General features: G+C 71.6%; 88 protein-coding genes and 11 pseudogenes. 60 read left to right on the top strand and 39 right to left on the bottom strand.

Annotation, left to right across the window (positions count from 1 at the left end; all coding sequences use genetic code 11):
• Positions 1-325: 325 nt before the first annotated feature.
• A pseudogene (locus AQJ11_RS33580) lies at positions 326-607 on the bottom strand (IS630 family transposase); the annotation flags it as partial.
• Between the two features lie 953 nt (positions 608-1,560).
• Here AQJ11_RS33580 and AQJ11_RS50065 point away from each other — a divergent pair.
• The gene (locus AQJ11_RS50065; protein ID WP_014669952.1) at positions 1,561-1,698 is read left to right on the top strand and encodes a hypothetical protein; all 138 of its coding nucleotides are present in this window, start codon (positions 1,561-1,563) and stop codon (positions 1,696-1,698) included.
• A 26-nt stretch (positions 1,699-1,724) separates the two neighbouring features.
• Here AQJ11_RS50065 and AQJ11_RS50060 read toward each other — a convergent pair whose 3' ends face one another.
• Positions 1,725-1,961 carry a hypothetical protein gene (locus AQJ11_RS50060; RefSeq protein WP_059265704.1) on the bottom strand — a complete coding sequence of 79 codons (237 nt, stop codon included), beginning with the start codon at positions 1,959-1,961 and terminating at the stop codon, positions 1,725-1,727.
• A 218-nt stretch (positions 1,962-2,179) separates the two neighbouring features.
• Positions 2,180-2,845: a TetR/AcrR family transcriptional regulator gene (locus tag AQJ11_RS33570; protein ID WP_014669954.1), complete on the bottom strand. Its 666-nt coding sequence runs from the start codon at positions 2,843-2,845 to the stop codon at positions 2,180-2,182.
• Between the two features lie 175 nt (positions 2,846-3,020).
• Between AQJ11_RS33570 and AQJ11_RS33565 the strand changes: the two genes are divergently transcribed.
• The 4 genes from AQJ11_RS33565 (at position 3,021) to AQJ11_RS33550 (ending at position 6,354) form a co-directional block, all read left to right on the top strand.
• A complete protein-coding gene (locus tag AQJ11_RS33565) occupies positions 3,021-4,052 on the top strand; it encodes a medium chain dehydrogenase/reductase family protein (protein WP_059265731.1) in 1,032 nt (343 codons plus the stop codon).
• 59 nt (positions 4,053-4,111) lie between these two features.
• The gene (locus AQJ11_RS33560) at positions 4,112-4,642 is read left to right on the top strand and encodes an SRPBCC family protein (protein WP_014669956.1); all 531 of its coding nucleotides are present in this window, start codon (positions 4,112-4,114) and stop codon (positions 4,640-4,642) included.
• A gap of 173 nt (positions 4,643-4,815) precedes the next feature.
• Positions 4,816-5,388, top strand: coding sequence for a hypothetical protein (locus AQJ11_RS33555; protein WP_059265703.1), 573 nt, complete (start codon positions 4,816-4,818; stop codon positions 5,386-5,388).
• 150 nt (positions 5,389-5,538) lie between these two features.
• Positions 5,539-6,354, top strand: a complete 816-nt coding sequence (locus AQJ11_RS33550; RefSeq protein ID WP_014669957.1) for a TauD/TfdA dioxygenase family protein — start codon at positions 5,539-5,541, stop codon at positions 6,352-6,354.
• Positions 6,355-6,445: 91 nt separating this feature from the next.
• Here AQJ11_RS33550 and AQJ11_RS33545 read toward each other — a convergent pair whose 3' ends face one another.
• The gene (locus AQJ11_RS33545) at positions 6,446-6,949 is read right to left on the bottom strand and encodes a P-loop nucleotide/nucleoside kinase family protein (protein ID WP_059265702.1); all 504 of its coding nucleotides are present in this window, start codon (positions 6,947-6,949) and stop codon (positions 6,446-6,448) included.
• Positions 6,950-7,032: 83 nt separating this feature from the next.
• On the opposite strand from AQJ11_RS33545, the gene AQJ11_RS33540 reads away from it, so the two are divergent.
• Complete coding sequence (locus AQJ11_RS33540) at positions 7,033-7,362, top strand: sulfurtransferase (protein ID WP_059265701.1); 330 nt, start codon at positions 7,033-7,035, stop codon at positions 7,360-7,362.
• A 33-nt stretch (positions 7,363-7,395) separates the two neighbouring features.
• Here the strand turns inward: AQJ11_RS33540 and metX are convergent, their stop codons facing one another.
• Together metX and AQJ11_RS33530 are read right to left on the bottom strand one after the other, a co-directional pair.
• Positions 7,396-8,529, bottom strand: a complete 1,134-nt coding sequence (metX, locus tag AQJ11_RS33535) for a homoserine O-acetyltransferase MetX (RefSeq protein WP_079082513.1) — start codon at positions 8,527-8,529, stop codon at positions 7,396-7,398.
• An 8-nt stretch (positions 8,530-8,537) separates the two neighbouring features.
• On the bottom strand, positions 8,538-9,899 hold the full coding sequence (locus AQJ11_RS33530; protein ID WP_079082512.1) for a bifunctional o-acetylhomoserine/o-acetylserine sulfhydrylase: 1,362 nt from the start codon (positions 9,897-9,899) through the stop codon (positions 8,538-8,540).
• Positions 9,900-10,441: 542 nt separating this feature from the next.
• Here AQJ11_RS33530 and AQJ11_RS33525 point away from each other — a divergent pair.
• From AQJ11_RS33525 to AQJ11_RS33475, 11 genes are all read left to right on the top strand, one after another.
• The gene (locus AQJ11_RS33525; protein ID WP_059265700.1) at positions 10,442-11,467 is read left to right on the top strand and encodes an isopenicillin N synthase family dioxygenase; all 1,026 of its coding nucleotides are present in this window, start codon (positions 10,442-10,444) and stop codon (positions 11,465-11,467) included.
• Entirely contained in the window at positions 11,464-12,762 is a 1,299-nt protein-coding gene (locus tag AQJ11_RS33520; protein ID WP_059265699.1) for an O-acetylhomoserine aminocarboxypropyltransferase/cysteine synthase family protein, read from the top strand. Before AQJ11_RS33525 ends, AQJ11_RS33520 begins: the two co-directional genes overlap by 4 nt.
• 35 nt (positions 12,763-12,797) lie before the next feature.
• A complete protein-coding gene (locus AQJ11_RS33515) occupies positions 12,798-14,351 on the top strand; it encodes an ABC transporter substrate-binding protein (protein WP_059265698.1) in 1,554 nt (517 codons plus the stop codon).
• Positions 14,352-14,358: 7 nt separating this feature from the next.
• Complete coding sequence (locus AQJ11_RS33510) at positions 14,359-15,309, top strand: ABC transporter permease (RefSeq protein ID WP_059265697.1); 951 nt, start codon at positions 14,359-14,361, stop codon at positions 15,307-15,309.
• Positions 15,306-16,148 carry an ABC transporter permease gene (locus tag AQJ11_RS33505; protein ID WP_059265696.1) on the top strand — a complete coding sequence of 281 codons (843 nt, stop codon included), beginning with the start codon at positions 15,306-15,308 and terminating at the stop codon, positions 16,146-16,148. The genes AQJ11_RS33510 and AQJ11_RS33505 overlap by 4 nt, the downstream gene beginning before the upstream one ends.
• On the top strand, positions 16,145-16,933 hold the full coding sequence (locus tag AQJ11_RS33500; RefSeq protein ID WP_059265695.1) for an ATP-binding cassette domain-containing protein: 789 nt from the start codon (positions 16,145-16,147) through the stop codon (positions 16,931-16,933). The genes AQJ11_RS33505 and AQJ11_RS33500 overlap by 4 nt, the downstream gene beginning before the upstream one ends.
• Entirely contained in the window at positions 16,930-17,706 is a 777-nt protein-coding gene (locus AQJ11_RS33495; RefSeq protein ID WP_014669969.1) for an ATP-binding cassette domain-containing protein, read from the top strand. Before AQJ11_RS33500 ends, AQJ11_RS33495 begins: the two co-directional genes overlap by 4 nt.
• A 13-nt stretch (positions 17,707-17,719) precedes the next feature.
• Entirely contained in the window at positions 17,720-19,066 is a 1,347-nt protein-coding gene (locus AQJ11_RS33490) for an LLM class flavin-dependent oxidoreductase (protein ID WP_059265694.1), read from the top strand.
• Positions 19,063-20,388, top strand: a complete 1,326-nt coding sequence (locus tag AQJ11_RS33485) for an LLM class flavin-dependent oxidoreductase (RefSeq protein ID WP_059265693.1) — start codon at positions 19,063-19,065, stop codon at positions 20,386-20,388. Before AQJ11_RS33490 ends, AQJ11_RS33485 begins: the two co-directional genes overlap by 4 nt.
• Positions 20,388-21,857 (top strand): MFS transporter, encoded by a 1,470-nt coding sequence (locus AQJ11_RS33480; RefSeq protein WP_244218464.1) that lies wholly within the window; start codon positions 20,388-20,390, stop codon positions 21,855-21,857. Before AQJ11_RS33485 ends, AQJ11_RS33480 begins: the two co-directional genes overlap by 1 nt.
• A 1,303-nt stretch (positions 21,858-23,160) precedes the next feature.
• Entirely contained in the window at positions 23,161-25,758 is a 2,598-nt protein-coding gene (locus AQJ11_RS33475) for a helix-turn-helix transcriptional regulator (protein ID WP_341846302.1), read from the top strand.
• 755 nt (positions 25,759-26,513) lie between these two features.
• On the opposite strand, the gene AQJ11_RS33470 is transcribed toward AQJ11_RS33475, so the two are convergent.
• The gene (locus AQJ11_RS33470; protein ID WP_059265690.1) at positions 26,514-27,329 is read right to left on the bottom strand and encodes a helix-turn-helix transcriptional regulator; all 816 of its coding nucleotides are present in this window, start codon (positions 27,327-27,329) and stop codon (positions 26,514-26,516) included.
• Between the two features lie 71 nt (positions 27,330-27,400).
• Between AQJ11_RS33470 and AQJ11_RS33465 the strand changes: the two genes are divergently transcribed.
• On the top strand, positions 27,401-28,117 hold the full coding sequence (locus AQJ11_RS33465) for an SDR family oxidoreductase (protein WP_059265689.1): 717 nt from the start codon (positions 27,401-27,403) through the stop codon (positions 28,115-28,117).
• A gap of 112 nt (positions 28,118-28,229) precedes the next feature.
• Here AQJ11_RS33465 and AQJ11_RS33460 read toward each other — a convergent pair whose 3' ends face one another.
• On the bottom strand, positions 28,230-28,979 hold the full coding sequence (locus AQJ11_RS33460) for an SDR family oxidoreductase (protein ID WP_059265688.1): 750 nt from the start codon (positions 28,977-28,979) through the stop codon (positions 28,230-28,232).
• A 157-nt stretch (positions 28,980-29,136) separates the two neighbouring features.
• Positions 29,137-30,042, bottom strand: a complete 906-nt coding sequence (locus AQJ11_RS33455) for an AraC family transcriptional regulator (protein WP_014669978.1) — start codon at positions 30,040-30,042, stop codon at positions 29,137-29,139.
• A 144-nt stretch (positions 30,043-30,186) separates the two neighbouring features.
• On the opposite strand from AQJ11_RS33455, the gene AQJ11_RS33450 reads away from it, so the two are divergent.
• The 3 genes from AQJ11_RS33450 to AQJ11_RS33440 all read left to right on the top strand — a co-directional run bounded on the left by AQJ11_RS33450 (position 30,187) and on the right by AQJ11_RS33440 (position 32,060).
• Complete coding sequence (locus AQJ11_RS33450) at positions 30,187-30,504, top strand: putative quinol monooxygenase (RefSeq protein ID WP_059265687.1); 318 nt, start codon at positions 30,187-30,189, stop codon at positions 30,502-30,504.
• Positions 30,505-30,604: 100 nt separating this feature from the next.
• Positions 30,605-31,603 (top strand): alpha/beta hydrolase, encoded by a 999-nt coding sequence (locus tag AQJ11_RS33445; RefSeq protein ID WP_059265686.1) that lies wholly within the window; start codon positions 30,605-30,607, stop codon positions 31,601-31,603.
• A 121-nt stretch (positions 31,604-31,724) separates the two neighbouring features.
• Positions 31,725-32,060, top strand: coding sequence for a nuclear transport factor 2 family protein (locus tag AQJ11_RS33440; protein ID WP_059265685.1), 336 nt, complete (start codon positions 31,725-31,727; stop codon positions 32,058-32,060).
• A 162-nt stretch (positions 32,061-32,222) separates the two neighbouring features.
• On the opposite strand, the pseudogene AQJ11_RS46850 reads toward AQJ11_RS33440, so the two are convergent.
• The 3 genes and pseudogenes from AQJ11_RS46850 to AQJ11_RS33430 all read right to left on the bottom strand — a co-directional run.
• Positions 32,223-32,622, bottom strand: a pseudogene (locus AQJ11_RS46850) (transposase); the annotation flags it as partial.
• 44 nt (positions 32,623-32,666) lie between these two features.
• Positions 32,667-33,317 (bottom strand): response regulator transcription factor, encoded by a 651-nt coding sequence (locus AQJ11_RS33435; RefSeq protein ID WP_059265684.1) that lies wholly within the window; start codon positions 33,315-33,317, stop codon positions 32,667-32,669.
• On the bottom strand, positions 33,305-34,558 hold the full coding sequence (locus tag AQJ11_RS33430; RefSeq protein ID WP_059265683.1) for a sensor histidine kinase: 1,254 nt from the start codon (positions 34,556-34,558) through the stop codon (positions 33,305-33,307). The genes AQJ11_RS33435 and AQJ11_RS33430 overlap by 13 nt, the downstream gene beginning before the upstream one ends.
• 135 nt (positions 34,559-34,693) lie before the next feature.
• Here AQJ11_RS33430 and AQJ11_RS33425 point away from each other — a divergent pair, with 135 nt between their 5' ends.
• Positions 34,694-35,209, top strand: coding sequence for a hypothetical protein (locus tag AQJ11_RS33425; RefSeq protein ID WP_059265728.1), 516 nt, complete (start codon positions 34,694-34,696; stop codon positions 35,207-35,209).
• Positions 35,206-35,463, top strand: a complete 258-nt coding sequence (locus AQJ11_RS50055; protein WP_167360888.1) for a hypothetical protein — start codon at positions 35,206-35,208, stop codon at positions 35,461-35,463. The genes AQJ11_RS33425 and AQJ11_RS50055 overlap by 4 nt, the downstream gene beginning before the upstream one ends.
• 530 nt (positions 35,464-35,993) lie before the next feature.
• Here the strand turns inward: AQJ11_RS50055 and AQJ11_RS52185 are convergent.
• Complete coding sequence (locus AQJ11_RS52185) at positions 35,994-36,119, bottom strand: hypothetical protein (protein ID WP_279616961.1); 126 nt, start codon at positions 36,117-36,119, stop codon at positions 35,994-35,996.
• Positions 36,120-36,516: 397 nt separating this feature from the next.
• On the opposite strand from AQJ11_RS52185, the gene proS reads away from it, so the two are divergent.
• Positions 36,517-37,929, top strand: a complete 1,413-nt coding sequence (proS, locus tag AQJ11_RS33415; protein ID WP_059265682.1) for a proline--tRNA ligase — start codon at positions 36,517-36,519, stop codon at positions 37,927-37,929.
• Between the two features lie 53 nt (positions 37,930-37,982).
• Here proS and AQJ11_RS33410 read toward each other — a convergent pair whose 3' ends face one another.
• The 3 genes from AQJ11_RS33410 to AQJ11_RS33400 are packed head-to-tail and all read right to left on the bottom strand — an operon-like array spanning position 37,983 to position 41,819.
• A complete protein-coding gene (locus AQJ11_RS33410; protein ID WP_059265681.1) occupies positions 37,983-38,564 on the bottom strand; it encodes a DUF6262 family protein in 582 nt (193 codons plus the stop codon).
• On the bottom strand, positions 38,551-40,749 hold the full coding sequence (locus AQJ11_RS50505; protein WP_208616677.1) for a tyrosine-type recombinase/integrase: 2,199 nt from the start codon (positions 40,747-40,749) through the stop codon (positions 38,551-38,553). The genes AQJ11_RS33410 and AQJ11_RS50505 overlap by 14 nt, the downstream gene beginning before the upstream one ends.
• Positions 40,746-41,819, bottom strand: a complete 1,074-nt coding sequence (locus tag AQJ11_RS33400; RefSeq protein WP_063807716.1) for a tyrosine-type recombinase/integrase — start codon at positions 41,817-41,819, stop codon at positions 40,746-40,748. Before AQJ11_RS33400 ends, AQJ11_RS50505 begins: the two co-directional genes overlap by 4 nt.
• Positions 41,820-41,969: 150 nt before the next feature.
• On the opposite strand from AQJ11_RS33400, the gene AQJ11_RS50050 reads away from it, so the two are divergent.
• Positions 41,970-42,338: an HNH endonuclease family protein gene (locus tag AQJ11_RS50050; protein ID WP_059265679.1), complete on the top strand. Its 369-nt coding sequence runs from the start codon at positions 41,970-41,972 to the stop codon at positions 42,336-42,338.
• Positions 42,339-42,682: 344 nt separating this feature from the next.
• On the opposite strand, the gene AQJ11_RS33390 is transcribed toward AQJ11_RS50050, so the two are convergent.
• Positions 42,683-43,975: an MFS transporter gene (locus AQJ11_RS33390; RefSeq protein WP_167360890.1), complete on the bottom strand. Its 1,293-nt coding sequence runs from the start codon at positions 43,973-43,975 to the stop codon at positions 42,683-42,685.
• Positions 43,976-44,043: 68 nt separating this feature from the next.
• On the opposite strand from AQJ11_RS33390, the gene AQJ11_RS33385 reads away from it, so the two are divergent.
• The 3 genes from AQJ11_RS33385 (at position 44,044) to AQJ11_RS33375 (ending at position 46,000) form a co-directional block, all read left to right on the top strand.
• Entirely contained in the window at positions 44,044-44,583 is a 540-nt protein-coding gene (locus AQJ11_RS33385; RefSeq protein WP_059265678.1) for a MarR family winged helix-turn-helix transcriptional regulator, read from the top strand.
• A 348-nt stretch (positions 44,584-44,931) separates the two neighbouring features.
• Complete coding sequence (locus tag AQJ11_RS33380; protein WP_059265677.1) at positions 44,932-45,231, top strand: hypothetical protein; 300 nt, start codon at positions 44,932-44,934, stop codon at positions 45,229-45,231.
• A 64-nt stretch (positions 45,232-45,295) separates the two neighbouring features.
• The gene (locus AQJ11_RS33375) at positions 45,296-46,000 is read left to right on the top strand and encodes a hypothetical protein (protein WP_059265676.1); all 705 of its coding nucleotides are present in this window, start codon (positions 45,296-45,298) and stop codon (positions 45,998-46,000) included.
• 17 nt (positions 46,001-46,017) lie between these two features.
• Here AQJ11_RS33375 and AQJ11_RS33370 read toward each other — a convergent pair whose 3' ends face one another.
• The gene (locus AQJ11_RS33370) at positions 46,018-46,368 is read right to left on the bottom strand and encodes a hypothetical protein (protein ID WP_014669993.1); all 351 of its coding nucleotides are present in this window, start codon (positions 46,366-46,368) and stop codon (positions 46,018-46,020) included.
• A gap of 180 nt (positions 46,369-46,548) precedes the next feature.
• On the opposite strand from AQJ11_RS33370, the gene AQJ11_RS33365 reads away from it, so the two are divergent.
• The gene (locus tag AQJ11_RS33365; protein WP_059265675.1) at positions 46,549-47,619 is read left to right on the top strand and encodes a hypothetical protein; all 1,071 of its coding nucleotides are present in this window, start codon (positions 46,549-46,551) and stop codon (positions 47,617-47,619) included.
• An 85-nt stretch (positions 47,620-47,704) separates the two neighbouring features.
• On the opposite strand, the pseudogene AQJ11_RS33360 reads toward AQJ11_RS33365, so the two are convergent.
• From AQJ11_RS33360 to AQJ11_RS52180, 3 genes and pseudogenes are all read right to left on the bottom strand, one after another.
• A pseudogene (locus AQJ11_RS33360) lies at positions 47,705-48,136 on the bottom strand (DUF6233 domain-containing protein); the annotation flags it as partial.
• Between the two features lie 117 nt (positions 48,137-48,253).
• A complete protein-coding gene (locus AQJ11_RS33355; protein ID WP_244218462.1) occupies positions 48,254-49,105 on the bottom strand; it encodes an SCO6745 family protein in 852 nt (283 codons plus the stop codon).
• A gap of 647 nt (positions 49,106-49,752) precedes the next feature.
• Positions 49,753-49,878 carry a hypothetical protein gene (locus AQJ11_RS52180; protein ID WP_279616962.1) on the bottom strand — a complete coding sequence of 42 codons (126 nt, stop codon included), beginning with the start codon at positions 49,876-49,878 and terminating at the stop codon, positions 49,753-49,755.
• 17 nt (positions 49,879-49,895) lie between these two features.
• On the opposite strand from AQJ11_RS52180, the gene AQJ11_RS50045 reads away from it, so the two are divergent.
• The 5 genes from AQJ11_RS50045 (at position 49,896) to AQJ11_RS33340 (ending at position 55,392) form a co-directional block, all read left to right on the top strand.
• A complete protein-coding gene (locus AQJ11_RS50045) occupies positions 49,896-50,066 on the top strand; it encodes a hypothetical protein (protein WP_167360889.1) in 171 nt (56 codons plus the stop codon).
• Positions 50,067-50,229: 163 nt separating this feature from the next.
• Entirely contained in the window at positions 50,230-50,385 is a 156-nt protein-coding gene (locus AQJ11_RS50040) for a hypothetical protein (RefSeq protein ID WP_014669997.1), read from the top strand.
• 89 nt (positions 50,386-50,474) lie between these two features.
• Complete coding sequence (locus AQJ11_RS33350; protein WP_059265674.1) at positions 50,475-52,925, top strand: DUF4135 domain-containing protein; 2,451 nt, start codon at positions 50,475-50,477, stop codon at positions 52,923-52,925.
• The gene (locus AQJ11_RS33345; RefSeq protein WP_059265673.1) at positions 52,922-54,106 is read left to right on the top strand and encodes a hypothetical protein; all 1,185 of its coding nucleotides are present in this window, start codon (positions 52,922-52,924) and stop codon (positions 54,104-54,106) included. The genes AQJ11_RS33350 and AQJ11_RS33345 overlap by 4 nt, the downstream gene beginning before the upstream one ends.
• On the top strand, positions 54,103-55,392 hold the full coding sequence (locus AQJ11_RS33340; protein ID WP_059265672.1) for a JmjC domain-containing protein: 1,290 nt from the start codon (positions 54,103-54,105) through the stop codon (positions 55,390-55,392). The genes AQJ11_RS33345 and AQJ11_RS33340 overlap by 4 nt, the downstream gene beginning before the upstream one ends.
• A gap of 7 nt (positions 55,393-55,399) precedes the next feature.
• Here the strand turns inward: AQJ11_RS33340 and AQJ11_RS51560 are convergent.
• Positions 55,400-55,711: pseudogene (locus AQJ11_RS51560) on the bottom strand (ISL3 family transposase); the annotation flags it as partial.
• On the opposite strand from AQJ11_RS51560, the gene AQJ11_RS51555 reads away from it, so the two are divergent.
• Positions 55,641-55,838, top strand: coding sequence for an amidohydrolase family protein (locus AQJ11_RS51555; protein WP_244218461.1), 198 nt, complete (start codon positions 55,641-55,643; stop codon positions 55,836-55,838). The pseudogene AQJ11_RS51560 and the gene AQJ11_RS51555 sit on opposite strands and share 71 nt — an antisense overlap.
• Positions 55,839-56,085: 247 nt before the next feature.
• Here AQJ11_RS51555 and AQJ11_RS33335 read toward each other — a convergent pair.
• Positions 56,086-56,310: pseudogene (locus AQJ11_RS33335) on the bottom strand (thiamine pyrophosphate-dependent enzyme); the annotation flags it as partial.
• A 1,115-nt stretch (positions 56,311-57,425) separates the two neighbouring features.
• Positions 57,426-58,403: a phosphotransferase family protein gene (locus AQJ11_RS33325; RefSeq protein WP_059265669.1), complete on the bottom strand. Its 978-nt coding sequence runs from the start codon at positions 58,401-58,403 to the stop codon at positions 57,426-57,428.
• Between the two features lie 443 nt (positions 58,404-58,846).
• On the opposite strand from AQJ11_RS33325, the pseudogene AQJ11_RS51550 reads away from it, so the two are divergent.
• A pseudogene (locus tag AQJ11_RS51550) lies at positions 58,847-58,978 on the top strand (ATP-binding protein); the annotation flags it as partial.
• A 646-nt stretch (positions 58,979-59,624) separates the two neighbouring features.
• On the opposite strand, the gene AQJ11_RS33315 reads toward AQJ11_RS51550, so the two are convergent.
• From AQJ11_RS33315 to AQJ11_RS33295, 5 genes and pseudogenes are all read right to left on the bottom strand, one after another.
• On the bottom strand, positions 59,625-62,216 hold the full coding sequence (locus AQJ11_RS33315; RefSeq protein ID WP_059265667.1) for a non-ribosomal peptide synthetase: 2,592 nt from the start codon (positions 62,214-62,216) through the stop codon (positions 59,625-59,627).
• A gap of 92 nt (positions 62,217-62,308) precedes the next feature.
• Positions 62,309-63,133, bottom strand: coding sequence for an SDR family oxidoreductase (locus AQJ11_RS33310; RefSeq protein WP_014670005.1), 825 nt, complete (start codon positions 63,131-63,133; stop codon positions 62,309-62,311).
• Positions 63,134-63,141: 8 nt separating this feature from the next.
• Positions 63,142-63,846 (bottom strand): thioesterase II family protein, encoded by a 705-nt coding sequence (locus AQJ11_RS33305; protein ID WP_059265666.1) that lies wholly within the window; start codon positions 63,844-63,846, stop codon positions 63,142-63,144.
• Between the two features lie 105 nt (positions 63,847-63,951).
• Complete coding sequence (locus AQJ11_RS33300; protein ID WP_059265665.1) at positions 63,952-64,752, bottom strand: ABC transporter permease; 801 nt, start codon at positions 64,750-64,752, stop codon at positions 63,952-63,954.
• A pseudogene (locus tag AQJ11_RS33295) lies at positions 64,749-65,627 on the bottom strand (ATP-binding cassette domain-containing protein); the annotation flags it as partial. The pseudogene AQJ11_RS33295 and the gene AQJ11_RS33300, both read right to left, overlap by 4 nt.
• 404 nt (positions 65,628-66,031) lie before the next feature.
• Between AQJ11_RS33295 and AQJ11_RS33290 the strand changes: the two are divergent.
• From AQJ11_RS33290 to AQJ11_RS33240, 11 genes are all read left to right on the top strand, one after another.
• Positions 66,032-67,723 (top strand): fatty acyl-AMP ligase, encoded by a 1,692-nt coding sequence (locus AQJ11_RS33290; RefSeq protein WP_059265725.1) that lies wholly within the window; start codon positions 66,032-66,034, stop codon positions 67,721-67,723.
• The gene (locus AQJ11_RS33285) at positions 67,720-69,363 is read left to right on the top strand and encodes an acyl-CoA dehydrogenase family protein (protein WP_059265664.1); all 1,644 of its coding nucleotides are present in this window, start codon (positions 67,720-67,722) and stop codon (positions 69,361-69,363) included. Before AQJ11_RS33290 ends, AQJ11_RS33285 begins: the two co-directional genes overlap by 4 nt.
• A complete protein-coding gene (locus AQJ11_RS33280) occupies positions 69,360-71,060 on the top strand; it encodes an acyl-CoA dehydrogenase family protein (protein WP_059265663.1) in 1,701 nt (566 codons plus the stop codon). Before AQJ11_RS33285 ends, AQJ11_RS33280 begins: the two co-directional genes overlap by 4 nt.
• Positions 71,057-71,311, top strand: a complete 255-nt coding sequence (locus tag AQJ11_RS33275) for an acyl carrier protein (protein WP_059265662.1) — start codon at positions 71,057-71,059, stop codon at positions 71,309-71,311. Before AQJ11_RS33280 ends, AQJ11_RS33275 begins: the two co-directional genes overlap by 4 nt.
• Before the next feature lie 2 nt (positions 71,312-71,313).
• Entirely contained in the window at positions 71,314-92,397 is a 21,084-nt protein-coding gene (locus AQJ11_RS33270; RefSeq protein WP_059265661.1) for a non-ribosomal peptide synthetase, read from the top strand.
• The gene (locus tag AQJ11_RS33265) at positions 92,394-93,632 is read left to right on the top strand and encodes a cytochrome P450 (RefSeq protein WP_059265660.1); all 1,239 of its coding nucleotides are present in this window, start codon (positions 92,394-92,396) and stop codon (positions 93,630-93,632) included. The genes AQJ11_RS33270 and AQJ11_RS33265 overlap by 4 nt, the downstream gene beginning before the upstream one ends.
• 72 nt (positions 93,633-93,704) lie before the next feature.
• Positions 93,705-93,914 carry an MbtH family protein gene (locus AQJ11_RS33260; protein WP_014670016.1) on the top strand — a complete coding sequence of 70 codons (210 nt, stop codon included), beginning with the start codon at positions 93,705-93,707 and terminating at the stop codon, positions 93,912-93,914.
• Positions 93,915-93,945: 31 nt separating this feature from the next.
• Positions 93,946-94,914 carry a TauD/TfdA family dioxygenase gene (locus AQJ11_RS33255; RefSeq protein WP_059265659.1) on the top strand — a complete coding sequence of 323 codons (969 nt, stop codon included), beginning with the start codon at positions 93,946-93,948 and terminating at the stop codon, positions 94,912-94,914.
• A 33-nt stretch (positions 94,915-94,947) separates the two neighbouring features.
• Positions 94,948-96,231 carry a diaminobutyrate--2-oxoglutarate transaminase gene (locus AQJ11_RS33250; protein ID WP_014670018.1) on the top strand — a complete coding sequence of 428 codons (1,284 nt, stop codon included), beginning with the start codon at positions 94,948-94,950 and terminating at the stop codon, positions 96,229-96,231.
• Between the two features lie 46 nt (positions 96,232-96,277).
• Positions 96,278-97,624, top strand: coding sequence for a SidA/IucD/PvdA family monooxygenase (locus AQJ11_RS33245; protein WP_059265658.1), 1,347 nt, complete (start codon positions 96,278-96,280; stop codon positions 97,622-97,624).
• A gap of 150 nt (positions 97,625-97,774) precedes the next feature.
• Positions 97,775-98,560, top strand: coding sequence for a thioesterase II family protein (locus AQJ11_RS33240; protein WP_014670020.1), 786 nt, complete (start codon positions 97,775-97,777; stop codon positions 98,558-98,560).
• Between the two features lie 77 nt (positions 98,561-98,637).
• On the opposite strand, the gene AQJ11_RS33235 is transcribed toward AQJ11_RS33240, so the two are convergent.
• The 3 genes from AQJ11_RS33235 to AQJ11_RS51545 all read right to left on the bottom strand — a co-directional run bounded on the left by AQJ11_RS33235 (position 98,638) and on the right by AQJ11_RS51545 (position 100,535).
• Positions 98,638-99,291, bottom strand: a complete 654-nt coding sequence (locus tag AQJ11_RS33235; RefSeq protein WP_014670021.1) for a LuxR C-terminal-related transcriptional regulator — start codon at positions 99,289-99,291, stop codon at positions 98,638-98,640.
• Positions 99,292-99,682: 391 nt separating this feature from the next.
• Positions 99,683-100,054 carry a hypothetical protein gene (locus tag AQJ11_RS50500; RefSeq protein ID WP_208616676.1) on the bottom strand — a complete coding sequence of 124 codons (372 nt, stop codon included), beginning with the start codon at positions 100,052-100,054 and terminating at the stop codon, positions 99,683-99,685.
• A 181-nt stretch (positions 100,055-100,235) separates the two neighbouring features.
• Complete coding sequence (locus AQJ11_RS51545) at positions 100,236-100,535, bottom strand: hypothetical protein (RefSeq protein ID WP_059265656.1); 300 nt, start codon at positions 100,533-100,535, stop codon at positions 100,236-100,238.
• Between the two features lie 78 nt (positions 100,536-100,613).
• Between AQJ11_RS51545 and AQJ11_RS51540 the strand changes: the two genes are divergently transcribed.
• Positions 100,614-101,054 carry a hypothetical protein gene (locus AQJ11_RS51540; protein WP_244218460.1) on the top strand — a complete coding sequence of 147 codons (441 nt, stop codon included), beginning with the start codon at positions 100,614-100,616 and terminating at the stop codon, positions 101,052-101,054.
• Positions 100,988-101,317: a hypothetical protein gene (locus tag AQJ11_RS51535; RefSeq protein ID WP_059265655.1), complete on the top strand. Its 330-nt coding sequence runs from the start codon at positions 100,988-100,990 to the stop codon at positions 101,315-101,317. Before AQJ11_RS51540 ends, AQJ11_RS51535 begins: the two co-directional genes overlap by 67 nt.
• Positions 101,318-101,332: 15 nt before the next feature.
• Here the strand turns inward: AQJ11_RS51535 and AQJ11_RS33215 are convergent, their stop codons facing one another.
• Positions 101,333-101,974, bottom strand: a complete 642-nt coding sequence (locus AQJ11_RS33215) for a hypothetical protein (protein ID WP_059265654.1) — start codon at positions 101,972-101,974, stop codon at positions 101,333-101,335.
• 217 nt (positions 101,975-102,191) lie between these two features.
• On the opposite strand from AQJ11_RS33215, the gene murJ reads away from it, so the two are divergent.
• The 5 genes and pseudogenes from murJ to AQJ11_RS52825 form a co-directional block, all read left to right on the top strand.
• Positions 102,192-103,874, top strand: a complete 1,683-nt coding sequence (gene murJ / locus AQJ11_RS33210) for a murein biosynthesis integral membrane protein MurJ (protein WP_059265653.1) — start codon at positions 102,192-102,194, stop codon at positions 103,872-103,874.
• Positions 103,875-104,306: 432 nt separating this feature from the next.
• A complete protein-coding gene (locus AQJ11_RS51530; protein ID WP_244218459.1) occupies positions 104,307-104,627 on the top strand; it encodes a hypothetical protein in 321 nt (106 codons plus the stop codon).
• A gap of 3 nt (positions 104,628-104,630) precedes the next feature.
• Positions 104,631-105,128: a hypothetical protein gene (locus tag AQJ11_RS51525; protein WP_244218458.1), complete on the top strand. Its 498-nt coding sequence runs from the start codon at positions 104,631-104,633 to the stop codon at positions 105,126-105,128.
• 55 nt (positions 105,129-105,183) lie between these two features.
• Positions 105,184-105,816, top strand: a pseudogene (locus AQJ11_RS46805) (IS5 family transposase); the annotation flags it as partial.
• Between the two features lie 35 nt (positions 105,817-105,851).
• A pseudogene (locus AQJ11_RS52825) lies at positions 105,852-106,271 on the top strand (Tn3 family transposase); the annotation flags it as partial.
• Positions 106,272-106,328: 57 nt separating this feature from the next.
• Here AQJ11_RS52825 and AQJ11_RS33195 read toward each other — a convergent pair.
• Complete coding sequence (locus AQJ11_RS33195; protein WP_059265651.1) at positions 106,329-107,297, bottom strand: nitrilase-related carbon-nitrogen hydrolase; 969 nt, start codon at positions 107,295-107,297, stop codon at positions 106,329-106,331.
• Between the two features lie 50 nt (positions 107,298-107,347).
• Here AQJ11_RS33195 and AQJ11_RS33190 point away from each other — a divergent pair, with 50 nt between their 5' ends.
• Together AQJ11_RS33190 and AQJ11_RS46795 are read left to right on the top strand one after the other, a co-directional pair.
• Entirely contained in the window at positions 107,348-108,286 is a 939-nt protein-coding gene (locus AQJ11_RS33190; RefSeq protein WP_059265650.1) for a LysR family transcriptional regulator, read from the top strand.
• 115 nt (positions 108,287-108,401) lie between these two features.
• Entirely contained in the window at positions 108,402-108,734 is a 333-nt protein-coding gene (locus AQJ11_RS46795) for a zinc finger domain-containing protein (protein ID WP_208616675.1), read from the top strand.
• 59 nt (positions 108,735-108,793) lie between these two features.
• On the opposite strand, the pseudogene AQJ11_RS46790 reads toward AQJ11_RS46795, so the two are convergent.
• Positions 108,794-109,190, bottom strand: a pseudogene (locus AQJ11_RS46790) (DUF475 domain-containing protein); the annotation flags it as partial.
• Here AQJ11_RS46790 and AQJ11_RS48575 point away from each other — a divergent pair.
• Positions 109,191-109,603 (top strand): annotated as a pseudogene (locus tag AQJ11_RS48575) (transposase family protein); the annotation flags it as partial. It lies immediately after the preceding pseudogene.
• Between the two features lie 9 nt (positions 109,604-109,612).
• On the opposite strand, the gene AQJ11_RS33170 reads toward AQJ11_RS48575, so the two are convergent.
• Positions 109,613-110,065, bottom strand: a complete 453-nt coding sequence (locus tag AQJ11_RS33170) for a hypothetical protein (protein ID WP_159061723.1) — start codon at positions 110,063-110,065, stop codon at positions 109,613-109,615.
• Between the two features lie 5 nt (positions 110,066-110,070).
• Positions 110,071-110,229 carry a hypothetical protein gene (locus tag AQJ11_RS51520; RefSeq protein ID WP_244218457.1) on the bottom strand — a complete coding sequence of 53 codons (159 nt, stop codon included), beginning with the start codon at positions 110,227-110,229 and terminating at the stop codon, positions 110,071-110,073.
• 67 nt (positions 110,230-110,296) lie between these two features.
• On the opposite strand from AQJ11_RS51520, the gene AQJ11_RS49410 reads away from it, so the two are divergent.
• Positions 110,297-110,446 carry a hypothetical protein gene (locus tag AQJ11_RS49410; RefSeq protein WP_159061722.1) on the top strand — a complete coding sequence of 50 codons (150 nt, stop codon included), beginning with the start codon at positions 110,297-110,299 and terminating at the stop codon, positions 110,444-110,446.
• A gap of 535 nt (positions 110,447-110,981) precedes the next feature.
• Here the strand turns inward: AQJ11_RS49410 and AQJ11_RS33165 are convergent.
• Positions 110,982-112,598, bottom strand: a complete 1,617-nt coding sequence (locus AQJ11_RS33165) for a flavin monoamine oxidase family protein (RefSeq protein WP_059265646.1) — start codon at positions 112,596-112,598, stop codon at positions 110,982-110,984.
• A gap of 363 nt (positions 112,599-112,961) precedes the next feature.
• Between AQJ11_RS33165 and AQJ11_RS33160 the strand changes: the two genes are divergently transcribed.
• A complete protein-coding gene (locus tag AQJ11_RS33160) occupies positions 112,962-113,213 on the top strand; it encodes a carboxymuconolactone decarboxylase family protein (protein ID WP_244218456.1) in 252 nt (83 codons plus the stop codon).
• Between the two features lie 163 nt (positions 113,214-113,376).
• Positions 113,377-113,991, top strand: coding sequence for a zinc-binding dehydrogenase (locus AQJ11_RS33155; protein ID WP_279616960.1), 615 nt, complete (start codon positions 113,377-113,379; stop codon positions 113,989-113,991).
• A 70-nt stretch (positions 113,992-114,061) separates the two neighbouring features.
• On the opposite strand, the gene AQJ11_RS50495 is transcribed toward AQJ11_RS33155, so the two are convergent.
• Positions 114,062-114,544 (bottom strand): hypothetical protein, encoded by a 483-nt coding sequence (locus AQJ11_RS50495; RefSeq protein WP_063807714.1) that lies wholly within the window; start codon positions 114,542-114,544, stop codon positions 114,062-114,064.
• Positions 114,545-115,343: the final 799 nt, after the last annotated feature.

The raw sequence follows: 115,343 nt of genomic DNA, 5'->3' as shown, positions 1-115,343 counted from the left end.
TCATGCTAGTCACCCAGCGGAGCACGGATGACCGGCCGATGCGTTCGACCCACCAAGACTTCACTTCGTCGGAAAACAATCACCACAACATGCGTCTGTGATAACAGGGCTGCCGCTCGCGCGGCTGCCCTGTAGTGGTGCGAAGGCGGACATGCGTGCACTTGATATCCAGTTCCTCGCGCCGTGCGCCGCGACGTCAGGAGCGGAAGCGTACAGTTCTCGCCAATCACCGGTCTACCGGGGAGTGTTCGGCCAGGGAGGATCACCTCAGTCCCGGCGAAGCGGCCCTTCGGTGACCGCCGGGTCGCGCCAGCGCTCGTACAGCCCGGCCGGCGCGGATCGACTTCAGCGCGGCCAGTGTGTTTGCGGCACCCTTCCTGCGGCCTTTGACGCCCCACAGGCGGTCGTCCCCGATCGAGTGGCAGCCGTGGAAGCAGCACACGCCGTGGGTGCGGTGGAAGGTGGCCGGCACCCGGTCGGGGTGCTTCTGCCGGGCCCATCCCGAACCTGCGGTGGGACAGATCCCGAGCGGGCCGAACTCGTGGAAGGCGAAGACCCGGTCGGGGAAGCGGTCCAGTACTTCCTCGATCCGGTCAGGCTTCGCCTCCACGCCGTTGCCGGCGTGTGCCTCGAACTGGGCGAGCGTGCCTATCCGGTACGTCCGGTGCCGCTTGCGAGTGCGCTTGATCCGCGGCCGTGTCGGCTCCGCCGGTTGTGGCGTTTGGGCCGGTGGTGACCGACATACCGCAGAGCCGCGGCTGGACCCGTAAGCCGAGGACGGCCAGCGCGCCTACGAGGCCGCCTACGGCGCACGCCCCGGCCAGACAGACGACGGCAAGATCACGGAACACGAGGCCGCCCTGTGGCCTCGTGCGACGACGAAGTCCGCGTCCGCGGCCACATCCGGGCGTTGGTTGACGCGGCCGACGCTGGGGCCACCAGCGAGGCGATGCGGTCCGACGAGGAGATCACCGCGTCCGGCACCTGATCCGGCGGGTCTGCGGCGACCTGGACGATCTCCCCGACGAAGACCGCGCCCAGATTCACGCTGCAAGCCAACCTGGCCAACTACCTGGAACCCGACAAACGCCTGACCGCCCGAGTCCGCCGGCTGGGGACCCGCCTGTCGCAGGCCCGGCCAGGCACCCCTCCTTCCCCGCCGCGCGCCAAGCGCCGGCGCCTGCACTCCCCCAACCTCCGCACCTGCTCCTACTCCGCGCGAGCGGGGCGGGGCAGAGTGGCTTGTCGGCCAACATCAGGCCCGAACAAGGCATCACGTCATACAGATCTCTCTCGTCGGCTCCAGAAGCAGTTGGATGACTTTCACTCGCCACCCTCATCCGGGTGCCGTGCCCAAGACAGGAGTGGAAGATGTTCCCAGTTACACGAGGCCTCGCCGCAGCGGCCGTTGCCGGAGGGGTTCTGCTCAGCATGGCCAGTCCCGCAATAGCTGCTGACGTCCCTCAGCCAAAAGCATCACCCCAAGCCTCTGTCGTCTGCTCCGTCGTACCCATCGACGCCACCATCCGCAGCACACCCGGAGGCCAGACCGTCGGAACCATGCACTCCGGCGACCGGTTCCGCGTGGACAACTTCAACGACAACGTGTGGGTGATCGGCGCGGGGTATCGCCTGGACACTGGCTACCTCATTGCCGCTGGGTACACCCTGCGCAGCAATCTCATCTGCAACCTCTGAGCCCAGACCACGGACGCTGGAACCTCTCACCTCCCGGTGCACAACCCACCCGGCGGCAACGAGGGGGTGCTGGCCGCGCCGTTCGTGCCCGGCGGGAGGTCGGCGGCCTGCTGTATCCGGGCGGCGCGGACCATCCCTGGCAGCACCGCCGCTTCTCCGCCGGGTGGGGCACCCGCGAGGTGATCGACCACCGGCCGGTCGTGCCCGACGTCGTGGTCGAGTTCGCCGGGGACACCGCGGTGGACGAGGGCCGCTACCGGCATCCCGTCCGCTATCTACGCGTACGGGACGACCTGCACCCCGCGCAGCTGTCACCCCCAGGAACCCAGCCCGGCGCCACACCCGCGCCGCCGACTGAGCGCGGGCTCCCCGCCGTCGGCGACGCAGATCAGGTTCTGCTGCCCGCCAACCCCTGGACATGGCGGCCTTGGCCGGCTCGGCCACTGGCGACCGAACGACACCTTGCGCCTGGAGGGAGCGCCTACTGGCTCAGGTGGCGCAGTTCGTTGTCGTAGAGCTCGGCCGGGTCGAGGCCCATGCCGGTGAAGTGGCCTGCCAGTTCCAGGGAGAGGATGCCGTGCAGACGGGTCCAGAAGAGCAGGGCGCGGCGCAGGGCGGCCGGGGGTGCGGGGTGGCCGGCGGCCCATTGCCGGTGCTGGGCGAGGTGGGCTTCCAGGCGGGTGTCGGGGTGGCCGTCGTCCACGGTGACGACGGTCTTGCCGGTCGGCTGGGCGGCGTCGAGGAGGGCTTGCATGATCTCGGATGCGATCGCGGTGATGTCGTCGGGTGCGTGGTAGCCGGGGACCGGTGTGCCGTAGATGAGGAAGTAGCGTTGGGGGTCGTCCAGTGCCCATGCGCGCAGCGCGCGTCCCAGTACCGCCAGGTCCGCGCCGGAGGCGGCGGCGGTGCGGATGGTGTCGGCGAGGCTGCTGTAGGCGTCCCGGATCAGTTCGGTGATCAGCTCGTCCCGGCTGGCGAAGTACCGGTAGAGCGCGGGGCCGCTCATGCCCATCTGCTTGGCGATGGCGTTCAGGGAGAGTCCCGTTGCCCCGGCGGCGGCGATCTGCTCCCAGGCGCGCTCCTTGATCTCGGCCCGTAGCTGGGCGCGGTAGCGCTCGCGGGGGGTCTCCTTGCCCGCGACGGTCATGTGCTCATCCCTTCTCGCGTGTGATCACCGGCTCCTGGGGATCCGGGCCGCTCGGCGCACGCTCTGAGTTAGAGCCTATTACGAAAGCTCTTGACTGTCACTCTGCGAAGGAGTTATAACTTCTAACGAAAGCGCCAGCTACTAACTGTGCTGGTCAAGGTCGATGGAGGTCGTCATGAACGCTGCGGAGATGGTCGAGGTCGTGCTGCCGGGCAAGGTCGAACCCGAGGGGCTCGAAGTGCGGCAGGGACCCGTGCCGACCGCCGGCCCGGGCCAAGTCGTCGTCCGGATGGAGGCGACCGGTGTCTCCTTCGCCGAGCAGCAGATGCGCCGCGGCCGCTACTACGACCAGCCGCCCTTCCCGTTCGTCCCCGGCTACGACCTGGTCGGCACCGTCATCGAGACCGGAGAGGGCGTCGCTCCCGGCCTCGCCGGCACCCGGGTGGCCGCGCTGCTCAAGGTCGGCGGCTGGGCCACTCACGTGGTCGTCGACGCCGCCGACATGGTGCCGGTCCCCGACGGGATCAGCGCGGCGCAGGCGGAGACCGTGGTGATCAACGGCATCACGGCCTGGCAGATGCTGCACCGAAAGGCCCGCGTGCGCGCCGGGCAGACCGTCCTGGTGCACGGCGCCAACGGGGGAGTCGGCTCGGTCCTGGTCCAGCTCGCCCACGCCGCGGGCGTCCAGGTGATCGGTACCGCCTCCGCGCGCCACCACGCCGCCCTGCGCGAAGCGGGAGTGATGCCGATCGACTACCGCACCGAGAACATCCCCGCCCGCGTCCGTGAACTCGCCCCGGGCGGCGTGGACGCCGTCTTCGACCACGTCGGCGGCCGCAGCGTCGTCGACTCCTGGCAGCTCCTCGCGCCCGGAGGCACGCTCGTCTCCTACGGCAGTGCCTCCACCCGCGACGACGAAGGCTCCAAGCAGTGGCCCGTCCTCAAACTCCTGGCCCGCGTATGGCTGTGGAACGCCCTGCCCAACCGCCGCCGCGCCTACTTCTTCAACGTCTGGGCCGGCCGCGCCCTCACCCCCAGCCGCTTCAGGGCCCGGCTGCGCAACGACCTCACTGAGGTCTTCACCGCACTGCACCGAGGTGACATCACCCCGGCCATCGCCGCCCAACTGCGCCTCGACCGCGTCGCCGAAGCCCTGCGCCTGGCCGAGTCCGGCACGGTCAGCGGCAAGGTCGTCCTCGTCCCGTAACCACGCCGCCCCCGCACCCGACACCCCGGACCCACCACCGCGCACAGACGGAGAACGCCATGCTCGCCACCCTGCTCACAAAGGCCGCAGCCGTGCCCACCGCCCTCCTGATCGCTCTGCCAGGACAGGCCGCGGCTCCCCATCAGCCGCCGGGCATCGACCCGGACGCCCCCGTGATCACCCGCGACGACATCGTGATCCAGGCACCGCTGACACGCGTCTGGAACATCCAGACCGACGTGGACGCCTGGCCCACCTGGCAGCCCGACGTCACAGAGGCCGCCAAGCAGACCCCCGGTCCACTGCGGAAGGGCTCCGTGTTCGTGTGGTCGGTCAACGGCCTGCGGAACATCACCTCAACCGTGAAGCAGGCCCGTCCCGGGCACCGCATCGTCTGGGGCGGCCCCGCCCAGGGCATCACCGCCGTACACGTATGGACCTTCCGTCAGGAACGCGACGGAGTACACGTCCACACCGAGGAGTCCTGGTCCGGCGCTCCCGTCGAGTCCGACACCGCGAACCTCCAGGCGGCACTCGACGCGTCCCTCGACGCCTGGCTCCACAACCTCAAGGCCGCAGCCGAAAACTGAAAGCGCTCAAGCGGAAAAACGGTGCAGGCCAGGGTCCACGGGGGGATCAGTCCGCAAGACCCCCCGATGGGCGAGGCCGCTGTCGGTGCACTGCGCTGTCCGACCTGCACGAACCGCTGGAACCGCTGGACAGCTACCCCGACGAACTGCCCCCGCCCCGCCAGTGCGGCGACGTGAACCTGGTGGGCCTGCTCAGCGTCGCCGACGATCTCGCCCGCAGTCTGGCGACGCTGAAGATCCGGGTGCGGCCCCACGGCCCGAAGACCTCGCTTGTCAGCCCCGAGAAGGCCCGCGAGAACGCGGCGAAGGAGGTCGACCGGCTCCTGGGTACCGCCGTCCACTTCCAGCGTCACGCCCCCGCCGCGAAGCTCGGGCGGTGCGTCCTGGGCGCGGACTCCAAGGAGGACTGCTCCACCGAGGACGACGTTCTGCTGGTGGGCTCCCCGAGCGGCAGCCGGCTCGCCCGTACGCGTCGGGTACCCGCAAGGCGATCTGAGCGGTCGGTGCCCAGCAACTCGTTCCCGACGTGGCGACGGCTGCGGGAGAACCACGGGCAGATCACGTTCATCGGCAAGATCCTCATCGTGGAGCGCGAAGCCTTCCCTGAGCGGGGCGTGGTTGTCCTGACCCGCGACACTGTGGGCTTCCGAGCCGCTTCCCGCCGGGCGGCCCGACCGGTCCCGATGGAAGTTTCATGCAGACGCAACGATCCATCCCCCAACCGCCTGCTACACATGGTGGGGTGAACTCCCCAGCGCTCTACCGCAGGTTGTACCTGGACCTGGCGCGCGTCGACGCCTCCGCGTGTCGACGCTTCTGACGTCGCCTGCACCCGTCCCGTGTGCGGCGACCACTCGCGCGTCATTCCTGTACGGCAGTACTGAGAGGGGAAAGCCATGACCACCACTGTCGCGAGCCACGAGATACGGCGGGCCGGTCCGCGGTTCGGCGCCGAGGTGACCGGCATCGACCTGGCGGCCGGCGTCGACGACGCAACCGCCGAAGAGCTGCGCCGGGCGTTCCGCGAACACAAGGTGCTGGTGTTCCGCGGCCAGCACCTCACACCGGAGCAGCACGTCGAGGCCGTACGCATCTTCGCGGAACCCTTCGACCACCCGACCGCGGTGAAGGACCCGGCCCATCCCCTGGTCTACCCGTACAACGTCCAGCACACCGGCAAGGCCAGCACCTGGCACATCGGCGGACTGTGGCGGCAGCCGGTCTTCGCGATCGAGTCGCTGACCTACGAGGTCGTGCCCGCGCTGGGCGGCCACACCCTGTGGGCCGATCTCCAGGCGGCATACGACGACCTGTCCGAGCCGTTCAAGGAACTCCTCGAATCGGTCGGCGCGGTCTACGACGCCAACGCGGGAAACTACGCGCAGGGCAGCAAGCGAGAAGCGGTCGAGGAGACCGTCGAGCATCCGGTCGTGCTGACCCACCCCGAGACAGGCCGGAAGGGACTGTTCATCAGCACCTCGGCGCTCGGCCTGACGGGCGTCACGCCGCAGGAGGGGAAGGTGCTGCTCGACCACCTGCTCAGGCACGCGTCATCGCCCGACTACACCATCCGTTTCGGCTGGAACGCCGGTGACTTCGTGCTCTGGGACAACCGGGCGACCTGGCACTACGCCGTGGACGACTACGGAGACGGCGCCCGCGTCTACCGCAAGGTCATCGGAGCGGAACCGGTACGTCAGCCCGTGGCCTGAACACGTCCGGCGGTCCGAGCGCCTGCGCGGACCGCCGGACGGCAGAGCGGAGTTGGCCGAGACCGCGCGTCGCACCGCAGTCAGGTACCCGTCAGTGCGACCGGAGGCGAGCGAGTAGCGCGGCCAGTGACTCGCGCGGTTCCTGCCCGGCCGTGTCGACGACGACGCGCTCGCGGTCCCATGGCTCGTACTCCCGGTCGACGACCTGCTGCCAGTTCGGCAACGGCAGGTCCGGAATGTCGACGGATCGCGAGGTCACGCGGAGCCGGTGTTCAGCCGGGTCGGAGCAGACCACCTCCACGTCGAGGACGGGCACACCCGCGCCGACGGCCGTGGCCCGCCAGGCGTCACGCGTCACGCTCAGCGGGTTCACCGACTCCGCGATCACGGTCAGCCCCTGCCGCAGATGCTCCTCGGCCAGGGCGTATCCGACGACGTAACCCACCGGGCCGACGGGGTGCTGTGCCAGTCCGGAGCGGACGATCGCCTGCTCGATGGTGTCCACCCTCAGGTGGACCGCACCGATCCGGGCCGCCAGGAGACGGGCGAGGGTGGTCTTGCCGGTACCGGGCAGGCCGCCCATGACGATGAGCACGGTTCATCCTTCCGCAAGTCGCCGCAGGAGACGCTTGCCGTCGGTGCCGGCGAACCACTCCGCATGGCCGACGTAGTACTCGTGTGTGCGCCCTGCCGGCCGGCGGTTTCGACGGCTCCGCTCCCACCCGCTACAGCCGCCGCGGCCACATCTCCGGCAGCCGCAGCCTTCCGGGCCGTGACCTGCTGGACTCCGCGGGCCGCATGCTGCCCCGCACCGAACTCGCCGCCCGCGCCGACGCGGTCCTCCACGGCGCCGACTCACCGGTCGTCCTGTACCGCGGCGGCGGCATCTCGGCCGCGGGCACGGCACTCGCCCTCACCCTCCTCGGCCGGGACGGCATCGCCGTCTACGACGGCTCGCTGGAGGAGTGGTCCAAGGATCCGGCGCTGCCGCTGGAACTCGGCGGCTGAGGCGCTCGGCGAGCCGGGACTCCCCGGATCCGCTCAGCGGACGAGCTCTCCCACGAGCGCGGCGACCTGCTCCACCTCGATGAGGAAGCCGTCGTGGCCATAGGGGGACTCGATCAGCCGGAGGTCATCGGCGGTGGGGATGCCCGACGCAAGTTCCGCCTGCTGGGACGGTGGATAGAGGCGGTCGGAGTCGACCCCGGCCACGAGTGTTCTGGCGGTCACCTGGCGCAGGGCGGCGCGGATGCCGCCGCGGCCCCGGCCGATGTCGTGGCTGTTCATGGCCTCGGACAGGACGACGTAGCTGCCCGCGTCGAAGCGGCGCACCAACTTGGCGGCGTGATGGTCGAGATAGGACTCGACCTGGTACCGGCCGCCGCTCCAGGGGTCCTCCGTGCCCTGGGGCGTACGGCCGAAGCGAACGGCGAGTTCCGGCTCGCTGCGGTAGGTGACGTGGGCGAGCCGTCGGGCCAGGCCGAGTCCGGCGTGGGGTCCTTGACCGGTGTCGTGGTAGTGGCCGCCGCGCCAGTGCGGGTCTGCGCGGATGGCGTGCACTTGGATGTTCGCCCAGGCGATCTGCTCGGCGCTCGCCGCGGCCGTCGAGGCGAGCAGCAGCAGGGCGCCGGTGCGCTCGGGATACGACACGGCCCATTCCAGTGCCCGCATCCCGCCCATCGAGCCGCCGACCACCAGCGCCCACCGGTCGATACCCAGCGCGTCGGCCAGGTCGGCCTCGACAGCGACTTGGTCACGCTGGGTCAGGAAGGGGAAATCGCCGCCCCAGCGGCGGCCGTCCGGTGTGAGCGACGACGGCCCGGTACTGCCTTGGCAGCCGCCGAGGACGTTCGGCGCCACGACGAACCAGCGGTCCGTGTCCAGGGCCCGTCCCGGTCCGATGAGCCTGTCCCACCAGCCGGGGGTGGGGTGCCCGGGTCCGGCGGGGCCGGCCACGTGGCTGTCTCCGGTGAGGGCGTGCAGGACGAGGACCGCGTTGGACGCGTCCGACGCGAGCCGCCCCCACGTCTCGAACGCCAGCCGCGCGCCCGGCAGTTCACCGCCCGCCTCCAACGGAAGCGGCTTCTCGCGGGCGTACCACTGGCGACGCCCGGGCGGGTCCCCCTCCCGCCAGGCCCCGGTGGCCGGCGGGAGGGGGACCTCGGAGGGCGTCAATGCGGTGTTCAGGACGCGTCCTTGGCCGCGCGGAACCCGGTCTCCAGGTCCGCCTTGAGGTCGGCGAGGTTCTCGATGCCGACCGACAGCCGCACCAGGCCGGGGGAGGTGCCGGTGGCCGCCAACTGCTCCTCGTCGAGCTGGCTGTGGGTGGTGGACGCCGGGTGGATGATGAGGCTGCGGACGTCCCCGATGTTGGCGAGGTGGCTGAACAGCTCGACGGCGTCCACGAACCGCTTGCCCGCCTCGACGCCGTCCCGCAACTCGAACGAGACGATGGCACCGGCACCGCGCGGCAGGTACCTCTGCCCGGCCTCGTACCAGCGGCTGGACGGCAGTCCCGGGTAGTGGACAACCGCGACCTCGTCGCGCTGCTCCAGCCACTCGGCCAGTGCCTGGGCGTTCGCGGAGTGCCGCTCGATGCGCAGGCTCAGCGTCTCCACGCCCTGGAGCAGCAGGAACGCGGAGTGCGGGGAGAGCGCCGGGCCAAGGTCACGCAGCAACTGCACCCGGAGCTTGACGGCGAAGGCGCCGGGGCCGAGGGCGGGCCAGTACCGCAGACCGTGGTAGCTGGGGTCAGGCTCGGTGAAGTCGGGGAAACGGTCGGCGTGGGCGCCGAAGTCGAAGGTGCCGCCGTCCACGACGACACCCGCGATCGCGGTGCCGTGACCACCCAGGAACTTGGTCGCCGAGTGCACGACGATGTCCGCGCCGTGCTCGATGGGCCGCAACAGGTAGGGAGTCGGAACCGTGTTGTCCACGATCAGCGGCACGCCCGCCGCGTGCGCCACGTCCGCGACCGCCCGCACGTCCAGCACGTTGCCGCGCGGGTTGCCCAGCGTCTCCGCGAACAGCGCCTTGGTGTTCGGCCGGACCGCCGCCCGCCAGGCCTCGACATCGTCCGGGTCGTCCACGAAGGACACCTCGATGCCGAGCTTCGGCAGCGTGTGCCGGAACAAGTTGTACGTGCCGCCGTACAGCGACGTACTGGAGACGATGTGGTCCCCCGCGCTCGCCAGCGTCAGGATCGCCAGGGTCTCCGCCGCCTGCCCGGAAGACAGCGCCACCGCCGCGACCCCGCCCTCCAGCGCGGCGATCCGCTGCTCGAAGACGTCCTGGGTGGGGTTGTGGAGGCGGGTGTAGATGTTGCCGGGCTCGGCGAGCGAGAACAGATCGGCGGCGTGCTGGGTGTCCCGGAACACGAACGACGTCGTCTGGTAGATCGGCGTCGCCCGGGCGCCGGTCGTCGGGTCCGGCGCGGCACCCGCATGGATCTGCTTGGTCTCGAAGGACCACGCGGAGGTGTCGGGCCCGGCGGAGGTTTCCTCGGGGGTGTGGCCGGCGGTGACGGAGTCGATGGGCTGGCTCATGGTGCTGCTCCCTGTGCGGAGAGTGAGAGGGGGAAGGCGTGAGGGAACCGCAGCGCTGGAAGCCGCCCCCGACGGAAGGGCGGCGGTCAGCGTGAAGCGGTGAGGAAGATGCCGGTCAGAAGCCGGAGCGCGGCGTCAGCTCGCGGCGGAACAACCCGTGGTGGTGACACGCACGTAGTCCACGTGGCGGCGGGTCACGAGCACGGTCATGCAGCCAGATAACCACAGCGGCGGCGGTATCCGCCAGCACCACGAGGGTGTCTCACGTTGCGGGATGCGTGGTGGACGCCCCTTCCCGGGTGTGCTTTGATCCGGTCATGGAGACCACTGGCACGGCACACACGGTGCTGCTCGACCCGTTCTGGGTGAGCCGCCGCGCCGACCAGTTCGACCAGGTCTGTTGCTGATCGCCGTTCCACGGCTCGCGACCCGTACCCTCCCTCCTTCTCTTTCCGCCTGACCCCGCTTCTGCCACTCAACCTGCCGCCCCCTCCCGGCAGTTGTGATGCGCAGTCGGCCTGCCGTGCCGCGAAGGAATCCCCATGGCCCAGCCCCCAGCCCTGCCCGTCATCGACATCTCCCGCTTCCGCGCCCCGGACGCCGACCGTGACGCCTTCCTCGCCGAACTCCGTTCCGCCGCCCACGAAGTCGGCTTCTTCTACGTCACCGGGCACGGTGTCCCCGCACCACTGCGCGACGAGGTGCTGAGCGCGGCCCGCGCCTTCTTCGCGCTGCCCGAGGAGCGGCGACTGGAGATCGAGAACCTCAACTCGCCCCAGTTCCGCGGCTATACGCGCACCGGAACCGAGTACACGGCGGGCAGCGCCGACTGGCGGGAGCAGATCGACATCGGGCCGGAACGGGAGGCGCTCGATCTCGGCCCGGACGATCCCGACTACCTGCGTCTGATCGGTCCCAACCAATGGCCTTCCGCGCTACCGGAGTTGCGGGACATCGTGCTGCGCTGGCAGGCGGAGGCGCTGCGGGTGAGCCGTGAGGTGCTGCGGGCCCTCGCGGCCGCGCTCGGACAGGACGAGGGCTACTTCGACCAGTGGTTCGACGACGAGGCGGCCGTCCACGTGAAGATCGTGCACTATCCGCCGCGCGCCGCCGAGCACGCCGACCAGGGTGTGGGCGCGCACAAGGATTACGGCTATCTCGCGCTGCTCCAGCAGGACGAGGTGGGCGGGCTCCAGGTGCGGCGCGAGGACGGAGAGTGGATCGACGCGGTACCGGTGCCCGACGCCTTCGTGTTCAACATCGGCGAGATGCTGGAGATCGCCACCCAGGGCTATCTGAAAGCCACGCAACACCGGGTCGTCAGCCCGCAGGCGGGCGTGCACCGCTACTCGATCCCCTTCTTCCTCGGCCCGCGCCTCGACGCGGTCGTCAAGCCGCTGAACCTCCCTGCGGAACTGGCGGCGCTGAGCCGTGGCGTCACCGACGACCCGGACAATCCGCTGCTCGCGGCCTTCGGCGAGAACGCGGTCGTCGGCTGGCTCCGCTCCCATCCACGGGTCGCCGAACGCTGGTGGTCCGACGTACTGGAGAAGCGAGAGAGCCGATGAGCACCTGGGCCTTCGAGACCCGGCAGGTGCATGCCGGAGCGGTGCCCGACCCGGCCACCGGCGCGCGAGCGGTCCCGATCCACCCGGCCACCAGCTACGTCTTCCGGGACACCGCGCACGCCGCCGCGGCCTTCGAACTGGCCGACCTGACCACCCACGCCTACACGAGGCTGTCGAACCCGACCACCGCCGTGGCCGAGGAGCGGATCGCCGCCCTGGAGGGTGGAACGGCGGCGGTCGCCGTGGCCAGCGGACAGGCCGCGACGAGCCTCGCCCTGCTCAACCTGGCTCGCGCGGGCGACCACATCGTCGCCTCCTCGTCCCTGTACGGCGGCACCCGCACCCTCCTGGAGCACACGTTCGCCGACCTCGGCATCGACGTCACCTTCGTCGACGACCCGGACGACCTGGGCGCCTGGTACACGGCCGTACGCCCCACCACGAAGGCGTTCTTCGGCGAGACCCTCGGCAACCCGCGCGGCAACGTCCTCGACATCGAGGCGGTGGCCGGCATCGCCCATGAGACCGGCGTGCCCCTCGTCGTCGACAACACCGTGCTCACGCCGTACCTGCTACGGCCCTTCGAACACGGCGCCGACATCGTCGTGCACTCCACCACCAAGTTCCTGTCCGGCCACGGCACCGGCATCGGCGGGGCCGTCGTGGACAGCGGCCGCTTCGACTTCAGTGCCGATCCCGACCGCTGGCCGGGGCTGACCCACCCGGATCCGACGTACAACGGGCTGTCGTTCTGGGACTCCTTCTCCGGCCTCGGCCTCGCCTACGCGCTGCGGCTGCGAACCCGGCTGGTCCGGGATCTGGGGCCGGCCGTCTCGCCCTTCAACAGCTTCCTGCTCCTGCAGGGCGTGGAGACGCTCAGCCTGCGCATCGAACGGCACGTCTCCAACGCCCAGTCGCTTGCCGAGTGGCTGGAGCAGCAGCCGCAGGTCTCGCAGGTGCACTACCCCGGACTGTCCTCCAGCCCCTGGCACGTGCCGGCCAAACGGTACCTGCCGCGCGGCGCCGGAGCGGTCCTCGCCTTCGAACTGGCGGGCGGCCTGGAGGCGGGCCGACGGTTCGTCGAAGGGGTCCGGCTGTTCAGCCATCTCGCCAACATCGGCGACGTACGCAGTCTCGTCATCCACCCCGCCTCCACCACCCACGCCCAGCTGGACGCCCGTCAGCAGATCGCGGCCGGTGTCACGCCCGGCCTGGTGCGGCTGTCGGTCGGCCTGGAAGGCGTCGGCGATCTGATCGCCGACCTCGAAGCAGGCCTGCGGGCAGCCGTCGTATGAACCCCACCGCACGCACCCAGGGAGCAGGATCCGCCATGCGCCGCACCACCGCCCTCCGGCTCGCCGCCACCGCAGTCCTCGCCGGCCTGGCCGTGACGGCGTGCGGCACCGGTTCGGCAGACGACCCCGCGAACGCCGGACAGACCAGCCAGGCCGCCGAGCCCGCCGCCATCGACACCGGCGCCACGGTCGACGTACGCCTCGTCCTGGAGCCGACCAGCCTCGACATCGCCTCCACGGCGGGCGCGGCCCTCGACCAGATCCTGCTCGACAACATCTACCAGGGCCTGCTGACCCGCGACGAGAACAACAAGATCGAGCCGAGCCTGGCAACCGCGTACGACACGTCGCCGGACGGGCTCACCTACACCTTCCGCCTCGCGAAGAGCGCCACCTTCCACGACGGAACCAAGGTCACCGCGGCCGACGCCGTCTGGTCCCTGCAACAGGTCACCGCGAAGGGCTCGAAGAACCCCGACGCGGCGGCGCTCGCCTCGGTCAAGAGCGTCTCCGCCTCCGACGACCACACCGTCGTCGTCACGCTCAAGCACCGTGACACCGGCTTCACCTGGGGTCTGACGGGGCGGGCGGGCGTCGTCTTCAAGAAGGGGACGGACTTCTCCTCCCTCGCCGGGAACGAGAACGGCACCGGGCCCTTCGAACTGTCCGGCTGGAAGCGCGGTTCATCCATCACCTTCGTCCGCAACGACGCCTACTGGGGGAAGAAAGCCAAGGTCGCCAAGGTCGTCTTCCACTACATCAAGGACGACAACGCCGCGGGCAACGCCCAGCAGACGGGGCAGACCGACATCGAAACCGCCGCGGACGCGACCCTGCTCCAACCGTTCTCCGACAAGAGCAAGTACACCGTGCTACGCGGAGACACCACCGACAAGTTCACGCTCGCGTTCAACAACGCCTCCGGGCCGACCAAGGACGTGCGGGTACGGCGCGCCATCCGCCGGGCCATCGACAACGCCGGTCTCATCAAGGCCCTCGGCGGCGCGGCCAAGCCGGTCGGCGGCCCCGTCCCGGCCACCGACCCCGGCTACGAGGACCTCACCGCGATCGACGCCTACGACCCGGCGGGCGCCAAGAAGCTGCTCCGGCAGGCCGGTTACCGCAGCGGCCTGAAGCTCACCCTCCAGATCCCCAACATCTACCCGGCGGAGATCGGCGACTACCTCGCCTCCGAGCTCAAGCGGGTGGGCATCCAACTCACGGTGCGCCAAGTGGAGTTCCAGACCTGGCTCGACAGCGTCTACACCAAGCACGACTACCAGCTCAGCCTCGTCGACCACGCAGAAGCCCGCGACCTGAACAACTTCGCCAACCCCGCCTACTACTTCGGCTACGACAACGCGAACGTCCAGAAGTGGTATGCCGCCGCGCGGACAGCCTCCAGCGACGCCGAGCGGGACGCTCTGCTGAAGAAGGCCGCCAGGCAGGTCTCCGAGGACGCCGCCGCCGACTGGCTGTTCGTCAACCAGACCCTCACCGTCGTGCACAGCGGGGTCACCGGCGTGCCGCGCAACTTCACCAGCAACCGTTACGACCTCGCTGACCTCGCCGTGGCGAAGAAGAAGTGAGGCCCGCGTGACCCTGTATGTGCTGCGCCGGGCCGCACTGCTGGTGGTGTCCCTGCTCGCCGCCAGCGTGCTGATCTTCCTGGTGCTACGGCTGCTGCCCGGCGACATCGCCCAGACCATCGGCGGCATCAAGGCCACACCGGCCCAGGTCGCGGCCGTACGCCATGACCTGGGCCTGGACCGGCCGCTCGCCGCGCAGTACACCGGCTGGATCGGCGGAGTCGTCACCGGTGACTTCGGGCGGTCCGTCCTCGACGGTACGTCGGTGTCGGGGCAGCTCGCCGAGAAGTTCGCGGTGACCGGGCCGCTGGCCGCCGGCGCGGTCGTTCTCGCGCTCGCTTTCGCGGTGCCGTCGGGCATCGTCGCCGCCGTGCGCCGGGACTCGCGGCTCGGTGGCGCGGTGAACGCCTTCGGGCAGCTCGGCATCGCGTTGCCGACACTGTGGGTGGGGCTGCTGCTCGTCGTCGTGTTCGCCGTCCAGGTCCGCTGGCTGCCCGCGCAGGGGTTCCCCGTGGACGGCTGGGCCGAGCCGGGGCAGGCGCTGCGCAGCCTGGTCCTGCCCTGGCTGACCCTGGCCCTGTCCGAGGGCGCCGTCCTGCTGCGGTTCGTGCGCTCCGCCGTATTGGAGGTCCTGCACCAGGACTGGCTGCGCACCGCCCGGGCCAAGGGCCACACGCGCACCGGCGCGCTGGTGCGGCACGGGCTGCGCAACGCGGCGGTGCCCGTGGTGTCGGTGCTCGGCCTGCAGATCGCGGCGCTGGTCGCGGGGGCGGTCGTGGTGGAGCAGGTCTTCGTGCTGCCCGGCGTCGGCCAGATGCTGATCACGGATGTCGGTAACCGTGATCTGGACAAGGTGCAGGGCGAGATCCTGCTGCTCACGGGGGCGGTTCTGGTCATCGGGTTCCTCGTGGACCTCGCGCACCGGCTGATCGACCCTCGGCTGCGGAGCACCGTATGACCGTCTCCAGAGCACTCCTCAAGAGCCGCAGCGGCTCGGCCGGCCTGGTCCTCGTCGGCCTTCTCGTCCTGTCCGCCCTGGTCTCCCTCGTCTGGACGCCGTACGACCCCACCCTCGCGCGTCCCCGGGACGGCTGGCTACTGCCGTTCTCCGGCGGACATGTCCTCGGCACCGACCGGCTGGGCCGCGACGAGCTGAGCCAGCTGCTGGCCGGAGCGCGCGGCACTCTGCTGACCGCCCTGCTCGCGGCGGCGATCGCGGCTGTCGTGGGGCTCGCCCTGGCGCTGGCGGCGGTGCTCGTGCCGCGCTGGATCGGCGCCGCCGTCGTCCAGCTCACGGACGTGCTGATCGCGTTCCCCGTCCTGCTGATCGCGATGATCCTCACCGCGGTGTACGGCGGCTCCACCTGGACGGTGGTCACCGCGGTCGGCGTCGGCGCGGGCGTCAACCTCGCCCGGGTCGCCCGCGCCGAGGCGGGGCGGGTGCTGAACACCGACTATGTGCTGGCCGCGCTCGCCGCCGGGTCCGGCACCTGGCGCACCGTCCGCAAGCACCTGCTGCCGAACATCGCGCCCACCCTCGTCGTACAGCTCTCGCTGGTGCTGTCTGTGACGGTGCTCGCCGAGGCGGCCCTGTCGTTTCTCGGGTTCGGCGTGCCGGCGCCCGCGGTCTCCTGGGGGCGCATGCTGCACGAGCAGCAGCAGTACATCGCGGCCCGCCCGCTGCTCGTCATCTGGCCCGGGCTCGCCGTGGCCGCCTCCGTTCTCGGGTTCAACCTGCTCGGGGACGGGCTGCGCGAGGCGGCCGACGCACGCCTGCGCGTCCGGGAGGCATCATGAGCCTGCTGACGATCAACGGTCTGCGCGTGCGGATCGGTGGTGCGACTGTCATCGACGGGGTGAGCCTGTCGATGAACCCTGGTGAACGGCTCGCCCTGATCGGCGAGTCCGGCTCAGGCAAGTCGCTCACCGCACTCGCCGTGCTGGGACTCCTCCCGGACGGCGCCCGGGCAACCGGCAGCATCCGGCTCGACGGTCAGGAACTGCTCGGCCTCGGCGACAGGGAGCTGTCCCGGCTGCGCGGCGAGCGCATGGCCATGGTCTTCCAGGAACCCATGAGCGCCCTCAACCCCCTGATGCGCATCGGGAAGCAGCTCGCCGAGCCCCTGCGGCTGCACCGCGGGCTGAGCCGGCGCCAGGCCCGGGCCGCCGCCGTCGAACTCGCCGCACAGGTGGGCCTGCCGGACCCGGACCTGATCGTCCGTTCCTGGCCGCACCAGCTCTCGGGCGGCCAGCGTCAGCGCGCCGGCCTGGCCATGGCCCTCGCCACCCGCCCGGCCCTGCTCATCGCAGACGAACCCACCACCGCCCTCGACGTCACCGTCCAGGCCGACATGCTGAAGCTCCTCGACGACCTCGTCCGCGAGCACGGCACCTCCCTGCTGTTCATCAGCCACGACCTCGCCGTCGTCGCCCAGCTCTGCTCACGAGCCGCCGTGCTCAAGGACGGACGGCTCGTCGAGGAAGGTGCCACCGACACCCTCGTACGCAATCCCCGACACCCCTACACGCAGCAGCTGGTGGCGGCCGCCCGTGCCACGGGATCCGAGGAGGTCACCCGATGACACAGCTCCTGAAGGGCACTGGCCTCAGCCGCACCTTCCGGTTGCCGCGCACCTCGCTGTTCGCGCCCGCCGTTCACCGCCACGCCGTCCAGGACGTGTCGCTGGAGCTGAGGGAAGGCAACAGCCTCGGCATCGTGGGGGAGTCCGGCTCCGGCAAGTCGACCCTGGCCCGGCTCCTGCTCGCCCTGGACCGGCCCGACTCCGGAACAGTGCACTACCGCGGGCGCGAGGTGAAGCCAGGCAGGCTGCCCTGGTTCCGGCGCGAGGTCCAGGTCGTGCTGCAGGACCCGATGGGCTCCCTCGACCCGCGCGCCACCGTCCGCGACATCGTCGCCGAGCCGCTGGAGTGCCTGAGGATCCCCGGCGACCACGACGACCGGGTGGACGAACTGCTGCGCGCCGTCGGCCTGGACCCGTCCGTGCGCGGCCGGTATCCGCACGAGTTCTCCGGCGGACAGCGGCAACGCATCGCCATCGCACGCGCCCTCGCCCCCGGTCCGAAGGTCCTCGTCGGCGACGAACCGCTCAGCGCCCTCGACGTGTCGGTGCGCGCCCAGATCCTCGCCCTCCTCGACGACCTCGCGGAGGCGTACGGGCTGACCCTGCTGCTCGTCTCCCACGACATCGGCGTCGTACGGCGTCTGTGTACCGACGTGCTGGTGATGAAGGACGGCCGCGCCGTCGAACAGGGTCCGGCCGCGTCCGTCCTCGCCGATCCCCGACACCCGTACACACGCCGTCTCCTGGCCGCCGTACCCCGGCTGCCCGCATGACCGGGAGGACCGCATGACCGAACCCACCGCACGTCGGCTCACCCTGGGGGCCCTCGTCCACGGCTCCGGCGGCCACATCGCCGGCTGGCGGCACCCGGACGCCCGCCCCGACGGACAGCTCGACTTCGCCTTCCACGCCGACCTCGCCCGCACCCTCGAACGCGGCCGGTTCGACGCACTGTTCGTCGCCGACGTCGTCGCCGTCCGGGGCCACCAGCTCGACTCACTGTCCCGCACCGGCCGCGCCGAGCACTTCGAACCGCTGACGCTGCTGGCCGCGCTGTCGTTGGTGACCGAGCACATCGGCCTGGCGGCGACGGCGACCACGACCTACAACCACCCCTTCCACATCGCCCGCAAGTTCGCCTCCCTGGACCACATCTCGGGCGGCCGCGCGGGCTGGAACGCGGTCACCTCCGCCGTACCCCTGGAGGCGGCGAACTTCGGCCACGACAGCCACCTCGAACACGAGCTGCGCTACCACCGCGCGGAAGAGTTCGTACAGGTCGTCAAGGCGCTCTGGGACAGCTTCGACGACGAGGCGGTCGTACGGGACAAGGCGACCGGCCGCTACTACGACCCCAGCGGACTGCACACCCCGCACCACCGCGGCGAGCACTTCGCCGTCCGCGGCCCCCTGAACATCTCACGGCCGCCGCAAGGGCACCCGGTGGTCTTCCAGGCCGGATCCTCCGAGACCGGGCGGGAGTTCGCGGCCCGCCACGGGGAGGTCCTCTTCACGACTCAGCACGAGCAGGGCGCCGCACAGGCCTACTACGCCGACATCAAGGCGCGGGCTGCCGCCCATGGCCGCGACCCCGCCCATGTCCTGGTCTGGCCGGGCCTGTCCCCACTCGTCGCGCCCACCGAGACGGAGGCGCGGCGGCGCCTCGCCGAGCTCCAGGACCTCATCCACGACGACGTCGCCCGGCGTCTCGTCCAGGACAACATCGGTGACCTCGACCTGACGGACCACCCGGTGGACGGTCCGCTGCCGGACATCCCCGCGACCAACCGCAGCACATCGCGCCGCGATCCGCTGCTGAAGCTCGCCCACGACGAGAAACTGACGATACGGCAGCTCGCACACCGTTTCGCCGCGGGCTCCGCCGTCGCCGGCACGCCCGAGCAGATCGCCGACCACATCGAGACCTGGTTCCGCTCCTACGCGGCCGACGGCTTCAACATCTCCTTCCCCTATCTGCCCGGGCCCGCCGAGGACTTCGTGGACCAGGTCGTGCCACTGCTCCAGGAGCGGGGGCTGCTGCGCACCGAGTACGAGGGCGGCACCCTGCGCGAGAACCTCGGGCTGCCGCGTCCCGCCGCCCGTGACCGACACCTCCAGGAGACCGGACGATGAGCCGCCGCACCGGACAACTGCACCTCAACGCCTTCCTCAAACCGCCGGGGGAGTACCTGGCCGCCTGGCGGCACCCGGACACGGAGGCGGGCGCGGGCGTCGACATCCGCGAGGTCCTCTCCTTCGCGCGGACCGCCGAACGGGCCGCCTTCGACGCGGTGTTCCTCGCCGACCTCGTCGGCGTGCCGTTCGCGAGCGAGGACGTCCTGAGCCGGGTCAGCGTGGTCAACGACTCCTTCGAGCCGACGACGCTGCTGGCCGCGCTCGCCGCCGGCACCTCCCGCATCGGCCTCATCGCCACCGCCTCGACCAGCTACAACGAGCCCTACCACGTGGCCCGCACCTTCGCCTCCCTCGACCACATCTCCGGCGGCCGGGCCGGCTGGAACGTGGTGACCTCCCTCAATGACGCAGAGGCCCAGAACTTCGGCCTCGCGGCCCACCTCGACCACGCCACCCGCTACGACCGCGCCGAGGAGTTCCACGACGTGGTGACCGGGCTATGGGACTCCTTCGAGGACGATGCCTTCCGCCACGACCAGTCGAGCGGCGTCTACTTCGACCCCGCCAAGCTGCACGCGCTGAACCACGAGGGCAGACATCTGAAGGTGGCCGGTCCCCTCAACATCGCCCGGCCGCCGCAGGGACACCCGGTCGTCGTGCAGGCCGGCGCCTCCGAGGCAGGCAAGAACCTCGCCTCCCGTGTCGCCGACGTGATCTTCTCCGGCATCAGGGACCTCGGCCGGGCCCAGGAGTTCTACGCGGAAATCAAGGAGCGCGCCGCCGCCCACGGACGCGACCCGGACCACCTCAAAGTCCTTCCGGCCCTGTCCGTCGTCACCGCCCCCACCGAGTCGGAGGCCCGCGACAAGCTGGCCCGGCTCACCGAACTCCTGCCCCCGCAGGTCGCCCTGGCCGACCTGTCGTACTGGCTCGGCGGCTTCGACCTCAGCGCCTCTCCGCTGGACGGCCCGCTGCCCGAACTCCCCGTCTCCAACCAGTCGCACACCGCCCAGCAGCAGATCTACGAGGACGCCCGTCGCGACAACCTCACCATCCGCGACCTCGTCCGGCGCGTCGCGAACGACGACCGCACCATCACCGGCACGCCCCAGCAGATCGCCGACCACATCGAAGAGTGGTTCCACGGCCGCGCCGCCGACGGCTTCAACGTGATCTTCCCTTATCTGCCGGGCACCCTGGACGACTTCGCCGAGCTCGTGATCCCCGAGCTGCGCCGCCGCGGCCTGTTCCGCACCCACTACACGGGCCGTACGCTGCGCGACCATTTGGGCCTGCCGCGGCCGTCCCGGCGGTCGTAGTGCTCCCGGGAGACGACCGCGCCGCACGACGCGTGCTGCTGGTGTGCCTGGCCGCCGGCGCAACGACCCTGCTGGACCAGGCCGTTCTGAACATCGCGGTGCCGAGCATGCGGCAGTCGCTCGGGGCCACCGGGGCGGACGTCCAGTGGATCGTGGCCGGTTACTCGCTGGCCTTCGGCCTGGCCCTCGTCCCCGGGGGCAGCCTGGGCGACCTGCACGGGCGCAAGCGTCTCTTCATGGCCGGGGTGGCGGTCTTCCTGGCGGCAGGGGTGACGGCCGCGACCGGCGGCGGGCCGGTGACCCTGATCGGTGCCCGGCTGGTGCAGGGTGCGGCGGCCGGGCTCGTCAACTCGCAGGTGATCGCCACCATTCAGGACGTCTTCCACGGCGTCGACCGAGGCCGGGCCCTGGGCCTCTACGCGGTCACCGGCGGCGTGGCCACGGCCCTCGGCCCGCCGCTCGGCGGCGCGCTCGTCGCCGGGCTCGGCCCCGGGACGGGCTGGCGGTGCTGTCTGCTGCTGAGCGGACCGTGCGCCGTGCTCACCCTGGCCCTCGGGGCCCGCTGGCTGCCCCCGCCGCGGCGCACCGCCCGCGACTCCCGGCTGGACCTCCTCGGCCTCGGTCTGCTCTGCGGCTGCACGCTGGCGCTGATGGTGCCCTTCATCCGCACCCCGGACAGCGGGGGAGAGGCGCTCTTGTGGGCCATCGCCGTGTGCGTGCTGGCTGCCGTCCTCGCCGCGCATCAGCGTCTGCGGGTACGACGGGGCCGTCCGCCGCTGGTGCACCCGACCCTGACCTCGTCGAAACCGTATGCGCTGGGCACGGCGGTCGCGATGGCCCAGTTCGGCTCCTCACTGGCCGCGTTCCTCGTGCTCACCGTCTTCCTCCAGGACGGGCTCGGCCTGTCCGCTCTGCTCACGGCGGCGGTCACTCTCCCCGGGGCCGTCGGGATGGGCATCTCCTCGGCCCTCGCCTGGCGGCTCGTCCGGCGGATCGGACCGCGCACGGTGAGCGTCGGCCTGACCCTGGGCATCGGCGCCGCGCTGTCGGGGGTGGCGGTCGCCCTCTGGGTGCCGACGCCGGTGCTGCCCGCGGCTCTGGCCGGAACGCAGCTGATGTCCGGTGCCGCCGGAGGGCTCACCGTCTCGCCCAATCAGACCCAGGTGCTCCAGCACGCTCCGGCAGAGGCGGCGGGAGTGGGTGGCGGCATCCTGCAGATGGCCCAGCGCATCGCCGCGGCCATCTGCCTCAGCGCCGTCCCCGCGGTGTACCTGCACGTCGCGTCCGGTCCGCCGGGAGGCAGCCACGCCCGGGCCGGGTACGCACTGGCTTCCTGCGTCTGCGCCGGCCTGCTCGCCGCGGGTCTGCTGCTGTCCCTGCTGCGCCACGCCGCAACACCGCCCGGCCCGTCAGCAGCCGCGTCGGCGAACCGCACCGTCGTGGTCCCCCGCTCCAAGGAGACGACCTGACCACGTGGCGCGGGTGCCGCACCCGTCGACCCCCCTCATGAGCCATCCGTTGGCTCGCGGCGGCCGGAGCAACCCGGAGCGCGCTCTGCGGGCCCCGCGCCGCGCCGTGCGCCGTCTCGCCCCGGCCCGTGCCCGCGCTCCGCCCGCTGTGCCGGGCGCTCGCCGCCTGCCCGTCCGTACCGCGCGCTCGGGCTCCGAGCGGTTGTCGTATGCCCCGCGTTCCCCGGCGCTCCGCCCGGTCGACCGTCCCTGCCCCGGTCCCGTACCGCCGTGCGGGTCGGCCGCCGCCCGCCGCCCCAGCTCATTGCCGCGGCTCGCCGCCCGGCGGCTTGCCTCAGTCGCCTCCGCCGCCGGCCTTGTCCGGCCATCCCCCCGCCCCCCGCCCCCGCCCCGGCCGCCCCGTCCGCTTCTGCGCTCTGGGCCCTCGCCGGGCCCTCCCGGCCGTCGCCCTTTACCGCCGCCCGGCTACGTTGCCCGTCGTCGGCTGTCGGCCGTGAGCCGTCGGCTACCGGGCCGGGCGCCCGCCGGTTCCTGTCGCCACCGTCCGCCCGTACCCGCCGCCGGTTTCATGCCGCCGCGCGCACATGCGCCTGTTGCCGCCGCCCCGCCGCTCTCGGTCTTCGGCCGCGCCGTGCCGCCGCCCCGCCTTGCCTCCCGCGGCGCCCTGCCCGCCGCCCGTGCTGCCCCCCGCCGTTCTGCGGCCCCGCGGCGCCGTGCACGGAGGCCGTCTCCCGCTGTCCGGCCGCCGTGGCCCTGTCCGCGCCCCCTGACGAGGGTGCGCCATGAAACGGACAGACACGTCAAGCGGGTGGTGACCCTGTTGGCAGAGCCTGGTCGGCGGGCTGGTCCAGTTGCTGCTGGCGGCGTTGCTGTTCGTTGCGGTGCTTGTCGTAGCTGGTGAAGGCCGCTGCCAGCGTGATGGTGAAGACGATGGCCGTTGCGGGTATCCGCGGCGCCGACGGTTGTTGTGGACGCGCCGGTACTTGCGGCTGTCCTTGAGGTGCTGGCCTCGATCAGGACGTCACCACGGCGTCGGCGTACGTAGGCCTCGGCCCGGGAGAACCAGGCGCGGTAGTCCTCAGCCCTGACGGCAAGACCGCCCGCATCAACCCACATCAACGCGCCCGGAATCACTGTGGTCGATGTGCGCGCCTACGGATTCATGGACGAGCCTTTACCCGAATGTTCCCTTCTGGATGCCCTATGAATCAATCTTTTACCCGGGTTTCTCGGCGGGTCGTATGGGCCCAGCTGGCAGGGGGTATGGATCGGCTGCGGCGGGTACCGGAGGGGTCAACTCCGGGTGGGCCCTCGCGAGGACGTCGTCCAAACACCGGGTACTGAAGGAGTAGGCGCCGTGCTTTTCGGTCGCAGCAGTGAATTACACAGGTTCTCCTCTCTGGCGGCGGCCGCATTGCGGGGTAGAGGGAGTGCCGTGTTCCTCGGCGGGCGGCCCGGAATCGGGAAAAGCGCTCTCCTGGACGAGGTCGCACGGACGCACGCGACGGCGTTCCGGTTATTACGCGTCACAGGTCATTCCGACGAGGCGGCCCTGCCCTTCGCCGCCGCCGAGCGGCTGATCGCCCCCATACGCGGCAGCGTCGAAGGACTGCCGGGGCCGCAGCGGACGGCACTGCGCGTCGTCCTCGGGCTGGAGGAGGGCTCCGCCGACCCCTTCTTCGTCCGCATGGCAGTGACGGGGGCGTTGCAGGCGGCGGCGCGGAAGACGCCTCTGATGGTGCTCGTGGACGACTTCCACCTGCTCGACAGGGAATCGGCCGCGATCGTCTCCTTCCTCTCCCGGCGGATCGGAGGGGTCCCGCTCTGTCTGGTGTGCGCCGGAGCCGGCGCGGGAGGCCGGGCGGGGAGGGTCGACGGCGAGAGAATGACCCTTGGCCCGCTCAGCGAGTCGGAGAGCCTGGCCCTGGTGGAATGGCTGGTGCCCTCCAGCACGGCCGAGACGCGGAACCGATTCGTCGAGGCGTCGGGCGGGATCCCCCTCCTGCTGCGCGGCGCGTCGAGAGTCCTGACGTCCGTACGCCTCCCCGGGCACGGGTTGCGGCCGGACGGGCCCGCAGCACCGGCCGGCGCGGCGCCGGGCCACAGGGGGACCGTCGAACCGCCGGCCGGCATGGCGCCGTGCCGCGCGAGCACCGTGGAACCGCCGGCCGAACCGGTCGCCGCCAGTGTTTCCGCCCCGGTCGCGTGCCGCGTCCATATCCGGCCGGACCCCGGGGGCGCCCGGCAATCCCTGCCGGTCGTCGTGCGCCGCGCCATCGTCGGCGCCGCGCTGCCGGACCGGCTGCTCGGGCTCGGGGCATCGGCGGAACACCGCCCGCCACGGGGCACGGCGGCTCTCGAAGCGGTGGAACACGCCTTCGCACAAGGGAGGACCGAGCGTCTCGCGGAACTGCTCGACGAGGCGCGCACGGTGCGCGAGACCGGGCTGATGAATCGTTATGCCAGACTCCAGGGCCTCGTCACCCTCGTGACCCGCTCACCGGCCGCAGCGGTCGGAGAACTGCTGGCGGCGGCACGGATGACAGGCGCCGACGATCCCGCCTTCGCCGTCGACACGCTGAACATGGCGATCTCAGCCGCATGGCTGGCGGGGGACCCAGCTGTGCTCGAAGAGGCGCACAGCGCACGGGCGAAGCTGGTGGAGGCGGCGGGCACACGACCGCTGCCGGAGCGCACCGGCGACCCCGTTGCCCTGCGCGTTCTGGCCGGTCCACCGGACGCGGTCGACCGGACCCGCGCCACGGACCGTCCCGAGGATCCGGCGGCAGCGGGCAGCCGGACGGCGGCGACCGCTCCTCCGCCCGGCTGCCCGCTGCCGCCGGGCGACCCCGAACGGCACCGGGCCTTCTACACCGAGCTTCTGCGGCGTGCCCTGAAGGACGGTGAGTGGGGATCCGTCCCAGTGGCCGCTTACTGGGCCGCCTGCCTGGAAGCGTGGCTGGGCCGCTGGAACCAAGCCAGGGACCACATCCGCCAGGGTCTTTCGAGCGCGGAGCGCACCGGGCAGGTCATCCTCACCGGGTACCTGCGCAGCCTGAACGCCTGGCTGCACGCGGTGGTGGGCGAGGTGGCGGCCTGCCGTGCCGAGGCCGAGGCGTGCCTGAAGGACGCGGCCGTGCACGTCACGGACTCCGTCCGGCTGGCGGCCCAGGGCGCCCTGGCCTTCGCCGCGCTCAGCGAGGGTAGACCGGAGGAGGCGCCCAGGCTGCTGCCGTCGTCCCCCACCGGCGTGGCCGGGACCGCCCTGGGCGGTCGTGGCTCGCTCGCCGTGTTCGACATGATCGAGGCCGCCTACCGCACCTTCGAGACACCCCGGGCCAGGCAGATGCTGGACCTGTGGCGGCGGAGCGGACCGCAGGCACGTGCCTGCGGGACCGAAGCCCTGGTACTGCGTTGCGAGGCCTTGCTGGAGGAGGACCCCGACCGTATGGAGCGGATGTTCCACCAGGTGCTGGCCGTCGCGCATCCCAACGAGTTCGAGCGGGCCCGCACCCGGCTCCTGTTCGGCGAACGGCTCAGGAGAGCCCGGCGGACCCGGTTCGCACGCGAGGAACTGCTCGCCGCCGTCGAGACCTTCGGATTGGTCGGCGCCCCGCTGTGGGCCGACCGCGCCCAGCGGGAACTCGACGCCTGCGCGATACGCTCCTCGTCGGCGAAGGAGGGCTGGCACGCGCTCACGGCGCAGGAGCGGCAGGTGCTCCAGCTCGCGGGGCAGGGACTGACCAACCGGCAGATAGCCCAGGCACTGTTCATCAGCCCGCGCACCGTCGGATACCACCTCTACAAGGCGTATCCGAAACTCGACATCCAATCGCGCCGCCAGATCAGGGACGTGGTGCCGGGCGATGGACACGACGTCCCAGGACCGGCCGACGGGTGAGCGCCGGCCGCCAGGGCACGCCTGTGCGGGAGTCGGCCGGTGGCCGGCCGCCTGCCGCGCGGGACCCTCATGAGGCCATGTGTACGGTGTCCTCGGCCGAGCCGCGCGAGACTGGCCTGTTCGGGGCGGCCAGGCATGAGGGCGACGGTCCGTCGCCGGGCCATGCCGACGAGGTCGGCGGCCGACAGGCCCCTGGGGCGGTCGCGCGCGTCCTGGAGCAGCCGTTCCGCGGGACCGGTGATCGCCTCGTCCCCGAGGGGGCGTTCGGCGGGAAGACCCTCCGCGAGCGGGCCGCCGAGCGCGGCCCCCAGATCCGCCGTTCCGACGTCGCGCACCGTGATCGGCAAGTGGGCGGACAGCCCGCGCTTGCCCGTCGCGCAGTGCGCGAAACCGCGCGGCACGTAGAGCACCTCGCCGGCGTCGAGCGTGGTCCGCGGGATCTACGCGGGCTCGGGGCCCGCCGAGTCGATCGGGCCGGCGCGCCAGTCGGCGCCGTCCGGCCCCGGCCCAGTTCTCCGGCGAGCGCGGCAAGCGCCTCGCGTGTGGGCTCGTGCCAGTGGTCGACGGAGCGCAGCAGCAAAGTGGCGCCCTTCTCCAGCAGCGACCTGATCCTGCCGCCGTCGGCGAAACCGGCGGGAGCCGCCCGGGAGACCTGCCGCGTGCCGCTGTACGAACCCAGTGGGATCGGGCCCTCCTCCCATCATGTAGTTGCGACGCTCTGTAACCACTGGCGAGACCTGTGCCAGTCTGATGTTTCAGGTCGCCTGCCTGGCCAGCCTGTGCAGGGTCCGCGCGGCAGGTGATCCGGGGTCGGCCGTGATCAGGACGACTTCCTGGTCATCCTCGGGCACGAGCAGGACGTCACAGTTCAACCGCAGCGTGCCGGTCTCCGGGTGATCGAGGATCTTGGTGCGGTGCCCGGGGGCGTGGACCGGACGCGTCTGCCATATCTGTCGGAACTCCTCGCTGCTGGTGTGCAGTTCGGCCAGCAGAGCGGTCAGCTGCGGGTCATGCGGGTAGCGGTCGGCGGCCCGTCGCAGCCGCGCCACCACAATGTGCCCGAACTCCTCGGCGCTGGAGCTCTCGTACATCCGCCCCTGGCCAAGGAAGCGGCGCCGGGCCAGGTTCGTCCTCCCGCCTCCGAGATCTCCGCCGAGCAGTGCCTGGGCCAGGGGGTTCCAGGCGACGACTCCGTACGCCGCGTCAGTGACGATGGCACCGGTCTCCGGCAGCCGCTCCAGCATCCGGGCCACATGCGGGCGTACCCGCCGCACGGCGCTGATGCCGGGCGGCGCGCTCGATCCCGCCAGGCGGAACAGGTGGCTGCGCTCGGCCGGCGTGAGCCGTAGTGCCTGGGACAACGCGTCCAGGATCCGGGTGGACGGCCGCGGGCCCCGGGCCTGCTCCAGCCGCGTGTAGTAGTCGACCGACATGTGGGCGAGTTCCGCCACCTCTTCGCGGCGCAGGCCCGGTGTCCGGCGATCGGTGCCCGTCGCCGTCAGGCCGATCTCGTGTGGACGCAGGCCCGCCCGGCGGTCCCGCAGGAAGCGGGCCAGCTCTTGCCGTGCCATGCCGCTTCCTCCCACTGCCTGGTACAGGTTGTCCCTGGCAGGGCGCCCACAGCCAGGGAACGGTAGTTGCCATGAACGATCGCACAGCTCTGGTCACCGGTGCCAACAAGGGCATCGGCAAGCACATCGCCCGGCTCCTCGCCGCCGAGGGCCTCACCGTGTACGTGGGCTCTCGCGACCGCGGGCTCGGACAGCGAGCCGTCGAGGAGATCGGCGCAGGCGCCCGCCTGCTGGTCCTCGACGTGACAGATCTTGACGGCATCGCACGGGCCGCGACCCAGGTGGACCGTCTGGACGTGCTGGTCAACAACGCCGGGATCTCACCGTCACTCGCCCCGCCGGCCGACACGAGCGTCGAGGAGTTCCGGCGCACATACGAGACCAACGTCTTCGGGGTGGTGGCGGTGACCAATGCCTTCCTGCCCGCCCTGCGCCGGTCCCCGCATCCGCGCATCGTCAACATCTCCAGCGGCACCGCATCGCTGACCTGGAGCACGAACCCCAACCCCCAGTTCACCCCGGGAAGCGGTGGCGCCGCCGCCTACCGGTCGTCCAAGGCCGCCCTCAACGCCCTCACCGTCCTGTACGCCCAGACGCTGGCCCAGGACGGCTTCAAGGTCAACGCGCTCGCCCCCGGCATGCGGGCCACCGACCTCAACCCGCTGGCCGCCGCTGCCGGCGACGACCCGGCCGAGGCCGCCCAGGGAGCCGCCCGCCTGGCCCTGCTGCCAGACGACGGTCCCACCGGCGGCTTCTTCTCCTGGGACGGAACGCCCGTGCCCTGGTGAGCGGCGCTGAGCTCCCGGGCGACGGCACACAGAACACGGCGGCCCGGTCCCGCGCATGTGTGCGCGGGACCGTTTTCTGGCGTCAGTACACGTCACCTTGCCTGCTGGTCGGTCACTTCGCCTGGGCGAGCCAGACCGCGTCGGGACCGGCCGGGAATCGCAGCTGGCCGGTCGTGTCGTGCACGGCTCGCCACACGGTCTCGGCGACATCGGTCTCCTTGGTGAACAGGTCCTGGCCTGTGAAGGAGTCCATGGCCTTCTTCGCCCACGCTGCATAGGGCGCCGGGACCAGCTCGTCCAGTGAGGCGCTATTCGTCGCCCTGGTGGCGAAGTTCGTCGTGAGGCAGGCGCCTGGCTCGACCGTCTTCGCCTGCACACCGAACGGCGCGAGTTCGAGCGCGAGGGACGAGGTGAACCCCTCGATGGCCATCTTGCTCGCCTTGTAGACGGCTGTGAGCGGCATGTGGCCCAGCACCACGCTGGAGGTCACGTTGATCACCACGCCGGAGCCGCGCTCGCGGAACTGGGGCAGCACCGCCTGCGAGGTCGCCATCACACCGAAGGTGTTGGTCTCGAACACCTCCCGTACCCGGGCCATGGGGGTGCCCTCGAACACACCGATCGAGGGGACGCCCGCATTGTTGACCAGGACGTCGATGGGTCCCGCCGCCTCAAGCGCGGCCGTGATGCTCGCGGGCTTGGTCACGTCGAGTTCGACGACACGGAGCCGGTCCGACTCGGGCAGGACGCCCGCACGGGGGGTGCGCATCGTGGCGATGACGTTCCACCCCTGCGCGTGGAAGTGGAGGGCGGTCGCCCGGCCGTATCCGGACGACGTACCCGTGATCAGAACTGTCTTCATGCTGTGCCCCTCGGCGATGTGATGGGATCCGCGGAGCGCAGTCACGTTCCTGCTCCGCAGAAGAACTGGTAATCCCATTGAATCGCCCTGACCTGCGGAAATAGTAGAACTATCCTCGCTCGCCCTTGCACAATCCTCCTCCGCGGTTGCATCCCGCTCAGGGCAGGACACCGGCGGGGGCACGCACGGCGTCGCGCAGGCGGGCGGCGTCCCGGCTGGGCGGCGCGCCGAACTGGCGGCGGTATTCCCGGCTGAACTGTGACGGGTTGTCATAGCCGACGCGGTGACCGACCCCGGTGACGTCGCCCGGGTGGGTGGCGAGCAGCAGCCGGGCCTCCTGCAGCCTGATCTGCTTCTGGAACTGGATGGGGCTCATCGCGGTCACCGCCTGGAAGTTGCGGTAAAAGGCGGAGACGCTCATGCCGGACAGCCGCGCCACGTCCTCGACCCGGAAGGGCTGCGCGTAGTGCTCGCGAATCCAGCGCACGGCCCGGGAGACGTGGCTGAGGCTGCTGTCGGCCAGGCCGAGCTGGCGAACCGTCGCACCCTGCTCGCCGGTGATCAGGCGCCACAGGATCTCGCGCTTGACCAGCGGGGCCAGTACGGCCCGGTCGCGGGGTTCGTCCAGCAGGCGCAGCAGCCGGACCACCGCGTCGAGCAACGGGGCCGAAGCGTCGCTGACGGCGATCCCCGACGGAGTGCCTCCGTCGGCGCGAGGAGTGTCTCCGGGCCCGGCCTGCAGCAGCAACTCGGCGACGGCGGACGGTTCCAGCACGAGACCGAACCCCAGCGCCGGCAGCTCGGGGTCGGCCTGGGTGAACTGTCCGGTGACGGGCAGGTCGACGGAGGCGACCAGGTACTGCCCTGGGCCGTACTCGTACACCCGGTCGCCCAGGGCGAGTCGTTTGGCGCCCTGGGCGATGACCGCCAGCACCGTGCCCGACATCGAGGGCGACGGCGGATCGGACCGGTCGACCTTCGAGATGAGGACGCCGTCGATGGCGGTGGTCCAGTCGGGCCGGGCATGCCGGGCCAGCAGGGTGCGGAGCTCTTCGAGGTACATGCCTCCATTGCAGCACCATTCGGCACCACGACTCCCGTGACCGAGAGGATCGTGCAAGTACGAGCGAGCATCGTTCTAACGTTTTCGCAGGTCACATGGGTTGAATGGGATCACCTCACTCCATCACCACAGAAGAAGGCATCCGTGATCGCCAACTACGGCTTCACCGCCACCCTGACCGCCAGGCCCCGGATGGGCGACCGGCTGGTCGACCTGCTGCTCACCGGTCTGAACGAGGGCAGCCCCGGCGCGAGCGAACACTGCGTCGTCTACCTCGTCTCCCGTTCCGCGTCCGATCCCGACGTCGTCCACGTCACCGAGGGCTGGACCAGCGAGGAGGACCACCACCGGATCTTCGCCGGCGAGGCCGCCCAGGCCATCGTGGCGCAGATCGACGGACTGCTGGCCAAGGAGTCCGAGTACACCGACTACGTGCCGGTCCGCGGAAAGGCCACCTTCTGACCCGCCGATCGATCCCCTGGTCCTTCCTGCCGCCTCGGTCCCTGCCGAGCGGCCCTCTTCTCGCCCGACCGTTCGCCACCACCCCACGAAAGGCAGCACCATGACCACGGCACGACCTGCCCTTGACCCCGAACTGCGTGAACTGCTCGCCGACATGCCCCTCATGTCCCAGCTCGGTCCAGAAATACTCGCGCAACTGCGCCGACTCCCGTCGACGTCCATTGAGTCCCTCCTCGCCCACCGGCACGTCGACCGGCTGGAGATCACCGTGCCCGCCGAGGACGGTGCCCCCATCCCCCTGTCCGTCTTCAGCCCCGCGAACACCGATCGCACCACCGCCGCACCCTGCGTCTACTGGATCCACGGCGGCGGAATGGTCATGGGCGACCGCTTCTCGCAGATCGACATACCGCTGGAGTGGCTCGACGAGTTCGGTGCGGTCGTGGTCTCCGTGGACTACCGGCTCGCACCCGAGGCCACCGGCACCACCCTGGTCGAAGACTGCTACCAGGGACTGCTCTGGGTCGCTGATCACGCCGCCGAACTGGGCATCGACCCCGCCCGGATCGTCGTCGCGGGCGCCAGCGCGGGAGGCGGCCTCGCCGCCGGCGTCACCCTGCTGGCCCGCGACCTCCGCAGCCCGGCGATCGCCGCGCAGATGCTGATCTGCCCCATGCTCGACCACCGCAACACCAGCACCTCCAGCCGCCAGTACTCCGGCGTGCCCGGCGTCTGGACCGGTGAGATGAACGCGTTCGCATGGAACTCGGTCCTCGGCGACCTCACCGACGCAGAGGTGTCCGAGTACATCTCGCCGGCGCGGGCCGAGGATCTCTCGGGTCTGCCGACCACGTACATCGACACAGGCTCCGCAGAGGTCTTCCGTGACGAGGACACCGACTACGCCACTCGCATCTGGGCGGTGGGCGGCCAGGTCGAACTACACGTCTGGGCGGGCGGCTTCCACGGCTTCGACGCCCTGTACCCGCAGGCACACCTCTCGATCACAGCCCGCCGCACCCGCACGGACTGGCTCGCCCGACTCCTCGAACCGCACCGCACAGCGCCGCTGACTCCAGCCGACGGTGATCGGCCATAGTGCGAATCTGCTCGCCTTCGTGTTCGACGTCCTTGACGAACCCTACCGAGCCCTACCGAGCACGACTGGAAGCACTGTTCGCCGAGGGGGTGCTGGCCGCGCCGTTCGTGCCTCCACCCAGGTGGAGCGGGACGACCTGCCCGAGGTGATCCGCCACTACCTCACCGCGCACAACGCGGGAGACGCCTCGGCGTCGGCGGCACTCATGACGCCGGACGCCCGGGTCACCGACGACGGGAAGACGTACGACGGCCTGCCCGCCATTGAGCGGTGGCTGAACCGTGCCGCCTCGGAGTACACGTACACCACCACCTGTCTGGGGGCCGCGCAGGACGGACCGGACCGCTGGACCGTCACCCAGCGGCTCGACGGCAACTTCCCCGGCAACACGATCGACCTCCGCTACGACTTCACGCTCGACGGTGGACAGATCAGCAGGCTGGTCATCGCTCCCTGATCCCCTACCCCGGCCGCCGCTCGCACGGCCGGCCGGGGAAGCGACTGCGGGCCGCGTCACGGACGCGGCCCGCAGTGTGCGGGGCGCATGCCCAACAGCCGTGGTCGCGACGATACGCACGGCACGGACCGGTAGCGGTACGCCCGATGATGGCCGGACACATCACGAGCGGGGCGTGGCTGCTGTCTTCTCGTAGCGGGTGGCGATGCCTCGCCACTGTTTCAAGCGGTTGATGCGGCGTTCGACCGTGTCGCGTTGCTTGTAGGTCTCGCGGTCGAACGCGGGTGGCCTGCCACCCCGGCTGCCGCGTCGCAGACGGTGGCCGCGTTGACCGGCCGGCACGGGGATGACCGCCCGGATGCCGCGCCGCCTGAGGTGCTCACGGACGGCCCGCGACGAATACGCCTTGTCTGCGAGGACTGCCGCAGGCCGGGTCGGGGGCCGTCCATGCCGTCGGGGAACACGCAGCCGCGCCATCACGTCAGCGAAGGCAGGCGCGGTCACCGGCCTGTCCGGCGGTGAGATGGAAGGCTAGGGGCCGGCAGTTGCCATCGGCCGCGAGGGCTCAGCACCGTTGTCGACTGGGCATGGGGGTGTGATCGCGCACTATGCGGTCGCAACGCCCAGGAAACGCAGTACCGCTAGGACGCGGCGGTGGTCGGTGTGGGCCTTGGGCAGGTCGAGCTTGGTGAAGATGCTGTTGATGTGCTTGGCGACCGCGCTCTCGCTCACGACCAGCTCGGCGGCGACGCCGGAGTTGGACCGGCCGCCCGCCATCAGCTCCAGCACTTCCCGCTCGCGCGGTGTCAGCCGGTCGAGCGGATCGCTGTGCCGGCGCACCAGCAGCTGCGCGACGACCTGCGGGTCGAGCGCAGTGCCGCCGGCCGCCACCCGGCGTACCGCCTCGGCGAACTCCTCGACGTCGGCGACCCGTTGCTTGAGCAGATAGCCGACGCCCGAGGTGTTGGCGGCGAGCAGATCGGCGGCGTACCGCTCCTCCACGTACTGCGACAGCAGGAGCACGGCGGTACGCGGGTACTGGCGGCGGATCACCAGCGCGGCGCGTACTCCCTCGTCGGTGAAGCCGGGCGGCATGCGCACGTCGACCACGGCGATGTCGGGCCGGTGCTCCTCGACGGCCGCCAGCAGCGCTTCCGCGTCGGCGACTTGCGCGCACATCTCGAAGCCGGCCGCCTCCAGAACCTTGACCACGCCGATGCGCAGCAAGAGGGAATCCTCGGCGATCACGGCGCGCACGGCAGCTCCACGGTGATGACGGTCGGGCCCCCGGCGGGGCTGCGGCAGGAGAACGTGCCGTCGACGGACGCGACGCGCTTGGAGAGCCCGGCGAGCCCGGTGCCGTCGGCCGCCGCGAGATCCGCGCCGCCCGCTCCGTCGTCCGCGACGACCACCAGCAGTGTCTCCCCGATCCGCTCCACGGTCACGTCCGCCCGGGTCGCCTGGGCGTGTTTGACCACGTTCGTCAGGGCTTCGGAGACCACGAAGTACGCGACGGCCTCGATTGTGGGTGAGGGGCGCTGCGGCAGGTCCACCACCACGCGCACCGGGATCGGGAGGCGGGCGGCGACCCCGGACAGCGCGGCGTCGAGGCCGCGGTCCTCAAGGACGGCCGGATGCAGGCCGCGCACCAGGTTGTTCAGCTCGGCGATCGCCTCCTTCGCCTCGCGGTGCGCTTCGTCGATCACCTTGCGGGCGTCCTCCGGCAGGTCGCCGAGGGTGGCCCTGGCCAGGCCCAGGTTGACGGCGAGCGAGACGAGGCGCTGCTGCGCGCCGTCGTGCAGGTCGCGCTCGATCCGCCGCCGCTCGGCGTCGGCGGCGTCGAGCACACCGGCCCGGCTCTCGGCGAGGTCGGCGACCCGGCGGGCCAGCTTCTCCGTGCGGCTGGGGCCGAGCAGGACCTCGGCCGCCCGGGTCTCCAGCCGCACCAGAGCGCCGGTCAGCCGGGGCCCGAGGAACAGCAGGGCGAGGCCGCCGGCGGTGATGTACGCGGCCTGCGTGGTGTACCCGAGGTCGGTGACCCGCCACTGCGGGGGCAGCGCCCAGATCCACACGTAGATGGAGGCGGCCACGAGAGCGGCGGCCCAGACGGCGAGGACGGCGAGGTCCAGGACGGCGAACAGCGGACCCGCCACGGCGTGGTAGCAGACCTGCCGCCACAAGGCCCGGCCGGTCAGCCGGCGCACCGCCGACTTCCAGTTGCGTCCCGGCCCGGGTACGGCGGGACGCGGGAGGTCCTTGCCGACGAGCGCACGGTAGCGGCGCCGCTGCCCGGCGGTCAGCAGGGGTGTCACCACGAGCGTGAGCAGCACGGGCAGCGGAGTCAGGGCCGGCACCAACGCCGCCATCGTGCCGAGCAGCCAGAGCCACAGCGGCACCACGGCAAGGTGGAGCGGCAGGCCGGCGGCGACGAGCGCGGTCCGTCCCGCCCTGCGGAACGGCCGGCCCAGCACCAGCTGCGGCCACGTCGTGAGTTGCATGCGTCAAACGGTAAAGCCGCAGGCCATCCCGGTGCCATGACGCTCCCGCCCGCTTCGGGGGTGCACTTGTCTCCACCCCGGGTCGGAACCCTGCGTGACTGACGGCGCCCTGGTGTGCGGCGGAGGGTGGAGCACGTGAGGGGGAGAGCCGGCGGGGAGCGGGAGAAGACGATGCGTCAACTAGCGTTTGACAATGACGAATTGGCCGGTGCAGAGGGCTTCGACCGTGCCGAGGTCATCCCGCTCCACGAAGAGGCGCAGGAGCCGCGCCCGGCGCGGGGCGTGCGGCGGACCGGGTGGCTGCTGGTCGCCTGCGGGCTCGCCCTGCTGCCGTGGCTGTACGTGCTGGCGACCGGCCTGCCGGCCACCGCGACCGCGGCGCACTGGCCGGTCGCCTGGGTCGGGCTCGACGCGCTGGAGGCGCTCGGCCTGATCGCCACCGGCCTCCTCGCCGCCCGCGGCGACCGACGGCACGCCCTAGCAGCCGCCGCGACCGCGACGCTGCTTGTGGTGGACGCCTGGTTCGACACCACGACCGCGGCCCCGGGCGGCGACTTCGCCACCGCGGTCGCCATGGCGCTCGGCGCCGAGCTACCGCTCGCCGCGCTGTGCGGCCGGCTGGCGCTGCGGGCGCTGAGCCGGCACGCGTGACGCCGACCGCCCAGCCACATGCCACGGACCACATCAATCCACCGGAGAACACCCTGCACCGCATCACCACCGCCCCCGTCGCCCCGATCCCGGCCCGGAGCCGCTGGGCGGTCGCCGCCCTACGGACAGGGCGCCGTGTCGCCCAGCCACCAGGCGGCGGCCAACGCGGCGCCGACGCCGTCATACCGGGCATCACGCGCCGGCACCGCGCGCAGTCCGTCGTCGCCGCGAGGCAGCCCTACCCGGTCGGGTGAACACGCCAGGGGAGAACAAGCGGTGCAACGCCCGGGAAGATCCCGAGATCTTGTAGGCGCGCGGGAATGTTCGCCGGGCAGGTGTGGTTGAACCAGCCGTGATGGTGAAGGGAACAGTGTCCCCGGGCCTCATCTATCGCATGCGAGGACGATCGTTCGGCTGAAGCCTCGCATTGCCTTTCGCCGCGCAGGCGACCGCCCTTCACCATCACACCCCTTTGCGGGTTCAGCCCCGGCCAGCATGCTGGCCGGGGCTTTGTGCTTCAGTCTCCGATGCCGAGGTCCGTGTCCAGTCGGCCGTGTACGAACGGCTGCACGGCCGCCGCTGGTCGGCGACGGCCCCCGGTGAAATGCCCGGCCGTCGGTACACGACCGGCTCCGCACATCTGGCGAGAAGGTCCGCCGGTCCTCAAGGCAGGGGAGGGGTGAGAGCGACGCCCTCAGCGCGCTCGGACGGAGGCTCCGTAGGTGTCGGTCTGGCGCAGTACGGCCACGTCCCGTGCCGGTGCCGGCCATAGCTGGACGAGGTATCACTCGGTGACCTCCTCCGGCGCGAGGCCGATGGCGGTGTCCCGGCCGCGGGCATGGACGCGCGGCCGGTAGTCGCAGGGTCCGGCGAAGGAGAGCACCGGCAGCTCCTCGTCCAGGTCGTCCATTCGTGCGCCTGGCCCGCACCACCGTCGCTGCGGCCGCCGTACTCGCCGCCTTCCTCGCTTCGACGACCGCGCACGCCGCCCCGGCCCCGCCGCGCCGCTCAGGACGCCCTCGCCCAGCTACCGGTGCGCAGCGAGGACCGCACCGGGTACGAGCGCACGAAGTTCGAGCACTGGGTCGACGCCGACAAGGGCGGCTGCAACACCCGCGTTATCTGCACTCACGGAGTGGAGTAATGCACAGTGCCCTCGGTGCACGGCGATACTAACGTGCCAACGGATCTGAGGGACGTGAGGCACAAGGAGCTCGGCAGTGGCGGTTACTGGACCGGCTGGGAACCTGACGTGTGAGAAGTAATCGGTTCGCGCCCCGGCGGAGCCGCGTCCTACTCTGCCCGCCATGGCAAAAGCACCCGTTCTCACCCCCCAGGCAGACAACTTCCCCCGCTGGTACCAGGACCTGGTCAGCAAGGCCGAACTGGCCGACAACGGTCCGGTGCGCGGCACCATGGTCATCCGACCGTACGGCTATGGCCTGTGGGAACGGATGCAGCAGGAGCTGGACGCCCGGATCAAGGCGGCCGGCGCCCAGAACGCGTACTTTCCGCTCTTCATCCCGCAGTCATACCTGACGAAGGAGGCTGAGCACGTCGAGGGCTTCGCACCCGAACTGGCCGTCGTCACCCACGGTGGCGGCAAGGAACTGGAAGAGCCCGTCGTCGTCCGCCCCACCTCTGAAACCATCGTCAACGACTACTTCTCCAAGTGGGTGCAGAGCTACCGCGACCTGCCGCTGTTGATCAACCAGTGGGCGAACGTGGTCCGCTGGGAGCTCCGGCCCCGCGTGTTCCTTCGTACGACGGAGTTCCTGTGGCAGGAAGGCCACACGGCACATGCCACCTACGAGGACGCCAAGCACTACGCCGCACGCATCCACCGGGAGGTGTACGCCGACTTCTTGGAGAACGTCCTCGCTATGGATGTCGTGCCGGGGCGCAAGACGGTCAGGGAGCGGTTCGCTGGCGCGATCAACACGCTCACCCTGGAGGGCATGATGGGTGACGGCAAGGCTCTCCAGATGACCACCAGCCACGAACTGGGGCAGAACTTCGCCAGGGCGTTCGAGACGCGGTACCTGTCGAAGGACGGCCGTGAGGAATACGTCTGGCAGACGTCCTGGGGCTCCACGACCCGAATGGTCGGCGCACTGGTGATGATGCACGGCGATGATGACGGACTCCGCATCCCGCCGCGTCTGGCCCCGGTCCAGGTGGTCGTCGTGGCCGTCAAGGGCGACGACGCGGTCCTGGCCACCGTCCGCGAGATCGGTGACCGACTGAAGACGACTGGTGTCCGCGTACACGTTGACGACCGCGTTGACACGCCTTTCGGCCGCCGCGCGGTCGACTGGGAACTCAAAGGGGTACCCGTACGCATCGAGGTCGGACCACGCGACGTGGAGAACGGCACGGCCGTGCTGGTCCGCCGCGTAGCGGGAAGCAAGGAGCCGACGCCGATCGGGGCACTGTCCGAGGTCCTGCCCAAGGTACTGGAGGACGACCAGGCGCTTTTGCTGGCGCAGTCCCGTAAGCGCCGCAACGACCTCACCGTCGAGGTGACCACGGTCAAGGAGGCTACGGAGGCCGCGAGCACCGGCTGGGCGCGCATCGCCTGGGAAACGCTGGGCGTGGAGGGCGAGGCGAAGCTAGCCGAACAGGGAGTGTCCGTACGGTGCCTGGTCGCCGCAGACGGTTCTGTTCCGGAGAGCGACGACCAGCCGGGCAACGTCGCTATCGTGGCGCGTGCCTACTGACCCCGGTGAGATCGATGCTGCTGCTCCGCCTGTTTATTGGCGGACCGGCAGCCTCACGTCACGGCCCGCATCGCCTTGCGCAGCGCAAGGCGCAGTGAGGCGATGGTCTCGTCCGCTTCCTCCTGTTGCTCGGTGAGCCTTCCAGCACGGGCGTGGGCCTCGGCGAAATCTCTGCTCAGAGCCTGATTCTGGCGTTCCAGGTCCTGGATCCGGCGGACGAGATTGGTGTGGGCCAGGCTGTCGATTTCCGCGCCCAGAGTGAGTTGGACACGGCGCTTCAAAGCGTCGCGCTCGCGTTTGAGTTCTTGGATCTCTTCGCGGGCGAGTGCAAGGTCGGTGTGCAGGCTTGCGGGCGTGGCCCGCTCGAGTCGGGGCATCGCGGCTGCTTCCCTGCCGTATTGGGCTTGGTCGCTCATGGCAGTGCGGATCGCAGTGTTGATGGCGGGGGTGTTGTAGACGAACCAGGTCGATACGTCTGCTTCGCGTGCCACCCGGGCGAAGGAGACTCGCTGGCCGGCGTTGAGCAGGTCCTGGATGGCGCCCTGCGTGCGGGTGGCCTTGGTTTCGCTGTCCGCCTGGCGGGCCCGGCGCAGGCGGGCAATGCGAACGTCGCGGGTCGATTCAGTGCTGGTCATGTGAGCTCCGGATGGTCAGCCCGTCCACGGGGATGAAGGCAGCGGCCGAGCGTGCCTTGCGTAGTTCTCGCGCCGCCTCTTCAACGGCCGTTCGCTCCGGCTCGGGCAGGGTCTCCAGGGTGGCCCTCATCTGGCTCAGTGCCTTGTTGTAGCCGGTGATCTGATCGTCGAAGTTGCGGATGACCCAGTCGGCAGCACCCATGGCCAGGGCAGCTTCCTTGTCGGCCCGCAGCTCGGCGACCTGCTGCTGTAGGGCCGGGAGGTAGGAGGGGTCGGGGCGGTAGAAGTCGCAGCCGGCGCACTGGAAGCGGATGCGGCAGTGCTGCCCGCCGGCCTTGACGTTGCTGGGTTCGCTGCACCCTCCGTAGGGGACGGCGACGGTCTGGCCCTCAGAGGCCAGGGCGTCGGCGTAGCCCCGGGGGTTGCCGTGACGGTCGATGGTCAGCCGGGCGACGGTCTCGACGGCTTTGCGTTTCCGCTCCAGTGAGACCTTGTAGTAGCCCATGGTGGTGTCGATCTCGCGATGGTCCATCAGCTCGCGCAGGTGGTCCACCGGGACGCCGGCGTCGGCATGCCGTTGTGCGTAGGCGTGGCGCAGGCCGTACACGGTGATTTCCGCGCGGTCGTACGGCACGGGGCTGCCTTCGTCGTCGAGTCCTTCGCCGAGCAAGTGGGGGATGCGGTCCACCCAGGTCCGGAAGATCTTGGCGGAGAAGTGGTGCGCGGACATGTGGCCGCGGCGGGTGCGGTTCTGCCCCGGGGCGGGAAAGAGCCATTCCTGTGCCACGGCGCGCACGGGCAGGGCCGACAGCTTATTCTCCCATGTCTCGATGTGGCGTGCGGTGTCCTCCGTGATGGGAAGCCGGCGTCCGTAGCGGCGGCGTTTGAGGTTGTCGTAGATGAGGGTGGGTTTGCCGTCGATGCGCTGGACGCAGCTGCGACGGAGACGGGCTGCTTCTTCCGGGCGGCGGCCGGTGTCGCGCACGATCCGGTAGTACGCGGCGTACATCTGCTCATAGTCGCCGGCAGTCCAGCCCTTGCGCTCGTAGCTGGTGCCGATCAAGTGCAGGTGCTGATCGAGCTGGGCGATGACGTGCTCGGGGATCGCGCGGCCGAGGTCGTCCTCGGCATCCTCCGCCGGAACTTCCATTTGGTGGAAGGCCGGGGACAGGGCGAAGGCGCCGGGAATCTGGTCCATGAGACCGAGCAGGCGGGCACGGTCGAGGAAACGGCGCCAGTGGCCCAGCAGAGCGCGACGGTGCTGACTGCCGTAGGGCTCGCCGGTCTTCGGGTTGTGCGCGGCGCGGAACGCATCGACGACGGCGCTCATGTCTGCCAGCTGCAGCTTGTGCGGGGTCTGCCCGTGGAGTCTGGCGGCGAGGGCGGCGGAGGCGATGGCTGCCGCCTGCACCACGGCCCGCAGCTCCAGGACGGTGGGCCGTACCTGCCGCCCGTACTCTTTGGCGATCTCGCGCAGCCACGGCTGCTGGAGGACCGTGAAGTCGATGGTTCCCGAGGTCGCCCGATACTCGCGGCGTTTCCCGGCGATCAGTCCGACAAGCCGGCACTCCCAGATGTCGCCGGCGGTCGGGTCAGTGCCGTTGTACTCGCTGCGGGCCCGCGCCAGCTGGTCCAACAGGCTGCGGAGCGCACCACGCAGGTTGCTGTCCAGGGTCTCGGGGAATCCGGAGGCGAGATCGAGCAGAGAGCCGAGCCCGCCCGGGAGACGGGGAACGAGGGACCGGATGCGGCCGGGCACCAAGATGACGTCGAGCTGGTCACGTTGTTCAAGCGCGTACAGGATCTCGGTACGAACCGTTTCCGACACCGGCGCCAGCGTGAACTGTGTTTTACCTATGCCGCGGTTGACACCACCGTGCTGGTTGCCGTGGCGGGATCCGGGCTGGTGGGTGGAGGCGAAGTCTGGTGGATTTCCGTTCTGGCGCCGGTCGTGAGCGCATCCGGAACAGTAGCTCTTGAACGACTCCACCACCGCGGGGCAGCGCACCACGCGGCAGGGGTGAGCCGCCGTCAGCGGGTTGTTCACCGAGCCGGTGAAGACGTGCGTGGCAGGATCCCACTCGTCTCGCCGCCACTGCGGATCCAGCCGGTCGCTCAGCCACGTTCCCCAGTCTTCACTGACCTCTCTACGAGGCGCCCGGATCGCGGCGAGGACCGCGCTCACTGGCCAGCTCCTGCAGCGGCGAGCTCCACGGCCGTGCGCAGGTCTTCGTCCGTCGCATGCAGGTAAACGGCCATGCTCGCGGACGACGCATGGCCCAACAGCGTCTGCACCACGTCCGGGTCGATCCCGCTGCGGATCCACCGAGTGGCAGCCGTGTGCCGCATCATGTGGGGACGGGCGCGAAAGCCGCACCGGTTGCCGATGCGCTCGATGATCTGCTTGGCGTTGGAATACGTCATCGGCCTCGCTGCATACGGGCCCACCAAGTTGACGAACACGTAATCGGAACCGGCTGTCCCCGGCACCTCGCCGCGTTCCGCCAGGTGGTCGCGGTACCGCTGGACGCACTCGCGGACGAGAGGCACGACACGGGACCGACCGCTCTTTGCCCGGGCTCCGTTGGCGTTGTCTTGCTGAGGCCGTACATGCAGATGGGCGCCCCGATGAGTGCAGCCCAGGTGGGTCGCGTCCGGCAGGAGGTGCATGTCCTCGCGCCGCAGACCCAAGGCTTCCCCAATGCGCAGGCCGCCAGTGAGGAGAATGCTCAACAGCAGGCGATCGCGTGCCATCCGCGCGGCATCGACGATGCACTGCGACTGTGCGGAGGTCAGCGTGGCCGGCGGTACCTCGATCTCCAGCGCCCTGAGGACGCGGGCCCGGATCACGCTGTGCTCTCCATGTTCGCCACGCTGGTAACCACGCGGTGCGTGGTGAAGGAAGCGGGGCTCGACCAGCCGATCGGCAACCTCCTGTGGAATACGTCCCTGCGCCGCGCAGAAACGCAAGAACTCGCAGACCGTGGTGAGGTGCGCGTTCACCGTCTTACCGGCGGGCGGTTGCTGGTTGTGCCGGACCGGGGTCAGCTCCAGGCCGAACTTGTACCGGGCCAGGTCGCCCAAGGAAACGGTCTGCCAGTCGGTTCCCCTGCCCCTGCACCAGTTCAGGTACCGGCCGACGCGCGGCAGGTAGTTCCGTTGGGTGTGGGGTGATCGTCCACGTGCTCGCAAGTGCAGCGAGAAGTCGCGGGCTTCCGGGTGGATCTCGTAGGTCTGGTCGTCGACCAGAACCATGGTCACGGCTCCCGTGCTCGGTGACACGGCCCGTTCTATGCGCAACATCAACGCTCCTGGTGGTTCTTGTGCCTCACCTCGTGATCACTAGCAGTGAGGCACGGCGGATAGGAGCACCTGTGGCACATGTGACTCAGTCCGTGGACGGCAATGCAGATAACCTGCGCCGAGGTGCTGGAGGCGGAAGCCGTCGTCGCCCCGGAGCAGGGGGTGAGCTGCCGGCTGAGCGGGGGAGCGTGGTTCTCGCCGTATGACGACCGCTTCATCCAGGAACCGGGCGGTGTGGACATCGACCACCTGGTCCCGCTCGCGGAGGCCTGGGACTCCGGCGCCTTCGACTGGAGCGCGCAGGAACGTGAGGCGTACGCCAACGGCCTCGGTGACGAGCGCGCGCTGATCGCGGTGTCGGCTGCCTCGAACCGGTCCAGGGCCGACCAGGCCCCGTCCACGTGGCTGCTGCCGGCTGCCGGTGCCAGTACGTCACCGACTGGGTGGCCACCAAGATGCGCTGGGCCCTGAGCGTTGACACCCACGAGCAGGCCGCGATCACCGAGGTCCGGCCACTGTCCCAACGTAACCGTCACCATCACACCGGCCCGCTGATCCCTCGCCCGGACCAGGTGCCCAGTGGAGCGCCACCGCCAGGAGGCCGGGGAAGAGTCGCGGTCTGTTCGGCCGCCGCTGACCCTGCCCGCTCGGTGGATTGGGTTTCCGGCCGGGACGGGCTGGCCGGAGGCCGCCTTGCCCGCCGCCAGCGCCGGCCACTGAGGGGCCGGCGCAGCTGATCGCGGGCGCGAGTCCGTGCTCAGCGCGCCTTCTTCAAGGCAACGGCGCGGGCCGGCACCGGGTATGCATTCCTTCGGTTACCTGCCGTCCGCTGTCCTGGAGCCGGCCTCCGAGTGACCCTGGCCCGCCGCGGCCACAGGCTCGCGCCTGGCATCGCTCCGTGCCGTGACCGGCTCCGGGTGCTCCCATGCCTCGGGCAGCAGCAGCACGGCCAGGTTCGCCGCTGCGACGAGCACCGCACCTGCCAGCAGTGGTGTCGAGGTGCCGAGGAGGGTGGCAACCGGAACGGCCACGGCCAGGCCCAACGGGCGGGCGGCAAACGAGATCAGCGTGTCGAAGGAGCCTACCCGCCCGAGCACCTCCTGCGGGATGCGGCGCTGGATGGCGGTCTCCCACAGCGGGCTGAGCACTCCTAGACCGAACATCGCCAGGAAGTACGCAGACGCCGCCCAGGGCAGCGCCATTCCCAGCCCGAAGGCCGCCATCGGCAGCGCGTAGACGGCCGCGCCCACGGCCACGCCGACCAGGGGGCGGCGCATCGGCATCCGTCCTGCGGCAAAAGCACCGACCAGCATGCCGACGGTCCCCAGCTGGGCCACCAGGACCCACGCGCCGTCACCGCCCATGCTCCGGACAGCGATGAGCGGTCCCAGGGTGAGCAGGAAGCCGGCCGCCAGATGCCATACTCCATGGCCCAACACATTGGTGAGGAACCAGCGGTGGCGCCGGGTCTCGGTCCAGCCTTCGCGCAACTGGGCCCGGAACCTTGCGTGGCCGCCGTCGGTCGGCCTGGTGGCCCGGCGGGTGTGCAGGCCGCCCAGGGTGGTCGCAGAGCCGATGAAGAGCGCGCCGGTCAGTAGCGAGGACCAGCCGGGGCCGAGCATCAGCATCATGCCGCCTGCCGTAGCAGGGCCGGCGGTCTGGGCCAAGCCGGTGGCGACGTCCAGCCGTGAGTTCAGCCGCAGCCGCTGGTCGGCGTCGACGGTCGCCGCGACCAGGGTGCGCACCGCTGGGGTGCCGAAGGCGATCGCGGCGCCGGTGACCGCGGCGAGCACGGCGAGGTCGGGCACCCGGATCAGGCCGCAGAGCAGCTCCGCGCCGATCGCAATCTGCGCCGCGCCCCTGAGCAGATCGGCAGCGAGCACGACCCGCTGTGGCGGGAAGCGGTCCGCCAGCACGCCGGCGACCGGCAGCAGCACCAGCATGGGCAGCAGTTCGCATGCCAGCACCAGGCCCAGATCCCCTGCCGAACCCGTCGAGCCTGAGGCGTGTCCTCGAAGCAGCGCGAGCGTGAGCGTGGTGGGTATCAGCGCGGTGGCCAGCGCCGCGCAGGTACGGCCGACCAGCAGTCGGCGCATGGGTTGCGTCATGCGTCCACAGTATTTCGCCAGCTAATCATTTGGCAACGAAATATAAGTTGGCGTAGCATACTGAGGGCATGGACACCGAGAGTCAGGGCAGGGAGCGGCCCGCGGAAGGGGACGACTCCGTCGACGTGCACCTTGCACGCTGGCGCGGCAAGGCCCCGTTCGACGCGCGGGTGGAGGGGATCATCACCCGCATTCAGCTCCTGGCCAAGCATGTCGGCCAAGCCAAAGACCGCGCCCTGGCCGAGGTTGGCCTGCAGGAGTTCGAGTTCGCCACACTGCACCGGCTCGCCGCGCGCGAGGCTCCGGGGCGGGCCACCCCCTCCGAGCTAGCGGCTGAACTCATGCTGTCCCCTGCTGGTATGACTGGCCGTCTGGACACCCTTGAACAGTCAGGGCTGGTGCGGCGTGTGCGCAGCAGTCAGGACCGACGCCGGGTGGACGTGGAGCTCACCGAGGCGGGGCGCACCCGCTGGCTGGCCGCGATGGAACTGCGCGGGCAGGCGGAGGACTCGATGGTCGCCCCGCTCGACCCGGCAGAGCAGGACGCACTCAGCGCCCTGCTCAAGCGGATGCTGATCCAGGCGGAGGCGGACGTCCGCCACCGGTGAACCCCGAGTCGATGGTGCTGCTTCTCGCCGTCAGGTCTCAGTAATTGAGGATTCTTGGGATCGGTGACGACGGTGTGTGCACGGCCCGGTCCTCGGTAGGGCGCGGGGACACCGGTACTGAGGCGGTCCGGGCCGTGCAGTTCGATGCTGCCGTAGTTCGGTCGTGTTGTCTGGGACGTATTCCCCCTGCTGATTACTCCTCCTGGCCGGGGTGGGGGCGTCTTCGCGGTCTTCGGGCTCAAGTCGGCGGTGATGCCGGCGGCTGTCGCGATGCTGAAGTCGACGAGGTAGTGCAGTGAGTTCGCGGTGGGTGTGGTGCGGCTTGCTGGGTTCCGCACCCGGATGGACATGGGTGTCCTCGCGTACTACCTCAGGGCCTCGCAGGTGGTGTTCTTCGAGTGCACCGCTGCTCTCCCTGCTCTGGCACCCTCGTACATGAAGCGGGACCGGTACATCAAGGTCGATGTCCTGGCGCGGCCGATGAAGGGAAGCGGCCTGTCCGCGGCCGAAGCCCGCAAGGTCGGGGTGGACATCATGCTTCGGTTCGCGCGGGACGTCGCCGAACAGGCCGGCTGCAAGAACGACACCCGTCTCCCCAGTTCGGTTCCGTCGCTGACCGAGAGCAACTGGCCTGGTTACGAGAAGTGACTCAGCCGGAACGCTCCCGGCGCCCGGCCGACGGTGCGGGCGTCATCCGACATAATCGCGTCCCATGACCGTACTGATGCCTGTGCTCATGATCCTGGTCGTGGGAGGGATCTTCGCCCTCGTCATCACCATGATGGTGCGCGCCCAGCGGAACCGGGCGCGCGGCGTGCAGGAGAGAGCCGCGGCGATCCGACTCGCCCAGGAGCGCGGCTACGGCTATCAGCAAGTCACATACGGGCTGATCGACGGGCTGTGCGGCATGGCGCCGCTGCCCGTCAGCGGGCGCAACCTGCGGGCGGAGCACTACATCACCGGGGAGTTCCGGGGTCGTGGCTTCCGCTGCTTCGAGTATGTGACCGGCACCCTCGACGTCCACGACGGGCCGGGACGGAACCAGCCCGTCTTCTGGACGGTGTTCGCGGTCGCCGCGCCGGGCCCCGGGCCCGAACTGGTGGTGCGACGGCCGCAGGCGCTCGACGGGATGACACAGCGTGGCCGTGTGGTGCAGCTCGGCGTGCCGGAGTTCGACGAGGCGTTCCGGGTGATCACGGATGACGAGTCGTTCGCCCGTGACGCCCTGGCGGGTGACGTGGCGCCCTTCCTGACCGCGCAGCCGCAGGCCGTGCGGGACTTCCCGGTCCGGCTGCACAACAGCGAGCTGATCACCTGGCGCCGGGGCCGGCTGAGCCCGCAGGACTTCGACGAGCGGCTCGGCTACCTGTGCGATGTGCTGGACCGGATCCCGCCGCGGGTCTGGTCGGCGGTCTGAGACCGCCGACCCGGGCGTCAGGCGGCTTGGTCCGCCCGTACGGAGCGGAGGAACTGCTTGAAGTCGTCCAGCACCGCCGCCAGCTGTTCCGGCTTCGCCGTGAGCACCAGCTCGATCACTGCCCGCTGTGACGGACGGTCCACATCCTCCAGGCCGAGGTAGACCTGGCTCTGCACCAGTTCGAGCGGCTCTCCGTGCAGGGTGGTCGACAGGCGCAGGTTCTGGACGACACCCGGTGAGTCGGTGAGCCCCGGGATGTCGGGAGTCCCCACCTCTTCCTGCTTGGTGACCTCCACGGTGCCGGCCTGCCCGAGCCGCCGTACCGACTCGTCGGCGATCTGCCGCATGGTGGCGCTGTCGTTGCGCATGCCGCCGAGGTTGAGTGCCTGTCATCGAACCTTGAGCGACGCGAGTCCGTGTCACCGAAGATTGATCGCCCTAATCGGTCGGAGCGGCTGCGGGGAGGTTCGGCTCCCGGCAATGCTGTAGGGATGTTTCGACGTGGATGGCGAGCGTGGCGTGGTCGACGCTCGTACCAGAATCGGGCTGTGGCCGTCCGGATGAACGAGTTCTTCGACTCACTTCCGATGCCGAGAAGCGGCGGTCTCTCAGACGTTGCCCGCCACTACGCCCGCACGCTCTACCCCGACTACGAGCGCCTCCTGAGTACGAAGGCCGCTGCTGCCTGCCCGTACTACGTCGGCCTCTCCTCGGAGCTGGGGAGCTTCACGCAGGTCACCAAGCGAATCGTCTTGGTCGCGGACACGATGCTGTTGTCCGACCACGGCATCGGATCGGTGCACGAGCTCGGGGAGCACTCTCGGAGCACTTACGGCAACCATGTCGGTCCGGGCGGAGAAAACGTTGAGCCGCCAATCACCACGGAGACACACCACTACGGAATGGTGACCAACGACCTCGCCCAGGTGGGGCGGTGGCTCCTGGACGCAGAACCCCTCCTGCGCAGCGGGCTTGCCTGGTACTTACCGGTCTACACGCGAGGAAGCTCGGGCTGGTTCGATAGCGAAGACAGGATGTCTACCAGGAGTCCTGGTCCTCTGCCCTCGTTCAGTGACCGGTCTATCGACTTCATGGCGGAGCATGGCCGTGCTGTAGATCTGGCGGGGACCAAGCCCCTTGCCAGCCGCGTGGTCCGGCCGGTCCTGGAGATCGATCTGCCCTTCATCGACGGGCTCAGCCTCACCGACTTCGCCGAGGTCACCAGGGAGGAGTTCGACTCCTACCGCTTGTACCGCGATTTCATGCGTTCCCGGCTCCTCGAACTCGACGACGCGCTGGAAGCGGTCGATTCCCAGGTGGCTTTGGAACGGATCGCGCTCTCCATTCGTGACGAGGTGAACGCCGCTGCCGCGCAGATGAGCAGCGCGGCCCGGTCCCGGGCCCTCACTCGCGCCGGCGCCCTAGTGGGTACTACGAGTGCCGTCCTTGCCGCAGTCCGCCCCGCGGCACTGCAAGGTGCGCTCGGTGTCAGCGCGACGATCGCGGCTGGAGCCACTGGCCTGTGGCCGACCATTCAGGCATTCGCCGACATCAGACCCAAGCGCGCTCATGACAAGTGGCACTATGTCTGGGTCCTGCAGAAGAAGGCCGCCCGCTGAGAGGCTAGGCATCTCCTTCGACGACATACAGACTCGCGTCGCTCAAGGTTCGGTGGCACGCGATCAAGGTTCGCTGTCACAGGACAGCCGCGTCCAACGCCCGCTCCAGCGGCAGCACCGGCGCCCCGGTCGGCGCCTCTTCGCAGTCGACGGCGTGCACGACACCGCGCCGGCCGGGACCACGGCCGCCGGCCTTCGCCAGCATCCAGCCGGACGGCCGCCGTGGCCCCAGCGCCTCCTGGACGGGCGAGGGCGGCTCCAGGTACTCGGTGGGCACGGCGTCGTACGAGACGCCGTCCACGGGCCGCACGCGCTCTGGAGCACGCACCCAGACCCGGTACTCGGCAGGCTCCACCGAGTCACCAGGGCCGTTGCGGTACGCCGGTAGGCCAACCTCGTACCTCCAGCCGTCGGGCACCTGGCGCCGGGACCACAGGTGGGCGACGACCTCCTGGTCCCCGGGCAACAGCACCCGGATGGGCACCGGCACCGGCTCTGGAGTGGAGAAGGGCATCATCACGCCTCCCACCGTACGGACCGACGCCGGCAGCACCCACGACCTCCGTCGACGCACGTCTCTGTCCACAGGCGATCCGTGGCTCTGACCATGAAGATCTTCAGCAATGGCTGCGTTTCACCGCGAGCCTGTGGCCACCAGAGTCGCGGTGATGGGTTCGAGGTTGGTGATCAGTTCGTCGATTTCGGCGGGGGACAGGGCGTCGTAGGGCGGGGTGGCGAGTTCGTCAGTGAGGGTTTCGATGCGTTGTCTGGTCGCGCGGCCTGCGTCGGTGAAGTGGCCGTCGATGTCGATGAGTCCGCGCTCGCGCATGCCGTCCATGACCGCGGCCAGGCGCTCTTTCGGCAGGTGATGGATGCGTCCGAACGACTCCGGGGGGTGGATGCCCTGCTCCAGGGCGGAGAGCACGTGGGCCTCCGTGCCGCCGATGCGCGCGCCGACGAGAGCGGCGATGTGCCCGTCGCCGCGGTGCTCGCGCAGCATGGTCGCGGAATGCCACAGTCGGGCGACGGGGTCACTGGGTACCTCAAGGGTGCGCATGCCGGCGTACATCACCCGGCCTTCGGTAGGGGCACTCGTCGCCGCCTTGGTGGTCAGGTCCGCGGCGCGCGCCAAGCCCGGGGACTCGGCGAGCTCGTCGCCGAGGATGCGCCGTAGGGAGGCCGCGCTGCCCCGCTCCCGCGCGGCGATGGAGGCCTCGGGCGAGATCGTCTCCCAGACGCTGGGGATGTGCCGTGCGGCTTCCCCGTCGGCGAAGTTGTAGAAGGCTGCGTGCACGACTTGGGCCGGCACCCGTCCCAGTGGTGCGGCGCGGCTGGCGAAGTAGCCGTCCCAGTAGGTGCGGTGGCCGAGTGCAGCCAGTTCCTCGTTGCACTCGTCCGCGAAGAACGTGACCAGGCAGATCGGCTCCAGGAGCTCGAACATGCGACGGGCGATGTGAGTCATCGGATGCAAGCGCGTCTTGCTCATCGGGTTCTCCCTTCGTCAGGTGTGCCGACTTGGACCGTCCGGCACACCGAAACTCATCGGCGACCGAAGGGAAGCAGTGCAGATGGGTTGGCGTCTGCGTGGCTGTGTATGCGAGAGCGGGTTCAGGTCCAATCCGGTAGCAGAAAGACTGCTGAATCAGCATCTATGACAAGTCGGCTGCCTCGTGCGCGATAACCAGGCTGCCTCGATCGTCCCTATTCGCCAGCTCAGCCGGTGCCGCTTGTGCCCGAAGAAGGACGTAGAACGGGCGGCGACCCGTCAGGCCGCCGACTCCCAGCACCTGGAGAAGGAACGCACCGGCTTCCTCAACTCGGAGAAGGAGCTGGGATGACTGTGACAGAAACTGGAAGTCCTCGCGGCCCGGGTGCGCTTCGACCTGGAGAGCGCCGGCTTCACGCCGGTTCCACCACGCCCTCGGATTCGGGCACATCATCGCCCCGGACCAGTCCTGACCCGCCCGCCCACGTGTCGACCGGCGCCCGCACCGAAAGGAAAACAGCCATGGCCGCATCCGCTGCCCCGCACCGCGCGTACGGTGGCGATACGACCCGCCGGGAGGACCAGATGAGCGCGCCGCGCAGTGGGTGCCGGCCTTCGAGCGGGAGTGGGCGGCCGCCCTTGAGGAATCACGGCGCACGTTCTCCCTCGCCGGGCCGATCACTGTCAAGCGGATCACCGGCCACGCGAATCTTTTGGGTAAGCGAATGCGTGATCACCTGCGACGGTGTGCCTTCGTACTCGGTGAGCAGCATGGAATTCGCTGACCAGCATGGAATTCGCTGACCAGCACGTGGTGCACGAGACGCAGTACTTCACCGACCCCTTCGGCGCGCCGCCCTGGCGGCCCGCGCTCGCAAAGCCGATGCCAGGCCGAACCATCGCTGGAACCTCATTCCCGGCCTCGTCCGGCACCGCACTCGACCTCGGGGTGTCGAAGTGAGGACACGGCACCTCTCTCCACCATTCCCCAACTCGTCGGTCACCGTCCGTAATTGGCCAGAAGTCGTCTGTTCCAGCCCTGTTTCGGTCGTCCTCCGCTGCCTAAGCTCGGCCGAGTTGTCACGGCATCACCGAGTGTCTCTTGTCGATCCAGGAGGACCACCGTGAACCAGCACACCACCCACGAGGGCCAGTCCCACACCGAAGCCCGTCCCTCCGCCGAGGAAGAGCTCGACCTCGTCATCGGCGAGCTGGAGCGGGAGATCCCGGCCCGCACCGGAGCCGCAGCCGGCACCTGTATCCGCGTCTACTGCATCTGACACCAGCCGCGGTCGACGACAGGCCGCGGCACAGTACACGGGGTGCCGTTCCGCCCCAGGCGGGACGGCACCGCGCCGGGAAGGACGCCATGACCCAGGTGCTGTGGCAGGCGGAAGCGGTCGCACCGACCGTGCGGGGAAGCGTCCCGGCGCTCAGCCCCGCCGCGCGCAGGGTGATCGACGCCGTACGGGCGGGCGCCGCCGGCCCCTTGTTCCCTCCGGTGCTGCGCCTCGGCGAGGACGGCCTCCTCGCCCATGACCGCGACCTGGCCGGTGAGCCGGATGCCGCGCTGCTGACGGCCGCGCTCACCGATCCCCGCTTCGCCCCGCTCGACACGCTGCTGGACGCCCTCTATGCCTGGTGCGGCCGCACCGCCGCCCAGCACACCACCCTTCTCGCGCCCGGAGTGCTCGACGTCACCGACGGCGCGCTGTTCGGTCCGCTGGTGTGCGAGGCGTTCACCGCGTGCGCTGCCGGCGTCGCCTACGACGCCGAAGAGGAGTGCGCCCGCTGGACGGGCTTCCTGGACCGCTTCCTGCAACGTCTCGCCCGCGACACCGGCACTCCCTGGTTCGACCAGCTCGACCTGCGGCTGCCGGTGACCGGCATCGAGGCCCAGGGCGCGGAGACCCACAACGGCCGCCGCCGAGTGCTGCGGGTGCGCCTGGGCGGCGGCAGCATCGCCTACAAGCCGCGCCCGGCCGGCGGCGAAGTCCTCTTCCTGCCCCCGGACGACTCCGTGTTCGCCCTGCTCAACGCGTTGCCGAGCGCGTCCGGTCCGGTACGTCTTCCCGTGCTGCGCTGCACGCCCGGCTCCGGCCCCGACGGACGGGAGTACTCCTGGCAGGAGTGGCTCGAACCACCGACGCAGTGGGGCGTGATCCGTTCGGGGAACGGTCGGCGGCTGCACGGCACCCGCCTCGGCCGGCGCCAGGCGGAACGCTACTGGCACCGGGCGGGCTCGCTCGCCGCCGCGGCGTTCCGTTTCGGCATCGCCGACCTCGGCGAGGGCAACCTCCTGGTCGGCACCCGGCCCCAGGACCGGGAACCCCTGCCGTACCCCGTGGACCTGGAGATCTTCCTGACACCGCTGCATCGGCTGCACGACACCGGGCTCATCGCCGACGAAGCCGCCGGAGACCATCACCATCCGGGCTTCGAGGACCGGCCCCGCTGGTGCACGGTCGACGGACCCGTCGCCCACTTCACCGAGACCGCCGACGGTGGACCACGACTCGTACGGCGGGACCGGCCCTGCACCCGGGGCGGCACCCGCACGGTCGTCGCCGACACCCACGGGCGCACCGGACAGGGGCCCTACCTGCCGTCCTTCCTGCGCGGCATGTTCGACGCGTGGACGCTGATGTCCCGCCATCACGACCGCATCCGCGCCCACCTCCAGCGGGCCGCACCGGACACGTACGTCCGCGTGCTGCTCAAGCCGACGGCGGCGTACACCGAGGCCCTGGCCGACCGCCTCACCGGCGCCGGAACCCGAGCCGGGGCGCCGTCGCCGGACCGGCCCGGCGGCACCCCCGCGACCGTGCCCCAGGAGGTCGCCGGTGCCACGGCCGAAGCCGTCCACGGAGCCCTCGCCGAGCCCGTCTTCGGCCCGGCCGAGACGGCCCAGCTCGACGTCGGCGACGTCCCCTACTTCTTCCGCCGCGCGCACGGCGGCCCACTGCTGCGCACGGCAGACGCGGCCCACTGCCCCAGCCCCGCCGCACACCTCACCGTCCCCGCGGATCCCGACCCCGCCTGGCCGCCGTCCGCCGCCGTGCTCGACGAGCGCGGCCGGGACCTGGCCGGCCTGGGCGTGGCACTGCGCGACGCGGTCGAGTACGCCTTCGCCACCGCGGGACCAGGCACCCTTGAGGGTGACGGCGTCCGGGTGCGCGTCACCGACCGGCACACCGGCGAGGCCGAGTTCACCTGGGCCGAAGCGGGACGGCGGATCACGTACACCTGGGACCGGGAGAGGGTCCGCATCCGCGTGGAGCCGTTCACCCGTCCCGAGCCGGTGCCGGATGTGCGGCGGCGGCTGCTGCGCATGGACCGAGTCGACGCGGTCCTGCGCGCCCGCTGGGTGGCCTCCGGCTTCACCGACGAGGCGACGGAGAAGCGGCTGGTCGCCTTGACCACGGCGGGCATGGGATGGCTGGCCGACGTCGTGGCCCGGTACGGCTGGCCCGGTCACGCCCTCGTCGGGCCGGCCGCCGCGGCCGCCGCGTGCAGACTCGTCCAGCACGCCGAGGGCCCGATCGCCTTCCAGCAGGAGTGCCTCCGGCTGATCCAGCGGGCGGCCCGGGAAGGTGACATGCCGAGGCGTCAGGTGGCTTACGTCACCGACGCGCTGCGGGTCGGCCAGGGCCGCCCGCAGGTGTACGGGACCAAGTTCCGCCTGCGCGAGGGAGAGTTGGAGCCGTGTCCCATCGAACAGCCCGACCGGGTCGACGAACTGCGACGCAACCTGGGGATGGAACCGCTCGCACGCTACGCAGGCCGCCTGCGCAGCCGCTACCGCACCCGGACCCGGTGACCGCCGCCTGGGACGACCTCGCCGCCCGCCACCGGGGGAGCGAGCCCGCCGTCGCCCCCGCGCCCGGCGGGACGGACGCGGTCGACGCCCTACGCGCGTACACGGTCATGGTGCGGGCGGCACGGCCTTTCCGGGCCGGCACCCGGTTCCGTGCGCTGCCCGACGTGCGGTTCCTTGTCGAGGGCGGACGGATCCGGACGCCCGGCGATCTGCTGCCCGGCCCGCAGGACGACACCGCCGAGCGGTACGCCTCACGGCTCGACGCCCGGACGGGAGGGAAGGGCCGGCTGCTCGCCGTGGAACAGCCGCTTGTGCTCGACCACGTCCTGTGGGCACAGGTACGCGACCTGGTCGCACCGCTGTGGGAGCGGATCGGCCATCCCGTGCTGCCGGTCGTCGCCGAACTCGCCCTCGGCGAAGGGATCACCGACAGCGACGGACTGCGGCGCGAACCCGCGCACTCCAGCCTCGTATGGGTGCTGCACGGCAGCGTCACGGTGCTGCCGGAGCACCCCCAGGACGGCCGTGCCCTCACGGCCGGCACCGGGGAGCTGCTGCACTGGCCCGCGGGACGACCCCACACCCTGCGCTACGGCTCGCGGACCCTCGCGCTGCGGCTGTTGGTCCCGGCCGATGCCCGACTGCTGACGGAAGCGGTCAAGGACGTCGTCGCGGGCCTGCTGCACGAACGACGCGGCCACGACCACGTCCCCTGCCTGCCGTACCCGCCCGCCGACGAGGAAGGCGGTGTGCCTGAGATACCCGAACTGGGGGAGGTGGCGCGGGACTTGCGGCAGGTGACCGGCGAGGAGCGGCTCGGCCGCATCCTGCGCGTCCTGTGGGCGCGCCGGGTCAGCGCAGGTGCGCTGGAACCCGCCCCGGCCCCCCGGGCGTCCGTCACCCTCGCACCGGAGGACCGGCTGCGGCCCGCGTCGCCCGTCGTGCGCATGCCGCTCGACGAGGAGCAGGCGTGGATCTGGGCCGTCGACGGCCACGCGTTCTCCCTGCGGGGCACGCTCGGCGAGCGCGTCCTGCACCTGCTGCGGCAACCCGGCGCGCATACCGTCGCGGAACTGTGCGCCGAGGCCGGCCCCGGCCGCCAGGCGCAGGTCGCCGCACTGCTGAACAAACTGCACGCCCTGCGCGGCGTGGACGTGGTCGGGAGGACGGACACGGCATGAGCGAGGAACCGATCCTGGCGGTCGAGGAGGAGTTCTCCTGGAGCACCCTGATGGAGCGGTACTGGGACCGGCGCCCGGTCCTGTTCCGCTCCGTCGCTCCGGTGCCGTTCACGGCGCCGGAGGTGTTCCGTGCCGCCGTGCGCGGCTGCGCCACGGGCACAGCGGACGCACCCGTGCCGCCCAACGTGCAGTTCACGGTCGACACCGTCCAACGTGACGACGCCGAGGGGGTGTTGCCCGTCGGCGGGGACGGCGCTTTCGACGCCTACGACGCACGGCTCGCCGCCCGCCTGGACGACCGCCGGTACGCGTTGGTGGTCAACGGCTTCCACGCCTTCGACGCCGCGCTGTGGTCCCGGGAGCGCGCGTTCTTCGCCCCGCTGTGGCAGACCGCCGGCCTGCCGCTGACCGGCGCCATCACCACGTTGTTCCACGGCACCTACGAGCACAGCCCGGTCGGCGTCCACAAGGACCGCTTCGCCACCTTCCTGTTCGGCCTGCGCGGCCGCAAGCGGATGCGGTTCTGGCCGCGCAGGCCGTGGGACGAACTCGTCTCGACCAAGACCGACTACGCCCGCCACATCGCGGCGTCCGTGCCTGCCGAGGTAGGCCCCGGCGAACTGCTGTACTGGCCCGCCGACTACTACCACGTCGGCGAGAGCGCCACCGCCGCCCCAGCGACCAGCGTCAATGTCGGCATCCCTCGCGACGAGCACCACACCGGCTACGAACTCGAAGACCTGCTCGCCGACCTCGACCCGGCCCGCCTCGCCGGCCGCGGCGGCCTGGACACCCTGCTGGGCACCACGGACGCCCCCCTGACCGCGCCCGGCCCCGCGACCGGAGGCGTCCTTGCTCCCACGCTGCCCGAGGCGCTCACCACCGCCGCACGGGCCCTGTACGACTTCGCCGACCCCGTCGCGATGCGCCGCCGCGTCGCCGTGCTCTCCCTGCGCCGCTGGACCGCCGGAGGCTTCGAGCCGGTTCCGCCCGCCACGGCGCCCCGCGCCCTCAGTGACGCGGACCGGCTGCGCGGCGACCCGCAGGCGCCTGTGCTGTGGGCGCCGGACCCGGACTCCGGCACCCTCTGCGCGGCGAACGGCCACGAGACCCGCACCCCGCTGGCCCCTGACGAGGTGCGCCGGCTCACCCGGGCGCCGTCCGGGCCGGACCCGGTCGCCGTCGGCGCCCTGTTGAAGGCCGTCGCCCCGGGCGCCCAGCGCGACGAGGGCCGTGCGCTGCTGGAACGCCTGGAGAGCTTCCGGGCGTTCCACCGCGCGCCATGAAGCGACCGGCTGAGCGAACCTCGACGATCCAGCGCGAGAGCCCGTCGGCATCTCCTGCGCAAGGCGCCAGGAGTATGGCGAAGTCCCGCACAACGGCTACCAGTTGGGTCATCTCGGGGCAGGCGGCGGTGAGCCGTGCGAGAAGATCGTGATGTGCGGGCTTGAGGTTGTCGGGCCTGGTGAGGATCATCCGGGCGAGCCGACGCGGCCAGATGTAGCTGCGGTCGGCGTCCGCGCGGCCCTGGTTTATGTACGCGTACAGGAGGTTCAGGCAGCCGGTGAACCCGAGGGCCTTGATCTCCTGGCTCAGCCACGCCACCGCGCTCGGCGCCGACGCGCTCGGCCTGGGACACGTCCCCGGCGAGATCGCCGTCGGCAAGGCCGCCGACTTCCTCGTGGTGGACTTCGCGGTCCCCGGACTCGTCCCGTCCTACGACCTGTCGTAGGAGCTGGTCCGCCTGGCTGGCCGCGGCCAGATCACCGCCGTCGTCGTGGATGGCCGCCTGTGGCTGTGGCACGGCCGGCCGACTGGGACGAGGCCGCCCTGGTCCGCCGGGCCGCCGCGGCGGGACCGCGGGTCATCCGGAGTGCCGGCACCCACCGGGTCGAGCCCGACCCGGATGGCCTCCGCGCCGCCCCACGACGCTCCCCGTCCTGAAGCGGGCCGCCATGACCGGACATCCGCCCCACGCGTCAGGCGCTGCCGTCGTCCCCGTGGCTGCGGACGATCTCCTTGACCTTGGCCACCGCGAACCCCCAGCCCTGCTCGACGGTCGGCTTGGCCGGGACCGCGACCTCGTCCGGGTTGGCGAGCACGTCGAGCAGCACCGGCCCCGGCGTGTCGAAGGCGCGGCGCACGGCCTTCTCCCGTTCGGCCGGTTCGGTGACGCGGATGCCGGGGATGCCCATGGCCTCGGCAGCCAGGCGAGTCCGGTGACGGTGATCTGGGTGCGCAGGACGGTGGCGCGGTCGCTGCCGGCGTCGCGGATGAGGCCGGCGACTTGTGCCAGGAGGGTTGTCGCGCTGATCGAGCGGCTCCAGGAGCTGGTGGGCGAGGACGAGTTCGTCGTCGGCACGGTCCGGGCCCGCCCAGGCGGCAGCCAGGGCGAGGCGGGTCCGGGCGATGGCCCGTTCGCCTGCGGCATTGTGCTGTTCCGCCTCAGTCCGGGCGTTCTCAAAGGCTTCGATGGACTCGGCGATGTCGCCGTTTGGCCAGTGGATGTCGCCCAGGACCCGGTGGTGACGGCCTTTCCGTCCCAGGGTCGGCAGCGGCGAGAGCGGTCACGTGGTCTCCGCGGATCCGGGCCAGGTTGGCCATGCCGCCGGGGGCGCGCGGGGCGAGTCGGCCGCCGGCGTCGGCGACCTGGCCCATGCTGTCGAGGGCGTCGGCGGTGCGGCCGAGGCCCTTGTGTGCTTTGGCCCGGTAGTACAGGGCGAGGTCGCTGAGCCGGCCGGACAGCAGGCCGGCGGCCGGCACGTTGGTGAGACGTTCGGCGGTGCGTTCACGGTGCTGATGCTGCCGGCGCGCGATGGCGTCGAGGAGTTCGGCCAGGGCATCGGCAGGCGTGTCCGACCCCGGCTGGCGTCCTGGACCGCGACATCATGGCGCTACTCACCCGCCGCCCGCCGGCCGGCCGGGTCAGCGAGGTGTGCGCTTCGCTGCTGACCCGGCCGGCCCTGCGCCGCTGACGCGACCGCTGGTTGAGCGCCTGCCCGCCCACCGCCGTTACCGCGAGGGCGGGCTGCCGCACCTGTGCACCGCGCCCGGACTCAGCACGCTGCGCCTGACGCTGGGCCAGGCCGACGTCGCGAGAAGCTGGAGCGCCAGTGGGCCCGCTACGTCGCCCACGCCGCCACGCTGCCGTACGCCGCGCTACAGCACCAGCTCACCGCGACAGCTGATGAACTTTCACCGCCTCGACGCCTGGTGGACCGATGTCCCACGTGCCCGGACCCGCGTTTCTCACCTGGCAGCCCTCCGGCCCACCGCGCAGAAATCCTGTTCGTAGGCCGTTCACCCCAGGGACGACGGTTCAGGCATAGCGGCTGAGAAGGGATTCAATGTATCCCTCCAGCCTTTGAGTCAGGACACTGGCTGTCAGATCGACGCGGCCCAGTTCACGCCAGGGAACGGCGACCTTCTCCGCGTCCGGAGCGAAGCCCAGCGCGTCCAACAGCCGCCAGTAGAGATGGGCGGTGCCGTCTTCGGCCAAGGTTCCTCCCGCGGCGACGTAGCGATCGGCGAAGCGCATGCCCGCGGGAACCCCGTGCAGCAGGGCGAGAGCCGTCGAGCAATGAGCCACGTCCAAGTCGGCCGGCCCCCAAGAGGTCTCCACCCAGTCGACAACCCCACTGATCTGAGGCTCATCGTCCGTGCCTGTGAAGAGGACGTTGCCGGGATGGAAGTCCCGGTGCAGGAAGCACCCTTGATAGGCCGGGGGCTCGCGGCGGATGACGTCGACAGCCCGCTGCCAGAGCTCAGGCCGTTCAGTGGCTGCGGGCGGAGTCACTCGCTCGGGAGAGGCCCACGCCTGGTAGATGCGAGGCCATTGTTGTGTGGTCACCGGCAGCCGATGGATACGCACCAGTTGCCGGGCCAGCAGTTCAGCGCGGTCATCAGCACCCTGATCGCCCAGACGCACGGTCCCCGGCAGGTGGGACATCAACAAGGAGGGATGATCGCAGTACTGCGCCGTCGCATCCACCGCCACGAGCGTGGCGGCGGGAACGTCCGTGTCACCGAGCAGGCGCAGGATGGTCGCCTCACGGTTCAACAGGCCCTCCGCGTGTCGAACGAAGAAGGCTTTGACGAAGGACCGCAGGACGAGTGAGCGCCGACCATCCGGACCGCAGACATCCAGGCGGCGCATTTCCGACGTCCAGCCGCCGCGCAGCCGCTCAACCTTTTCGATGCGCTCCGCCGTGGACAGCTCCTTCTCCACCCAGGAGCGCGTGGCACCCCAGCCCTGACTGTCGAGATCCACGCCGATGTCCTCGGTCCCCTCACCCATGGAGGCAGATTATCCGTCTCCCAGCGAACGCATGCCGTGAACCGAGTTCGCCAGCAGTGTCCCCCTCCTGGCGGGGGCCGCCGTCGCTTCCGGGGCGGCTGTCCGCAGGCGCGCCCTCGCTCCGTGAAAGCCGCCACGGGCAACGGGGCCTTCGCGGACTGCGCAATGTGGCAGTCAGCCGGTGCTCCCGGCCCGCTCAGGGGGGTGATCGCGTCGTCTGGTGAGGGGCAGTGTCCGGCGCGGTGCCCGGGCCATGGCGGCCTGGGCCGGCCGCGCCCTGGCCCGTATCGCACACCGCTGGTGAGCGCGGGGCCGGTCAGCGCGATGGTCAGAAGCCCTCGTACGTGCCTTTGTGATAGCGCCGTGGCAGAGGCCTGCTGAGCGGTCCTTTATGCGTCCCCGGCAGGACGGGGTGGGTAAGGGAAAGGAATCGGCCGCGCGGCAAGGGAGAGTCGCTCTGCCTGATCGGCGACTCCGGCACCGGCAAGTCCCACGTGCTGATCGCTCTGGGCACCGAGGCCGCGGTGCACGGCTTCCGTGTCCGCTACGTGCTGGCCGCCAAGCTCGTCAACGAGTCCGAAGCGCCGGTCGTCATGTTCCCGCCGTTCCACTGCCTGTCGTCCGAGCACCGGCTGCTGACCGCCGACCTGCGATGCGTCCCCTGCGGTGAGCTGCGAGCCGGTGACCGGCTACTCGCCTTCGACGAGGAGACGCCCGAGGGGTACACGCACCGGCGCCTGCGCTGGTCGGAGATCGTCCGGTCTGAGCCGGCGTCGAAGGAGTGCGTGCGCGTCGTCCTGGAGGACGACACGGACATCGTGTGCACCGAGGACCATCCCTGGCTCGCCGACCGCTTCGACCGGCCCAGCGGCGTGCCCCGGAAGTGTGTGTGCGCTGATCGGCTGCTCGAAAAGGCGCCGTACGTCATCCGGCTCACCAACACGTGGGAGCCGGTCCGCATGTACGAGTCCGGGTGGGTCGCCGGGATGTTCGACGGCGAGGGCTCGGTGTACTGGACAAGTCGGCGTCGTACTAGACAAGTCGGCGTCGAAGACAGGCATCTCGCAGCGGCCCGGCCCGGCTGCCGACCCGTTCACGCTGTGGCTGAAGGAACTCGGCTTCGACACGAGCGTCAGCCCACGCCCCAGCGGCGTGAACTCGATCGACGTCGCCGGCGGCTGGCCGGAGATGGTGCGGGCCTGTGGCACTGTGCGCCCCGAGTCAGCCAGACCCCTCCTCGGCGGTCAGGGCCGTCAGCAACGCCCGGACGGTCGGCCGGCGGTACAGGTCCCTCAGCCGTACGGCGGGCAGCCCCTCGGCGCGCATCGCGGTGCCGATGCGGATGGCGAAGAGCGAGTTGCCGCCGAGTTCGAAGAAGTCGTCGTCGGGGCCGACGGGCACGCCCAGCACCTTGCTCCACACCGCGCTCAGCCGGGCGGTGAGGCCCTCGTCGGCCGGGGGCGGAGCGTCCGGCCGGGCGGCCCGCGTCAGGACGGGCTCCGGCAGACGGGACGGGTCGAGCTTGCCGTTGGCGGTCAGCGGCAGCGCCGGCAGTGCCGTCACCGTCGCCGGCACCATGTACGCGGGGAGCACGCCGGCGGCTCGCGCCTGGATCGCGGAGGTGTCGCCGTCCCCGGTGAGCACCACGTACGCGTCGATCCGCGCGGTGGCAGCGTCGGCCGGGTCGTCGCGGCGGACCACCACGGCGGCTGCCCGGACCCTCGGGTCCTCCAGGAGCACCGAGCGGATCTCGTCCAGTTCGATCCGGAAACCGCGCACCTTGACCTGGTTGTCCAGCCGGCCGAGGTGGTCCAGGGTGCCGTCCGGCCGCAGCCGCCCGAGGTCGCCGCTGAGGTACATCCGGCCCCCGGTGAACGGGTCGGGCACGAATCTGCGGGCGGTCAGCTCCTCCTGGCCCAGATAGCCCAGGGCGACCCCGGCACCGCCGACGCGGATCTCGCCGGCGACCCCCGGCGGCAGCAGTCGTCCGTCCGGGTCGGTCACGTACAGATGCCAGCCGGGCAGTGCCGTACCGACCGAACGGGTGGCGGCCAGGGCCAGCCGGCGGGTGAGGGGTTGCGCGGTGACGTGGACCGTCGTCTCGGTGATGCCGAACATGTTGATCACCCGGCAGCGGGACTCCGGGTGCCGGTCGAACCACGGCAGCAGCATCCGCGCGTCCAGCGGTTCCCCGCCCAGGACCACGAGCCGGACGGCCAGGTCCGTGTGGTCCACGTCCAGCAACTGGGCGAAGGCGGAGGGGGTCTGGCTGAGCACGGTGACGCCCTCCGCCCTGAGCAGGTCACGGAACCCGTCCGGCTCCCGGGAGACGTCGTACGGAACGACGACGATCCGCCCGCCGGTCAGCAGGGCACCCCAGATCTCCCAGACGGAGAAGTCGAACGCGGCGGAGTGGAAGAACGTCCACACGTCCGCGGGGCCCAGCGCGAACTCCGCACGGGTGGCGTCGATCAGGGCCACGGGGTTGCGGTGCGGGACCACGACTCCCTTGGGCCGGCCCGTGGACCCCGAGGTGTAGATGACGTACGCCGGGTCGTCCGGCGTCACCGCCGACCGCGGTGCCCCGTCCTCGCCGGCCGCGATCAGCTCGTCCGGAGAGACGGCCTCGGCCCCGGAACCCGCGGGGAACTCCGTGAGGTCGGTGACGACGACACCGAGGCCCGCGTCCCGCGCGGTGTGCAGCAGCCGCTCGGCGGGGTAGGCCGGGTCGGTGGGCACATAGGCCGCACCCGCCTTGAGCACGCCGAGCAGGGTGACGACGAGGTCCGCCGTGCGCCCCAGGCACACCCCGACCCGGTCGCCGTCCCGTACGCCGCGTGCCCGGAGCCCGCCCGCCAGCCGGTCCGAGCGCTCGTCGAGGCGGCGGTAGGTCAGCCGCACGGTCCCGTCGGAGACGGCCTCCGCGTCCGGGGCCGCGGCCGCGATCCGGCGGAACGCCGCGTGCAGCGTCCGCGCGGTGGTGACCAGACCGGCGGCCGGGCGCCCCAGCGCGACGACCCTGGCCCGTTCCGCCTCGTCCAGCAGCTCCGTCCGCGCGACCGTCCGGTCCGGGCTGCGCAGCACCTGCCGGTGCACCTCGGCCAGATGCCGGACGAACTGCCGCGCCATCTCGGGGGCGACGCGACCGGGCAGGTGATCGCAGCGCAGCCACCGGCCGTCGCCGTCCTGGAAGACCGACACGGTCAGCGGGAACGGCGGCGCCAGGCACGGGACGTACGTCCCCGGGCCCGGCGCGTCGTCGAACAGCAGCCCCGCGAAGGCGGGCCGGTCCGTCGGCAGGGTCTCCACGGAACGCAGCGGTCCGTCGGGGGACGCGGTCACCGCGCCCCGGAGCGTGCCGATCACCGGCGCCTGCTCGGGGTCGTAGCGGTGCAGGGTGACGGCGAGCGCGGTCAGCCAGCTGCGCTCGTCACCGGGCGCGTCGCCGGTGAGAGCGATCCGGAAGGCCGCCGGATCCGCCGGGCCCTCCTCGCCCAGACCCCACGGGGGGCCGGAGACGGCCACGGCCACGTCCGCCGGCGGAGGCTGGGCGGGCTGCCCGGGGTCCGCCCCGGTGGACAGCCGCAGCAGTGCCGCCCGGTCGAGCAGATCCCGCCGCGCCACCAGGACCAGCTCGGCGACGCCGTCCGACCAGCGCAGCAGCACCCCGCGGACGGTGTCGGCGGGCCTGCCCAGTTCCAGCGAGCGGCGACGCTCCGCCAGAGGACCGGTGGAGGACACGGGCAGGTCCTCCACCCACAGCCGGGTGCCGTGGACGCCGGCCAGCCGCGCGCCGAGCGCGCGGGTGTCCACCGGTGCGTCGATCGGGACCAGGACGGCGTGGCACCGCGCCCCCGTCCCGGGCTCTGAGCCCCTGTTGCCTTGCACGGGAAGTCCCTTCTGCCTCAGCGGGCGGTGAAGCCACCGTCGACGGTGAGTACGGACCCGGTCACCTGCCGGGTGTCGTCGGAAGCGAGATGGACGACGGCGGCGGCGACGTCCTCCGGCTCGATCAGCGCGTTCATGGGCTGCGCCTCGGTGAACGCCTGCTCGTGTTCGCCGAACGGGACGTCCAGCGCCCGGGCGATCTCGGCGAGCATGCGGCCCTCGGCCGACGCCTCGTCCCGGACCGAACCGGGGCAGACGGCGTTGACCCGCACCTTCATCGGCGCATAGTCGAGGGCGGCGGCCTTGGTGAGGCCGATGAGGCCGTGCTTGGCCGCGACGTACCCGGCGAAGTGCCGGTAGCCGACCAGCCCGGCGGTGGAGGCGACGTTGACGATGCTGCCCGAGCGCTGGGCGCACAGGGCCCGGCCGGTCTCGCGGATCACCCGCCAGGCCCCGGAGAGGTCGACGTCGATCATCAGCGCCCACTCCTCCTCGCTGATCTCGTCGACCCGCTTGCCGGACGGTGCCGCAATACCCGCGTTGTTGACCACGACGTCGATCCGGCCGAACCGTTCGTGCGTGGCCGCCACCGCCTCCCGTACCGCGTCGGTGTCCCGGATGTCGGCGGCGTACGTCAGGACGGAGGAGCCTTCGGCGCGGCACAGGGCCGCGGTGTGTTCGAGCTGTCCGGGACTGCCCAGCGGATAGGGTACGCCGGGCAGGTCGGCGCAGATGTCGAGCAGGACCAGGTCCGCGCCCTCCGCGGCGCAGGCCAGCGCGGTGGCCCGGCCGAGCCCGCGGGCGGCTCCGGTGATGAGGGCTGTCTTGCCGGTCAGACGCATGGCGCTCCTCAGAGACTGCCGACGATGAGCCGCAGCAGGGCCGGCGCGCGATCGGTCAGGTACATGTGGCCGCCGGGGATCTCGACGTACTCGAAGTCCCGGCCGGTGACCTTGGCCCAGCCGGCGGCGTCGTCGGAGCCGACCAGGGTGTCCTCGGTGCCGCGGATGGAGGTGACGGGGGCGTCCAGCGGCCGGAGCGTGCTCGGCGTGTAGCTCTCGTGCAGTTCGACGTCGGCGCGCAGGGTCGGCAGGATCATCTCCCGCATCTCCGGGTCTTCCAGCGCCTCGTGGCTGTATCCGGCGAACTCGCCGACCCGGGCCAGGAACGCGTCGTCGGGCAGCCCGGTCGCCCGGCGGGGCCGCTGGGTGCCGGGCTCGGGGGAGCCGCTGACGAACAGCCGCAGGAGCTCCAGATCCGGCGAGGCGGCCACGCGGTGGGCGAGTTCGTAGGCGAGGACCGCGCCGAGACTGTGGCCGAAAAGAGCCAGCCGGCGGGTCTCGCCGAGCTGCTCGACCAAGGCCTGGAAGAGCCCTTCGGTCGCTTCTCCGGCTTCCCGGTAGGGGGCTGTGTCGATGAGGCGCTCACGCCCGGGAAGTTGCAGCGGAAGGATTTCCAGCGAGTCGTTCAACTGCGACCAGGGACGGAAGAAAGAGGCGCCCGCTCCGGCGAACGGCAGGCAGACGAGTGTGGGGCGTCGGTCTTCTGGGGGCACGGTGGATCGCTTTCCGAAGTGGCGGTCGGATCGGGGCAGGAGGCGTACGGAATCAACAGGTGGAATTAACGCGGAATTAACCGGAGATTCGGCTGCGGGTGGCCGTCACGCTCTCGTCTTGCTGTGGAAGCGTGAGGTCGCCAGTGTCGTGAAGACCGCGATCAGCCCGGCGGACCACAGCAGCAGATAGGGGGCGGGGTGGTCCACGGGCCACCCGTGCGGCCGGGAGAACCCGGCCGGGACGGGGGTGCCGAACTGCTCCCGCAGCGCGTTCGACAGCGCCGTGATGGGACTCCACGCGGCGACCGTGGCCAGCGGTCCCGGCAGGCTGGCGGTCGAGACGTAGCCGGAGGAGACGAAGCTCGCCGGGAACATCCAGATCAGGCCGAGGCTCGCGGCCACCTGGACGTTGGGCGCGACGACGCCGATGAAGGCGCCCACCCAGGACATGGCGAAGGCGAAGAGCACGACCAGCGCGTAACCCGCCAGGGCGTGCAGCATCCCGCTGTGCGGCCGCCAGCCCAGCGCGAGTCCGCACAGGGAGGTCACCAGCACGCCGGCGAAACACGTGGTGAGGTCGGCGACGGTCCGGCCGAGCAGCAGGGCCGCGCGGGAGATGGGCAGGGCGCGGAACCGGTCGACCGTGCCCTCCTGGAGGTCCTTGGCCAGCCCGAGGGCCGTGACGGCGGTGCTGAAGGTCACCGTCTGCGCGAGCAGCCCCGCCACCATGTACTCGCGGTACGCCGCCCCGCCCAGGCTGTTGCCGAAGACGTAGCCGATGAGCAGCGCGAACATGACCGGTTCGACCAGATTGCCCATCAGGGCGGTCGGGGTGCGGCGCAGATGGAGCAGGTTGCGCCAGGCGAGGTCGGTGCCTTCACGGCCGACGCGGATCAGCGCGTTCACCGTGTGACCGCCGGGTCCCGCCGGGAGGTCAGGGCCAGGAACACATCGTCGAGCGTGGCACGCCCCAGTCCCACCTCCAGCGCCTCCACCCCTTCGTCCGCGAGGACGGACAGGGCGCGCGCCAGGGCGGCCTGCCCGCCCGTGACGGCCGTCTCGACCCGGCGCGAGCGGCGGTCGACCACGGGCGGGCCACCGCAGGCGGCCGCGGCCCGTACGGCCGCCGGCACCTCGTGGTCCTCGGCGACCACGATGACCAGGCGGCTCCCGGCGGCGGACTTCAGCGTGTCGCTGGTCCCGGCCGCCACGACCCTGCCGTGGTCGATCACCGTGATCCGGTCCGCGAGCCGGTCGGCCTCCTCCAGGTACTGGGTCGTGAGCAGCACCGTGGTGCCGCCCGCCGCCAGTTCGCCAACCGCGTCCCAGGTGTCGAGCCTGCTCTCCGGGTCCAGCCCGGTCGTCGGCTCGTCCAGGATGATCAGCGGGGGAGAGGCCACCAGGGAGGCGGCGAGGTCCAGCCGTCGGCGCATACCGCCGGAGTACGTGTTCACCAGCCGGCCGCCGCTGTCCGCGAGCCGGAACCGGTCGAGCAGCTCCCCGGCCGTCCGCCGGGCCGCCCGCCGGTCCATGCCGCGCAGCCGGGCGACGAGGGACAGGTTCTCGACCCCCGTGAGCATGCCGTCGACGGTCGAGTACTGCCCGGCCAGCCCGGTCGCGGCACGCACCCGTGCGGGGTGCGCCACGACGTCCCAGCCGGCCACTCTCGCATGGCCGGCGTCGGGGCGCAGCAGGGTGCTGAGGATGCGGACGAGCGTCGTCTTGCCGGCTCCGTTGGGGCCGAGCAGGGCCAGGATTTCGCCTGCGGATATGTGAAGGCTGACGTCTCGTAAAGCCCAGATTTCTTTATGCTTTCTTTGTATTCCCTCGACGACAACCGTCGGCACGCCTTCTTTGGGATTCACGGGAGACCCACTCGTTTCCTGGTCCTTGCGTGCAGAAACGTGATGCGGCCGGAACGTAGCAGGTTCCTTCCGGAAGGTGCAACCTGCATGTGATGCGGAGTCACCCTGGTGCGGAGACTAGTGATTTCCCTAGTTCCCCTCTGCTTATTCTCCAGTCGCTGGGTCCGGCGTGATTCCGGGTTCCGGCACGGTCAGTGGACCTTTCCGAACATCTGGGTGGTGCTTTTCGCGTGAATGACGCTCTGGCGTCCGGTGCCGACCTCGTGTCCGTTCTCAGGGAACGCGTGGGGAACGCTCCGGACAGGGATGCGGTCACCTTCGTGAGGGACCCGCAGGCCCGGGACCACGAGTCCCTCTCCTTGGCGGAGCTGGACGCGCGGGCCCGAGGGACCGCGGTGTGGCTGGCCGGGCGCACCGAGCCCGGCGACCGGGTCCTGCTGCTGTACTCGCCGGGCGTGGAGTTCACCGTCGCGTTCTTCGGGTGCCTGTACGCCGGGCTGATCGCGGTCCCCGGCCCGCTGCCCGGACGCTATCGGCACGAGCGCCGGCGGCTCGCCCGGATCGCCCGGGACGCCCGGGCCACCGTCGTGCTGACCGACCGGCGCGGGCTGCCGGAGGTCGAGAAGTGGGCCGCCGACGAGGGCCTCACCCACCTGCTCCCGCACGCGACCGGTCAGACGGACGGTGCCCCCGGCGCCTGGCGCCCCCGGGTGCCCGCCGACCCCGACGCCCTCGCCCTGCTCCAGTACACCTCCGGCTCCACCGGCAGCCCCAAGGGCGTCATGGTCCGGCACCGCGACCTGCTGACCAACGTCGACGCCGTGGTGCGCTCGCTCGGACTGCGGCCGGGCCACCGCCTCGGCGGCTGGATACCCCTCTACCACGACATGGGCCTGATCGGCCTGATGCTGCCCGGTGTCCTGCGCTGCGCCGGCTATGTCCAGATGGACCCCATGACCTTCCTGCGCCGCCCGCACCAGTGGCTCAGCATGATGGATACCTACGACGTCAACGGCACCGCCGCACCCGACTTCGGCTACGACCTGTGCCTGCGCCGGGTCACCGACGAACAGCTCGCCGGCCTCGACCTGAGCCGGGTGCAGGCCGCCGTCGACGGCTCCGAACCGGTCCGCGCCGACACCGTCACCGGCTTCGCGGCGCGCTTCGCCGCCGCCGGGTTCCCGTCCGACGCGCTCGTCCCCATGTACGGGCTCGCCGAGTCGACGCTGCTCGCCGCCGGCATGGGCGGTCGCCCGCCGTTCGTGGTCGGCGTGGACACGGCCGCGCTGGAGGGCAACGTCCTGCGTCGTGCCGCACCCGGCGTGCCCGCCCGGCACCTGGTGGGCTGCGGCACGAGCATCGGCCCGCAGGTCCGCGTCGTGGACCCGGACACCGGCGAGGTGCTGCCCGACGGCTCCGTCGGGGAGATCTGGCTGCGCGGACCGAGCGTGACCGCCGGCTACTGGGGCAACCCCGAGGCCACGAGTGCCGTGTTCGGCGCGGTCACCTCTGACGGACAGGGCCCCTTCCTGCGTACCGGCGACCTCGGCGGAGTGCTGGACGGAGACCTGTTCGTCACCGGCCGCCGCAAGGACGTCCTGGTCCTGCACGGCCGCAACATCCACCCGCAGGACATCGAGGCCGAACTCCGCGCCCAGCACGAGGAGCTGGGCGGTCTGCACGGTGCCGCCTTCACGGTCGGATGGGACGACGGCACCGGCCCCCGGGAGTCGGTCGTCGTCCTGCACGAGATCAGGGGGCACTGGGGCACCGAGCGGATGACCGGGCTGGCCGCGGCCATGAAGCTGACCGTGGCCCGGGAGTTCGGCGTGCCGGTCGCCGCGGTCGTGCTGCTCCGGCCCGGCGGCATCCGCCGTACCACCAGCGGCAAGGTGGAGCGTTCGGCGATGCGCGCGCTCTATCTGGAGCGCGCCCTCGACCCCCTGCTGCTCAGCGAGGACCCCCACCTGACCGCGGCCCTGGCCGAACGCGCGCCGGAGGAGGCGCGGTGACCGGGGCGGCCGCACTCGAACAGATCCTCGCCGGGCACGCGTCGGGCGCCTGGGCCGTGGAGACGCTGGAAGCGCTCGACGCCCGCGAGGAGTTCCCCGCCGACGCCGTCGCGGTGCTGGACGCCGCCGGGCTGGCCGCCGGCTACGTCCTCACCCCGGACAGCGACTTCCCCGCGCTGGTGGGACTGATCCGGACCGTCGCCCGGCGCGATCTGACGGTGGCCATCGCGCACGGCAAGACCTTCCTCGGGTCCGTACCCGTGTGGATCGCCGGCTCTCCAGGGCAGACCCGCAGGCTCGCGGAGCGGGTCCGCGCGGGGGACCCCGTGTGCTGGGGGCTGACCGAGCGCGACCACGGCAGCGACCTCCTGGCGGGTGAACTCGCCGCCACCGAGGAGGCGAACGGCGACTGGCGGCTCGACGGCGAGAAGTGGCTGATCAACAACGCCGGCCGGGCCCGGCTCGGCTGTGTGCTCGCCCGCACCGACCCCGCCGGCGGCAGCCGCGGCTTCAGTCTCTTCCTCGTCGACCGCGAACACCTGCCGCCCGACGCCTGGCAGGTGCTCCCCAAGGTCCGCACGCACGGCATTCGGGGCGCCGACATCAGCGGGTTCGTCCTGCGCGGCGCCCGGGTCCCCGCCGACGCGCTGATCGGCCGGCCCGGCGACGGCATCGCCATCGTCTTGAAGTCCCTCCAGCTCACCCGCACCGCCTGCGTCGGGCTCTCGCTGGGCACGGCCGACCACGCCCTGCGGATCGCCCGGGACTTCACCGCCCGCCGTGAACTCTACGGACGCCGGCTCGGCTCCCTGCCGCACGTCCGCCGGACACTCGGCCGGGCCGCCGCCGCCGTGCTCACCGCGGAGGCCGTGAGCATCCTGGCAACCCGCTCGGTGCACGCCCTGCCCGGTGAGCTCTCCGTCACCTCCGCCATCGCCAAGGCGTACGTGCCCACCACCGTGCAGGGCACGCTCGGCCGGCTCGCCGAGGTCCTCGGCGTCCGCGGCTTCCTCACCTCCCCGCCCGGCGGCGGCTTCGCCAAGCTGGAGCGCGACCACCGCATCTGTGCCATATTCGACGGCAGCACGGTCGTCAACCGTACGGCGCTGCTCACCCAGATACCCCGGCTCGGCCGGCTGCTGCGGCGGGGCACCTGGGACACCGGGGGAGTACGCGCCGCGGCCGGCCTCGCCGTCCCGCCGGCCCCGTTCGACCCGGCCCGGCTCACCCTCGTCTCGGCCACCGGGTGCAGCGTCGTACAGAGCCTGCCCGCGGCCGTCGAGGAGATCCGCGCGCAGGGACACCCACGACTGACCGCGCTCGCCGAGGCCGTGCTGGAACGCGCCCGTGAACTGGCGGCAGACCTCGCGGATTTTGTACCGGTCGGCGGCGGACTCCCCAGCACCGCGTTCACCCTCGCGGAACGGTACGAGCGTCTGTACGCGGCCTCCGCCTGCCTCCACCTCTTCCCGCACCGGTCCGGCCCCGGCGCCGGAGCCCCGGACCAGGACACCCACCGGCTGCGCGCCTGCCTCGCCCACCTCCTCGACCTGCCGGACGACCCGGCCTACGACGAACTGGCGCAGACACTCCTCGACTGGACCGGACCCGGCTTCAGCCTCCTGGACGGTGCCCTGTGACCCCTCTCGTCCCCGAGCGCACCGCGGCTCTCGACCGCCTCCTGGGCGACCCCGCGGACCCGGCCAACCCCGTAGGTATCCGCGCGGTCCTCGACGCCGACGAACGCGGCGAGATGCCGGCGGCCGGCGAACACGCCCTCGACGCCTACGGTCTCAACGCGGAGTTCGTGCCGCCCGAGTACGGCGGCCGGTTCACCCGGGCCGACCACGTCGTGGAGGTGATGCGCACCGTCTACCGCCGCGACCCCGTCCTCGGACTCGGCTACGGCGCCAGCTCGTTCATCGCCGGGGTCAATGTCTGGACCGCCGGTGACACCGGCCAGGCCGCGCGGGTCGCGGATCTGCTGCTCGGCGGCCACAAGGTCGCGGTGGCGTTCCACGAGCTCGCCCACGGCAACGACATGGCCGGCACCGAGTTCACCGCGGCGGCCGACGGCGACCACCTGCGTCTGAGCGGGCGCAAGGAAGTCGTCACCAACATCAGCCGGGCACAGGCCCTGGTCGTCCTGGCCCGGACCGACCCCCGGCCGGGGCCCCGCAGCCACTCCCTCGTGCTGGTCGACCGCACGGCCCTGCCCGGCGGCGGTATCCGCGACCTGCCCCGGTTCGGCACCGCCGGCATGCGCGGTCTCCAGCTCGGCGGGCTGGAGTTCGACGCGGTACGCGTGCCCCGCTCGGCCGTCCTCGGACCGGTCGGCAGCGGACTGGAGACTGCCCTGAAGGCCCTCCAGATCACCCGCACCACCCTGCCCGCCATGGCCTCCGGGGTGCTGGACACCGCCCTGCGGACCGCCGTCGACCACCTGTCGTCCCGCACCCTGTACGGCGGAGCCGCCATCGGCATCCCGCACGTCCGCTCCGTGCTGGCCGGCGTCCTCGCCGACTTGCTGCGGGCCGAGGCGGTCGGCGCGGTCGGCACCCGCGCCCTGCACCTGGTGCCGCGGTCCGCGAGCGTCTACTCGGCCGTGGTCAAGTACACGGTGTCCAAGCTGCTGCTGGACGCCGTGGACCGGATCGCCGAACTGCTCGGCGCCCACTTCTACCTGCGCGAAGGACCGAGCGCGATCTTCCAGAAGCTGCTGCGCGACCTGGCGCCGGTCGGCTTCGGCCACATCGCCCGGGCCGCCTGCCAGATGAGCCTGCTGCCCCAGCTCCCGCTGCTCGCCAGACGCTCGTGGGCCGACGGTGCCCCGGCCCCGGACGCACTGTTCGCCCTGGACGCGGAGCTGCCGGCGCTGCGCTACGACCGGCTGGCCCTGCACGCCGGGGGCCACGACCCCCTCGCGGCCTCGCTGGCAGCGGCGCTGGACGGGCCGTGGGACGGCTCCGGGCGGCCCCTGCGGGCGGCCTTCGAGGCGGACCTGGCCGAACTCGGCGGACTCGCCCGGGCCTGCGCCGCGCTGCCCGTGACGGAATGGGGTGTCGACGCCTCTCCCGCCACCTACGACCTGGCCGACCGGTACAGCACGATGCTCACCCGCATCTGCTGCCTCCAGGTCCAGCGCCACACCACCGACCCCTTCCTGGCCGACCCCGCCTGGGTGCTGGCGGCCGTCCACCGCACCCGCCGGCCCTCCCCGCTCCCCGGTCCGGTCGAGGACGCGCTCTTCGGCGAACTCCTCGCCCGCCACCGCGACCACCGCTCCTTCGGCCTCGCCGCCCGCCCGCTGCTCCACCGAGAAGAGAACACACGATGAGTTCTGGCACCCAAGACGTCCGCGCCTGGCTGACCGGGCGGGTGGCGGCCTACCTGCGCCGCACGCCCGAGGAGATCGACACCGCCCTGCCCCTGTCCGAGTACGGGCTGGACTCGCTCACCGCGCTGGCCCTCTCCGCCGACATCGAGGACGAGTTCGGCCTCGTACTGCCGCCCGAGACGACCTGGGACCACCCCACCATCGACCAGCTCGGCGTGGCGATCACCGCCCTCATCGAGGAGAAGGCCTGACCGTGGAGATGGCAGCAACCGGCAACAGCGGGAGCCTCGCACTGACGGCCGCCCAGCACGGCGTCTGGGTGGCCCAGCAACTCGAACCGGACTCCCCCATGTTCGTCTGCGGTGTCCACGTCGACACCACGGTTCCCTTCGACCCCCGGCTGCTGGACCGGGCGATCCGGCAGGCGGTGGCGGAGACCGAGGCACTGCGGGTCCGCTTCACCGACGACGGACGCGCGGTCCGCCAGCACGTCGATGCGGCGATCGAGGGCGCGCTCACCGTCGTCGACCTGAGCGGCGAGCCGGACCCGCGGGCCGCCGCGGGCGCCTGGACCGAAGCCCGCCAGGCGGAAGCCCCGCCCGCGCTCACCGACGGTCCGCTCTTCTCCCACACGCTGCTGCGGCTCGGCCCCGACCACGACCGGCTGTACTTCCGCTACCACCACATCCTGCTCGACGCCTACGGCCAGATGCTGTACGTCCGCAGGCTGCTGGACGTCTACAACGCGCTCGCCGTGGGCGAGCGCCCGGCAGCCGCCGCCTTCGCGCCGCTCGCCGACCTCGTCGCCGAGGAGAACGCCTACACCGACTCCGCGCGCCACGAACGGGACCACGCCTACTGGCTCCGCCGGTGCGCGGACCTGCCCGCCTCCACCGAGCTGGGCAGCGGCCCCTCGTCCCTGGCCCGCGCCCTGCCGCCGGTGACGGGGCTGGTGCCCGCCGACACCGCCGAGCGGCTGCGCGCCCTGCCCGGCGCCCGCTGGTCCCTCCCGGTGATCGCCGCCCTGGCCGCGTACACCCACCGCGCGACCGGTGCGGCGGACGTCGTCCTGCGGGTCTTCCTGGCGGCACGGACGACCCCGGACGCCCTCGCCACACCGGCGATGCTCGTCAACGACCTGCCGCTGCGGCTGACCGTCCGGCCCTCGGCCACCTTCACCGAACTCGTCGAACAGGTGCGGGCCCGGCTGGCCGAGGCCGTCCGTCACCAGCGCTTCCCGGGCGAACGCATCCGCCGCGAACTCGGCGCCGAGGGCCAGGGTGCCCTGGCCGGACCCACCGTCAACGTGCTCTCCTTCGCACCCGGCCGGCTCATGGTCGGCGGCGCCGAGGCCACCGCGCACCAGGTGGCCTCCGGCCCGGTCCGCGACCTCACGGTCAACGCCGTCGCCGACGACACCGCCGCCGACGGCATCCGGCTCACGCTGGGCGCCCACCCCGACCGGTTCACCCCGGCCGACGTGACGGCCCACCGGGACCGGTACACCCGGCTCCTCACGGCCGCTGCCGAGGCGCCCGGAGCGCCCATCGGCACCCTCGATCTCCTCGGCCCGGACGAGCACAGCCTCCTGGCCGGCTCCGACGACACCGCCGAGCCCCTCGACACCCGCTCGCTGGTGGAACGGATCGAAGCCCAGGACCCGGCCGCCGAGGCCGTGGTCTTCGAGGGCCACAGCGTCAGCTACGGCGAACTCAACGCACGGGCCAACCGCCTGGCCCACGCCCTGCGCCGCCGTGGCGCCGGCGTCGAATCACGGATCGCCGTCCTGCTGCCGCGCTCCGTCGACCTCGTCGTGGCCGTGCTCGCCGTCCTCAAGGCGGGCGCCGCCTTCGTCCCCGTGGAGACGGGCTACCCCGCCGAGCGGATCGCCTACGTCCTCGCCGACTCCGGCGCCGAGCTGGTGATCGCCGCCGACGACGTAGTCGGCTTCGAGCGGATCGCCCCCGACGCGGGCGCGGACGAGCCGGCAGACAACCCCGGCATCCGGGTCCGCGGCGACAACGCCGCCTACGTGATGTACACCTCCGGCTCCACCGGCCGTCCCAAGGGCGTCGTCGTCCCGCACGAGGGCCTGCTCAACCGCCTGTCATGGCTCCAGCGCGACCACCGGATGACCCCGGACGACCGCATCGTGCAGAAGACGCCGATCGGCTTCGACATCTCGGTGTGGGAGTTCCTCTGGCCCCTCGTCCAGGGCGCGACCCTCGTCGTGGCACGCCCGGAGGGCCACCGCGACCCGGCTTACCTCGCCGAGCTGATCCGCGAACAGCGCGTCACGATCGTCCACTTCGTGCCGTCGATGCTCGCCGCCTTCCTCGCCGAGGCCGAGTTCGGCCCCTCCGTACGGCTGGTCGCCTGCACCGGCGAAGCCCTGCCGCCCGAGCTGGTCCGCCGGTTCCACCGGCGCGTCGACGCCGAGCTGTGGAACCTCTACGGCCCCACCGAGGCCGCCATCGAGGTGACCTCGTACGCCACCGGCCCGGACGACGAGACGGTGCCGATCGGACGGCCGGGCGCCAATACGCGCGCCTACGTCCTGGATTCGGGACTCAACCCCGTACCGCCCGGCACGACCGGCGAACTCTACCTGGCGGGCGTCCAGCTCGCCCGCGGCTACCACGGCCGCCCCGCGCTGACCGCCGAACGCTTCACCGCCGACCCCCACGGCCCCAGGGGCTCCCGGATGTACCGCACCGGTGACCTCGCCCGGCTGCGCCCGGACGGCACCCTGGAGTACGCCGGCCGGGTCGACGACCAGGTCAAGATCGCCGGCCAGCGCGCAGAACCCGGCGAGGTCGAGGCGCTGCTCGACGGCGCGCCCGGCGTCCGGCAGAGCGTCGTCGTGGCCCGGCGCACCCCCAGCGGCGCCCACCAGTTCGTCGCGTACGTCACCGGCGAACCCGAGACCGATCTGCGCGCATGGCTCGCCGACCGGCTGCCCGCCTTCCTCGTGCCCGTCGCGGTGCTGACCCTCGCGGAGATCCCGCTCACCCCCAACGGGAAGGTCGACCGCAAGGCGCTGCCCGAACCCGAGGCTCCGGCGCCCGGCCGGGCGCCCCGCACCGAGACCGAACGGATCCTGCGCGACCTGGCCGCCGAACTGATCGAGCGGCCCGAACTCGGCGCCGACGACCAGCTGTTCGTCATGGGCATGGACAGCATCCACGCGCTGCGGCTGGCCGGCCGTGCCCGCGCCGCCGGTATCGGCCTCACCCCGCAGGACGTGTTCGCCCACCCCACCGTCGAAGCCCTCGCGGCCCTCGCCGGGACCGTCCCGGCCGGCGCCGCCGCCGGGACGCCGGCCGTACCCGCGGCGAACCGGGGCACCCGCCTGACCCCGGCGGACGTCCCGCTCGTCACCATCGACCAGCCGGAACTCGACCGCTACCCCGGCGCCCAGGACGTACTGCCGCTCTCCCCGCTCCAGGAAGGTCTGCTCTTCCTCGCCCTGTACGAGGACCACGACCCCTACGTCGGCCAGCTCGTCCTCGACATCGAGGGAGGGTTCGACCCGGCCCGCATGCGGGAGGCCGCCACCGCCCTGCTGAACCGCCACCCCCTGCTGCGCGCCGGCTTCCGCAGCCGGTCCGCCGGCGCGCCTGTGCAGGTCGTGCCCGCCGAGACCACCGTGCCGTGGGAGGAGCGGGACGAGGAGCTGACCGCCTTCCTCGCCCGCGACCGGGCCCGCGGCTTCAGCGTGCTGCGCCCGCCGCTGCTGCGCTTCACCGCGCTCGGCACCCGGCTGGTGGTGACCCACCACCATCTGCTGCTGGACGGCTGGTCCCTGCCCCTGCTGGTCCGGGAGCTGTTCGAGCTGTACGGCGGCGCCGAGCCGCCCGCGCCCGCCCCGTACCGCACCTACCTCACCTGGCTCGCCGGGCGCGACCGCGCCGCGTCCACCACCGTGTGGAAGGAGGAACTGGCGGGCCTGCCAGGTCCCACCCTGCTCGCGCCGTCGTGGCGGACCCCGGACGGCCACGCCGAACACGAACTGGTCCTCGACGAGACCGTCACCGCCGCCCTGACCGCGGCGGCGCGCCGCCGCGGACTCACCCTCAACACCGTCATGCAGGGCCTGTGGGCGCTGCTGCTGCGGGAGTTCACCGGCCGCGACGACGTCGTCTTCGGTGCGACGGTCTCCACCCGCCCCGCCGACCTGCCCGGCGCCGAGTCGATGATCGGCCTGTTCATCAACACGCTGCCGGTGCGGGTGCGCATCGATCCCCGGGCACCGTTGGCCGAGCTGCTGGCCTCGGTGCAGACCCGGCAGGCCGTCCTGGCCGGGCACGCGGACGCCGGCCTCGCCGACCTCACCCGTTCCGCGGGTGTGGACGAGCTGTTCGACACCGTGCTTGCCTTCGAGAACTACCCCATGGACGGCGGGACGGAGGCCGGCGGGCTGCGGATCGCCGACGCCGACCTCCTGCTGCACTCCCACTACCCGCTGTCGGTCGCCCTCTTCCCGGGCTCCGCCCTGCGGCTGCGCTTCTCCTACCGCACCGGGGCGTTCACCGCCGACGCCCTGGCGGTCCTGACGGGCCGGCTCGCCCGGCTCGCCGCCCTCGCCGCCGAGAGCCTCGACCGGCCGGCCGGTGACCTCGCCGTGGTCACACCGGAGGACCGGCACGCGGTCACCGGCGGCGAGCGCGCCGCGGAGCCGGCCGTCCGGCGCGCCGCCACCGCCGCCCCCGCCGCCACGACGGCACCGCGCACCGGTGCGGAGGAACGTCTGCGCGCGGTCGTCGCCGAGGTGCTCGGCCTGGACGACATCGCCGTGGACGACGAGTTCTTCGCCCTCGGTGGCACCTCCATCCTCATGATCCGGCTGGTGCACCGCGTCCGCGACGAATTCGGCGTCGGCCTCTCCCTGCGCGACGTGTTCGCCTCGCCGACCGTGGCAGGCCTCGCCGCCCTCCTGGCGGACGGCTCCTCCGCCTCCTCCACGATCGTGCCGCGAGAGCGGCCCGAACGGATACCGCTGTCCTTCACACAGGAACGCATGTGGTTCCTCCAGCGCCTCCAGGGCGGCAGCGGCACCTACAACATTCCGCTCGACATCCGGCTGAGCGGACCGCTCGACAGCACGGCGCTGGAGGCCGCGCTCACCGATCTCATCGACCGGCACGAGGCCCTTCGCACCCTCTACCCCGAGGACGCCCAGGGCCCGCACCAGGTCGTCCTGGCGCCCGGCAGCACAGGCTTCGCCCTGGAGGTGATCCGCGACCGGGACCCCGACCTGACGGCCCGGGCCGCCCGCCCCTTCGACCTCACCACCGAACTCCCGGTGCGCGCCACCCTCTTCGACCTCGGCGGGGACGAGTACGCCCTGCTGCTGGTGGTGCACCACATCGCCACCGACGGCTCCTCCATGCGGCCGCTGGCCGAGTACCTGTCCGCCGCGTACACCGCCCGCCTCGCCGGCGAGGCAGCCGTCTGCCCGCCGCCGGCCGTGGAGTACGCCGACTTCGCCCTCTGGCAGCGCGACACGCTCGCCGCCGAACTGCCGCGACAGATCGCCTACTGGACCGAGGCACTCGCCGGACTGCCCCAGGAGGTCACCTTCCCGTCCGACCGCCCCCGTCCCGCGGTCGCCGCCCACCGCGGCGACCACGTCGAGTTCCGCGTGGAGCGGGAGCTGTACGACCGGATGCTGGATCTCGCCCGCCGCACCCGGACCACGCCGTTCATGGTGCTCCAGGCCGCCGTCGCGCTGCTGCTGACCGCCCACGGCGCCGGTGAGGACATCCCCGTCGGCGGGGCGATCGCCGGCCGGCCGGACTCGGCACTGGACGGTGTCGTCGGCGTCTTCATCAACACGCTCGTCTACCGCTTCGACACCTCCGGCGACCCCGCCTTCACCGAACTGCTCGCCCGGGTGCGCGACACCGGTCTGGCCGCCTACGCCCACCAGGACGTGCCGTTCGAGCGGCTGGTGGAGGATCTGGCTCCGGAACGCTCCCGCGCCCGCCACCCCTTCTTCCAGGTGATGGTCGCCTGGCTGGACTTCTCCGAGGCCCGCCTCACCCTGCCCGGGGTCAGCGCCCGCACGGCCCCGGTCCTCAGCGGCACCTCCAAGTTCGACGTGCACTTCGACTGCGTCGTCGACGCCGAGAACGGCGGCCTCGACTGCCGGCTGGAGTACGCCACCGACCTGTACGACCGGGAGACCGCCGAGGCCTTCGTCACCCGTTTCCTGCGTGTGCTCGACACCGTCACGGGCGACCCCGCGCGCCGGATCTCCGAGGTCGACCTGCTGGAGGACGAGGAACGCGCGCTCATCCTCCACGGCTGGAACGACACCGCGAGCACGATGGACTCCCACTCCGTCGTCGAGCTGATGGAATCCCAGGACCCGGAACTGCTCGCCGTGGTCTTCGAAGGGGAGCGCGTCACCTATGGCGCCTTCAACGCGCGGGTCAACCGCCTCGCCCGGGCCCTGCGCAGGCGCGGCGTCGGCCCCGAGACCCGGGTCGCCGTCATGCTGCCCTACTCGGTGGACCTCGTCGTGGCGCTCTGGGCCGTCATCAAGGCCGGCGCCGCCTACGTGCCGATCGACACCGGCTATCCGGCCGACCGGATCGCCTACATCCTGCGCGACTCCGGCGCACGGCTGATCCTGGCCGAGCACGACGTCGAGGGCTTCGAACGGATTCCGGTCGACGCCGAGGACGAGTCCGCCGAGAACCTCGGGGTCACGGCGCACGGCGGCAACACCTCGTACATCATCTACACCTCCGGCTCCACCGGCCGTCCCAAGGGCACCCTCAACACCTACGAGGGCATGACCAACCGGTTCTGGTGGATGCAGCAGGACCTGCACCTCGGCCCCTCAGACCGGGTGCTCCAGGCCACGCCGACCGGATTCGACGTCTCGGTGTGGGAGGTGTTCTGGACGCTGTCGCGCGGCGCCGCCCTGGTGGTACCGAGGCCCGGCGGCCACCGCGACCCGGTCTACCTCTCCGAGCTCATGCACGACGAGTCCGTGACCGTGCTGCACCTCGGCGCCTCCCGGCTCGCCGCGTTCCTCGCCGAGGCCGAACTGCCCGCCTCCGTACGCGCGATCGAGTCCGGTGACGAGATCATGCCGGCCGAGCTGATCCGCCGCTTCCACCAGGTCTCCCGCCACCCGGACCCGGTCCTCACCAACGCCTACGGCCCCACCGAGGCCGCGGTGGACGTCACCCGGTGGCCGACCCCCAAGGACCCCGGGACCGTGCTCATCGGCGGTCCGGTGCTCAACACCCAGGCCTACGTGCTCGACCGCACCCTGCGCCCCGTGCCCCCGGGCGTGACGGGAGAGCTCTACCTCGGCGGCGTCCAGCTCGCCCGCGGCTACCTCGACCGCCCTGCCCTCACCGCCGAACGGTTCGTGGCCAACCCCTACGGCACGCCCGGCAGCCGGATCTACCGCACCGGCGACCTGGTGCGCTGGACCCGCGGCGGCGAGCTGGAGTACTTCGGCCGCGCCGACGACCAGGTCAAGCTGCGCGGCCAGCGGATCGAACTGGGCGAGATCGAGTCCGCCATACGGGCGCACCCCGGCGTCGCCCAGGCCGCCGCCGCCGTCCACGACCAGCGGCTGGTCGGCTACCTCATCACCTCCGCCCCCGTCGACCACGAGGAACTGCGGGCCCGGCTCACGGCCGAGCTGCCCGAGTACATGGTTCCGCCCGTGTTCCTGGAACTCGACCGGTTCCCGCAGCTCACCAGCGGCAAGCTGGACCGGCAGGCGCTGCCCGTACCCGACTTCGCGCCGGTCACGGGGCGCGCGCCGCGCACCCCGCGCGAGGAACTCCTGTGCGGCCTGTTCGCCGAGGTGACCGGTGTCCCCGAGGTCTTCCTCGACGACGACTTCTTCGCGCTCGGCGGTCACTCGCTGTCCGTGGCCCGGCTCGCCAACCGGATCCGCACCGTGCTCGGCGTCGACATCGAACTGGTCACCCTGTTCGAGGCCACCACGCCCGCGCGGATCGCCGCCCGCCTCGACGGCGCCGCCCCGCGCCGGCCCGCCGTCACCGCCCAGCCGCGCGGCGAGCGCCTGCCGCTGTCCTACGCCCAGGAACGCCTGTGGTTCCTGCACCGCTACGAGGGCCCGTCCGCCACGTACAACCTGCCCGTCGCGCTGCGGCTCACCGGCGACCTCGACATCGCGGCCCTCGACGCGGCCCTCGGCGATGTCGCCGCCCGGCACGAGGCGCTCCGCACCGTCTTCGCCGAGGACGAGCAGGGCCCGCACCAGGTCGTACGGGACTCCGTGCCGCCGCTGGCCGTCCTCGCCACCGACGCGGCCGGGCTCGACGGCCGGCTCGCCGAAGCCGTCCAGGTCCCCTTCGACCTGGCCGTCGAACCTCCCATGCGTTCCACCCTGTTCGACCTCGGCTCCGGCGAGCACGTCCTGCTCGTGGTGCTGCACCACATCGCCGGCGATGCCTTCTCGATGCCCCCGCTCGCCGAGGACCTGATCACCGCTTACACCGCGCGGTCCGCGGGCCACGCCCCGCGCTGGACACCGCTGGAGGTCCAGTACGCCGACTACGCCGTGTGGCAGCGCGCGGTGCTGGGCTCGGCCGACGACCCGGACAGCGAGATCTCCCGTCAGCTCGGCTTCTGGACCGAGGCCCTGGCCGGCCTACCGGAACAACTGGAGCTGCCGACCGACCGGCCCCGGCCCGCCGTGGCCAGCCACCGCGGGGACACCGTCGCCTTCACCGTGCCGGCCGAGGTGCACGCGGCCTTGACGGCGCTCGCCCGCGAGCACCACGTGACACCGTTCATGACGGTCCAGGCCGCTCTGGTCACCCTGCTGCACCGGCTCGGAGCCGGGGACGACATCGTCATCGGGTCGCCGGTCGCCGGCCGCCCGGACGAGGCCCTGGGCGGACTGGTCGGATTCTTCGTCAACAACCTCGTCCTGCGCACCGACCTCTCGGGCAACCCCGCCTTCACCGAGGTCCTCGCCCGGGTCCGGTCGACCGACCTGGCCGCCTACGCCCACCAGGACGTGCCCTTCGAGCGGGTCGTCGAGGCGGTGAACCCGGCCCGCTCCACGGCCCGGCACCCGCTGTTCCAGACCAACCTGAACTGGGTGGACGCCGAACTGGAAGAGGTCGAGGACCTCGCCGGACACCTCCCCGGTCTCGACGGGAAGGTGCTCCCGCTCACCTCGCCGACCGCCAAGTTCGACCTGGCGTTCTTCGTGAACGAACGGCGTGAGGGCGGACTGACGGGCTTCCTGGAGTTCGCCACGGACCTGTTCGACCGGGAGACCGCCCAGCGGATCACCGAACGGTTCGTCGACCTGCTCACCGCCGCCGTCACCGCGCCCGGCACGCCCGTCGGCGACCTCGACATCGTCGGCCCGGCTGAGCGCCGGCTGCTGCTCACCGAGTGGAACGCCACCGCCCGCGAGCTGCCCGCGACCACCCTCACCGCGCTCGTCGAGGCCCAGGCGGCCCGCACCCCGGACGCCCTCGCGGTCGTCTTCGGCGCCACCGGGCTGACGTACGCGGAACTCGACGCCCGCGCCAACCGGCTGGCCCGCCGGCTCATCGAACTCGGCGCAGGCCCCGAGCGGTTCGTCGGCGTCCTGCTGCCCACCTCCGAACAGCTCCCCGTCACCCTCCTCGCCGTGCTCAAGTCGGGGGCGGCCTACCTGCCGCTCGACCCCGGACTGCCCGAGGAGCGGATCGCGTTCATGCTCGGCGACATCGCCCCCGTCGCCGTGGTGACCACACCCGACCGGGCCGGCCGGCTCGGCGCGATCCCCGCCGTGCTGCCCTACGACCCGGCCGTCACCGCGCAGCCGGCCACCGCGGTCACCGGGGTACCGGCGCTGCCCGGGCACGCCGCGTTCGTCATCTTCACCTCCGGCTCCACCGGCAGGCCCAAGGCCGTCGTCGTCGAACACCGCTCGCTCACCGCCTACCTCGCCTGGGCCACCGACACCTACCGGAGCCTGCGGGGCCGTGCCCTGGTGCACTCTCCGATCGCCTTCGACCTCACCGTCACCGGCCTGTGGGGGCCGCTCGTCTCGGGCGGCTGCGTGGAACTCGTGCGCTGGAACGCCGCCGGGCCCGACACCGAGTACGGCGTCACCCGTCCCGACTTCGTCAAGGCCACCCCGAGCCACCTCACCCTGCTCGGCGCGGTCGCCGACAGCTACTCCCCGAGCGGACAGCTCGTCCTCGGCGGAGAGTCGCTGCTGGGCGACGCCCTCGACACCTGGCGGGCCGGCCACCCCGGGGTGACCGTGCTCAACGAGTACGGCCCCACCGAGACCACGGTCGGCTGCACGGTCTTCCGCATCGGACCGGGCGACAGCCTGCCGCCGGGCGTCATCACCATCGGCACCCCGGTGTGGAACACCCAGGTGTACGTACTCGACGCCCGGCTGCGCCCCGCCCCGGTCGGCACCCCCGGGGAACTGTACGTCGCCGGTGACCTGGTCACCCGCGGCTACCACGACCGGCCCGGGCTCACCGCCGGCCGCTTCGTGGCGAACCCCTACGGACCCGCGGGCTCCCGGATGTACCGCACCGGTGACCTCGCCCGCTGGACCAGGGCGGGTCTGCTGGAGTTCGTCAGCCGGGTCGACGACCAGGTGAAGATCCGCGGGTTCCGCATCGAACTCGGCGAGGTCGAGGCCGCGCTCACGGCGGCACCGGAGATCGCCCGGGCCGCGGTGGTGGTCCGCGAGGACCAGCCCGGTGACAGGCGGCTCGTCGCCTATGTCGTGCCCGGCCCGGGAGCGCGGGCCGACACCCGGGCGCTGCGCGCGAGCGTGGCCCGCACCCTTCCCGACCACATGGTCCCGGCCGCGCTCGTCGTCCTCGACGACCTGCCGCTGACCGTCAACGGCAAGCTGGACCGCAAGGCGCTGCCCGCGCCGGACCGCGGCCTCCCGTCCGCCGGCTCGGCCGAAACGGATGCGGCGGGCGGGTCCGCGACGGACCCAGCCGGGGAGCGGGCCGCCGCGGACCCGGCCGAGCAGCGGATCGCGGAACTCTTCGCCGAGGTGCTCGGCGTACCCGAGGCCCGGGCGGAGGACAACTTCTTCCTGCTCGGCGGTCATTCCCTGCTCGTCGCACGGCTGGTGAACCGGATCCGCACGGAGTCCGGCGTCGAGCTGTCCATCCGGGACGTGTTCGAGAACCCCACCGTCACGGGGATCGCCCGGCTGCTCGGTGCCGCCCGGGAGGCGCGGCCGCCGCTCGTCGCCCGGGAACGTCCCGAGCGCGTGCCGCTGTCCACGGCCCAGCAGCGGATGTGGATCCTCGACCGGCTCCAGGGTCCGTCCGACACCTACACCATCCCGATCGTGCTGCGGCTGACCGGCGACCTCGACGTCGACGCGCTGCGGGCGGCCTTCGCCGATGTGGTGGACCGGCACGAGTCGCTGCGCACCCTGATAGCCGAGGACGCCGAAGGCGCCCACCAGGTCGTCGTGGACGGCCCGGCCCCGTTCACCGTCACCACCTGCCCGGCCGGCCGGCTGGCCGAGGAGATCGCCCGCGCCGCCGCGGTCCCCTTCGCGCTGGACCGCGAACTCCCGGTCCGCGCCGCGCTGTTCGACACCGGTGGCGGCACGTACGCCCTCCTGGTGGTGCTGCACCACATCGCGGGAGACGGCGGCTCGATGGGCCCCCTGGCGGCCGATCTCGCCACGGCCTATGCCGGGCGGCTGGCCGGCACCGGCTCCGGACTCGCGCCGCTGCCCGTGCAGTACGCGGACTACGCCCTGTGGCAGAGCGAACTCCCCGGGGATCAGCTCCCGTTCTGGACCACGGCGCTCGCCGGCATCCCCGAACAGACCGACCTGCCCACCGACCGGCCACGGCCCGCGATCCTGTCCCCTCGCGGCGACACCGTCGCCTTCACCGTGCCCGCCGCCCTGCGCGCCCGGGTGGAGCGGCTGGGGCGCGAGCGTGACGCGAGCCCCTTCATGGTGCTCCAGGCCGTCCTCGCGCTCCTGCTCAGCCGCCTCGGAGCGGGCGACGACATCGTCATCGGCACCCCGGTGGAGGGGCGGCCCGAGGCCGCGCTGGAAGAACTCGTCGGTCTCTTCGCCAACACCCTCGTGCTGCGCGCCGACGTCTCCGGCGACCCCACCTTCGAGGAACTCCTCGACCGGGTACGGCGGTTCGACGTCGACGCCTACGCGCACGCCGACGTGCCCTTCGAGCAGCTCGTGGAGGTGCTCAACCCGGCGCGGTCACGGTCCCGGCACCCGCTGTTCCAGGTGATGCTGACCCTGAACGCCGAGACGGCGCCGCCGGTCCTGCCCGGCCTGACCGTGCGGCTGGGACAGGCCCCGTCCGGCGCGGCCAAGTTCGACCTGTCCCTGACCGTGTCGGAGCACGGCGGGCAGTGGGCAGCGGTCCTGGAGTACGCCACCGACCTCTTCGACCGCGCCACCGTCCGGTCCTTCGCCGACCGCTACCTGCGGTTGCTCGCCGCGGTGACGGACGACCCGGCCCGGTCCGTCCACGGCCTGCCGCTGCTGACCGACGCCGAGCGGACCGAACTGCTCGTCACCCGCAACGCCACCCCCCGCCGAGAACCCGGCACCCCGCTGCCGGAGAGGTTCGAGGCGCAGGCCGCCCGCACCCCGGACGCCGTCGCGGTCGTCTCCTCGTCCACGACGCTCAGTTACGCCGAACTCGACGCGCGGGCCAACCGGCTGGCCCGGGACCTGGCCGGCCGGGGCGTCGGCCGCGGATCGGTCGTCGCCGTCGTCCTGCCGCGCACCCCCGACCTGCTCGTGGCCCTGCTGGCGGTCCTCAAGACCGGGGCGGCGTACCTGCCGATCGACGACACGTACCCCGCCGGCCGCGTCGACCTCTTGGTCAAGGACGCCGGCGCGCGGGTGACCATCACCCCGGACACCTTCCCGGCCGACCTGGACCGCCATCCCGGCACGCCGCTCGGCGTCCGGCCGCACCCGCGGGACGCCGCCTACCTCGTCTACACCTCCGGATCGACCGGACACCCCAAGGGCGTCGTCGTCGAGCACGCCGCGCTGGCCGCGTACCTGGACGAGGCCACCGCCCTGTACCCGGGCGCCGCCGACGAGGCGCTGGCACACTCCTCCGTCGCCTTCGACATGCCGGTCACCGTGCTGTTCACCCCGCTCGTCACCGGCGGCCGGGTCCGGTTCGCCGCGCTGGACGAGAACACCCCGCCCCCCGGCCTGCTCAAGATCACCCCGAGCCATCTGCGGCTGCTGGAGTCCCTGCCCGACCGGGCCTTTGACGCCACGGACCTCGTCATCGGCGGTGAGGCGCTCGACGCCGAGCCGCTCCGGCGCTGGCGCGCCCGCCACCCGGATGCCGTGGTGATCAACGAGTACGGGCCCACCGAGACGACCGTGGGCGTCGTCGTGCACCGCGTCGAACCCGGTGACGCGCTCGCCGACGGACCCGTCCCCATCGGCCGCCCGACCGGCGGCGCCCGGGTGTACGTCCTCGACGCGTTCCTCCAGCCCGTGCCCGACGGCGTCTGGGGAGAGCTCTACCTCGCGGGCGACCAGGTGGCCCGCGGCTACGCCGGACGCCCCGGCCAGACCGCCGAGCGGTTCGTCGCCGACCCCTTCGGCCCCGCCGGCAGCAGGATGTACCGGGTCGGTGACCGGGCCCGCTGGAACGCCTCGGGCCTTCTGGAGTACGGCGGCCGGGCCGACGACCAGGTCAAGATCCGGGGCTTCCGCGTCGAGCCCGGCGAGACCGAGGCGGCGCTGTCGGCCCTGGACACCGTCGCCCAGGCGGCGGTCGTGGCCCGCGAGGACCGTCCCGGCGACCCGCGTCTGGTCGCCTACCTGGTCGCCGCCGACCCCGGCGTGCCGGTCGGCGACCCCCGCCCGGCGCTGGCCGCGACCCTGCCCGCGCACCTGATCCCGTCGGCCTTCGTGGTCCTCGACCGCCTCCCGCTCACCGCCAACGGCAAGCTGGACCGGCGGGCCCTGCCCGCCCCGGACGCCACCGGTGCCGTCCCCGGCGGCCGGGCCCCGCGCACACCCGCCGAGGAGATCCTGTGCGCGCTCTTCGCCGAGGTGCTCGGCGTCACCGACGTCTCCATCGACGACGACTTCTTCCTGCTCGGCGGCCACTCGCTGCTCGCCACCCAACTGGTGAACCGCGCTCGGAACGCGCTGGGCGCACCGATCCGGCTCGGTGACCTGTTCGACACACCGACGGTGGCCGGACTCGCCGCCGGGATCACCCCGGGCGGTACGGTCGAGCGCTTCACTCCGGCGCCGCGCCCCGACCGGCTCCCCCTCTCCTACGGTCAGGAGCGCCTGTGGTTCCTGCACACCCTCGACGGCCCGTCCGACACCTACAACATCCCCGTCGTGCTGCGGCTGTCGGGTGCCCTCGACCCGGCGGCCCTGCGGGCCGCCCTGGGTGACCTCGTACAACGGCACGAGATCCTGCGCACGGTCTACGCGACCGACGCCCGTGGCAGCCACCAGATCATCCTGCCGCCCGAGCGCGGCCTGCCCGAGCTCGCCGTCACCGACGTGGACGAGCACACCCTGCCGGCGGCCGTGAGCGAGGCGGTGCGCCACCGCTTCGACCTCGCCCGGGAAGTCCCGGTCCACGCCCGGCTGTTGCGCACCGCGTCCGACGAGGCCGTCTTCGTCCTGGTCGTGCACCACATCGCCGCCGACGCCGTCTCCATGGCGCCCCTCGCCCGCGACCTCGCCACGGCCTACCGGGCCCGGCACGCCGGCCACGCTCCCGACTGGGAGCCGCTGACCGTCCAGTACGCCGACTTCAGCCTGTGGCAGCGCCGGGTACTCGGCTCCGACCAGGAGGCGGACAGCGAGATCTCCCGTCAGCTCCGCCACTGGACCACCACGCTCGCCGGTGCCCCGGAACTGATCGCACTGCCCACCGACCGGCCCAGGCCCGCGATCGCCTCCCACCGCGGCGGCGCCGTACGGTTCCGGATCCCCCAGGCGCTGCACGACGCGCTCACCGGACTCGCCCGCGACACCGGTACGACCCTGTTCATGGTGCTGCACGCCGCGCTCGCCACGCTGCTGGCCAAGCACGGCGCAGGCGACGACGTCGTGCTCGGCACCCCGGTGGCCGGCCGGACCGACGAGGCCGCCCACGATCTCGTCGGTTCCTTCGTCAACACCCTGGTACTGCGCACCCCGCTGGGCGGCGATCCCACCTTCCGGGGACTTCTCGACCGGGTCCGCGCGGTCGACCTGGACGCCTACGCCCACCAGGACGTGCCGTTCGAACGCGTGGTGGAAGCGCTCAACCCGGTGCGCTCCACCGCCCACCAGCCGCTGGTGCAGGCGACGATCATGCTGAACAACACCGCCCGGCCCGTCACGCTCGACCTGCCCGGCGTCGACGTGCGGGCGGAGGAACCGGTCGCGCCCGCCGCCAAGTTCGACCTCTCGCTGTCGTTCGCGGACGCGGCCCACGGCGGCCTCGACGGCGGCCTGGAGTACGCGGTCGACCTGTTCGACGAGGACACCGTCACCGAGCTGACCGCCCGGCTGGTCCGTCTGCTGACCGCCGTCGCCCACGGCGCGGCGGACCACCCGCTCAGCCGGGTCGACGTGCTCTCCGACACCGACCGGCGCAACGTGCTCCAGACCTGGAACGGCACCCCGCGCAAGGCCCCGGCCGACACGATCACCACTCTCTTCGCCGAGCGGGTCCGCAGCACCCCGCGCGCCGTGGCCGTGGTGGCCAACGGCACCGCGACGACGTACGCCGACCTCGACGCGCGCGCCGAACGGCTGGCCCGCAGGCTGCGCGCCCTCGGGGTCGGACCCGAGACGCCCGTCGCCCTGCACCTGGAGCGTTCCCTGTCGCTCGTGGTGGCGACACTGGCCGTGCTCAAGGCGGGCGGTGTCTACGTACCGCTCGACACCCGGTACCCCGCCTCCCGGCTGGAGCGGATCCTCACCGCGACCGGCGCCGTCGCCGTGCTGACGCACTCCCGGGCGGCACGGCTCGACGCCGGTCACGGTCTGCCCCTGATCGACGTCGACGCCCCGGAACCGGACGACGGCGGAACGGACGAGGCGGACGGCACCACCGCACCGGCCGGCGCGGCCCACCCCGACCGGCTCGCGTACGTGATGTACACCTCCGGATCCACCGGCACCCCCAAGGGCATCGCCGTCACCCACCGCGACGTGGTGTCCCTGGCACTCGACGCCTGCTGGGAGGGCGACGCGCACCGACGGGTGCTGATGCGCTCGCCGCACGCCTTCGACGCCTCGACCTACGAGCTGTGGGTACCGCTGCTGAGCGGCGGCCGGGTCGTCATCGCCCCGCCCGGCGACCTCACCCTCGACGCACTGCGCACCCTGCTCGTGGCCGAGGAGGTGACCTCCGTCTTCCTCACCACCGCGCTGTTCAACGTCATCGCGGACGAGGACCCGGAGTGCCTCGCCACCCTGCGCGAGGTGTGGACCGGCGGGGAGCAGGCCTCGCCGGCCGCGTTCCGCCGCGCCGTCACGTCCTGCCCGGACACCACCTTCGTGCACGTGTACGGGCCGACCGAGACGACCACCTTCGCCACCGCCTACCGGGTGCCCCGCCCGTACGCGCTGCCCGGCACCGTCCCCATCGGCCGCGCCATGAGCGGCATGCGGGCCTACGTCCTCGACGCGGCGCTGACCCCGGTGCCGCCCGGCGCCCCGGGCGAGCTGTACCTCGCCGGGCCGGGCCTGGCCCGCGGGTACGTCGGCGCGCCGGCCGCTACCGCCGAGCGGTTCGTCGCCGACCCGTTCGGCGCCCCCGGCAGCCGGATGTACCGCACCGGAGACGTCGTCCGTTACACCCGCGACGGGCAGCTGGAGTTCACCGGCCGTGCCGACGGCCAGGTGAAGATCCGCGGCTTCCGCATCGAACCCGGTGAGGTCGAGGCCGTCCTCACGGGCCACCCCGGCGTCGGCCGCGCCGTCGCCGCCGTCCGCGAGGACGCCCAGGGCGAACGCGCCCTGTACGCCTACGTCGTACCGGCACCCGGACACCGGCGGCCAGAGCGGGAGGAGCTGCGGACCCTGCTGGAGTCCGCCGTGCCCGGCTACATGGTCCCCGCGGGCATCGTGGTCCTCGACGAGCTGCCGCTCACCCCCAACGGCAAGGTCGACCAGCGCGCGCTGCCCGCCCCCGAACGGGCCGCGCACCCCCGTGGCCGCCGTCCGCGCCGGCCCCAGGAGGAGATCCTGTGCCGGCTGTTCGCCGAGATCCTCGGCGTGCCCTCGGTCTCGATCGACGACAGTTTCTTCGAACTGGGCGGCCACTCACTGCGCGTGACCCGCCTGATCAGCCGGGTCCGCTCGGTGCTCGGCGTGCAACTGCCGGTGCGCGACGTGTTCGAGGCCCCGACACCGGCGGGTCTCGCCGCCCGGCTCGACCGGGCCGCCGGCGCGCCCGCCGCTCTGCGGGTCCTGCCGCGGCCGGACCGTCTCCCGCTCTCCTTCGCGCAGGAGCGGCTGTGGTTCCTGCACCGCTTCGAGGGCCCCTCGGCGACGTACAACATCCCGCTCGCCCTCCGGCTCCACGGCCCTCTGGACACCGACGCCCTCCGCGCGGCGCTGCGGGACCTGGTCGGCCGGCACGAGTCGCTGCGCACGGTGTTCGCCGAGGACGGCGACGGCTCGTACCAGCTGGTGCTGCCCGAGGCGACGGCCGTGCCCGAACTGACGGTGACGGACGTGACCGCCGCCGAGGTCCCGGACCGGCTTCAGCGGGCCGTCGGGTACGCCTTCGACCTCACCGCCGAGATCCCGCTGCGCGCCGAGGTCTTCCGGCAGGGGCCGCAGGAAGCGGTGCTGCTGCTGCTCATGCACCACATCGCGGGGGACGCCGAGTCGATGGGCCCGCTCGCGGACGACCTTTCCGCCGCCTACCGGGCCCGGCTGTTCGGCGAGTCCCCGCAGTGGACACCGCTGGCCGTGCAGTACGCGGACTACGCCGTCTGGCAGCGGCACGTCCTCGGCGACCTCGACGACCCGGCCGGTCCCGGCGGCGAGCAGCTCGCGCACTGGCTGACCGTCCTCTCGGGCGCCCCCGAGGAACTGGAACTCCCCGCAGACCGACCCCGGCCCGCCCGGCCCTCCGGCGCGGGCGCGGCGGTCCCCCTCGACCTTCCCGCCGGCCTCCACCGCCGCCTCGCCGAACTGGGCGAGGCCGAGGGCGCCACCGTGTTCATGGTGCTCCACACGGCCCTCGCCGCGCTGCTGACCCGGCTCGGAGCGGGCACGGACCTGCCCATCGGCGCGCCGGTCGCCGGCCGGGCCGACGAGGCGCTCGACGGCCTGGTCGGGTTCTTCCTCAACACCCTGGTGCTGCGCACCGACACCTCGGGCGATCCGTCGTTCCGCGAGCTGCTCGCCCGGGTCCGCCGTACCGACCTGGACGCCTACGAGCACCAGGCGGTGCCGTTCGAGCGGCTCGTGGAGGCGCTGAACCCGGCCCGGTCACCCGCCCGCCACCCGCTGTTCCAGGTGATGCTGTCGTTCCGCAACAACGCCCGGGCGGACCTCTCGCTGCCGTCACTCACCGCCGAACCGGTCGAGGCCCAGCTCCCCGCCGCGAAGTTCGACCTGTCGTTCAGCCTCACCGAGGGGTTCGGGCCGGCCGGCGAGCCCGACGGGGTGCGCGGCGAGGTGCAGTACGCCTCCGCGCTCTTCGACGAGGAGACCGTGCGCGCCCTGGCCGAGCGGCTCCTGCTCCTCATCGGACAGGCCTGCGACGACCCCGACCGGCCGCTCAGCGCGCTGGACGTCCTGCTGCCGGGCGAGCGGGAGCGGCTGCTCCAGGAGTGGAACACGACCCGGCGCGACCGCCGGACGGCCACTCTCGCCGACCTGTTCGAACAGGCCGTGCGGGCCACTCCCGACGCCGTGGCCGTCCGGGCCGACGGCACGCACCTGACCTACCGCGAGCTGAACGCCCGCGCCAACCGGCTGGCGCACCTGCTCATCGGCCTCGGCTGCGGGCCGGACTCGGTGGTGGCCCTGGCCCTGCCCCGCTCCCTCGACCTCATCGTCGCCGCGCACGCCGTGGCCAAGGCGGGCGCTGCCTACACCCCCGTCGACCCCGAGGACCCCGCCGAACGGATCGCCCGCGTCTGCGAGGACGCCGCCGTGGCGCTCGCCATCAGCACGACCGGGCACCGCGACCGGCTGCCCGCGGCACTGCCCGCGCTGCTCCTGGACGACCCGGACACCGCGTCCGCGCTCGCGGACCGGCCGGACACCGATCCGGCCGACCGGGACCGGACCGCCCCGCTGCTGCCGGACCACCCCGCGTACGTCATGTTCACCTCCGGCTCGACCGGCCGCCCCAAGGGGGTGGTGATCTCCCAGCGTTCCGTCGTCAACCACCTGGGCTGGCTCCAGGACACCTACCGGCTGACCCCGGACGACCGTGTCCTGCAGAAGACGCCCATCGGGTTCACCGTGTCGGTCTGGGAGCTGTTCTGGCCCCTCCAGACCGGCGCCTGCACGGTGGTCGCCAAGCCCGACGGCCACCGCGACCCCGGCTACCTCACCGGCATGTTCACCAGGCACGGCATCACCACCGTCCACTTCGTGCCCTCCATGCTCGAAGTACTCCTGGCCGAGGCGGACCGGTCCCAGCTCGCCGGGCTGCGCCGGATCTTCGTCGGCGGCGAGGGACTCACCCGCGACCTGTACGAGCGGTTCACCGCCGCGTTCGGAGTGCCGCTGCACTACAAGTACGGCTCCACCGAGGTCACCTGTGACGCCACGGTCTGGGACCCGGACACCGATCCCGGTGCCCGGCCCCCCGTGACGATCGGCGTGCCCGTCCACAACACCCGCGTCTACGTGCTGGACACGACGCTGCGGCCCGTCCCGCCCGGCGTCCCCGGCGAGCTGTACGTCGCCGGCGACCAGGTCGCCCGCGGCTACGCCGGCCGCCCCGGACTGACCGCCGAGCGGTTCGTGGCGGACCCGTTCACGCCCGGCGAGCGGATGTACCGCACCGGCGACATGGTGCGCTGGGACAGGGCCGGCCGACTTCACTTCGTCGGCCGCTCCGACCACCAGCTCAAGGTGCGCGGCGTGCGGGTGGAGCCCGCCGAGATCGAAGCCGTCCTGACTGAACACCCCGCGGTCACCCGCGCCGCCGTCGTCCTGCGCGACGAGACGCTGGTCGCCTACGTCACGGGCGACGCCACCCCCGGCGAACTCCACCGCCGGCTGGCCTCCCGCCTCCCCGGGCACCTCGTGCCGCGCTCGGTGGTCGTCCTTCCCGAGTTCCCGCTGACCACCAGCGGCAAGCTCGACCGTGCGGCCCTGCCCGCGCCCCGGGACACCGCCCGGCCGGCCCCGCGGGCCCCGCGGACCGAGGAGGAGCGCGCCGTGTGCGGCCTCTTCGCCGAACTGCTCGGCGTCACCGAGGTGGGCATCGACGACGACTTCTTCGCCCTCGGCGGACACTCCCTGATGGCGGCGAGGCTGGCCGGCCGGATCCGCGCCGAACTGGGCCACGAGGTCTCGGTCCGCACCCTCTTCGAGGCCCCGACCCCGGCCGCGCTCGCCGAGGCCCTGCGCACCGGCGACACCGCCGGAGCCACCGGTGTGCTGCTGCCGCTGCGCACCGGCGGCCCGGGCACCCCGCTGTTCTGCGTCCACCCGCTGGGCGGCCTGAGCTGGGCCTACCGGGCGCTGGCCCGGCACCTGGACGGCAGCCACCCGGTGTACGGACTCCAGGCGGCCGGCTTCGACGAACCCGCGCCCCTGCCGTCCGCCATCGCCGAGATGGCCGTCGGCTACCTCACCCGGCTGCGCGAGGTGCAGCCGTCGGGCCCCTACCGGCTGCTCGGCTGGTCCTTCGGCGGGCTGGTCGCCCAGGAGATGGCCGTCCAGCTCCAGGACGCGGGCGAGGAGGTCGAACTGCTGATGCTGCTCGACACCTTCCCCCGGGACCTCGGCGTCGCCCAGCCGACACCCGAGGAGGTCCTCGAAGGAGTGCAGGTCCCCGACGAACTGCTCGCCGCCTTCACCGAGGACCAACTCACCCACCTGAAAGCGGTGTTCCTCAACAACAGCGCGATCGCGGGCCTGCACACGCCCCGCACCTTCCACGGTGACGTCGTGTTCTGCGCCGCGACCGAGCTGGAGGAGGGCGAGTCGCGCCGCCTGCCCACGCTCTGGGCCCCGTACGTGACCGGCCGGATCGAGGTCCACGACGTGGAGGCCACCCACAACACCCTGCTCGCCGAGCGCCCCGCCGCGGCCGTCGGCCACCTGCTCGCCGACGTCCTCGGCGCCCTCGACGCCGCACGCGAGGAGGAGAACGCCTCATGACCCCTCCGACGACACCCGTCCGCACCCCGCTGCCGCCGTCGGCGCTGCCCGGCCTCGACCTCTCGGACCCCGCGACCCACGCCCGCCACGACCTGTCCGAGATCTGGCGCACGCTCCGCGCCGAGGACCCGGTCCACCTCCACCGGCCCGCCGGGGGAGGCCCCGCCTTCTGGGTGGTGACGCGGTTCGCGGACGCCACCGAGGTCTACCGCGCGCCCGACCGCTTCACCTCCGCGCGGGGCAACGTCCTCGCCTCGCTCCTCCAGGGCGGTGACTCGGCCTCCGGAGTGATGGCCGCCGTCACCGACGGGCCGCGCCATCGCGAACTGCGGCGCGTACTGCTCAAGGCGTTCTCGCCGCGCGCCCTGACCGGAGTGGTCGAGAAGGTGGAGAAGGCCGGCCACGACCTGGTCGCCGCGGCCGTCGGCCGCCCCGAGTGCGACTTCGCCGAGGACGTCGCCGGGCACCTGCCCCTGAAGGCCATCTGCGACCTGCTGGACGTCCCGGAGCAGGACCGCGCCTTCCTCCTGCGCCTCACCAGAACCGCGCTCAGCTCGGACGGGCCCGATCAATCGCCCTTCGACGTCTGGCAGGCCCGCAACGACATCCTCGCCTACTTCGGCGAGCTGGCGACGAGCCGCCGGGAGCGACCGGGCACCGACGCCGTGAGCGTCCTGGCCACCGCGGAGACCGAGGGCCGGCCGCTGACCATGGACGAGGTCGTCGCCAACTGCTACAGCCTCATCCTGGGCGGCGACGAGACCAGCCGGCTGTCCATGATCGGCGCCGTGCTCGCGTTCATCGAACACCCCGCTCAGTGGCGGGCGTTCAAGAACGGCGAGGTGTCCGTCGACGCCGCGGTCGACGAGGTGCTGCGGTGGACGACACCGGCCCTCCACTTCGGCCGCACCGCGACCGCCGACACCCTGCTGAACGGCGTTTCCATCGCGTCCGGCGACATCGTCACCGTGTGGAACGCGTCGGCCAACCGGGATGAGTCGGCCTTCACCGATCCCGACCGCTTCGACCTCGGCCGCATGCCCAACAAACACCTGTCCTTCGGACACGGACCGCACTACTGCGTCGGCGCCTACCTCGGCCGGGCGGAGATCGCCGGCCTGCTCAAGGCCCTGCGCGAGCAGGTCGACCGGATGGAACTCACCGGAAGACCCGAACCCATCTACTCCTCCATGCTCAGCGGCTTCAGCTCGCTGCCCGTGCGGCTCGTCGCCTGACCGCCACTCGGTCGGCACCGCACCCACCGCTCCACCCCGTCACCACCTCCTCACGAAACAGGAAACACCACCATGACCAATCCCTTCGAGGACCCCGACGCCACCTACCTGGTCCTGGTCAACGACGAAGGCCAGCACTCGCTGTGGCCGGAGTTCGTGGCCGTGCCCGCCGGCTGGGAGACGCGGTTCGGCCCCGACGGCCGGACGGAGTGCCTGGCGTACATCGAGCGGGAGTGGACCGACATGCGCCCCCAGAGCCTGATCGAGGCGATGGGCGCATGACAGCGCGTCGACACCGGGCGGGAGGACCGAGGTGACCGCCACCGAACAGCGCGGGGCGCAGCTGACCGGCCCCGAGCTGGCGGACATCTCGCGGATCGCGCACGGCCTGCTGGAACGGGCGCCGGACCGGGTCGACGACCCGGCCTGGGTCGCCGACGCCCGCCGCGCCTGGGAGGAGACCCCCGGCCGGCTGCGCGGACTGGTACGGGAGTTCCGCCGGGACTCGGGCGCCGACGGCAGACTGCTGCTCACCGGACTGCCGATCCGCCCGGAGCGGCTGCCCGGCACCCCGACCGTCATGGGCTCGGCGCAGCGGACCCCCGCGCTGCCCGCAGCGCTGCTCATGCTGATCGCCCACGGGCTGGGCGATCCCGCCTCGTTCGCGGCCGAGAAGAACGGCGCCCTGGTGCAGGACGTCGTCCCCGTGCCCGGCCAGGAGGAGTTCCAGGGCAACGCGGGCTCCGTGGAGCTGACGTTCCACACCGAGAACGCCTTCCACCCGCACCGGCCGGACTACGTCCTGCTGCTCTGCCTGCGCACCGACCACGAGGGACAGGCGGAGCTGCGCACCTGCTGCTCGCGGCGGGTGCTGCCCCGGCTGACGGACCGCACCCGCGAGGCACTGGCCCGCCCCGAGTTCGTCACCGACCCCCCGCCCTCCTTCGGCGGGGGCGGCACCGGAAGCCTGCACGGCATCCTCACCGGCGACCCGGAGGACCCCGACCTCTGCTACGACGAGTCGGCCACCCGGGCCCTGACCCCCGCCGGGCGCGCCGCACTCCAGGAGCTGAGCGCGGTGATCCGGACCAGCTACGACGGTATACGGCTGCGCGCCGGAGACCTGGCCGTCGTGGACAACCGGGTCACCCTGCACGGCCGGTCCTCCTTCGTCCCGCGCTTCGACGGAGGGGACCGCTGGCTCCAGCGGACATTCGCCTTCACCGATCTGCGCCGGTCCCGGGACCACCGGCCGGCCGACGGAAACGTGCTGGTGAAGTGAGCGACGAACAGCGAAGGACAGGGAGTACCGAGGATGACCGAGCCTGACCCGACCACCGTGTTCACCCGCCATGAGTCCCGTGTGCGCAGCTACTGCCGCGGCTTCCCGGCCGTGTTCGAGCGCGCGTCGGGGCATCACCTGTGGGACGTCGAGGGACGGCGGTACACCGATCTGCTGTGCGGTGCCGGCGCGCTCAACTACGGTCACAACCCGCCGGACATGGTCGCTCGCGTAGTCGACCACCTTGCTGCCGGCGGACCCGTCCAGTCCCTGGACCTGCACACCACCGCCAAGGCCGAGTTCCTCACCCGCCTCGCCGAGTCGGTGCTGGCACCGCGCGGTATGGACGACTACGTCGTGCAGTTCCCCGGCCCGGCGGGCACCCTCGCCGTGGAGGCGGCCCTGAAACTGGCCCGCAAGGTGACCGGACGCTCACGGGTCATCGCCTTCCGCGACGGGTTCCACGGCGTCTCCCTGGGCTCCCTCGCCGCCACCTCCTCGCCGCTGCTGCGGTCAGCGGCCGGCACCACGCTGCACGACGTGACGATCCTGCCCCGCGACGACGAGCGGGACCGGCAGACCTCCCTCGACGCGCTGGAACGCGCGCTGCGGCCCGCGCCCGGCGTGCAGGCACCGGCCGCCGTGATGCTGGAGACCGTGCAGGGCGAAGGCGGCCTGAACGTGGCGAGCCCCGCATGGCTGGCCCGGGTGCGCGAGCTGGCGGACGAGGCCGGCGCACTCGTCATCGTCGACGACATCCAGGCGGGCTGCGGCCGTACCGGCACCTTCTTCAGCTTCGAGCACGTCCCCGGGCTGCGGCCCGACCTGGTGTGCCTGTCGAAGTCGCTCGGCGGGATGGGCCTGCCCATGGCGGCCCTGCTGATCAGCCGTGACAAGGACGTCTGGGAACCGGGCGAGCACAACGGCACGTTCCGCGGTCACAACCTCGCCTTCGTGGCGGGGACGGTGGCGCTGGAGTACTGGGCCGACCCGCGGTTCACGAGCCAGGTGGCCCGGCTCACGGACGCGATCCGGGCCTCGCTCCAGGACATCGTCGCGCGGCTTCCCGAGGGCGTCGCCCATGTCGCCGGACGCGGTGCGATGAGCGGGCTGCGCTTCACCGGGCCCGAGCCGGTCGAGAACGTGCGCCGCGCGCTGTTCCAGGCCGGGATCATCGCCGAGAGCGCGGGGGAGGGGCGGGTGCTGAAGTTCCTGCCGCCGCTGACGATGCCCGTCGCCGAATGGGAGGCGGTGGCACACACCATCGGCGATGTCGTCGTCAAGACCGTCGACACGGCCGTCCACCGGGCCGCCTGACGGCCGATCACCCCCCGTACGCACACGACAAGGACGAGGACCAACTGTGACCATCGACAACGGCCGTACGGCGGAGGAGACGCTCCACGACGTCATCGGCGTCGGGTTCGGCCCGGGCGGCATCGCGCTGGCCGCCGCCCTGGAGGAGGAGGCACCCGACATGGACTGCCTCTTTCTGGAGAGCCGCAGCGAGGCCGCCTGGCAGCCGGGCATGCTGCTGCGCGGCTCCGACACCCAGCACCACCCCAGCCGCGACCTCGCCACCCTGCGCAACCCGCGCAGCCGCTACACCTTCCTCAACTACCTGCACGAGACCGGCCGGCTGCTGGCCTTCCTCAACGTCCCGGCACACTTCCCGCTGCGCCGCGACTACGCCCGCTATGTGCGCTGGGTGGCCGCACAGCTGTCCTCGTCCGTCGTGTACGACCGCAGGGCGACCACCGTCTCCGTCGCGTCCGACCCGGTCCCGCACTACGTCGTGGGGACCGCGTGCGGCCGGACGTACCGGGGACGCGCCCTGGTCGTCGGCACCGGTCGGACCCCCTACGTCCCCGCGGACTTCCGGCCCCACCTCGGCGACCGCGTCTGCCACAGCAGCGAGTACACGTGGCGGCTGGAGAAGCGGCGGGCGGCCAAGGGCGGTCCGCTCGACGTCGCGGTCGTCGGGGCCAGCCAGAGCGCGGCGGAGATCGCGCTCGACCTGCACTCCGCCGCCTCGGGTGACCGGGTCCACGCCATCATGCGCGGCTTCGGCTACCGGCTGAAGGACACCAGCCCCTTCTCGGAGGAGGCCTACTTCCCCGAGTTCACCGACTACTACTTCAACGCCTCGCGGGAGGCCAGGGCCGACCTGGCCGCCCAACTGCGGCCCAGCAACTACTCCTCCGTCGACCAGGACGTGCTGGAGAGTCTCTACGTACGGCGCTACGAGGACGGCGTCGACGGCGAGGAGCGGATTCTGCTCCACCGCAACCACGAGGTCACCGGCGTCGAGACCGGTGAGGGCCCGGTCCGGCTGGCCCTGCGGGAGCGCCACACCGGAGAGGCGAAGGAAGTGACAGCCGATCTGGTGGTCCTCGCCACCGGCTACCGCGACCTCGGCCCCGCGGAACACGACGAGCCGTACCCCGAGATCCTCGGCCCGGTGTCCGACGGGCTGGCCCTGGACGACACCGGCGTGCTCCGCGTGGAGCGGGACTACTTCGTCCCGCCCCGACAGGGAGCCGGCGCACGGCCGCCGCTGTTCCTCAACGGCCTGTGCGAGAACACCCATGGACTCGGCGACGCCGGCTCCTTCAGTCTCCTGTCGCTGCGCGCCCGCACCCTGCTGGAGGGAATCCGGCACCGGCTGGGCACCGAGCGGACGGCGGCCGACGGCGGCGCGCGCGACTGACCGTCCGGCACGTCCCCGGGGACGGCCGGAACACGAGGGCCGGTGACCCGCGGGGCCGGCCCTCGCCCGCCGACCCAGGCGACGCGCCACCACACCTCGCCCGTGGAGCCGGGCCCATGGGGGCCCGGCCGTACCGAAAGACGCGCAACCGTGCAGATCAAGGACACCGAGAGCACCGACTGGATCCGCCGCTACCGGCCCTCGCCGGACAGCGACGTCCGGCTCGTCTGCTTTCCCTACGCCGGGGGTTCGGCCACCTTCTTCCACCCCTTCGCGATGTCCCTCGCCCCCGTGGCCGACGTGGTGGCGTTGCAGTACCCCGGCCGGCAGGACAGGTTCCGTGAACCGTGCGTCACGAACCTCGGCGTGCTGGCCGACCGGCTGGCCGAACAGATCACGGCCCTCAGCGACAAGCCCACGGTCCTGTTCGGCCACAGCATGGGCGCGGCCCTCGCGTTCGAGACCGCCGTACGTCTGGAGGCCGCCGGCGCGAACCCGCCCCGCGCCGTCGTCGCCTCGGGCCGCCGCGCACCTTCCGCCCGCCGCGACGAGCACGTGCACGAACGCGACGACGACGGCATCATCGCGGAACTGCGGGTCCTCGACGGCACCGACTCCGCCGTCTTCGGCGACGAGGAGTTGTTGCGCCTGGCCCTGCCCGCGATCCGCGGCGACTACACCGCCGTCGAGACCTACACCTGCCCCGCTGACCGGAGGGTGCACTGTGCCATCACAGTACTGACCGGTGACAGCGACCCCGGAACGACCATCGAGGAGGCACGGGCATGGCGGACCCACACGCTGGGGCCGTTCGGTATGCGGGTCTTCAGCGGAGGCCACTTCTTCCTCGCGGATCACCGCGCCACCGTCGTGGATCTGCTGGCCGGGCAGTTGCACCGCGCCCGGAGCGGCGGTGCCACCGTGCCCGGCGGGTGAGGGGCCGCATCGGCGCGCCGCCCGCGGCCGGGTGGCCCGGCCGGGCGCGGCGCGCGTGCGGCGGTGGCTCGGGGCGGTCAGGAAGCGATGAACTCGGGCTGTACGCGTGGAGGCCACTCGCCGACCGCGAAGACTCCCAAGGCGTAGCCCTTGGAGATGAGCGCGGGCCGGTTGGCCACCTTCATCTTCCGCAGGAGCGACGCGACGTGGTACTCGACTCCGCCGCGGCTGAGGAAGAGTCTGGAAGCGAGCTGGACGGTCGACTCGCCGGCGGCGACGCCCTCAAGGACACGGGCGTGCACCGGGCTGAACAGCTTCTGCCGTGCGGGGGCGACGCCGGGGCTCCGGGACCCGCTGGGCCGGAGCAGCACCACGATGCCCTCCACCCGGGCGCTGGCGCTCCCGTGCACGGCGACACCGGTCAACTCGGCCTGGAACGACTTGCCCTCGGCGTCCACGACGATCACGTCGTCCGCGAAGCGCGCACTGCGCCCGTCGGCGAGCCGGGCGAACTCGCGACGGACCTTCTCCCGCACACCCGGGTGCAGGTAGTCCAGGATGTCCCTGCCGAGGACATCGGCGGGTGACGAACCGATGTGACTGCAGAACGGGCCGTTCGCCGCCGAGATCCGCAGTCGCGGATCCAGATGGGCGATACAGAAGCCGGACTGTACGAAGACCGACCAGCAAATATCACTGAAACGTTCCGTGGTGCGGTGCTCAGCTGCCACGGTGGATAATTCCTGAGAAACGTGACCGGAATTCACCATGATCGAGAGTGGCCTCTCCTGCCCTGGAAGCGGGCGCGATGTGCGATGGGGAAGCTTCGGGTGCCGACGCCTGATGCACTCGGAAGCTTGTTCGCCACGCTAATCGGGAGAGGGTCGGGAACATTGCTCTCCGGTGCACGATCACTGACCCCAAAGCGCACGAACGGCCTGCCTCCGGCCGCACTGGGTCCTGTCGGTCCTGTCCGCAAACTCCCGTCGTCCGCCGGATGGCGGGCCGGGGATTCGGCGCCCCCGCCATCCCGCGCTCCGGCTCCGGCTGCGATCCGGGGAACCGTGGCCGGCCCTGCGGGCTGACCCTGCCGGGACCGAGCGAGCGCAGGGCCCGGCTCCTTCATTTGGGGTGATGGGGCCTTGAGCGTGTGAGAAGTTGACCGTCCTCGCCCCGACCAGGCGTTGGCGACGACTCAGGCGGGCACTCGGGTTCCTGGCTTCCGTCGTGCGGTGCCTTGCCGCGCGGGGGCTTGACGCTGCGCAGGCTGGGGGCGATGGCGACGCCGAGCAGGGTGAGGGCGGCGGCGGTAGGCCCTGTGGTGCGCAGGCCGGGGACGAAGGTGGGGCCGGTGGTGGCTTGGACGCCGGAGTTGGCGACGGCGACCAGGATCGCCAGGCCGACGGCCGAGCCGGCCTGCTGGGTGGTGGATGCCATGGCGGAGGCGATGCCTTGGTGGTGTGCGTCGACCCCGCTGGTGGCGGTGGTGAACATCGCGGTCCAGGCAAGGCCCTGGTGGAGGCTGAGCAGGATGATGCCGGGCGGCAGGATCGTGTAGCCGCATCGCCGACCTCACCTGCGAGGCCCGGCTGCGCCGCGCCCTTGCCTGGCGCGACGCCGCAGCGAGGACTTCCAGCGCGAGCGGGCCACCACCGGCGCGGCCCCCGGCGACGCTTCACTGGCCGCGATCCGCCGCACCCTGAAGACGCGGCGCGCTGCCACGCACCAGCGGCGGCACTTCGCGCGGGCCGCGCTCGCCCGCGCCGACGCCGTCTCCGGCAAGATCCATGCCGAACTCCGCTTCCGGGAGCGCCTGCCCGACCACGCCCCACACCGCCCCAGCCACCGCGGCGAGGTCCCCGACCTGGTCGCCGACCGGCACGCCCTCATCCACTCCTAGACGCCCGAGCACTGACGCACGCATCTCGCCGAGCGGCACCGCATCCTGGCCCTCTCGCTCGCCGACCGCGGTCACACCCTGGCCTCCGTCCCGCCCGCCTGGGCGCGCCCGCTCGGCAATCCGCCGCCCACCAGCTCCCCCCGGCGCCGTCACGTGTGGGTCACCACCGCCGCGCTCGTGGAACTGTGGCGCACCCGCCACGCCATCACCGCAGTACCCGGACTGGGCCCGCGCCCGGCCGATCCGGGCGACGCGGCGGCCTTCGACGACCTCGACGCCCGGGTGCGGGCCCTGACCGGACGGCGCCGCCCGGTACTGCTCCCACCGCCCGACGCCCCCGCCTCCGTCATGATCGCAGCGGCGCTCGGCCACCTCGACGCGCCGCCGCCCGGCGGACCCCTGCCCGACCACCCGGCCCTGCGCGACCCCTTCGGCGTCGCCCCCTGTCCTACGGCGCACTCGACGCGCGCCTCGCGCGGCGCGCCCTGGCTGCCGTCCTCGCCGGCGAACGGCTGCCGGAAGCGTGGATGGAGGAGATCACTGCCCCCAGCAACGACGACGAGGACGAACAGCGCACCTGCACCCGCCTGCTGACCGCCATCAGCGACTACCGGCGCCGCCACCACCGCGCCGGCCCCGACATCCTCGCCCCGCGCCCCGCGGGCCTGGGCGGCGAGGAATGGGACCATCTCACCGACGCGATCGACCTGTACACCCACGCCCGCGTCCGACGCCGCCTGGAACGGATACGGGAGCGCACCGACGCCGAACGTGCCGCCATCCTGACGCCCACCTCACCCCTGCACCCACCCGCACGCGACCCGCACCCGCACGGCCGGCAACGGCCGATGCGCTGAGACAGGCGGCCCGACTCAGTAGACGGTGACGGACACCCCGCAGAGCCCGCGTGCGTCCGCCGCGGCCTGCCGCCACATCCGCAGCGGACCGTCCAGGACGCTCTCCTCATCGTCGCCGTACTCCAGCCAGTCCTGGTCCTCGGCCTGTGCGCGTTCTTCCGCCGTGAAGCCAAGTGCCCGCTCGACGGCGGGAAGCGTCTGACGCACCTGGGAGGAGGTGAGGAGGAAGTTGCCGCACCAGCCCGGCAGGAGGACGGCCCGGGCGGGGCCGATGGCGTGGAAGAAGACTCTCAGCGCGTACTCCTTGCTCTGCACCGAAAGGAAGATGTCCTCCGCGCCGGCGATCCGATCCCACACACCGTTGAGCAGGGAGAAGTCGTCGGGCGGCAGGCCGTCGTACAACTTCTGCACATGTTCCCCGGAAGCGGTCAGCTCAAGGAAGGACTCCAGCGCGTCTGCCTCGCTTCGGCAGACTCGACCGAAGGGCTTCCACCAGGACCGAAAGTCTGGCAGAGGTTCCCGGCGCCAGCGGTCCCAGCGTTCTCGGGCGAGCGGCTCGTCTTGCTCCGCATCGATCAGCGGGAGCAGCCGCGGAGCCAGCGCGCTGATGAAGTCGTCGTCGTGGGCGCTGATGGACCAGGCCGAGGTGAAACCCATAGTGAGGACCGTACGCGGCGTCACTGACAAGCTCGGTCCCATCGGCCCTGGAGCTGACCGTCTGCCGTATTCCTGTCCTGGCGACTTCGGCCTGCGAAGGCTCGCCAGGGCTTCTCCCCGCCGGCTGCCGGGAACGGCCCGCAGCGCCGGGGATGAAGCCTGCCGCGTGACGCCGGCGAATTGGGGACTGTGGGACCTCGGGGCATAGGTTGACGGCATGGTCGAGGGGGCGAACTCCGCGGCGCAGACCATGCCGCAGGAGCAGCAGAGAAGGGGGCGGCATGCCGCCCGGAGGAAGAAGGACAAGGGCGGGCTGGCGCGTTCGTCCTTACTGATGGCTGTTGGCACGGTGGTCTCACGAGCGACGGGACTGATCCGTCAGGTACTGCAGGCCGCAGCGCTCGGCACAGGGTTGCTGGCCAGTACGTACAACACGGCGAACACCGTGCCGACGAGCCTGTACACGCTGCTGATCGGTGGGGCGCTCAACGCCGTGCTGGTGCCGCAGCTGGTCCGGGCCAGAGCGACGCAGCCCGATGGTGGACGCGCTTACGAGCAGCGTCTGGTCACGCTCGTGGTCTGTGTGCTCGGTGTGGGCACGGCGCTGGCAGTGTGGGGGGCGCCGCAGATCGTGGGCCTGTACATGCGGGACACCCCGGACAGTCACGAGGCGTTCGAGCTGACGGTGACATTCGCGCGGTTCCTGCTGCCGCAGATCTTCTTCTACGGGCTGTTCAGCATCTACGGGCAGGTGCTGAACGCCCGCGAGAAGTTCGGCGCGATGATGTGGACGCCGGTACTGAACAACGTCGTGCTGGTCGCCATGTTCGCCGCCTATCTGGGGCTGATGACGGTGCCCGACCGGGTGGAGGACATCACCACCGACCAGGTGCAGTTGCTGGGGATCGGGACGACGGCAGGCATCGCCGTGCAGGCCTTGGCGCTGATCCCGTTCGCGCGGGCTGCCGGTTTCCGTTTCCGCCCGCGGTTCGACTGGCGGGGCACCGGACTGGGCAAGAGCGTCCACGCGGCGAAGTGGACGCTGCTGTTCGTCCTGGCCAACCAGGTCGCCCTGACGGTGGTCACGAACTACGCCAACGCCGCCGACCAGGAGCTGCCGGAGGCCGGCGCCGGCTACTCGGCCTACACCTACGCGCAGACCATCTGGATGCTGCCGCAGTCGATCGTGACGGTGTCCCTGGTGACAGCCCTGCTGCCGCGTATGAGCCGGGCCGTCGCCGAGGGGCGCATCCCGGATCTGCGCGCGGACTTGTCCCGGGTGCTGCGGATCAGCGGCGTGGTCATCGTGCCCGCCGCGTTCCTCTTCCTCGCCCTGGGCCCGCAGATCTCCTCGCTGCTGTTCGCCCACGGAGCGGCGGACGCCGCCTCGGCCCGCCCGCTGGGGTACATGCTGCAGGCGTTCGGACTCGGGCTCATCCCCTTCTCCGCCCAGTACCTGCTGTTGCGCGGCTTCTACGCCTTCGAGGACACCCGCACGCCGTTCTTCATGGCGGCCTGGATCGCGGGCGTGAACATCGCCCTGGCCACCGCCTGCCATGTGCTCCTGCCCGCCCGCTGGGCGGTCGTCGGCATGGCCGGCGCCTACACCCTCTCCTACGTGGCCGGTCTCGCACTCACCGCGCATCTGCTGCGCAGGAGACTCGGCGGCCGTATCGACGACGGCAGCCTGCGCCGCACCTACGTGAAACTGTTCTGCGCCGCGGGGCCGGCTGCGGGGCTGGGCTGGGCAGCAGCGCGTGCGTGCGCGAATCTGGGAAGCGGAACGTGGCCTACGGCCATCGCGCTTCTTGCCGGGGCGCTCGCAACAGCCATCGGATATCTCCTTCTCGCCCGGCTGATGAAGGTCAGCGAGTTGCGTCGCCTGCCCGGGATGCGTTGAGTCCGGGTGGACAGGGCTGTGCAGGGCCCTGCTGCGCGATGGGCGATGAAGTCCGCCCACCGCGTTTGGCCAGGGTGCCCACCACCGCATACTCGCCACCGCTCCGCCCATGCGAGCTCCCTTCCCCGGACGTGTCCCGCCCTGCGGGACGCACCTGCCGGTGGTCGCCTTTCCGCTCCCGTGTGACGGGATCGGCCTGGCGTGCAAGCCGGTGGACCGCGCCCATGCGGGCCAGCTGCCGTCAGCCGCCGTCCACGGGCCGCGCAGCACCCCACCGCCGAGCAGAAAGGTCCTCGATGAGCGAACAGAGCGCCCCCCCTGGCCGACGACTTCCCTGCCTGGCCGGCCGAGCGGGGAGAGGCCGCCTACGCCCCGGCGTGGGTGGCCGAGGGCAGCGAGACGGGCGCCTGGATGGGAACGGAGGCACCCCGGGTGGGGGAGACGGGGGTCGCCCGCGCCGGTGCCGACCTCACGCGCGTCACGTTGGAGGAGGTCGCCCACGGCCGGGCCGAGACGCTGCGCCGCTGGCTCCTGCTGGACGACGGGGTGCGGCACTTGGCCGTCCTCACTGCCGAGCCCGGCGGCCTGCGCGAGCACACCCCCGGCGAACTGGCCGCCGATCTGATGCACGACCCGGCCGTCGACCAGGCCCGGCTCACCGACATGCTGGCCGGCTGGCTCTACCGGCCCTGCGCCCAGGCGCCGCAGGGTCTGCAACTCGGGTGGATCGCCGCGCGTGCCGCCTGGACCTGACACATGCGTGCCCTGGCCGGCTACCCGCCGCCCCCGGTGCTCGACCGGAGCCTGGAACGCGCCGGCGAACAGGACGAGGCCACCGCGGACCTGGTCCTCAGCACCGGGCTGAGGATCGCCGAGCTGACCGACCGGATGAAGCGCGCCTCCCGCCTACACGCCGAGCTGATCGAGGACTGGCACACCGTCGAATCCCTGGCCGCCGGCGTCCCGGCATTCAGGCAGACGGCCGACTGGCTCCTCGACCAGATCGCCCTACGCAACGCGCACGCCCAGCAACTGCGGGCCGTCCTGGAACCGGACATCACCGACTACCTGCGCGACCGGCGAGCCGACGGCGCCCCGCTGGGCCTGCCCGCATCGGCCCTGCCCGTCCCGGCCCTCGACGCGCCGCGCGCCGCGCACCTGGCCCAGGCCCGCGACACCGTCCGCGCCTACACCGCCGCCGCGCACTCCGGACGCGAGCCGGAAGCACAGCCCTTACAGCGGCTAACACGATGAGGTGTGGTGATGCCGTGGGCCGTGTCTGTGCGGCCGGTTGGTCCGTTGCCGGTGCATGGGGGCATCGCCGTGGATCGTGTCGGATGAGTTGTGGGAGCGGATCGAGCCGCTGTTGCCGAGGAGGGAGCGCAGGTTTCGGTATCCGGGTCGTAAGCCGTTGCCGGACCGGCAGGTGTTGTGCGGGATCTTGTATGTGCTGCACACGGACATCCAGTGGGAGTACCTGCCCAAGGAGCTGGGGTTCGGTTCGGGTATGACGTGCTGGCGCAGGTTGCGGGACTGGAACGAGGCCGGGGTCTGGCAGCGGTTGCACGAGGTCCTGCTGGCCGGGCTGAACGCGGAACGGCAGCTTGACTGGTCTCGCTGTGTGGTCGATTCTCCGCACGTCAGGGCGTTGAAAGGGGGAGCCTCACGGGCCCGTCGCCGGGCGACCGGGGCCGGGCCGGCTCCAAACACCACCTGATCACCGACGGACATGGAACCCCGTCGGCTGTCATCCTGACTGGTGGGAACCGTGGGCGACGTCACCCGGCTCCTGTCTCTGCTGGATGCCGTCCCGCCCGTTCGCGTCCGGGTTGGCCGGCCCCGCCGCGGAGCGGTGACGCTCTACGCGGACCGCGGCTATGACCACGATCGCTACCGCAAGCAGGTCCGCACCCGCGGCATCGTGCCAGCCAGGGCCTACCGCACGGTCTCTCCGCGGGTGGACGACGCCGATGGAAGGGCCTGCCCTTCTACCGGCCCAGCAGGCAAACCGAGTACGTGCACATCGACGCGCTGTTCGGCGAGGTGGGGAGGAACGTCATCGACTGGGACCTGATCGAGTCTCAGTTCAAGCACCTGAGGAAAGTGGCGGTCTCGGTACGGGAGGGGGCGATCTCCTCGCTCAGACGGCTGCGCTCGGGCGCCAGGAAGAACGCCACCTACGCCGCCTTCCGCGAGGTCGGTCGCGTGATCCGCACCGTCCAGCTGCTGCGCTACCTCTCTGATCCGGCGCTTCGCCGACGGGTGACCGCTGCGACGAACAAGACCGAAGCGTTCAACGGCTTCTCGCAGTGGATCGGCTTCGGCAACCGCGGCGTCATCGCGGACAACGACCCCGTCGAGCAGGAGAAGGCGATGAAGTTCAACGCCCTGCTCATCAACGCGGTGATCAGGACCCGGCTGCAGCCGGCTTCGGCCAGGCCGCCTGAGCAGGCCTCAGACGCTGTTGGCGGTGGTGCGGGCAGATTCGTCGATATGGAGGGTGAAGACGTCGGGGCGCGCGTAGTGGCCGGTGGGGTCGAAGTCGAAGCGGGCGCGCGTGAGGTCGTCGAGGTCGAGTTCGGCGGTCAGGATGCCCTCGCCGTCGCGCAGCGGGCCGGCGAGGATTTCGCCGAGAGGGGAGACGATGACGGAGCCGCCGCCGATCAGGACGGTGTCGGGGGCGTCGCCCTGGATCGGGTGGAGGTCGGCGGGCAGGGCGTCGCGGCGCAGATACTGGTTGGCGCTGAGGACGAAGCAGCGGCCTTCCAGGGCGATGTGCCGCATGCTGGCCTGCCAGGCGTCGCGGTCGTCCACGGTCGGCGCGCACCACAGGTCGATACCCTTGGCGTACATGGCGGTGCGGAACAGCGGCATGTAGTTCTCCCAGCAGATACCCGCGCCGAGCCGGGCGGTGCCGGTGTCGATGACCGGGAGGGTGGAGCCGTCGCCTTGGCCCCACAGGTAGCGTTCGGCGGCGGTCGGCATGAGCTTGCGGTGCAGGCCCAGGTAGCCGTCAGGGCCGAAGAAGAGGGCGACGCAGTATAGGGTGCCGCGCTGGCGTTCGACGGCGCCGACGACGGCGTGGCAGCCGAGTTCGCGGGTGAGGGCGGCCAGGGTGTCGGTCTCGGGGCCGGGGACGTCGATGGCGGCGGCGTGGTAGCGGCGGAACAGTTCGCGGCCGGCCGGCGTGCGGCTGCCTACCGTGATGTCGAAGTCCAGGCCCTTGGGGTAGCCGCCGAGGAACGCCTCGGGCAGTACGACGACCTCTGCGCCATGCTCGGTGACGGACCCCCGGATGAGTTCCTCGGCTCGGGTCAGCGCGGTCTGCGTGTCGAACAGCGGGGCGGCCGCCTGGACGACGGCAGCGGTCACGGTACGGCGGGTCTCGGAGGCCGCAGTGGCGGCGGGAATCGAGGAAGTCATGGCGTCGAGGCTAGGAATCCGCACCATCATCGAGCAAGCTAATGTTTGTGATGATCGACATTTATGACAGTGAATTCAGGAAGGCGGATCTGAATCTGCTGGTGGTCTTCGCCGCCTTGATGCGCGAGGGCAGCGTCACCCGGGCCGCCGCCGCCCTGCATTTGAGCCAGGGCGCGGTCAGTGCGGCACTTGGCCGGCTGCGCAGGCTCTTCGACGACGAGTTGTTCACCCGCACTCGCACCGGCGTCGAGCCCACGCGCCGCGCGGTCGAACTGGCCCGGAGCATCGAACCAGCCCTCGGGCTGATCCAGGGTGCCGTCACCGGCCGGGACCACTTCGACGCGGCCACCGCCCGACACGTGTTCACCCTGGGGATGTCCGACGACCTGGAGGCCGCGCTGCTTCCCCGGCTGCTGGCTGCCACGACCGACCTTCCGGGCATCCGGATCGCGGTCCGGCAGGCCAACCGCAACACTGTCGCCGACATGCTCGACCACGGCGAGATCGACCTCGGTATCGCCGCCGCTCCCGCACACGGCCCCGACCACCGGACCCGGGAGATGTTCGCCTCCGGCTACAGCTGCCTGTTCAACCCCCGCCTACTGCCGCTGGCGACCCCACTGAGCCTGGACGACTACCTCGCCCACCCCCACCTGCTGGTCTCATACGACGGCCGCCGTGGCATCGTCGACGACCTGCTGGAGGTGCGTGGACTGACCCGCCAGGTAATCGCCTCCACCACCCACTTCGCCGGCGCCGCCCTCCAGCTCACCACCCTGCCCGCCCTGATCACCCTCCCCACTCACGCGGCTACCGTCTACGCCGACGCCCTGGACCTGACGGCCGTCGAGCCACCCCTGCCCATGCCCCAGTACACCGTCAGCGCGATCTGGCACACCACCGTGACAGACGACCCCGCCCATACCTGGCTCCGCCACCTCGTCAGCGAAGCCGAGAGGCTCACCTCCCCCGCTCGCAGGAATGAGTAGTTCTGAGAGATCGCGGGCCCCTACCGGACCGTGTCCGGTTTGCCCCCGATCTTCGGTCTCATAACGTCTCGCAGAACAGCTTCCGCACAAAGCCCCTCACGATAGGTTCCGCGACATGCCAGATCCCGCCGAACCGGCTGCCACCGTCGAACAGTTCGACTGCCCCACCTGTGAAGTGCCCGCTGGAAGCACTTGTTGTACCCGCGGCGGCAAGGTCGCCCCGAAGTACCACACCCCGCGCTTCATGCTCGTCCCCCAGCTCCGCGCCGAGCTCGAAGTCCGCTCTCCGGTCGACCGTAGCCCCGGACGGCCCTGGGAAATGGGCCCGGCCATCGACGCCGCTGCGCCCGAGGCGGCGACGAACCGGCCCTTCGCCGCAAGGCTCGACGACACGCAGATCCGGTTGGGCACCTGGATAGGCAACACCCGCTGCAGAGCCACAAACTGAGCGAACAGCGCTGCAGAGCCGCAGCCAAAACGTGCGCTGATAGAGCATCAGGGTGGTTGTCACACCTCTGACGAGGCCTCAGCCTTCTCGCCCGAGCCGGCCGCGTTCCCCTCGGCGGCGGCCAGGGCGCGGTTGCGGCGGACCGAGCACCAGAAGGACCAGATGATCAGGATCACGCCTACCAGGCCGGTGATCACCTCGTTGATCTCGTACTGGATGGTGACCATGGGGAACACGGGCTCCGATCGCGTAGTGGGCGCCGTGCTCCAGGTAGACGTAGTCATCGAGGGTGCCCTGGCGGATCAGGTAGACCGTGAGCGACCGGACGTACATGGCGCCGATGCCGAGGCCGAGGGCCATCAGGACGATGTCGTTGGTGATGGCGAAGGCGCCGATCACGCCGTCGAAGGAGAAGGAGGCGTAGGTGATCAGGCAGGCGATGCCGGCGATCAGGACCGTCTGGTCCTTGACGAGCTGGGTGCCCGCGGCGAACTTGACTGGTCCCGCTGCGCGGTCGACTCGGTGAACAGTCGGGCACTGAAAAGGGGGAGCTGACAGGCCCGAATCCTGTCGACCGGGGTAAGTACGGCTCGAAGATCCACTTGATCATCGAGTGGTCCGGTCTGCCCCTATCTGAGGGCATCTCCGGTGCCAACGTCCACGACAGCCAGGCCCTGATCCCGGTCGTGCAGGGCATACCGCCGATCCGCTCCCGGCTCGGCCGCCACCGGTGGATCGCCGAACGCATGACGGCCTGGCTCGCCGGATGCCGCCGTCTACACCGGCGCTACGAACGCAAAGCCGCTCATTTCCTCGCCTTCATCAGCATCGCCTGCACCCTCATCTGCTACCGCCGACTTGCTGCATGAGACGGCTTGCTAGGGGAGCACGAGCCATGTGTAGAAGGCTAAGGCGACAGAGACGATGATGCTGAGGGCCGTCATCCAACGTTCCAGCTCGTGTCCCAGCAGGAGCCTGGGAGAAGCGCGGTGAGCTGCTTCTCGTTGGTGGAGCCGCAGGGTTTCCATGGAGAGGGCGTCGGCGAGACGGCCTTGCAGTTCGGCTACGGCTTCGGCCGCGAGTTGCGCGGAGGCGCGCAGGCGCGCAGAGTCGACGTCGTATCCGATCACCCCCGCAGCTGCTGCCAGGCAGACTATTCCGCCCAGTCCGAATTCATCAGCCTGGACGGAGACCCCGTAGGCAGCTCCGCAGATCGCCAGCCAGCCGAAGAGCATCTGCAACAGCGTCATGGCTCGGCTGCGTCGGTTCTCGTACCAGCGCCATGCGTGGTCCAAAGCAACTACCAGAGTTTCGCGTTCCCCCTCGTTCACACTCCCTACCATGGCAGATTCCAACGAAGCGGTCCAAGAGACGACTTCGGGCCCCATGACTGACCGCCCCTCGTCCTCCAGTCAAATGAGATGGCCTCCAAGCCGACGATGCCGAGGCCGGTGTCGGGGCGGCAGTGGCTGCACGCGCTGGTGCCGCCGGCCAACAGTCGGCGGGCCTCCGTCCGGGCCGACGGGCCGGTGCCGTTTGCCCGTCAAGTAGCAGGTGCCCCGGTGGACCTGCACGGGATCGTGCCGCACCGCCTCGCCGACGCCGACCTGGCCGCATGGACCGCCGACATCCCCGGGTGCCCACCGCCCTGGCCCGGCCCGCTCCCGGCGGCCACCGCGGTGTCGGTGCTGCGCCGCGCCTTGCGACCGTAGCCGGAGCGTAGTCCGCCATTCGGGGTGATCGTGCAGAGGAACGCCGGACTCCCCGACGAACCTGGTCGCAGGCGGCCCGCACGTGGCCGCGCAGCCACGCCCCGCCCCCGCGGCGTACGCGCGGGGGGAGTGCGGGATCGGGGTTCTGCTGTCCGTGGTGAGTGTCTTGGGCTGTCGAGGGTGCGAGCGCACCGTGGCGCCGGGTCTGAAACGGGAGACACCAGCCCACCCTGGCCGGTGTGCACCTCAGCGGAGCGATCCACTGACGCTCTTCACCCTCAACGACATCGGACACGAAACGGCAAAGCGGTCATGGAGCCGCAGGTAACGCAGTGTCCGACCCATACGTGTGGAGAGCGACCGCGGAGAACTCAGCGGGAGCGCTGACCCACTCCGCCCGCCCCCTCCGCGTGGGGAGCGACGGAGAGACCACCATCCTGCACGCTCGCTCCCACAGCGCGACCCGTGCCCCGTGGCGAGCGACGAACCGTACAGCAAGACGCTGCCCTGCGGGCGACCGGGCCGCGAGGGCGCATCAGGAGGCGAGCACGCGCTGGTGCAGCTCGGTGACGACCTTGCGGGCAGAGGAGATCGCGCCGTGCTGCCAGGCGTCCAGATAGCTGAGGTAGTCACCGGCGAAGTACACGTGCCCCTGGGCCGTGTTGAGCGGCGCGTACTCCGGTGCGTCGGGGCCGCCGGGCATGGAGTGCCAGGCACCTTCGAGGTAGGGGACGAGCTTCCACTGGTGGGAGTAGGACGCGGCGAGTTCGCTGCGGTACTTGCCACCGTGGATCTTGACGCCCTGGTCAAGGGCGCGTTCCAGGCGCTGGGCCGGGGTGAGGGCCGAGTACACGTCGGAGTGGGCGCCCGTGTTGTAGTAGCCGATGATCAGGCCGCGCTCGCCAAGGTGCCCGTAGGACGGGTACCAGATGTGATCGAGGTCCAGGTCGGTCTCGGTGATGCCGCCGAAGATCCTGAAATCCCTCTCCCACCAGCGGCTCTTGTACTCGAGGCCGATCTTGGAGGCGTAGGACGGTTTCACCGCCCGCAGGGCGGTCTGCACGGCGGTGCCGAGGTTGTGCGAGGTCTTGGCCAGGATGTGCGGGGCGAGGGTGGCGATGCAGTAGTCGGCCGTGATGGTGCGGGTACGGCCGTTCTGGGTGTAGGTGATCAGCACGCCGTCGGAGGTGTTCTTGATGTCGGTGACGGGTGCGCTGGTGCGGATCTTCTCCTCGCCTATGGCGCGGGCGAACGCCATCGGTATCCGGTCCATGCCGCCGACGGGCTGGAACATCAGCATCGCCTGGTCGTAGCCGAACTCGAAGGAGAAGTAGCGGCCCACGTTGAAGGCGAACACGTCGGAGAGGGAGGGTACGTCGCCGAGTTTCTCGCCGGGGGTGCCGGCGGCGCCCGGGGCGACGCTGAAGCCGCGGTGTTCGGTCCCCGTGTACGTGTAGTCGGAGCCGAGCGAGCCGTAGCTCTTGAGGAAGGTGAGCAGCCGTTCCTTGTCGTCCGCCGTCAACTCGGCATCCAGAGCACCGGCGTTGGTGGCCTTGGACAGCAATTCGGAGACGTAGCCGTAGACGTCGGCCTTGGCGGTGCGGTACTGGACCGGCGCCTTCATGCCGGTGGTCTCGTTGTAGATGAGCGCGCCGGCATTGGTGTTGGTGAAGACCTCGATGGGCACGCCCAGCTCGCGGCAGTAGTCGAGGGTGACCATCCACTGGGCGAGGCGTGCGGGGCCGGCGTTCATGTACTGGCCCTTGCTGAATCCCGCGGTCTGGCTGACACCGTTGATGTCGGTCAGCCGGTCGCCGCCGCGGACGGTGAGGTTGCGGCCTCCGACGCGATCGCGTGCTTCGAGGACCGTACAGTCGTAGCCGGCCTTGCCGAGTTCGTAGGCGGAGGTGAGACCGGCGATGCCGCCGCCGATGACGACGACCTTGGCGGGCCTGCCCTTACGGCCCTGGAGGGTGAAGTCGCCTGGCCTAGGGGCGCGGAACGGTGCTTCCTTCTCCGCTGCGTAGGCGGCGGTGGGGGCGAGGCCGAGCGCCCCCATCGTGGCGAACATGGCGCCGGCACCGCCGGTCACACCCACACTGCGCAGGAACGCGCGTCGGCTTGTTCCCGTCCCGACTTGAGGCTCTGCCATGGAGGGGCTCCCCTTCCGATCTTGAACGACGGGGGAAGCGTGCCAATGGACAGTTACGGCGTACGACGCATTCGTGTATCCCGCACGTTTCTGCGGGCGCAGGGCCGTAGAGACATCTACGCGCGGGGCCGAAGGCACCCCGACCGGCTGTGAGGCCAACGGGGCTGATGGCACGATGGGTCGGGATGAGCGTGGGGATGCGTGCGCGGTTACAAGAGGCAGATTCAGACGGCGGTCACGGGGGAGCGCGGACTCCGATGAGTCCCTGATGCTTCCGCTGCAGGCGATCGAGTTGGAGGTTTTCCGTCGCCAGCACGACGGTGACACGTTCTGGTGGCTCCTGCTCGGAGGCAGACCGAGTTGGTGGAGGACCCTCTGTACAGCGAGGTGTGGGCGGATCCCGCTCTCAGCCCGCGGGACCGCAGCATCGCCACCGTCGCCGCGGTCGTGGCCCTGTACCGCCCCGAAGAACTGCCCGCGCAGTTGCGGCGCGCCGTCGACAACGGGGTGACACGGGCCGAACTCGGCGCGCTCATCACACAGATCGCGTTCTACGCGGGCTTCCCCGCGGCCATCAGCGCCTCGGCCATCGCGGCCCGCACCCTCCCGGACTGAGAACACACACCCCGGGCTTCACCGAGAACGCACACCGCGGCGGGTCTCCGGCTACAGCACACAGAGTGACCAGCCCCTCATGAAGCACGTGAAGGTGACCATGACACCCGCCACGTCGGCACCGTGACCACCGGCCCGAAGCGCGCACCATCCGCCTCGGCCCGTGGGGGAGACCGGTGACCGGATAGGCGGGGGACCGGGTTCGAGTCCAACGCTGGCGCCGGCCCGAGTATCCCCACAGCGACTGCTGAGCGGCATCGGTAGCCTGGCCATCCAGTGGGCCAAGGCAATGGGTAGCCGGGTTCTGGCCACCGCCGGAACATCGCACAAAGTGGCCAGAAGCATCGAACTCGGCGCCGACATCGCGATCAATTACCGCGAGGAGGACTTCGTCACCGCGGTCTGGGAGGGCACGCAGGGGCACGGCGCGGACGTCATTCTCGACATCGTCGGAGCGCCTTACCTCACCCGCAACGTCCGTGCCCTGGCTCCCGACGGACGCCTCGTGATGATCGGGGGCGATGTCTCCCCCACGGTCCTCGGCATCGGCGAACTGATGGCGAAACGCGCGTCGGTCACAGCCACGACCCTGCGGTCCCGCAGTCACCGCCAGAAGGCGGAAATCGTCGACGCGGTCCGCACCAACCTGTGGCCCATGGTGGCCGACGGCCGCGTCCGGCCGGTCGTGGACAGCCTCGTTCCCATGGACTGCGCAGCACAGGCCCACCAACTCCTCGCGGACGGCGGGGTGGTGGGCAAGGTGGTGCTGACCCCATGATCTTACGGGAGAGCGCCCGCGGCACGATCAGCTCCGTACACCTGTTCCGGCAGCGTCACCGCTACACCCACTACGAGACCTTCCCGCGGGTGCATGGCGTTCTGGTGGGAAGGAGAAGCACCTGCTCGACAACCGATTCCCGGCGCTCGTCGCCGACGTCCAGGGCACTGGCGTCCCCGTCAGGGTGAACACTCTGCCCCGGCTCAAGTGCGGCGAGCCCTGGTACGAGATCGCCGTCGACGACCCTGACCGGTGTCGCCAGCGCTGCGGTCTGGCTACCTGGCCCGAGCAGCCGTAGGCCGGGAGCCGACTCTTCGGCGGCCGGGCCATCTTCGGCGTGCCGGACGGCCTTCTTCACAGCCTGCTCCAGTTCGTACCGGCTGACGCCCGACGCCGCGGCGTGCACCGTGACGGGCGCCTGCACCCTCTCGGACGCCTCGCGCCAGCGGCGCCACTGCGCGTCGTAGTCGTCACCGGTCGGGCCGGCGAGCTTGGCGCGTTCTTCCTCGGTGGATCGTTCCAGCTTGATCAGCTCATCGGAGACCTCTGCCACGGCACAGATCGGAAGCGGCCAGCCTCGCGCGTCGTGATCGCACTTACCGCCCGATCGGGTAATCGACAACTGTCCGGGCGTGCCCGTCACCGTGACACTGGCCCGCTGACGACCTTGGCCGCAGAGGGGCCGCGGAGGCGGCGCCAGGTAACTGAAGGACGAGCCGAGCGCGGCTGCAAGGAGCAGGACCAGACCGTGCCCGGGCAGAAGGGTCCGCGGGCGCAGCGGTGCCCTTGGTCGGCCACGGCAGGTCGACGAGCATGGTGCGGGCGGCTGGCTCCGCCCAGTTCGCGAGGCTGCGGACCGGGTTGGCGTCGATCAGCAGGGGGCGCCGTCCGTCCGCTTCGACCAGAAGACGGGCCAGCGTGCGCGCGGCCGGTCGGGCCTTGCTCTTGCCGGCGGACTGGACCAGCTTCTCCTTGAGCAGCTGCCGCGCCAGGTACTCAAGGGCCGGGACCGCATTGCGTGCGGCGGCCGGGCTGGTGGTGTGGGCCTGGGCCTGAGCGGGGGTCATGCCGATGGCCGCACGAGGCCCCGGACGGCGTACAGGGAATCCGTGTCGACTCGCCGTTGAGTCGGCAGCGAGCCATCGGAACGAACTGCTGGCGTCGCCGAGTGCGCGGAGCGGCCTGGACCGGGGGTGGGCTGCCGGGTGTCGGGGCGGGGGCGCCTGGTGGCTCTTTGCGGCTTTATCGGGCTCCGGAGCGCGGTTGGTGCGGGTGAGTGCTCCACTTGCCGGACGGACCACTCCGGTGAGTGACCGGATGACGTACGCAATGCCCGGGTCTGGCAGGTCCGG

Source organism: Streptomyces corchorusii, from assembly GCF_001514055.1.
Lineage (GTDB): Bacteria > Actinomycetota > Actinomycetes > Streptomycetales > Streptomycetaceae > Streptomyces > Streptomyces olivaceoviridis.
Note: the sequence above shows the minus strand (reverse complement) of the source record. Positions and strands in the feature narration are given on the sequence as shown.

Excerpts from the sequence above, each read along its gene's own strand:
- AQJ11_RS50065 (WP_014669952.1), top strand. The coding sequence starts at position 1,561 with ATGCACTCCGGCGACCGGTTCCGCGTGGACAACTTCAACGACAACGTG.
- AQJ11_RS50060 (WP_059265704.1), bottom strand. The coding sequence starts at position 1,961 with ATGCCGGTAGCGGCCCTCGTCCACCGCGGTGTCCCCGGCGAACTCGAC.
- AQJ11_RS33570 (WP_014669954.1), bottom strand. The coding sequence starts at position 2,845 with ATGACCGTCGCGGGCAAGGAGACCCCCCGCGAGCGCTACCGCGCCCAG.
- AQJ11_RS33565 (WP_059265731.1), top strand. The coding sequence starts at position 3,021 with ATGAACGCTGCGGAGATGGTCGAGGTCGTGCTGCCGGGCAAGGTCGAA.
- AQJ11_RS33560 (WP_014669956.1), top strand. The coding sequence starts at position 4,112 with ATGCTCGCCACCCTGCTCACAAAGGCCGCAGCCGTGCCCACCGCCCTC.
- AQJ11_RS33550 (WP_014669957.1), top strand. The coding sequence starts at position 5,539 with ATGACCACCACTGTCGCGAGCCACGAGATACGGCGGGCCGGTCCGCGG.
- AQJ11_RS33530 (WP_079082512.1), bottom strand. The coding sequence starts at position 9,899 with ATGAGCCAGCCCATCGACTCCGTCACCGCCGGCCACACCCCCGAGGAA.
- AQJ11_RS33525 (WP_059265700.1), top strand. The coding sequence starts at position 10,442 with ATGGCCCAGCCCCCAGCCCTGCCCGTCATCGACATCTCCCGCTTCCGC.
- AQJ11_RS33520 (WP_059265699.1), top strand. The coding sequence starts at position 11,464 with ATGAGCACCTGGGCCTTCGAGACCCGGCAGGTGCATGCCGGAGCGGTG.
- AQJ11_RS33515 (WP_059265698.1), top strand. The coding sequence starts at position 12,798 with ATGCGCCGCACCACCGCCCTCCGGCTCGCCGCCACCGCAGTCCTCGCC.
- AQJ11_RS33505 (WP_059265696.1), top strand. The coding sequence starts at position 15,306 with ATGACCGTCTCCAGAGCACTCCTCAAGAGCCGCAGCGGCTCGGCCGGC.
- AQJ11_RS33500 (WP_059265695.1), top strand. The coding sequence starts at position 16,145 with ATGAGCCTGCTGACGATCAACGGTCTGCGCGTGCGGATCGGTGGTGCG.
- AQJ11_RS33495 (WP_014669969.1), top strand. The coding sequence starts at position 16,930 with ATGACACAGCTCCTGAAGGGCACTGGCCTCAGCCGCACCTTCCGGTTG.
- AQJ11_RS33490 (WP_059265694.1), top strand. The coding sequence starts at position 17,720 with ATGACCGAACCCACCGCACGTCGGCTCACCCTGGGGGCCCTCGTCCAC.
- AQJ11_RS33485 (WP_059265693.1), top strand. The coding sequence starts at position 19,063 with ATGAGCCGCCGCACCGGACAACTGCACCTCAACGCCTTCCTCAAACCG.
- AQJ11_RS33470 (WP_059265690.1), bottom strand. The coding sequence starts at position 27,329 with ATGGCACGGCAAGAGCTGGCCCGCTTCCTGCGGGACCGCCGGGCGGGC.
- AQJ11_RS33465 (WP_059265689.1), top strand. The coding sequence starts at position 27,401 with ATGAACGATCGCACAGCTCTGGTCACCGGTGCCAACAAGGGCATCGGC.
- AQJ11_RS33460 (WP_059265688.1), bottom strand. The coding sequence starts at position 28,979 with ATGAAGACAGTTCTGATCACGGGTACGTCGTCCGGATACGGCCGGGCG.
- AQJ11_RS33455 (WP_014669978.1), bottom strand. The coding sequence starts at position 30,042 with ATGTACCTCGAAGAGCTCCGCACCCTGCTGGCCCGGCATGCCCGGCCC.
- AQJ11_RS33445 (WP_059265686.1), top strand. The coding sequence starts at position 30,605 with ATGACCACGGCACGACCTGCCCTTGACCCCGAACTGCGTGAACTGCTC.
- AQJ11_RS33430 (WP_059265683.1), bottom strand. The coding sequence starts at position 34,558 with ATGCAACTCACGACGTGGCCGCAGCTGGTGCTGGGCCGGCCGTTCCGC.
- AQJ11_RS52185 (WP_279616961.1), bottom strand. The coding sequence starts at position 36,119 with ATGGACGACCTGGACGAGGAGCTGCCGGTGCTCTCCTTCGCCGGACCC.
- proS (WP_059265682.1), top strand. The coding sequence starts at position 36,517 with ATGGCAAAAGCACCCGTTCTCACCCCCCAGGCAGACAACTTCCCCCGC.
- AQJ11_RS33410 (WP_059265681.1), bottom strand. The coding sequence starts at position 38,564 with ATGACCAGCACTGAATCGACCCGCGACGTTCGCATTGCCCGCCTGCGC.
- AQJ11_RS33400 (WP_063807716.1), bottom strand. The coding sequence starts at position 41,819 with ATGGTTCTGGTCGACGACCAGACCTACGAGATCCACCCGGAAGCCCGC.
- AQJ11_RS50050 (WP_059265679.1), top strand. The coding sequence starts at position 41,970 with ATGCAGATAACCTGCGCCGAGGTGCTGGAGGCGGAAGCCGTCGTCGCC.
- AQJ11_RS33390 (WP_167360890.1), bottom strand. The coding sequence starts at position 43,975 with ATGACGCAACCCATGCGCCGACTGCTGGTCGGCCGTACCTGCGCGGCG.
- AQJ11_RS33385 (WP_059265678.1), top strand. The coding sequence starts at position 44,044 with ATGGACACCGAGAGTCAGGGCAGGGAGCGGCCCGCGGAAGGGGACGAC.
- AQJ11_RS33380 (WP_059265677.1), top strand. The coding sequence starts at position 44,932 with ATGGGTGTCCTCGCGTACTACCTCAGGGCCTCGCAGGTGGTGTTCTTC.
- AQJ11_RS33375 (WP_059265676.1), top strand. The coding sequence starts at position 45,296 with ATGACCGTACTGATGCCTGTGCTCATGATCCTGGTCGTGGGAGGGATC.
- AQJ11_RS33370 (WP_014669993.1), bottom strand. The coding sequence starts at position 46,368 with ATGCGCAACGACAGCGCCACCATGCGGCAGATCGCCGACGAGTCGGTA.
- AQJ11_RS33355 (WP_244218462.1), bottom strand. The coding sequence starts at position 49,105 with ATGAGCAAGACGCGCTTGCATCCGATGACTCACATCGCCCGTCGCATG.
- AQJ11_RS52180 (WP_279616962.1), bottom strand. The coding sequence starts at position 49,878 with ATGCTGCTCACCGAGTACGAAGGCACACCGTCGCAGGTGATCACGCAT.
- AQJ11_RS50045 (WP_167360889.1), top strand. The coding sequence starts at position 49,896 with ATGGAATTCGCTGACCAGCACGTGGTGCACGAGACGCAGTACTTCACC.
- AQJ11_RS33350 (WP_059265674.1), top strand. The coding sequence starts at position 50,475 with ATGACCCAGGTGCTGTGGCAGGCGGAAGCGGTCGCACCGACCGTGCGG.
- AQJ11_RS33340 (WP_059265672.1), top strand. The coding sequence starts at position 54,103 with ATGAGCGAGGAACCGATCCTGGCGGTCGAGGAGGAGTTCTCCTGGAGC.
- AQJ11_RS51555 (WP_244218461.1), top strand. The coding sequence starts at position 55,641 with ATGTACGCGTACAGGAGGTTCAGGCAGCCGGTGAACCCGAGGGCCTTG.
- AQJ11_RS33325 (WP_059265669.1), bottom strand. The coding sequence starts at position 58,403 with ATGGGTGAGGGGACCGAGGACATCGGCGTGGATCTCGACAGTCAGGGC.
- AQJ11_RS33310 (WP_014670005.1), bottom strand. The coding sequence starts at position 63,133 with ATGCGTCTGACCGGCAAGACAGCCCTCATCACCGGAGCCGCCCGCGGG.
- AQJ11_RS33275 (WP_059265662.1), top strand. The coding sequence starts at position 71,057 with ATGAGTTCTGGCACCCAAGACGTCCGCGCCTGGCTGACCGGGCGGGTG.
- AQJ11_RS33265 (WP_059265660.1), top strand. The coding sequence starts at position 92,394 with ATGACCCCTCCGACGACACCCGTCCGCACCCCGCTGCCGCCGTCGGCG.
- AQJ11_RS33260 (WP_014670016.1), top strand. The coding sequence starts at position 93,705 with ATGACCAATCCCTTCGAGGACCCCGACGCCACCTACCTGGTCCTGGTC.
- AQJ11_RS33250 (WP_014670018.1), top strand. The coding sequence starts at position 94,948 with ATGACCGAGCCTGACCCGACCACCGTGTTCACCCGCCATGAGTCCCGT.
- AQJ11_RS50500 (WP_208616676.1), bottom strand. The coding sequence starts at position 100,054 with ATGTTCACCACCGCCACCAGCGGGGTCGACGCACACCACCAAGGCATC.
- AQJ11_RS51535 (WP_059265655.1), top strand. The coding sequence starts at position 100,988 with ATGGAGGAGATCACTGCCCCCAGCAACGACGACGAGGACGAACAGCGC.
- AQJ11_RS33215 (WP_059265654.1), bottom strand. The coding sequence starts at position 101,974 with ATGGGTTTCACCTCGGCCTGGTCCATCAGCGCCCACGACGACGACTTC.
- murJ (WP_059265653.1), top strand. The coding sequence starts at position 102,192 with ATGGTCGAGGGGGCGAACTCCGCGGCGCAGACCATGCCGCAGGAGCAG.
- AQJ11_RS51525 (WP_244218458.1), top strand. The coding sequence starts at position 104,631 with ATGCGTGCCCTGGCCGGCTACCCGCCGCCCCCGGTGCTCGACCGGAGC.
- AQJ11_RS33195 (WP_059265651.1), bottom strand. The coding sequence starts at position 107,297 with ATGACTTCCTCGATTCCCGCCGCCACTGCGGCCTCCGAGACCCGCCGT.
- AQJ11_RS33190 (WP_059265650.1), top strand. The coding sequence starts at position 107,348 with ATGATCGACATTTATGACAGTGAATTCAGGAAGGCGGATCTGAATCTG.
- AQJ11_RS46795 (WP_208616675.1), top strand. The coding sequence starts at position 108,402 with ATGCCAGATCCCGCCGAACCGGCTGCCACCGTCGAACAGTTCGACTGC.
- AQJ11_RS33165 (WP_059265646.1), bottom strand. The coding sequence starts at position 112,598 with ATGGCAGAGCCTCAAGTCGGGACGGGAACAAGCCGACGCGCGTTCCTG.